The sequence below is a fragment of the Pseudovibrio sp. Tun.PSC04-5.I4 genome, from assembly GCF_900104145.1.
Lineage (GTDB): Bacteria > Pseudomonadota > Alphaproteobacteria > Rhizobiales > Stappiaceae > Pseudovibrio.
Window position 1 is genome coordinate 57,672 of the sequence record NZ_FNLB01000004.1, and the last position, 115,343, is coordinate 173,014.

At 49.8% G+C, this 115,343-nt stretch carries 99 protein-coding genes, 17 pseudogenes and 1 riboswitch (1 of these 117 only partly in view); of the genes and pseudogenes, 47 read left to right on the plus strand and 69 right to left on the minus strand.

The genetic code is table 11. The annotated features are described in order from the left end of the window. A riboswitch (TPP riboswitch) is annotated at positions 1-37 on the plus strand (it extends 84 nt beyond the left edge of the window). Between the two features lie 116 nt (positions 38-153). The 9 genes from thiC to BLS62_RS03950 all read left to right on the plus strand — a co-directional run bounded on the left by thiC (position 154) and on the right by BLS62_RS03950 (position 6,936). Continuing rightward, positions 154-1,953, plus strand: a complete 1,800-nt coding sequence (gene thiC, locus BLS62_RS03910; RefSeq protein ID WP_093177313.1) for a phosphomethylpyrimidine synthase ThiC — start codon at positions 154-156, stop codon at positions 1,951-1,953. Further along, a complete protein-coding gene (locus BLS62_RS03915; protein ID WP_093177315.1) occupies positions 1,950-2,918 on the plus strand; it encodes an FAD-dependent oxidoreductase in 969 nt (322 codons plus the stop codon). Before thiC ends, BLS62_RS03915 begins: the two co-directional genes overlap by 4 nt. Beyond that, positions 2,887-3,084 carry a sulfur carrier protein ThiS gene (thiS, locus tag BLS62_RS03920; protein WP_093177317.1) on the plus strand — a complete coding sequence of 66 codons (198 nt, stop codon included), beginning with the start codon at positions 2,887-2,889 and terminating at the stop codon, positions 3,082-3,084. Before BLS62_RS03915 ends, thiS begins: the two co-directional genes overlap by 32 nt. A gap of 1 nt (position 3,085) precedes the next feature. Further along, on the plus strand, positions 3,086-3,853 hold the full coding sequence (locus BLS62_RS03925; protein ID WP_093177319.1) for a thiazole synthase: 768 nt from the start codon (positions 3,086-3,088) through the stop codon (positions 3,851-3,853). Further along, complete coding sequence (locus BLS62_RS03930; protein WP_093177321.1) at positions 3,853-4,446, plus strand: thiamine phosphate synthase; 594 nt, start codon at positions 3,853-3,855, stop codon at positions 4,444-4,446. The genes BLS62_RS03925 and BLS62_RS03930 overlap by 1 nt, the downstream gene beginning before the upstream one ends. Further along, positions 4,443-5,402, plus strand: a complete 960-nt coding sequence (locus BLS62_RS03935; RefSeq protein ID WP_093177324.1) for a HesA/MoeB/ThiF family protein — start codon at positions 4,443-4,445, stop codon at positions 5,400-5,402. The genes BLS62_RS03930 and BLS62_RS03935 overlap by 4 nt, the downstream gene beginning before the upstream one ends. Positions 5,403-5,557: 155 nt before the next feature. After that, positions 5,558-6,244 carry an IS6 family transposase gene (locus BLS62_RS03940; protein WP_093177327.1) on the plus strand — a complete coding sequence of 229 codons (687 nt, stop codon included), beginning with the start codon at positions 5,558-5,560 and terminating at the stop codon, positions 6,242-6,244. 154 nt (positions 6,245-6,398) lie between these two features. Further along, on the plus strand, positions 6,399-6,650 hold the full coding sequence (locus BLS62_RS03945; RefSeq protein WP_093177330.1) for a type II toxin-antitoxin system Phd/YefM family antitoxin: 252 nt from the start codon (positions 6,399-6,401) through the stop codon (positions 6,648-6,650). Continuing rightward, positions 6,640-6,936 carry a type II toxin-antitoxin system RelE family toxin gene (locus BLS62_RS03950; protein WP_093177333.1) on the plus strand — a complete coding sequence of 99 codons (297 nt, stop codon included), beginning with the start codon at positions 6,640-6,642 and terminating at the stop codon, positions 6,934-6,936. Before BLS62_RS03945 ends, BLS62_RS03950 begins: the two co-directional genes overlap by 11 nt. A gap of 426 nt (positions 6,937-7,362) precedes the next feature. Here the strand turns inward: BLS62_RS03950 and BLS62_RS03955 are convergent, their stop codons facing one another. Further along, entirely contained in the window at positions 7,363-8,079 is a 717-nt protein-coding gene (locus BLS62_RS03955; RefSeq protein ID WP_244283509.1) for an IS5 family transposase, read from the minus strand. A 195-nt stretch (positions 8,080-8,274) separates the two neighbouring features. On the opposite strand from BLS62_RS03955, the gene BLS62_RS03960 reads away from it, so the two are divergent. The 6 genes and pseudogenes from BLS62_RS03960 to BLS62_RS03990 all read left to right on the plus strand — a co-directional run bounded on the left by BLS62_RS03960 (position 8,275) and on the right by BLS62_RS03990 (position 17,002). Further along, positions 8,275-8,454, plus strand: coding sequence for an RbsD/FucU domain-containing protein (locus BLS62_RS03960; protein WP_159436486.1), 180 nt, complete (start codon positions 8,275-8,277; stop codon positions 8,452-8,454). Positions 8,455-8,618: 164 nt separating this feature from the next. Next, positions 8,619-9,584 (plus strand): AraC-like ligand-binding domain-containing protein, encoded by a 966-nt coding sequence (locus BLS62_RS03965; protein WP_093177339.1) that lies wholly within the window; start codon positions 8,619-8,621, stop codon positions 9,582-9,584. Between the two features lie 138 nt (positions 9,585-9,722). Further along, positions 9,723-11,714: a copper amine oxidase gene (locus BLS62_RS03970; protein ID WP_093177342.1), complete on the plus strand. Its 1,992-nt coding sequence runs from the start codon at positions 9,723-9,725 to the stop codon at positions 11,712-11,714. Positions 11,715-12,018: 304 nt separating this feature from the next. Further along, a pseudogene (locus BLS62_RS03980) lies at positions 12,019-12,723 on the plus strand (IS6 family transposase). Positions 12,724-12,906: 183 nt separating this feature from the next. Continuing rightward, on the plus strand, positions 12,907-13,920 hold the full coding sequence (locus tag BLS62_RS03985; protein WP_093177345.1) for an AraC family transcriptional regulator: 1,014 nt from the start codon (positions 12,907-12,909) through the stop codon (positions 13,918-13,920). A gap of 694 nt (positions 13,921-14,614) precedes the next feature. After that, on the plus strand, positions 14,615-17,002 hold the full coding sequence (locus BLS62_RS03990; RefSeq protein ID WP_093177347.1) for an autotransporter domain-containing protein: 2,388 nt from the start codon (positions 14,615-14,617) through the stop codon (positions 17,000-17,002). A gap of 261 nt (positions 17,003-17,263) precedes the next feature. Here BLS62_RS03990 and BLS62_RS03995 read toward each other — a convergent pair whose 3' ends face one another. The 3 genes from BLS62_RS03995 to BLS62_RS04005 all read right to left on the minus strand — a co-directional run bounded on the left by BLS62_RS03995 (position 17,264) and on the right by BLS62_RS04005 (position 18,990). Then, complete coding sequence (locus BLS62_RS03995; protein WP_200798460.1) at positions 17,264-17,632, minus strand: MerR family transcriptional regulator; 369 nt, start codon at positions 17,630-17,632, stop codon at positions 17,264-17,266. A gap of 105 nt (positions 17,633-17,737) precedes the next feature. Further along, positions 17,738-18,496 (minus strand): SDR family NAD(P)-dependent oxidoreductase, encoded by a 759-nt coding sequence (locus BLS62_RS04000; protein ID WP_093177353.1) that lies wholly within the window; start codon positions 18,494-18,496, stop codon positions 17,738-17,740. 95 nt (positions 18,497-18,591) lie between these two features. After that, positions 18,592-18,990 (minus strand): Cif family virulence factor, encoded by a 399-nt coding sequence (locus BLS62_RS04005; RefSeq protein WP_093177356.1) that lies wholly within the window; start codon positions 18,988-18,990, stop codon positions 18,592-18,594. Between the two features lie 771 nt (positions 18,991-19,761). On the opposite strand from BLS62_RS04005, the pseudogene BLS62_RS04015 reads away from it, so the two are divergent. Continuing rightward, positions 19,762-20,461 (plus strand): annotated as a pseudogene (locus tag BLS62_RS04015) (IS6 family transposase). Between the two features lie 87 nt (positions 20,462-20,548). Here BLS62_RS04015 and BLS62_RS04020 read toward each other — a convergent pair. From BLS62_RS04020 to BLS62_RS04070, 11 genes are all read right to left on the minus strand, one after another. After that, positions 20,549-22,189, minus strand: a complete 1,641-nt coding sequence (locus BLS62_RS04020; protein ID WP_093176409.1) for an IS66 family transposase — start codon at positions 22,187-22,189, stop codon at positions 20,549-20,551. 63 nt (positions 22,190-22,252) lie between these two features. Then, positions 22,253-22,411 (minus strand): IS66 family insertion sequence element accessory protein TnpB, encoded by a 159-nt coding sequence (gene tnpB / locus BLS62_RS32765; RefSeq protein WP_143521488.1) that lies wholly within the window; start codon positions 22,409-22,411, stop codon positions 22,253-22,255. Between the two features lie 67 nt (positions 22,412-22,478). Further along, on the minus strand, positions 22,479-23,996 hold the full coding sequence (ltrA, locus tag BLS62_RS04030) for a group II intron reverse transcriptase/maturase (RefSeq protein ID WP_348271852.1): 1,518 nt from the start codon (positions 23,994-23,996) through the stop codon (positions 22,479-22,481). A 614-nt stretch (positions 23,997-24,610) separates the two neighbouring features. After that, entirely contained in the window at positions 24,611-24,874 is a 264-nt protein-coding gene (tnpB, locus tag BLS62_RS04035) for an IS66 family insertion sequence element accessory protein TnpB (RefSeq protein ID WP_093176403.1), read from the minus strand. Then, positions 24,871-25,209 carry a transposase gene (locus BLS62_RS04040; protein WP_093176400.1) on the minus strand — a complete coding sequence of 113 codons (339 nt, stop codon included), beginning with the start codon at positions 25,207-25,209 and terminating at the stop codon, positions 24,871-24,873. Before BLS62_RS04040 ends, tnpB (BLS62_RS04035) begins: the two co-directional genes overlap by 4 nt. Before the next feature lie 219 nt (positions 25,210-25,428). Further along, positions 25,429-25,869, minus strand: a complete 441-nt coding sequence (locus tag BLS62_RS04045; RefSeq protein WP_208990678.1) for a carboxymuconolactone decarboxylase family protein — start codon at positions 25,867-25,869, stop codon at positions 25,429-25,431. A 64-nt stretch (positions 25,870-25,933) separates the two neighbouring features. Continuing rightward, positions 25,934-26,170 (minus strand): Lrp/AsnC ligand binding domain-containing protein, encoded by a 237-nt coding sequence (locus BLS62_RS04050; protein ID WP_143521505.1) that lies wholly within the window; start codon positions 26,168-26,170, stop codon positions 25,934-25,936. Between the two features lie 93 nt (positions 26,171-26,263). Continuing rightward, positions 26,264-26,863, minus strand: coding sequence for a short chain dehydrogenase (locus BLS62_RS04055; RefSeq protein ID WP_093177366.1), 600 nt, complete (start codon positions 26,861-26,863; stop codon positions 26,264-26,266). Between the two features lie 40 nt (positions 26,864-26,903). Further along, positions 26,904-27,617 carry a pyridoxamine 5'-phosphate oxidase family protein gene (locus tag BLS62_RS04060; RefSeq protein ID WP_093177369.1) on the minus strand — a complete coding sequence of 238 codons (714 nt, stop codon included), beginning with the start codon at positions 27,615-27,617 and terminating at the stop codon, positions 26,904-26,906. Between the two features lie 99 nt (positions 27,618-27,716). Next, a complete protein-coding gene (locus BLS62_RS04065; RefSeq protein ID WP_093177372.1) occupies positions 27,717-28,418 on the minus strand; it encodes a glutathione S-transferase family protein in 702 nt (233 codons plus the stop codon). 69 nt (positions 28,419-28,487) lie between these two features. Next, positions 28,488-29,144 carry a short chain dehydrogenase gene (locus BLS62_RS04070; RefSeq protein ID WP_208990679.1) on the minus strand — a complete coding sequence of 219 codons (657 nt, stop codon included), beginning with the start codon at positions 29,142-29,144 and terminating at the stop codon, positions 28,488-28,490. A gap of 217 nt (positions 29,145-29,361) precedes the next feature. On the opposite strand from BLS62_RS04070, the gene BLS62_RS30995 reads away from it, so the two are divergent. From BLS62_RS30995 to BLS62_RS04095, 5 genes are all read left to right on the plus strand, one after another. After that, entirely contained in the window at positions 29,362-32,568 is a 3,207-nt protein-coding gene (locus BLS62_RS30995; protein ID WP_159436487.1) for an AMP-binding protein, read from the plus strand. Between the two features lie 12 nt (positions 32,569-32,580). Then, on the plus strand, positions 32,581-33,069 hold the full coding sequence (locus tag BLS62_RS04080; RefSeq protein WP_093177375.1) for an acyl-CoA thioesterase: 489 nt from the start codon (positions 32,581-32,583) through the stop codon (positions 33,067-33,069). 52 nt (positions 33,070-33,121) lie between these two features. Further along, positions 33,122-34,081, plus strand: coding sequence for a DMT family transporter (locus BLS62_RS04085; RefSeq protein WP_093177377.1), 960 nt, complete (start codon positions 33,122-33,124; stop codon positions 34,079-34,081). 161 nt (positions 34,082-34,242) lie between these two features. Continuing rightward, entirely contained in the window at positions 34,243-35,097 is an 855-nt protein-coding gene (locus tag BLS62_RS04090; protein ID WP_093177380.1) for a formate/nitrite transporter family protein, read from the plus strand. Positions 35,098-35,180: 83 nt separating this feature from the next. Further along, a complete protein-coding gene (locus tag BLS62_RS04095; RefSeq protein WP_093177383.1) occupies positions 35,181-36,302 on the plus strand; it encodes a class I SAM-dependent methyltransferase in 1,122 nt (373 codons plus the stop codon). Positions 36,303-36,612: 310 nt separating this feature from the next. On the opposite strand, the gene BLS62_RS04100 is transcribed toward BLS62_RS04095, so the two are convergent. Next, complete coding sequence (locus tag BLS62_RS04100) at positions 36,613-36,900, minus strand: DDE-type integrase/transposase/recombinase (protein ID WP_348271860.1); 288 nt, start codon at positions 36,898-36,900, stop codon at positions 36,613-36,615. A gap of 35 nt (positions 36,901-36,935) precedes the next feature. Further along, a pseudogene (locus BLS62_RS04105) lies at positions 36,936-37,709 on the minus strand (IS6 family transposase). A gap of 131 nt (positions 37,710-37,840) precedes the next feature. Between BLS62_RS04105 and BLS62_RS04110 the strand changes: the two are divergent. The 4 genes and pseudogenes from BLS62_RS04110 to BLS62_RS04130 all read left to right on the plus strand — a co-directional run. Next, the gene (locus BLS62_RS04110; protein ID WP_143521507.1) at positions 37,841-38,257 is read left to right on the plus strand and encodes a type II toxin-antitoxin system TacA family antitoxin; all 417 of its coding nucleotides are present in this window, start codon (positions 37,841-37,843) and stop codon (positions 38,255-38,257) included. Beyond that, positions 38,257-38,790, plus strand: a complete 534-nt coding sequence (locus tag BLS62_RS04115) for a GNAT family N-acetyltransferase (protein ID WP_093177388.1) — start codon at positions 38,257-38,259, stop codon at positions 38,788-38,790. The genes BLS62_RS04110 and BLS62_RS04115 overlap by 1 nt, the downstream gene beginning before the upstream one ends. 355 nt (positions 38,791-39,145) lie before the next feature. Continuing rightward, positions 39,146-39,475, plus strand: coding sequence for a Tn3 family transposase (locus tag BLS62_RS04125; RefSeq protein ID WP_093177391.1), 330 nt, complete (start codon positions 39,146-39,148; stop codon positions 39,473-39,475). Positions 39,476-39,580: 105 nt separating this feature from the next. Then, a pseudogene (locus BLS62_RS04130) lies at positions 39,581-39,766 on the plus strand (IS3 family transposase); the annotation flags it as partial. Positions 39,767-39,799: 33 nt separating this feature from the next. Here the strand turns inward: BLS62_RS04130 and BLS62_RS04135 are convergent. The 4 genes from BLS62_RS04135 to BLS62_RS04150 form a co-directional block, all read right to left on the minus strand. Continuing rightward, the gene (locus tag BLS62_RS04135) at positions 39,800-41,131 is read right to left on the minus strand and encodes a type II toxin-antitoxin system HipA family toxin (protein WP_093177394.1); all 1,332 of its coding nucleotides are present in this window, start codon (positions 41,129-41,131) and stop codon (positions 39,800-39,802) included. 3 nt (positions 41,132-41,134) lie between these two features. Next, complete coding sequence (locus tag BLS62_RS04140; RefSeq protein ID WP_200798461.1) at positions 41,135-41,452, minus strand: helix-turn-helix transcriptional regulator; 318 nt, start codon at positions 41,450-41,452, stop codon at positions 41,135-41,137. A gap of 383 nt (positions 41,453-41,835) precedes the next feature. Beyond that, positions 41,836-45,006, minus strand: a complete 3,171-nt coding sequence (locus tag BLS62_RS04145; protein ID WP_093177400.1) for an efflux RND transporter permease subunit — start codon at positions 45,004-45,006, stop codon at positions 41,836-41,838. Then, positions 45,003-46,139 carry an efflux RND transporter periplasmic adaptor subunit gene (locus BLS62_RS04150; RefSeq protein WP_093177403.1) on the minus strand — a complete coding sequence of 379 codons (1,137 nt, stop codon included), beginning with the start codon at positions 46,137-46,139 and terminating at the stop codon, positions 45,003-45,005. The genes BLS62_RS04145 and BLS62_RS04150 overlap by 4 nt, the downstream gene beginning before the upstream one ends. A gap of 186 nt (positions 46,140-46,325) precedes the next feature. Here BLS62_RS04150 and BLS62_RS04155 point away from each other — a divergent pair, with 186 nt between their 5' ends. Beyond that, positions 46,326-46,886 (plus strand): TetR/AcrR family transcriptional regulator, encoded by a 561-nt coding sequence (locus BLS62_RS04155; protein ID WP_208990680.1) that lies wholly within the window; start codon positions 46,326-46,328, stop codon positions 46,884-46,886. Positions 46,887-46,937: 51 nt separating this feature from the next. On the opposite strand, the pseudogene BLS62_RS04160 reads toward BLS62_RS04155, so the two are convergent. Then, a pseudogene (locus BLS62_RS04160) lies at positions 46,938-47,435 on the minus strand (transposase); the annotation flags it as partial. An 86-nt stretch (positions 47,436-47,521) separates the two neighbouring features. Between BLS62_RS04160 and BLS62_RS04165 the strand changes: the two are divergent. Beyond that, a pseudogene (locus BLS62_RS04165) lies at positions 47,522-48,657 on the plus strand (IS3 family transposase). A gap of 297 nt (positions 48,658-48,954) precedes the next feature. Here BLS62_RS04165 and BLS62_RS04170 read toward each other — a convergent pair. The 11 genes from BLS62_RS04170 to BLS62_RS04215 form a co-directional block, all read right to left on the minus strand. Beyond that, on the minus strand, positions 48,955-50,181 hold the full coding sequence (locus tag BLS62_RS04170; RefSeq protein ID WP_159436490.1) for an NAD(P)/FAD-dependent oxidoreductase: 1,227 nt from the start codon (positions 50,179-50,181) through the stop codon (positions 48,955-48,957). Positions 50,182-50,872: 691 nt separating this feature from the next. Continuing rightward, the gene (locus BLS62_RS04175; RefSeq protein WP_159436491.1) at positions 50,873-51,346 is read right to left on the minus strand and encodes an ISAs1 family transposase; all 474 of its coding nucleotides are present in this window, start codon (positions 51,344-51,346) and stop codon (positions 50,873-50,875) included. Then, entirely contained in the window at positions 51,324-51,482 is a 159-nt protein-coding gene (locus BLS62_RS31000; RefSeq protein WP_159436492.1) for a hypothetical protein, read from the minus strand. The genes BLS62_RS04175 and BLS62_RS31000 overlap by 23 nt, the downstream gene beginning before the upstream one ends. 8 nt (positions 51,483-51,490) lie before the next feature. Continuing rightward, positions 51,491-52,483, minus strand: a complete 993-nt coding sequence (locus BLS62_RS04180) for an IS5 family transposase (protein ID WP_244283504.1) — start codon at positions 52,481-52,483, stop codon at positions 51,491-51,493. 63 nt (positions 52,484-52,546) lie between these two features. Further along, positions 52,547-53,956, minus strand: coding sequence for an aldehyde dehydrogenase family protein (locus BLS62_RS04185; protein WP_093177417.1), 1,410 nt, complete (start codon positions 53,954-53,956; stop codon positions 52,547-52,549). After that, positions 53,953-55,617, minus strand: a complete 1,665-nt coding sequence (locus tag BLS62_RS04190; protein WP_200798462.1) for an acetolactate synthase large subunit — start codon at positions 55,615-55,617, stop codon at positions 53,953-53,955. Before BLS62_RS04190 ends, BLS62_RS04185 begins: the two co-directional genes overlap by 4 nt. A 220-nt stretch (positions 55,618-55,837) precedes the next feature. Next, a complete protein-coding gene (locus BLS62_RS04195) occupies positions 55,838-56,815 on the minus strand; it encodes an IS5 family transposase (protein ID WP_093177420.1) in 978 nt (325 codons plus the stop codon). Between the two features lie 264 nt (positions 56,816-57,079). Next, on the minus strand, positions 57,080-57,319 hold the full coding sequence (locus BLS62_RS04200; protein WP_093177423.1) for an HTH-like domain-containing protein: 240 nt from the start codon (positions 57,317-57,319) through the stop codon (positions 57,080-57,082). Positions 57,320-57,907: 588 nt separating this feature from the next. Continuing rightward, positions 57,908-58,384 carry a hypothetical protein gene (locus BLS62_RS04205; RefSeq protein WP_093177426.1) on the minus strand — a complete coding sequence of 159 codons (477 nt, stop codon included), beginning with the start codon at positions 58,382-58,384 and terminating at the stop codon, positions 57,908-57,910. Between the two features lie 166 nt (positions 58,385-58,550). Continuing rightward, positions 58,551-59,183, minus strand: a complete 633-nt coding sequence (locus BLS62_RS04210) for a hypothetical protein (protein WP_093177429.1) — start codon at positions 59,181-59,183, stop codon at positions 58,551-58,553. A 58-nt stretch (positions 59,184-59,241) separates the two neighbouring features. Continuing rightward, on the minus strand, positions 59,242-59,670 hold the full coding sequence (locus BLS62_RS04215; protein ID WP_093177432.1) for a putative periplasmic lipoprotein: 429 nt from the start codon (positions 59,668-59,670) through the stop codon (positions 59,242-59,244). 376 nt (positions 59,671-60,046) lie between these two features. On the opposite strand from BLS62_RS04215, the gene istA reads away from it, so the two are divergent. After that, entirely contained in the window at positions 60,047-61,300 is a 1,254-nt protein-coding gene (gene istA, locus BLS62_RS04225) for an IS21 family transposase (protein WP_093176876.1), read from the plus strand. Continuing rightward, positions 61,297-62,124 carry an IS21-like element helper ATPase IstB gene (istB, locus tag BLS62_RS04230; protein ID WP_093175407.1) on the plus strand — a complete coding sequence of 276 codons (828 nt, stop codon included), beginning with the start codon at positions 61,297-61,299 and terminating at the stop codon, positions 62,122-62,124. Before istA ends, istB begins: the two co-directional genes overlap by 4 nt. Positions 62,125-62,197: 73 nt before the next feature. Here istB and BLS62_RS30705 read toward each other — a convergent pair whose 3' ends face one another. Beyond that, the gene (locus BLS62_RS30705; RefSeq protein WP_143521508.1) at positions 62,198-62,578 is read right to left on the minus strand and encodes a hypothetical protein; all 381 of its coding nucleotides are present in this window, start codon (positions 62,576-62,578) and stop codon (positions 62,198-62,200) included. A 620-nt stretch (positions 62,579-63,198) separates the two neighbouring features. Here BLS62_RS30705 and repC point away from each other — a divergent pair. From repC to BLS62_RS04260, 5 genes are all read left to right on the plus strand, one after another. Further along, positions 63,199-64,638, plus strand: a complete 1,440-nt coding sequence (repC, locus tag BLS62_RS04240) for a plasmid replication protein RepC (protein WP_159436493.1) — start codon at positions 63,199-63,201, stop codon at positions 64,636-64,638. 174 nt (positions 64,639-64,812) lie between these two features. Continuing rightward, entirely contained in the window at positions 64,813-65,265 is a 453-nt protein-coding gene (locus BLS62_RS04245; RefSeq protein WP_093177443.1) for a hypothetical protein, read from the plus strand. Positions 65,266-65,347: 82 nt separating this feature from the next. Continuing rightward, entirely contained in the window at positions 65,348-65,776 is a 429-nt protein-coding gene (locus tag BLS62_RS04250) for a putative periplasmic lipoprotein (RefSeq protein ID WP_093177446.1), read from the plus strand. Between the two features lie 58 nt (positions 65,777-65,834). Then, positions 65,835-66,467: a hypothetical protein gene (locus BLS62_RS04255; RefSeq protein ID WP_093177449.1), complete on the plus strand. Its 633-nt coding sequence runs from the start codon at positions 65,835-65,837 to the stop codon at positions 66,465-66,467. A gap of 167 nt (positions 66,468-66,634) precedes the next feature. Continuing rightward, positions 66,635-67,111 (plus strand): hypothetical protein, encoded by a 477-nt coding sequence (locus tag BLS62_RS04260; RefSeq protein ID WP_093177452.1) that lies wholly within the window; start codon positions 66,635-66,637, stop codon positions 67,109-67,111. Between the two features lie 443 nt (positions 67,112-67,554). On the opposite strand, the gene BLS62_RS04265 is transcribed toward BLS62_RS04260, so the two are convergent. Next, positions 67,555-68,010, minus strand: coding sequence for a type III secretion system chaperone family protein (locus BLS62_RS04265; RefSeq protein ID WP_093177455.1), 456 nt, complete (start codon positions 68,008-68,010; stop codon positions 67,555-67,557). 30 nt (positions 68,011-68,040) lie between these two features. Then, on the minus strand, positions 68,041-68,919 hold the full coding sequence (locus BLS62_RS04270) for a hypothetical protein (RefSeq protein ID WP_093177458.1): 879 nt from the start codon (positions 68,917-68,919) through the stop codon (positions 68,041-68,043). Positions 68,920-69,338: 419 nt separating this feature from the next. Between BLS62_RS04270 and BLS62_RS04275 the strand changes: the two are divergent. Further along, positions 69,339-69,470, plus strand: a pseudogene (locus BLS62_RS04275) (IS6 family transposase); the annotation flags it as partial. 308 nt (positions 69,471-69,778) lie between these two features. Here the strand turns inward: BLS62_RS04275 and BLS62_RS04280 are convergent. The 17 genes and pseudogenes from BLS62_RS04280 to BLS62_RS04370 all read right to left on the minus strand — a co-directional run bounded on the left by BLS62_RS04280 (position 69,779) and on the right by BLS62_RS04370 (position 85,606). Beyond that, positions 69,779-70,468, minus strand: a complete 690-nt coding sequence (locus BLS62_RS04280) for an amino acid ABC transporter permease (RefSeq protein ID WP_093177461.1) — start codon at positions 70,466-70,468, stop codon at positions 69,779-69,781. Positions 70,469-70,479: 11 nt separating this feature from the next. Beyond that, positions 70,480-71,172, minus strand: a complete 693-nt coding sequence (locus BLS62_RS04285; protein WP_093177464.1) for an amino acid ABC transporter permease — start codon at positions 71,170-71,172, stop codon at positions 70,480-70,482. Between the two features lie 84 nt (positions 71,173-71,256). Beyond that, complete coding sequence (locus tag BLS62_RS04290) at positions 71,257-72,054, minus strand: transporter substrate-binding domain-containing protein (RefSeq protein WP_093177467.1); 798 nt, start codon at positions 72,052-72,054, stop codon at positions 71,257-71,259. A gap of 30 nt (positions 72,055-72,084) precedes the next feature. Continuing rightward, positions 72,085-72,825 (minus strand): amino acid ABC transporter ATP-binding protein, encoded by a 741-nt coding sequence (locus tag BLS62_RS04295; RefSeq protein WP_093177470.1) that lies wholly within the window; start codon positions 72,823-72,825, stop codon positions 72,085-72,087. Positions 72,826-73,207: 382 nt separating this feature from the next. After that, positions 73,208-73,510: pseudogene (locus BLS62_RS04300) on the minus strand (integrase core domain-containing protein); the annotation flags it as partial. Positions 73,511-73,810: 300 nt separating this feature from the next. After that, positions 73,811-74,035 (minus strand): annotated as a pseudogene (locus BLS62_RS04305) (IS6 family transposase); the annotation flags it as partial. A 53-nt stretch (positions 74,036-74,088) separates the two neighbouring features. Next, a pseudogene (locus tag BLS62_RS04310) lies at positions 74,089-74,676 on the minus strand (IS5 family transposase); the annotation flags it as partial. 42 nt (positions 74,677-74,718) lie between these two features. After that, a complete protein-coding gene (locus BLS62_RS04315) occupies positions 74,719-76,359 on the minus strand; it encodes an IS66 family transposase (protein ID WP_093176409.1) in 1,641 nt (546 codons plus the stop codon). A 63-nt stretch (positions 76,360-76,422) separates the two neighbouring features. Further along, a complete protein-coding gene (gene tnpB / locus BLS62_RS32770; RefSeq protein WP_143521488.1) occupies positions 76,423-76,581 on the minus strand; it encodes an IS66 family insertion sequence element accessory protein TnpB in 159 nt (52 codons plus the stop codon). A gap of 67 nt (positions 76,582-76,648) precedes the next feature. Next, on the minus strand, positions 76,649-78,166 hold the full coding sequence (gene ltrA, locus BLS62_RS04325; RefSeq protein ID WP_348271852.1) for a group II intron reverse transcriptase/maturase: 1,518 nt from the start codon (positions 78,164-78,166) through the stop codon (positions 76,649-76,651). A 614-nt stretch (positions 78,167-78,780) separates the two neighbouring features. Next, complete coding sequence (gene tnpB / locus BLS62_RS04330) at positions 78,781-79,044, minus strand: IS66 family insertion sequence element accessory protein TnpB (RefSeq protein ID WP_093176403.1); 264 nt, start codon at positions 79,042-79,044, stop codon at positions 78,781-78,783. Continuing rightward, positions 79,041-79,238: a hypothetical protein gene (locus tag BLS62_RS04335; RefSeq protein WP_093177475.1), complete on the minus strand. Its 198-nt coding sequence runs from the start codon at positions 79,236-79,238 to the stop codon at positions 79,041-79,043. Before BLS62_RS04335 ends, tnpB (BLS62_RS04330) begins: the two co-directional genes overlap by 4 nt. A 145-nt stretch (positions 79,239-79,383) precedes the next feature. Beyond that, positions 79,384-80,768, minus strand: a pseudogene (locus BLS62_RS04340) (IS3 family transposase); the annotation flags it as partial. A 298-nt stretch (positions 80,769-81,066) separates the two neighbouring features. Further along, a complete protein-coding gene (locus tag BLS62_RS04355) occupies positions 81,067-81,423 on the minus strand; it encodes a transposase (protein ID WP_159436494.1) in 357 nt (118 codons plus the stop codon). A 70-nt stretch (positions 81,424-81,493) separates the two neighbouring features. After that, positions 81,494-82,435, minus strand: a pseudogene (locus BLS62_RS04360) (DDE-type integrase/transposase/recombinase); the annotation flags it as partial. A 134-nt stretch (positions 82,436-82,569) separates the two neighbouring features. Next, positions 82,570-84,915: a hypothetical protein gene (locus BLS62_RS04365; protein ID WP_143521510.1), complete on the minus strand. Its 2,346-nt coding sequence runs from the start codon at positions 84,913-84,915 to the stop codon at positions 82,570-82,572. A 241-nt stretch (positions 84,916-85,156) separates the two neighbouring features. Beyond that, positions 85,157-85,606, minus strand: a complete 450-nt coding sequence (locus tag BLS62_RS04370; RefSeq protein WP_093177487.1) for a hypothetical protein — start codon at positions 85,604-85,606, stop codon at positions 85,157-85,159. Between the two features lie 768 nt (positions 85,607-86,374). On the opposite strand from BLS62_RS04370, the pseudogene BLS62_RS04380 reads away from it, so the two are divergent. Beyond that, positions 86,375-87,704, plus strand: a pseudogene (locus BLS62_RS04380) (IS3 family transposase). A gap of 86 nt (positions 87,705-87,790) precedes the next feature. On the opposite strand, the pseudogene BLS62_RS04385 reads toward BLS62_RS04380, so the two are convergent. Continuing rightward, positions 87,791-88,048 (minus strand): annotated as a pseudogene (locus BLS62_RS04385) (integrase core domain-containing protein); the annotation flags it as partial. 31 nt (positions 88,049-88,079) lie between these two features. Here BLS62_RS04385 and BLS62_RS04390 point away from each other — a divergent pair. Beyond that, positions 88,080-89,454: pseudogene (locus BLS62_RS04390) on the plus strand (IS30 family transposase). Between the two features lie 623 nt (positions 89,455-90,077). Here BLS62_RS04390 and BLS62_RS04400 read toward each other — a convergent pair. Next, the gene (locus BLS62_RS04400) at positions 90,078-90,359 is read right to left on the minus strand and encodes a transposase (protein WP_093177492.1); all 282 of its coding nucleotides are present in this window, start codon (positions 90,357-90,359) and stop codon (positions 90,078-90,080) included. A 403-nt stretch (positions 90,360-90,762) separates the two neighbouring features. On the opposite strand from BLS62_RS04400, the gene BLS62_RS04405 reads away from it, so the two are divergent. From BLS62_RS04405 to BLS62_RS04415, 3 genes are all read left to right on the plus strand, one after another. Then, on the plus strand, positions 90,763-91,227 hold the full coding sequence (locus BLS62_RS04405) for a type III secretion system chaperone (RefSeq protein WP_093177494.1): 465 nt from the start codon (positions 90,763-90,765) through the stop codon (positions 91,225-91,227). A gap of 26 nt (positions 91,228-91,253) precedes the next feature. Further along, positions 91,254-93,227 (plus strand): type III effector, encoded by a 1,974-nt coding sequence (locus tag BLS62_RS04410; protein WP_093177496.1) that lies wholly within the window; start codon positions 91,254-91,256, stop codon positions 93,225-93,227. 246 nt (positions 93,228-93,473) lie between these two features. Next, positions 93,474-94,466 (plus strand): hypothetical protein, encoded by a 993-nt coding sequence (locus BLS62_RS04415; RefSeq protein WP_093177498.1) that lies wholly within the window; start codon positions 93,474-93,476, stop codon positions 94,464-94,466. Between the two features lie 395 nt (positions 94,467-94,861). Here the strand turns inward: BLS62_RS04415 and BLS62_RS04420 are convergent, their stop codons facing one another. Further along, the gene (locus BLS62_RS04420; protein ID WP_200798463.1) at positions 94,862-95,116 is read right to left on the minus strand and encodes a PIN domain-containing protein; all 255 of its coding nucleotides are present in this window, start codon (positions 95,114-95,116) and stop codon (positions 94,862-94,864) included. An 84-nt stretch (positions 95,117-95,200) separates the two neighbouring features. On the opposite strand from BLS62_RS04420, the pseudogene BLS62_RS04425 reads away from it, so the two are divergent. Then, positions 95,201-96,210: pseudogene (locus BLS62_RS04425) on the plus strand (IS5 family transposase). Positions 96,211-96,402: 192 nt separating this feature from the next. Here BLS62_RS04425 and BLS62_RS04430 read toward each other — a convergent pair. Beyond that, positions 96,403-97,416 (minus strand): NAD-dependent epimerase/dehydratase family protein, encoded by a 1,014-nt coding sequence (locus BLS62_RS04430; protein ID WP_208990626.1) that lies wholly within the window; start codon positions 97,414-97,416, stop codon positions 96,403-96,405. A gap of 343 nt (positions 97,417-97,759) precedes the next feature. Here BLS62_RS04430 and BLS62_RS04435 point away from each other — a divergent pair, with 343 nt between their 5' ends. Further along, complete coding sequence (locus tag BLS62_RS04435) at positions 97,760-98,365, plus strand: flavoprotein (protein WP_093177500.1); 606 nt, start codon at positions 97,760-97,762, stop codon at positions 98,363-98,365. Between the two features lie 74 nt (positions 98,366-98,439). Here BLS62_RS04435 and BLS62_RS04440 read toward each other — a convergent pair whose 3' ends face one another. From BLS62_RS04440 to BLS62_RS04450, 3 genes are all read right to left on the minus strand, one after another. After that, entirely contained in the window at positions 98,440-98,970 is a 531-nt protein-coding gene (locus BLS62_RS04440) for a DUF2938 family protein (RefSeq protein ID WP_093177502.1), read from the minus strand. Positions 98,971-99,123: 153 nt separating this feature from the next. Then, entirely contained in the window at positions 99,124-100,398 is a 1,275-nt protein-coding gene (locus BLS62_RS04445; RefSeq protein ID WP_093177504.1) for a vanadium-dependent haloperoxidase, read from the minus strand. A gap of 126 nt (positions 100,399-100,524) precedes the next feature. After that, positions 100,525-101,976 (minus strand): SLC13 family permease, encoded by a 1,452-nt coding sequence (locus BLS62_RS04450; protein ID WP_093177506.1) that lies wholly within the window; start codon positions 101,974-101,976, stop codon positions 100,525-100,527. A 260-nt stretch (positions 101,977-102,236) separates the two neighbouring features. Here BLS62_RS04450 and tsaA point away from each other — a divergent pair, with 260 nt between their 5' ends. The 5 genes from tsaA to BLS62_RS04475 all read left to right on the plus strand — a co-directional run bounded on the left by tsaA (position 102,237) and on the right by BLS62_RS04475 (position 107,707). Then, complete coding sequence (gene tsaA / locus BLS62_RS04455; RefSeq protein ID WP_208990681.1) at positions 102,237-102,695, plus strand: tRNA (N6-threonylcarbamoyladenosine(37)-N6)-methyltransferase TrmO; 459 nt, start codon at positions 102,237-102,239, stop codon at positions 102,693-102,695. Between the two features lie 187 nt (positions 102,696-102,882). Then, complete coding sequence (locus tag BLS62_RS04460; RefSeq protein WP_208990682.1) at positions 102,883-104,313, plus strand: ABC transporter substrate-binding protein; 1,431 nt, start codon at positions 102,883-102,885, stop codon at positions 104,311-104,313. Between the two features lie 200 nt (positions 104,314-104,513). Continuing rightward, entirely contained in the window at positions 104,514-105,371 is an 858-nt protein-coding gene (locus BLS62_RS04465; protein ID WP_208990683.1) for an ABC transporter permease, read from the plus strand. Between the two features lie 4 nt (positions 105,372-105,375). After that, positions 105,376-106,221 carry an ABC transporter permease gene (locus BLS62_RS04470; RefSeq protein ID WP_093177516.1) on the plus strand — a complete coding sequence of 282 codons (846 nt, stop codon included), beginning with the start codon at positions 105,376-105,378 and terminating at the stop codon, positions 106,219-106,221. Continuing rightward, positions 106,208-107,707, plus strand: coding sequence for an ABC transporter ATP-binding protein (locus tag BLS62_RS04475; RefSeq protein ID WP_093177519.1), 1,500 nt, complete (start codon positions 106,208-106,210; stop codon positions 107,705-107,707). The genes BLS62_RS04470 and BLS62_RS04475 overlap by 14 nt, the downstream gene beginning before the upstream one ends. 36 nt (positions 107,708-107,743) lie before the next feature. Here the strand turns inward: BLS62_RS04475 and BLS62_RS04480 are convergent, their stop codons facing one another. From BLS62_RS04480 to BLS62_RS04520, 9 genes and pseudogenes are all read right to left on the minus strand, one after another. After that, positions 107,744-108,295: a gamma-glutamylcyclotransferase gene (locus BLS62_RS04480; protein ID WP_093177522.1), complete on the minus strand. Its 552-nt coding sequence runs from the start codon at positions 108,293-108,295 to the stop codon at positions 107,744-107,746. Between the two features lie 83 nt (positions 108,296-108,378). Then, a complete protein-coding gene (locus BLS62_RS04485) occupies positions 108,379-109,050 on the minus strand; it encodes a M23 family metallopeptidase (RefSeq protein ID WP_093177525.1) in 672 nt (223 codons plus the stop codon). Further along, positions 109,047-109,595: a hypothetical protein gene (locus BLS62_RS04490; RefSeq protein WP_093177528.1), complete on the minus strand. Its 549-nt coding sequence runs from the start codon at positions 109,593-109,595 to the stop codon at positions 109,047-109,049. Before BLS62_RS04490 ends, BLS62_RS04485 begins: the two co-directional genes overlap by 4 nt. 62 nt (positions 109,596-109,657) lie before the next feature. Then, entirely contained in the window at positions 109,658-110,854 is a 1,197-nt protein-coding gene (locus tag BLS62_RS04495; RefSeq protein WP_093177532.1) for an acyl-CoA dehydrogenase family protein, read from the minus strand. A gap of 38 nt (positions 110,855-110,892) precedes the next feature. Further along, on the minus strand, positions 110,893-111,327 hold the full coding sequence (locus tag BLS62_RS04500; protein WP_093177535.1) for an acyl-CoA thioesterase: 435 nt from the start codon (positions 111,325-111,327) through the stop codon (positions 110,893-110,895). After that, positions 111,308-111,958, minus strand: coding sequence for a prephenate dehydratase (locus BLS62_RS04505; protein WP_093177539.1), 651 nt, complete (start codon positions 111,956-111,958; stop codon positions 111,308-111,310). Before BLS62_RS04505 ends, BLS62_RS04500 begins: the two co-directional genes overlap by 20 nt. 421 nt (positions 111,959-112,379) lie before the next feature. Next, positions 112,380-113,066 (minus strand): glutathione S-transferase family protein, encoded by a 687-nt coding sequence (locus BLS62_RS04510; RefSeq protein ID WP_093177542.1) that lies wholly within the window; start codon positions 113,064-113,066, stop codon positions 112,380-112,382. Positions 113,067-113,262: 196 nt separating this feature from the next. Further along, positions 113,263-114,195 carry a LysR family transcriptional regulator gene (locus BLS62_RS04515; protein ID WP_093177545.1) on the minus strand — a complete coding sequence of 311 codons (933 nt, stop codon included), beginning with the start codon at positions 114,193-114,195 and terminating at the stop codon, positions 113,263-113,265. A gap of 598 nt (positions 114,196-114,793) precedes the next feature. Beyond that, positions 114,794-115,159, minus strand: a pseudogene (locus BLS62_RS04520) (DDE-type integrase/transposase/recombinase); the annotation flags it as partial. Positions 115,160-115,343: the final 184 nt, after the last annotated feature.

Sequence of the window (115,343 nt, forward strand, 5' to 3'; positions counted from 1 at the left end):
AGTTGATACTGGCGTAGGAAGCGAGGATTGTGTGCATCCCACCGGGATTTTCTTTTGTAACGGCGCAATCCAGCAAGCAGGGTATTCCTGTCTGTTTCCCAGCCAAAATTCATCTGGTGTCTTTTTCGAGTTGTTGACTTGAGGAGCACCACAATGAACATCCCAAATCCCCAAATTACAAAAGGCGGTTTGCCTGCTTCCCGCAAAATCTACGTAGAAGGATCTTTGCACCCAGATATCCGCGTTCCAATGCGTGAGATTTCGGTTCACCCAACAGCTGGCGAACCACCACTTCCGGTTTATGACAGCTCAGGTCCCTACACAGACCCTAAGGTTCGAACAGGTATCTGTCAGGGGCTAACTCCGTTAAGGCGCCAGTGGATTGAAGCGCGCAATGATACAGAGGTGTATGTAGGGCGCGATATCAAGCCAGCAGACAACGGCTTTGTTCAAGGCGATCGTTTGACTCCGGAGTTTCCGGTTAAACCAATCCCTCTTCGCGGGAAGGGTGATAAAGCTGTTACCCAGCTTGCTTATGCACGTGCAGGCCTAATCACCCCAGAAATGGAATTCATCTCCATTCGTGAAAACCAGATGCGAGAATCCGTTGCTGAAGAGCGGTCAGGCAATGACTGGGGGGCAAACATTCCAGACTATGTTACCGCCGAGTTTGTACGCAGTGAGGTTGCTGCTGGCCGAGCGATTATTCCTGCTAACATCAACCATCCAGAGAGCGAGCCAATGATCATTGGCCGAAACTTCCTCGTAAAGATCAATGCAAACATGGGCACGTCAGCCGTAACCTCCTCTATGGAAGAGGAAGTTGACAAGATGGTCTGGGCAATCCGCTGGGGTGCGGACACTGTGATGGACCTATCTACCGGACGTAACATCCATAACACTAGAGAATGGATCATCCGCAACAGCCCCGTTCCAATTGGTACGGTGCCGCTTTATCAGGCGCTGGAGAAGGTCAACGGCATAGCAGAAGATCTAACCTGGGAAGTCTTCCGTGACACACTGATTGAACAAGCGGAACAGGGCGTCGATTACTTCACGATCCATGCCGGCGTTCGCTTGCATATGGTTCCAATGACGGTCAATCGAGTGACCGGTATTGTCTCACGCGGTGGATCCATCATGGCCAAGTGGTGCCTGCATCATCACAAGGAGAGCTTTCTTTATGAGCGCTTTGATGAGATCTGCGATATTTGCCGTCAATACGATGTGAGCTTTTCTCTTGGAGATGGCCTGCGCCCCGGTTCCATTGCAGATGCAAACGACGAAGCGCAGTTTGCAGAACTTGAAACACTTGGTGAGCTAACTAAGATTGCTTGGGCCAAAGACTGTCAGGTGATGATTGAAGGGCCGGGCCATGTGGCCATGCACAAAATTAAAGAAAATATGGATAAGCAGCTGGAATGCTGCCACGAAGCTCCATTCTATACGCTTGGACCTCTCACCACCGATATTGCACCGGGTTATGATCACATCACCTCGGGAATAGGTGCAGCCATGATTGGCTGGTTCGGCTGTGCCATGCTTTGCTATGTCACCCCAAAAGAGCATTTAGGTCTGCCTGATCGTGATGACGTAAAAACCGGTGTCATAACCTACAAGATTGCTGCCCATGCAGCCGATCTTGCCAAAGGTTTGCCGGGGGCACAGCGGCGTGATGATGCTCTTTCCCGTGCACGGTTTGAGTTCCGTTGGGAAGACCAGTTCAACCTTTCACTGGACCCGGATACAGCACGTGAATTTCATGACCAAACCTTGCCAAAGGACGCTCACAAAGTTGCGCATTTTTGCTCAATGTGCGGACCTAAGTTCTGTTCCATGCGGATTTCTCACGATATTCGTGCGGAAGCGCAGAAAGAAGGCATGGAAGCTATGGCCGCGAAATTCCGCGATGACGGCGAACTTTACATGCCCGTTCTGGAGCCAAGTGAATGATCACAATCGCAGGTGCAGGCCTTGCAGGTCTTGCCTCAGCCTATGAGCTTGCCAAACGGGGCAGAGGCGTAAGGGTATATGAGCTTGGAGAAGGCCCCGGTGAAAACAGCGTTGCCCGGTTTGCCGGGGGAATGCTAGCTCCCTATTGCGAGCGCGAAAGTTCTGAAGAAGACGTTGTGACCCTTGGAGTAACTGCAGTGGACTGGTGGGCGAAGGTTACTCCCGTCATCCGCCGGGGAACACTTGTTGTTTCCCCGCCTCGCGACCGTGCTGAGTTGACACGATTTGCCCGTCGCACTTCCAATTTTCAGGAGGTGGACGGCGAAAGTATTGGAAAGCTGGAACCTGCTCTGAAAGGACGATTTCAAAAGGGACTCTTTTTTCAAGATGAGGCTCATTTGGACCCTCGCAAAGCGCTTGTTGATCTAACCAGCAAAGTTCAGAGCATGGGAGTAGAGATTATCTACGGCTCCCATGCTCCAGCCAATGTGGATTTGAACTGTACAGGCACAGCAGCTGCTCTATCTGCCCTGCGACCTGTGCGGGGGGAGATGGCTGTTCTTCATTGCCCGGAGGTTGAGATTACGCGCACCTTGCGTTTGCTCCATCCTCGTATGCCTCTTTATCTTGTTCCACGTTCAGACAACCACTTCATGATCGGCGGAACGATGGTGGAAAGTTCATCCAACAGAGCACCAACCCTGCGTTCGCTTTCTGAGCTAATGAGCGCTGCTTTTACCCTTCATCCAGCCTTTGCAGAGGCTAGCGTGGTGGAAATCGGGGCTGGTTTGCGGCCCGCTTTTCCAAACAACTTACCTCGCCTTATCGAGCAAGACGGCACGCTTTATCTCAATGGGCTTTACCGACACGGCTTTTTGCTCGCACCCGCTATGGCGCAACAAGCAGCCCAAAGACTTCTTTCGGAGAGAACAGATGAAAATCATCGTGAACGCAGAACAGCGTGATGTAAGCGGCTGCACGCTGGCCAAAGCTCTGGAAGAGCTGGACTTCATCAGCACAGCAATTGCAACCGCCCTCAATGGTTGTTTTGTACCGAGGGAACAACATGCAGAAACCACCCTGTCAGAGGGTGATCGGCTGGAAGTCCTCGCACCAATGCAGGGTGGTTGATATGATCATCTACGGAGAGGAAATAAACTCACGCCTGCTGCTTGGCACTGCCCAGTATCCATCCCCGGTCATTTTGAGTGCCGCGATCAAATCCAGTGGAACCGACATCATCACGGTATCCTTACGGAGAGAGACAGCAGATGGGTCTGGTGCTGGCTTTTGGGATCTGTTCAAAAACACTGGCTGCAAAATCTTACCCAACACAGCTGGCTGTCATTCTGTGCAGGAGGCAGTAACAACGGCACACATGGCGAGGGAATTGTTTGAGACTGACTGGATTAAGCTAGAGGTCATTGGAAACTCTGACACCTTGCAGCCAGACGTCTTTGGATTGGTTGAAGCGGCGCGAATTCTGAACGCGGATGGTTTCAAAGTGTTCCCCTACACCACGGATGATTTGGTTGTTGGAGAAAAGCTAGTGGAAGCAGGATGCGAACTACTTATGCCTTGGGGCGCGCCTATTGGCTCTGGCCAAGGACTGCGCAACCCTGATGCATTGCGCACCATGCGAGCCTACTTTCCGGATATCCCTCTCATCGTAGATGCCGGGATTGGTCGACCTTCTGATGCAACACTGGCCATGGAGTTGGGTGTGGATGCAATCCTCCTCAACACGGCAGTTGCTAAAGCCGGAGACCCAACCGAGATGGCGCGGGCAATGGCACTCGCTGTCGAGGCTGGCCGTGCGGGCTATAACGCTGATCCGATGGAACGCCGTGATATGGCAGTTCCTTCAACACCTGTTCTCGGCATGGCGGAGTTGTTGTAATGGAACGATTTTATCTCATTGTCGGACATGTAGACTGGATTGAGCGCCTTGTTCCACATGGAGTAAAGCTGGTTCAGCTGCGTATTAAAGACGAACCAGAAAAAGAAGTGCATCGGCAGGTAAAACTCGCAAGGGAACTGTGCGCGCATCTGGGCGCACAACTGGTCGTCAATGATTATTGGCAAATGGCGCTAGAATTGGGCTGTGATTTTGTCCATCTAGGGCAGGAGGATATGGATACCGCCGACTTTGCTGCCCTTCGCAACGCAGGTATCCGATTTGGCCTTTCTACCCATGATGAAGGCGAACTGGAGCGGGCTCTATCTTTCAATCCAGAATATATCGCTTTGGGGCCTGTTTATCCTACCCTACTAAAAAAGATGAAGTGGGCGCCACAAGGCTTGGATCACGTCACACGCTGGAAAAGCATTGTTGGAAGCACTCCTTTGGTTGCCATTGGCGGACTAACTCCGGAGCGATTACCCGATGTCTTTGCGGCAGGTGCAGATAGCGCCGCTGTGGTGACTGACATCCAACGTGCTGCAGATCCTGTGCTAAGAACCAAAGAATGGGTGGAGGCGTGTAGGCCATGAAACGCTACACTCGCCAAATGATTTTGCCCGAAGTTGGGACTAAAGGGCAAGATCATCTTGCTCAATCTCATGTGCTGGTCGTCGGAGCCGGGGGCCTTGGTTGCCCAGTCCTTCAATATCTTACAGGAGCTGGTGTCGGAACCATCACCTTGATAGACCCTGATGTGATTGAGGAAAACAATCTCCACCGCCAACCACTTTACAGCATGGATGATATCGGCAAAAGCAAGGTTGAAGCCGCAGCCAGCCGTCTTACCGCTTGCAATCCTGAGATCGAACTACACTCCTTCATAAGCACAGTTAACTCAGCCAATGTCGCCGACCTTGTTAGGCGTGTTGATCTGGTGATTGATGCAGCCGACACCTTTGCTGCCTCCTACACACTCTCAGATGAATGCAGGCGCCAGAGAAAGCCGCTTATCTCAGCCTCGGCTCTCGGGCTTACAGGGTATGTGGGTGGTTTCTGTGGTGGAGCGCCCTCACTACGGGCGGTGTTCCCAAATCCTCCTGACAATTCGGCAAGTTGCGCCACGACTGGTGTAATGGGGCCTGTGGTGGGAACTCTGGGTACATTGCAAGCCCAAATGGCCCTTGCTGTATTACTCAAACAATTCCCAAGCCCATTGGGGCAACTTACCACCGTGAACCTCCGAGACTTCAAGTTCGGCGGATTTTCATTTCTAAGCGCGAAGGAACCCGATTGGTACGCCCCCTTCATAGCATTATCTGAAATCCGACCTGAAGACGCGGTTATAGAACTTCGCGGAACAAAAGAAGTCCTTACTCCAGCTGTCAGAACAGCCCAACGAATATCGCCCGAACAACTTAAAAAATACGAGTTCCACTCAAAGCAACGCATCATATTATGCTGCAAAACAGGCCTTAGATCATGGAAAGCTACAAAAGAACTCAATGAACGTGGTTACAAGAATATAGCTCTGTTTGCAGATGGTTGATGAACATAGAGGTGTTGCATTAATCTAAATCAGCTTACAACTTGCCCTTACCCAGTAAATTCGGTTCTGTCGCAAACTTTTATGGGTCTTGCACGACATGTGGCTGATTGTCTACAACACAACGGCTATGTAACCATGCATTAAGGATTGCTGCTGTGATTAGTTTCAAAGGAAACCACTACCCCAATGACGCGATCTTATATGCAGTTTTCTTTTACGTTCGCTACTCGGTTTCCTACCGCGACCTTGAGGAGATCATGCAGGAGCGTGGGGTTAAGGTTGACCACGCCACGCTTAATCGCTGGGTAGAGAAATACGCGCCTCTCATTGCAGCAGAGGCCAAGAAGCAGAAACGTCAGGTTGGCACATCCTGGCGAATGGATGAGACCTATATCAAGGTCAAAGGCAAATGGGTGTATCAGTACCGGGCCGTTGATAAACAGGGCAAAACCGTTGATTTTATGCTCTCTGAAACACGGGATGAAGAGGCCGCGACCCGTTTCTTTGAAGAAGCTATCGGCAACAATATTTTGCCAGAAAAAGTAGTGATGGATAAAAGCGGAGCAAACAAAGCCGGGTTAACCAACATCAATATTTGCCACTTCCTGTCGGGGTGCTGGCTTTCCTTCATTGACATTATTCAAGTCAAATACCTCAACAATATCGTTGAACAGGATCACCGCTTTATCAAGCGCATCACCAAACCCATGATGGGATTTAAGGCCTTCCGATCTGCAGCGGCTACGCTGGATGGCATTGAGGTGGCTCACATGATCCGAAAAGGGCAACTGGGACAGGAAGACGGTCCAGCCTATCGTCAGTTTATAGCACTCGCAGGATAACTATGCCCAGACAGTAGGTGTATTCTAACCGCCTCTAAAATTTGCGACAGAACCCTCTTGAACTCTCTTGCCTAAATGATCTATATTTAGTACCTTTATTAGAGTCATAATGTGTTCTATAAAGAAATCCAATTATAGGTCTGGAGGTCAAGCAATGAACTTTATCCATGCGGATCTAACCGCCAGCGTCACTGAACTGAAGAAAAACCCGTCAGCGCTGATTGCCAATGCAGCGGGCTCTCCGATCGCTATCCTCAACAACAACTCCCCAGCGGCCTACCTGGTTCCTGCAGAAACCTATGCCGCCATGATTGAAGCTTTGGAAGATCTTGAGCTTACCAAGGTAGCAGAGCAACGCCTTGAGGATGGGGGAGTTCCGGTGAAGGTCAATCTTAATGACCTCTAAATACGGGCTCGAATTTCATCCGAAAGCACTGAAAGAGTTCTCTAAACTTGGAGCTCCCATTCGGGAGCAGTTTAAGGCCAAACTCGCGAAGGTCCTTGAAGAACCACATATTCCATCAGCAATGCTGCGCGGTGGATTGAAGGGCACTTACAAAATTAAGCTTCGCGGCTCGGGGTTTCGCCTCATTTACAAGGTAGAGGAAGAACGACTGATCGTTCTGGTTTTGTCGGCCGGTAAGCGCGACAAGAGTGCAGCCTACGAGCGTGCGCAGGAGCGAGTTAGCTGACGTGTGACGGTATAATAAAGTTTGTAATCTCAGTTGAGTGCTAAGCTTCTGACATTACTAATTTTATGAAGGTACTTAGCAAAATTGGCGCTCTCGGTCCGATGCAAACACCACTAATCCTTGCTGTTAAACCCTTGTCCAAATGCCTGGACTAGACGTTTCAGATTCCATTATCACAAACGTAGTCGGGGACTTAGAGGGCTCAAATCTTCGCAATTGCAGCGTACAGCGAGGGGCGCTGTTGCACAATTCGAAATTAGCTTGCCCAATCCCATGCATCTGATCATGCAGAAACCTTCTCGAACGTGGCGCGTCCGAGGGCCGTCATTGTGTTGAGAACGGCGACGCCAAGTTTTGCCTCTGTCCTCTGATTGTTCAATTTTCGTGACCTGAGCGTGGTCCCTATCACCTGCTTAAAGCGGCCCATCAAGGTTTCGCCTCGAGACCTTCGGCCATATCCGGTTTGCTTTTGCCAAGACATCCCGCCGTTCTTTTGAATGGCAAGAATATCCCGATCGCGAGCAGTGGGGGCGGTGGCAGCCACAAGGCTGGGGCAACTGTTTTGGGTGGTGGAATGATGACCTCGATATCTTCAAAACGGTCTGCTAATTCTTGTCTCACAGGCGTCCCATCATAAGCGTCATCACCGAGAAATGTGGCAACTGTATCTTCGATCTGATCCAACAGATCCGGCACAGCGGTTGGATCGGAAACCGTATCCTCAGTCAGTTCAGAACATACGATTTCGCCGGTATTCAGATCAAGGCAAAGGTGAAGTTTGCGCCAAGTTCTGCGCTTTATCCTGGTTCCATGCTTGGTTTCCTGCCATTCTCCGGCACCAAAGATCTTAACGCCTGTACCATCGATTACCAGCGCTATTGGCTCAGAGTTCGTTCGCAGTTTGGGATTTGAAAGTTTCAAGCCATCTGCGCGGCGCGACAGGGTTGAAAAGTCAGGAACCGGTAAAACCAACTCCATCAAATGGAACACAGATCGCACAAACCCTTGAGTCTGCCTCAAAGCAAGGCCGAATACGACCCGGATCTGCAAACAGGTTTCAATGGTAAGCTCTGAAAACTTGGCGGGTTGTCCACGCCGTTGGTTCTTGGGTGCAAACCAAGCCTTGGCAGCGCTCTCTTCAATCCAACCCGTTTATCTCCGCGACGACGCAAGCTTTCATTATACTTCGACCAGTTCGTCACTTTGTATTTGGCTTTGGCAAACTTATGTCGGCGATCAGCATTGGCTTTAAACGGCATGAAGTGAATCTTCATTGAAGGAAATATCAGCCGGAATAGACGCCCGAAGTGAATTTATACAGCAGCGCCCCCACCAGAGGTGATTGTCGCATTTCAGGAACTGCTCAAGGAACATACCGAGGCTCAAATCCGGCTCAATTACGTGGATCGATCCCGGTTCTATGAAAATGCAAGAAACGCTTATGCGGTGATTCAGACAGGCGAAACCCGCCACTATGGCAATATCTGCTTGATGAAAGGCGTTTTGCCAGAACATTGATTTGACATTTGTGCGGAGGACCTCTCTGTTTTTCACCAAGTAGTTAGCTGAGAATACGAGGAGCTGATGCACCATCTCCTCGGCCATTTATAGGAAAATGCATATATCTGACTTGATTGATTTTTGAATTCTTTCTAGCATTCCCTAAGGGTAGGGAGACGCCTTTGAGTATTCAGATACCTACAAGTCAGAGATGCCGATTTGATCTGGACGAGTGGAACACGCGCCTGACGGATATCTGCGGGCATTTTATCACCAAGACGGAAAATGGCCGCGTCAATGGCAATGCATCACTGTTGAGTTGCGGTGAAGTGGACTGCGCGCGCGTTACCCACGATGCGAAGGAAATCACTCGGAATGTAGCCGAAATCAGTAAGGATGGCGAGGCTTACTATTTTCTCATCCTGCAAGTAGCCGGCGAAGCAGAGTTGGAGCAAAACGGCCAAACAGCCCTGCTCTCTAAACCGGGAGATATGACGCTCATTGATTCAATAAGGTCCTCCGTTTTCCGTGCAAATACAAAGCGTGGATCTGACCAAGTTTCTATTCATATTCCGCGTCACCTGCTCCACCATCAGTTCAATTCCACATATGCCTGCGGCAAGAAAATTTCTGCTTCTTCCGGTGCTGGCCAGCTCATCAATGCCCACTTAAACATGTTGCTAACCTCAGAACACGGCAGCCAGGCGCAGTGTCTGCTCTCCCGCGCGTTTAATGACGTCATCAGCGCCACCTTTTTGCAGGAAGAGACTGCCAATCTTCAGGAGGGGTATGGCAAACTACAGATCCTCCTCGGCCTTATCCATGATCATGCATTGGATGAGAGCTTCAATGTTCAGGAACTTTCCAAACTCTCCAACATGTCACGAAGCAGCATTTACCGGTTGTTTCGTGAGCACGGTTTCAGCTGTAACGAACAGATTGCTAAAGTACGGGTGGGCCGGTTCAAGCGCGAACTCTCCCGCAGGCTTTATTCTAAGCAAGAGTTCCGCATATCGCAGATGGCCTATGAATTCGGGTTTAAGGACCTTTCAACCTTCAACCGGGCCTTTCGGGCGCAAGTTGGCATGTCTCCGCGCAATTTTGCGGAGCAGCTGCGCAATTTTGCGGAGCAGCTGCGCAAGAACTGAATGTGCGCTGGAACTATATGCATAGTAAATTGCTCCAGATGCGAAGACACAGCGCCCTTTACTCATCTAAGCTCCAGTTGGACGGATTGGGGAGTTAAAGCATGACGAGTGCGCACCCCACTTATTGGGAGGGATACAATGATTGCGAAAATGCTGGGAGGCGTATTAGCGGCTTCACTGCTTTCGACGGCAGCGATCGCGGCAAGTCCACATCCGCTGGACGGTTTGACGGGAGACGAACTGAATGCGGTGCGGGCGACACTAATAGAGGCAAATGCTGCGAGTGATAAAACACTATATCCATTGATTGAGCTTCTGGAACCACACAAAACTGCGGTTCTCTCCAACGCGACTGATGGCAGTTTAGATCGCCGTGCAACGGTTCATTTTCAAGAATCTGGAACATTTCAGCAAGCAGTCGTGAACATCACGAAGGGCACAGTTGAAAGCAAATCCCCGCTGGAAGGCCAGCCCATGGTAATGCTGGCCGACTTTATGTCTGCCATGGATATTGCACTTGGTGATGAGCGTATGGTTGCAGGCCTTGCCAAGCGCGGACTGACACCGGATGACGTATACTGCCTGCCTCTCACAGCGGGTAACTTTTTTACAGACGTTGAGAAGGGCAAACGCCTGATGAAGGTGCCCTGTTATCTCAATCCAACTGGCTCCAACTTCTATGCAAAGCCGATTGAAGGGCTTGTGGCTGTCGTTGAACTGTCTGAGCGCAAAGTACTTGAGGTGTTGGATGAGGGCGCTGTGCCTTTGCCGGAAGACGCCTGGGGTTACACCGAGGACGAAGTTGCAAAGCGGACGGCTCTTCGCGCCAAAACCAATCCAGCCCGGTTGGAGCAAAAAGGTGGCCCCAACTTCACCATTGATGGCAGTGAGATCACCTGGGATATTTGGAAAATGCGCTACCGGGTTGATAAGCGCCCCGGCCTCGTGCTCTCGCAAATCAAAGCGAATGATGGCAAAGACTGGCGCTCTGTTTTGTATCAAGCATCCCTTTCTGAGGTATTCGTGCCCTACATGGATCCTTCTCAGGGTTGGTACTGGCGCACCTATATGGACAGCGGCGAATACGGCTTTGGCTTATTCCTGACACCACTGCGCAAAAGCGTTGATTGCCCAAGCTACGCAACTTTCTTGCCCGCACTGATCCACGACGACATGGGCCAACCACTCGAAATTCCAGATGCAATTTGTATCTTCGAGCGTGATATCGGAAACCCGGCATGGCGGCATTTCGAGGTCTTTGCTCAGTCTGAGACAGAATTCGTACCAGCCGCAGGACGCCCAGAAACTGAGTTGGTGATCCGCACAGCCTCTGAGGTGGGCAACTATGACTACTTGATTGACTATCGCTTTAAGCAGGATGGAACCATCTACCTGAAGGTAGGCGCGTCTGGTCTGGATGCAGTGAAAGGTGTTGCCTCTAAAACGCTAAACGATGCAACGGCTGCAGAAGATACCAAGTACGGTTCGCTGATTGCACCTTATCTGGTTGCCCCTTTCCACGACCATTACTTTAACTTCCGCATGGATTTTGATGTAGACGGTCCGGAAAATACCATGATGGTGCAGGAGATTGTTGCAGGGGAGCAACCAAAAGGTATCCCGCGTCGTTCCCTTTGGACGGTAAAAAACACACCCGTCAAAAGCGAGATGGAGGGCCGGTTCCGTCTGAGTTCCATGAAGCCAAAGGGCTTCATGCTGATGAACAACAGCGTAGATGGGTATTTGGGGCATAAGCCAGCCTACATGATTCACCACGGCAGCGTTGCCTATGCTCCGTTGGATTTTGAGAATGATGCACCGTTCGTCCGTAACCGCTACATTGAGTACAGCGTATGGAACACAGCCTATGATCCAAGCGAGCGTTATGCTGGTGGAGCTTTGGCGATGGGGTCTGACGGATCTGATGGTCTGGCCGAGTGGGTGAAGAAAGACCGCGACCTCATGAATAAGGATGTGGTGACGTGGTTTACTGCTGGCTTCCACCACGTACCGCGTTTGGAAGACTGGCCAGTGATGTCGACGGAGTGGAAGACCATTCACATTCAGCCGATGAACTTCTTCCCCCGCAATCCGGCGCTTACCATTCGGTTGCCGGATGCCCCGAGTTAAAGACTATTCCCGCTAAGTGAGCTGGGTAAGACCATAACCGCTCCCTTTTTTGGGGACCAAAACGACCTCCTTTGGGCGCTAGGTCTATTCTGACGCCCAATTTTTCCATGAAGGCCTGCATCCACGCCCAAAGGCCATGCCATTTAACCCCGCAGACGATATTGCCATCAACGATCACGGAGAGTATCCAAACGGGCCCTGTTGCAAATAATATTCGGATGCCTGATGTTTGGGTAAAGCAAGAGGTATTCTAGGGTGCTATCAAGTTAACTCTGGGATCAGTCCTGCATAGTAAGTGTTGAGTATGACTTCAGCACCGATCAGTTACAAACGCCACCGTTTTCCGCCACAGATTATCTCCCATGTTGTTTGGCTCTATCACTGCTTCTCCCTCAGCCTGCGCGAGGTCGAAGAGATGCTGCTGGAGCGCGGCATAACCCTGTCATATAAAACCATCCGCCAGTGGGGGATCAAGTTTGGCCCAGCTTACACTCGTCAGTTGCGACGCAAAAGAGCACAAAGCACGGATATCTGGTATCTTGATGAGGTTGTGATCAAGATACAGGGCCAGCGATACTATCTGTGGCGGGCCGTTGATCAGGATGGTTACATTCTGGATGAAATCCTTCAAAAACGGCGCAATACCAAGGCTGCCAAACGTTTGTTGACCCGTCTGCTATCAAGCCAGGGAGTTGCTCCAAAGTGAATGATCACAGGCAAGCTTGGGTCTTATGGAGCGGCGAAACGCAAGGTGATGCCGGCTGTTGAGCACCGCAGCCACAAAGGCTTAAACAATCGTGCGGAGAACTCGCATTTGTCTTTGTAAAAACGAGAGCGAGCCATGCAAAAGTTCAAGTCGCCGGGCCAGCTTCAAAGATTTCTGGCAACCTTCTCCGGCTTGCGCAATCTTTTCGTTCCACCTCACCACCAACGGTCCGCAATCGACATTTACCTCCACCGCATCAACGCTTTCTCACAATGGAAACAAGCCGCTATGCTTGACGTCTAAAATGTGTCCGAAGAAAACGATTGCGGCTATATTCAGGTTAAGTTGATAGCGCCCGCCACAAGCGTAATTTTGCAACAAGGCCCGTTGTTGCGGCTCACCTCAAACAACTTGGCAATGCCGGTGAATTTTGATCTATACTTCAATAATAATCCTACTGATTTTGATATAGAATAAAGGCACTTTATGTCGCATGCCTCTGTTGCAGATTTGGGATATTTCAGCTCATCCAACATACTTTGGAGTGATTGGGTTGAGGCGCATGATCATATGTCCTGCGCATCTATGAATGCGACATATTGTGAAAATACTGAGAATTTCCGTGCCAATGTTTCAGGCCGTATTTTAGGCACCGCAGCCATTGGCAACGTACGTGCGAAAGCCAACACGATTCAAACCAACTTATCCCGCTCCACTGGCAATGAGATAGACGCCATTTATGTGCAATATGTACATCACACCACCGGCTGTTGTATTCTGCGGGACAAGAATGAAATTCCAGTCGCCTCTGGAGATCTTCTTCTCATGGATATGGCCGAACCCCTCGAAGTCATTCATGGCGATTATGAAACAACTTCTGTAATTTTGCCGCGATCAACTTTGAAAAGCATCCAAGTTTCACAAAATATTTATCCAATTCAACTGCTTGGAACTCATGACCCATCTGCTATCTTTTTACGTAATCTGTTGGGTACTCTCAAAGGGCAACTACGTTATCTGGATACGAAGAGCGTTATCACTATTCTGCAATTTGTGGGTGAACTTGCGGTGATGAAACTTGAAAATATAGAGCTCTGCGATGTTCCCGAACTTCAGCAAAAGAGCGCTGATTATTTAAAGCGGCTGAAAGCAAAGGTCATTTTGCGCCGATACCTAGCGAATCCGGATTTCACAGGAAATGAGCTAGCAAAGCTCATGGGTGTGTCCCGCTCTACGCTTTTCCGCCTATTTATAAACACAGGCGGCGCGGGCCAGTACCTTAAGCAAATACGGTTGCTAAAGGCGCGTTATTTGCTTCACCATGCACCACACTTAGATGTCAAAGAAATCTCAGGGCTTTGCGGTTTTAAACGCGCTAGTGGATTTTCTCGGGCTTTCAGGTCTGAGTTCGAGCTCAGCCCCTTGCAGGTACGTGAACATATGACACGCGAAGAAACAAACGCAATGGTTGCCTATGCAACTTGGATACTGGGCAACTAGCCAGAAACGAGCTTGTTTCTTACCCTGTTTTGCTTTGGCAAACCTTTTGAAAGCGCGAAGAGTTATAAATCACGCTCATTCCTACCTTTCCTTTATACACAGACCGCATACCCCTGTGTTCCAGATGATGTGTTTTTCGGCAGAAACGCTTACCCTGGTGTGCCGTGAAAACTTTAGCCGAAAATACTTTGAACTCCACCGCTCTAGCGGTTATTTTAGCACAAAATCAATGCTTTAATTTGTTACCGCGTGGATGGTTGCGCAAATTATAGGCCGGGTAAACTGAGCTTTGCTGGCCTCCTTCATTTCTTTGAGATGGGGCATGTGACCACCTGGTGTTTCCAGCATTACCAAATCGACTGCAACTTAGAAGATCCGTTCTTTTCTAAAGGCGGGTGAGGTGTGCCTGCTGAGTGCTGAAAAAGCTTTGTGTCCACGCTGTATTTAATGAGGAACCTCATGCTCGATTTGCCGGCCCCTATTCACCGAACCCATTTGCGAAACACAACAATACGAGTGAGCGTATTTGCCCTGCTCATGGCTCATGGAATTCAGTTTGCCTCTGCACAATCAAAATACATTCAAGGTGATCCCGTTAGCGTAAGCAGCACGGGGTCATCAGACTATCCAAGCCTTTGGACCGCCGGTACTTTTGTTGTCGGCAATTCGTCGAGTGGAAGCTTACGCCTTGAAAATGGGGGGCAGGTCGCAGCCACCGGCACCTCCGACGCAAAACGTATATCTAGGAGGTATTATGCCAACACTTCGAATTGATGCTCCAAACACCTTTATAAAGTGGCATAAACTCACGGCACTATTTTTCGTTGTGTTAATGACCAGTTTTGCTTGGTTGCTAGCAAATGCAACTGCAGGAACCATCAACTGTCCTATATCTACAGCGAATTTCGTAACAACTATCAATATAAATTTGGATGACGAAACCTGTGTTGATAACTCAAATGGAGCCATCTCACAGATCTCAATTAAGAACATATCCCACCTTAACCAAATCGAAATTACAACTTATAAAAATAACAGCACCCCCGGCGCTGGTGTCTCCAATTTGAAAATCAATGACGATTCATTCACTCCAGATGGATCTGGGAAAATCGTAGCTCCGTTTGGTCAATGCGCTCAAGGCGGTCCAGGATGTGATCTGAACGTCAGTGGAGAGTTTGGCACTACTGGCACATTTTCATTTAATTTATCTGTACCAGGCGGTTTCACTGGAGATGTAACACTCAGCCCGATTACGACTGGAAGCATTAGTACACCAGACACTATTTCAATCACGTCCGGTAGTGGTCAGGATACGGCAATTTCCTCAAGCTTTGGCAATCCGTTGATCGTCACGGTTTCGGATTCAGGCAGCAATCCGGTTTCGGGAGAAACTGTGACGTTTACATCGCCGAGCGGCGTGGCTGGTTTGAGCTTAACGACCCAAACGGCAACAACAAATGCCTCAGGCCAAGCCTCCCTGAGTGCCACAGCAAATGCGGTAGCAGGCGGCCCCTACACAGTCTCAGCCTCAGTCACTGGAGTGGTCGCGTCGGCGGACTTTAGTCTGACCAACAATGCTGGTGAGGCAGATGCTATTTCTGTTGTGTCCGGTAGTGGTCAATCCGCGGAACTAGGCAAACCATTCGGCTCTCAGTTAGTGGTCGTTGTTAAGGACCAAAATAGTAATGTTACGCCAGATGTTTCTGTTGTATTTGAGGCTCCAGCATCGGGCGGTTCCGTGGTTTTCGCCAGTTCGGGTACAAACACTGAGACAGTTTTGACAGACGCCGATGGCTTAGCCACATCCTCCGCAATGACAGCCAATCTAATTTCATCTGAGTTTTTGGGAGAGAATACATTCTCAGACTATTCGGTCACTGCGAGAGTAAATGGGATCACGGCTGCAAGTTTCTCACTCACCAATACACGCAGTTCAGAGGCGGATATTGCACGTACCAGACAAGTAATTGCAACCTTTACAGCAAACAGAGCAGACCGAATTATTGCGGAACAGCCGAATATGGTTACCCGGTTGCAAAGTGGCTCCTTTGGCAACCAAAAAGGAATAAATAACTTATTCTATGATGTGTCGGAAAACAGCCAGAGTGCTTCCTTTCAGTTTAGCCTGGCGGCTTTTCAAAACCGGGCACATAAGAAACAAGATGAAGCCGCAAATGAAGCGGTTCAGCGTATCGCAAATAGCTTTTCCTTGCTTGGGTTTGCGGAACAAGGACAAAGCGCAGGCGGTGCCAATGAGCAAAGTATATTTGAGGCAGTTGCAAACTCTGGCGCCCAAACACAAGCTGAAGTTTCCGGCTTTGATTTTTGGGCACAAGGGACCTATGCTCGTGTCAACAACAATGATTATATCAGTGACAATGGTCTCTTTTTTGCTGGCCTCGACTATCGTTACAAAAATATCGCTCTTTTTGGACTAATGGCACAACTGGACATTTCAGAAGAAGAGAATAGCAGTGCCGGCACCTCGGCAAGGGGCGTTGGCTGGATGGTTGGGCCCTATTCAGTTGTTCGCTTACATCAGAACCTGTTTTTTGATGCACGTGCTACCTATGGTACTTCAAGCAATGATGTGAATGCGCTTGGCATTTTTGAAGATTATTTTGATACGGTGAGGTTTCTTTTGCAGGCAGGACTAACTGGAGATTTTTCGCTAGGCGTTACAACAATCAATCCATTTGCACGTCTCACCTACTACTATGAACAGCAAGAAGATTATACGGATTCTCTTAGAAACCTCATTCCAAGTCAGGATTTCGATTTGGGGCGGTTAGAGTTTGGCCCGCGTGTTTCTTTTGATTACACCACAGAGGACGGGATGATGTTCTCACCGTTTTTCTCACTCTCAGGGATCTGTGACTTCAAAAAACTTCAAAACAATATACCGACGGATGCAGTACTAGCCTCGTCGGATGAAGATATCAGAGCCCGTATAGAAGCTGGAACCAAAGTGCTGATACCTTATCGCGGCATAAGCTTGGAAAGTGAGGGCTTTTATGATGGCATTGGGGCGTCAGATTATGAAGCCTACGGTGCGAGAGTGAACATGCGCATACCTTTCTAGGGATGCGTTGAGGATACATGTAAAAACTGGTCACAAGGCGCTGTGTGGCAGTGACCGGATCAATTTGGTTATCTCACCGATGATGCCTCGGCTCGCTTTTCCCTTAATTTTCTCTTCGATTTGACGAACGCTGAGGTCCGTTTTTGCAGCAAGCTGTTCGATTTCGGCGACGATATGGGGTGAGACGAGCGGGCGGGCTGCTTGCCCCGGGACTTGGCAGCGCGCATACCGGCAGTCCCGCGCTCGCTGATAAACGAGGATTCAATGGCTGCTTAAGGTGGCGAGCCCGTTTCTTAGGGTGACCAGTCGGTCCAAAACAGCGCTGTGTTTTTGATCAAGCTCCGCTCGCAGCCGTTCAATGTGCTCAAGCTTCTCTGTCAGCTTTTCTATGCCACCTTCGCACGGGCCTGCGCCGTCGCCCGAGAGACATGCGCTCATGGAGCGGATTTCTCGGGTTGAAAAACCCGTTGCGATAAAATCGCGAATACGTCCAGCGCGGCGCAAATCCGCTTCGCTGTAGCTGCGATACCCGTTCACCGTGCGCCCCACATCAAGCAGGCCTTCTTTCTCGTAGTGGCGCAACATGCGTTGTGTGACACCTAATTTCTCGGCCGCCTCTTTGCTGCGCATATGAGAAGTCCTCCGTCTTATGTTGACATACATGTAAACGTTGCAGCTGATATTCAAGAGCAACCGGATGACCAAAGGGGTCATCCGGTTGCCGGCCGGTCAGCTTCAAAGTGACCAGCCGCCATCAATGGTCAAGACCTGCCCAGTCAACCACTCATTCTCAGAGCTTCCAAGACGTAAAATCCAAGGCACGATGTCGTCCGTTCGGCCCCGACGTCCCAGCGGCACCTGCGCGGCTTCCTGCGCCTCGATTTGTTTTGCCATCTCTGCCGGAAGCCCCATAAACCCAGTCAGTGCGCCGCTCTTTACGGGCCCTGGGGCAATCGCATTTACGCGAATGCCCTCACTGGCAAGTTCGACTGCCCAGGATTGTGTCAAATGCTCGAGCGCCGCTTTGGTTGCTGCATAATGTGCGAGCATTGGTGCAACCCGCCGTGACACTGCCGTGCTGATATTCACGATTGCGCCCTTACTATTGGTGAGCGCCGCTTTGCCCGCCTGTACCAATTGGGACGGAGCGACGATATTCACAGCAGACATGTGTGCAATGATATCAGCTTCATAAGCCTCCGCAGGCAGCGGCTGTCCTGCCCCTGAATTGTTCACGATCAGATCCAGACGCCCCCAATGAGACATTGCAGCATCAACGATCTGCGCTCCGCTATTTGCGTCAGAGCTGTCCATTTGTAGTGCTTCAATATTGCCACTCAGCGCTGCAACATCCGCCAGTTTACCTGCATTGCGCCCGGTAATCAGGACCTTTGCACCTTGTTCGGCGAGTTTGATCGCAGTCGCTTGGCCGATACCAGAACTGCCACCCGTGACAATTGCCACCTTGTCTTGCCATACATCACTATTTTTCATTTCGCCTTGCCTTTAATTGTACACCAGTCAGAGAAGAATGCCGGCAACGCTCCGGCTGCCGACAGAAGTGTCTGTTGGTTGAAAGTGGGCTTTACTCAGGCGGCTTCAGCGTCTGGACGGCTGAAGTTCACTTCCCGGATCACTTGCCAGCGACCATCTTCGAAAACGAAATCAATGCTGAGTTCGATATGCATCTTGGTCCCGTCCAGCGGGATTTTTCGGGAAATGAGTACATGGCCGCGATCACCGTTTACAGTCAGGCTGTGGATCTTGGACCACATGTGCTCTTCAGGGATTTTGTCTTTGAAGACTTCCTTCAGCATTGCCATTAAGTCTTGCTTTTGCAGGGTGAAGAGACGTCCTTCAATGCTTAGATCCATCACAACAATATCTTCGTGATAGATCGTATCCAGCTCTTCCATGTTTGCGCTGGTGCCGTATTTCATAAGGTCTTGCACCCTGGCCCGCAGCGCATCTGTCATCTTTTCAGTCATCTCGCGTAATCTCCTATCTGCGAATCTGTTGATGTCGATAGGAAGAACGCCTAACGCGTTGACGCTAACGTCAGGGTCAACGGTTTTTTTTGGTCTGACCCAAACTATTAAAAAATTCGCCGTTCATATTAAATGCAGCATCGGTCGATATGAGCTCTAACCCGATATTGGTTGCAAATTACCGAGTGGCTAAGTTTGAAGCCTTACGCCATAGATGAGAGATGACCTTCGGCAGCCATATGAAATTAACGTCACCTATACCACTGATATCGTTGAGTATTAATTATGGACCTGTCTACAAACGGTGCAGATTGTGTGAGAACGCATCTCCCCAAGGCAAATTATTGAAAGCCATATGAGTTGATTGGATTTTCTTGTTTGGGCGGCTTGAGCCCCGAAATATGCTGTTTATGCGAACTTAGGAGATCGTTTATGGGCAGATTTAGCAAGCAAAAGCCGTCATCTGGCTTTGATCGCCTGAATTAACCCGGCGGCACCGACAAGAGTTAAGGCCCAACGGATATTGTAGGCCAGTGCTGTCAGGCTAAACTCGGCCCTTACATTTTCAATTCGACGCATAAGAAAGTCCCTTTGCCCCATCCATTGCTTGATCGAGCCTTCCAGAGGCGGCTGATGCAAGGCCTGGGAAGGCTGCTCCCACAATTGCGGGGGCAACGAACGCGCCCACTGCAATGGTTGTGTCGCAAACTTTTTCAGTCTTGCGTGACATGAGGCTGATTGTCTAAAACACTAGGGCTCTGTAACCATGCGATGAGGATTGCTGCTGTGGTCAGTTTCAAAGGAAGTCACTACCCCAAAGACGCGATCCTATATGCGGTTTTCTTTTACGTGCGCTACTCGGTTTCTTACCGCGACCTTGAGGAGATCATGCAAGAACGCGGGGTTGAGGTTGATCACGCCACGCTCAATCGCTGGGTGAAAAATACGCGCCTCTCATTGCAGCAGAGGCCAAGAAGCAGAAACGTCAGGTTGGCACATCCTGGCGAATGGACGAGACCTATATCAAGGTTAAAGGCAAATGGGTGTATCAGTATCGGGCCGTTGATAAACAAGGAGAAACCGTTGATTTCATGCTCTCTGAGACCCGGGATGAAGAGGCTGCGACCCGTTTCTTTGAAGAAGCCATCGGCAACAATATTCTACGGAAAAAGTGGTGATGGATAAAAGCGGAGCAAACAAAGCCGGGTTAACCAACATAAATATTTGCCTCTTCTTGGCGGGCCGCTGGCATTCCTTCATTGACATTCTTCAAGTCAAATACCTCAACAATGTCGTTGAGCAGGATCACCGCTTTATCAAGCGCATCACCAAACCCATGATGGGCTTTAAGGCCTTCCGGTCTGCAGCGGCGACGCTGGATGGAATTGAGGTGGCTCACATGATCCGAAAAGGGCAACTGGGACAGGAAGACGGTCCAGCCTATCGTCAGTTTATAGCACTCGCAGGATAACTATGCCCAGACAGTAGGTGTATTCTAACCGCCTCTAAAATTTGCGACAGAACCGCTGTGACATCCTCTTCCACCGTAACCGTCCGCTCAAGGCGCCAGGATTTGGGCTTGCGGCTGTGATTTTGCGTCCAGCTTCCAGTTCCATGGTAGGAGCTCGTGGAGGCGGTTGATTTTGTGATCGTTGATGCAGGCTAGGATGTCGGTCAGATACATTTGCGGGTTAAGGCCATTCATCTTTGCAGTTTCAATCAGCGTCATGGCGTCGGCTAGAGTTTCTCCGCCCGCCATTGATCCAGCAAATAAGAAGTTCTTACGGCCCAGTGCGATGGGTCTGACTGCGCGCTCAGCTGCATTGTTATCGATCGCGACACGGCCCTCGTCGAGAAACAAGGTGAAGGCGTGCCAGCGGGAGAGGCCATAGCGGATGGCTTTGGCCAGCGGTGATTTGCCTGAGATGCGGGCAAGCTGAGCTTCACACCATGCCTTGAAGGCCTGAGCGATGGGTTTACTGTGCTTCTGCCGTACCTCATGCCGCTGGTCTGGTGGTTTTCCGCTGATCTGGCGTTCGATGTCATAAAGTTTGCCGATCTGCTCCAGTGCGTATCTGGCCAGTTCTGATTTGGTGGCGGTGAAGATATCATGGAAGTCGCGGCGCCAATGCGCCCAGCAGGCGGCTTCTTTAATGTCCCCGCTGTCATAAAGTTGCTTGTAGCCAGCATAGGCATCGGCCTGCAGAATGCCGGAAAACTCTTTGAGGTGGGATCGTGGATTGTCAGCCTTGCGATTTGCGGAGAACCAATAGGCAGCAATAGGCGGGGCCTCTCCTGCGAAGGGGCGATCATCGCGCACATAGGTCCAGATCCGGCCCTGCCTCGAAGCTTTGCCGGAACCGCTCACCGTCTTGAACTGACGACCCAGTACATCAATGGGCGTGTCATCGGTGTGCAGGCGATCTGAGAGCATCACCTCAACTTTAAGCAGTTCGGTCAGCGGAGCCAGTGTTTTCATGGCAAGCCCGCACCAGTCCGACAAAGTAGAGCGGGGAATATCAATGCCGTGCCGGGCAAAGATCTCGTTTTGACGGTATAGCGGCAAATGATCATCGAACTTGGAGATCAGAATATGCGCCAGTAAGCTGGCTCCGGCACTGGATTTTTCAATGGGCCGGGTTGGTGCTGGAGCTTGCACGATTTTCTCGCACACCCGGCAGGACGTCTTGGGCCTTGCTGTTTCAATCACCTTCAGTTTTGCGGTGATGAACTCCACCAGTTCAGACACATCCTCCCCGATGAGCCGCAGCTTGCCACCACAATCGGGGCACGCTACTGGTGATTGCAGAGTAACGCGCTCGCGGTCCACATCGCTGCTCACCCGAGGTTTGCCGCGGGCCGGTTTGGGTGGCTTTTCAAGTGCGGAGGTGGCCAGTTCGGGCACGGGCAACCGTTCACCTTCCGGCTCCTGGCATGGGTGGGCAACCTCCAGGTTTTCCAACGCCAGTTCAAGCTGGGCAATCTCGCGGTCGATCTTTTCTGAAGATGCGCCAAAGCGCTGCCTGCGCAACTTGGCCAAAGCCTGTTTGAACGATGTGATCAGAACCAGATGGGCTTGCTCATTAGCTTGTAAACTCTCAACCTTACCGCTTAAAGCTTCAATCTCACTTTGGGCGGACAACAGCAATGCCTTGAGCAAAGCAGGGTCATTAGGAAGGGAGTTAAGAGACTGGTTCATATGGGTATTTTACCTCGTGTAACTCCAATCTCAAAGCAATGTCCTATTCAAAACCAAAGATATTCACCCCATTCGAGCGGGCGGAGCTCCCCAGCTTGGGCGTCTCCAGTCCATCCCTTCCCACAGCATGGCCAGCTGTGCTGAAGTAAGTCGGGCTGAGCCATCGACTGGCGAAGGCCACGGGAACCGGCCTGTTTGTAGGGTAAGAGACGTCAGCCACAGCTGACGTTTCTCCCCTCCGAACCGTACGTGCGGCTTTCACCGCATACGGCTCTCCATTCAAGCTTGGCTAGAAAGCCAGCACGAGACCACGATAGTGCGTTTCGTAGAAAGGAGCCTCGTTCTTTTCCCGAAGATAAGGATTTGAACGTGGTGTCTTCCAGCGGAATTGCCCGCGCTGATGATTGGTTAGCCGGTACAAGATGCTTGAAACGCGTACTCCTTCTTTCGTCATCGAGTGCACCATCCATGTCTTGGCTTTTAAGCCATACGGCCGCGCGAACCACTTTCGCATCAGACGAGAGATGCGCGAGCGATACTTGCGCCCCAGCCAATGTGCCATTTTCCAGAACACGACGGTATCGACGTGCTGGAAGACCTTGGATGTGTAATCGGTGAACTGATAGAAGTTTGCCCAACCCATGAGTTGGCGGTTTAGCCGCTTAATCATGTCGGTATGGGGCGTATTGTGGTCGCCGCTAAGAGCCTTAACCAGTCGATGTTTGAAACCGCTGGTTTTCTCTCGGGGAATGGTCGTTACTGGCCGCATCACGCCACGGGGACCGCGTTTGCGAATGATCCGGTGACCGAGAAAGACAAACCCATCATTAACATGAGTGACATGGGTTTTCTCCATGTTTAACGTCAATGCCAGATCGCCTTCCAGGAATGCTCGGCATTCCTCGCGTACCGCGAGCGCCTGTGCCTTCGTGCCTTTGACGATGACAACAAAGTCATCGGCATAACGGCAATAGGACACTGCCGGTCTGCGACAGCGGTTCTCACGAACCGCCACAGGGCTGGCTTTTCTGACGCTCTCATTCCAACCACGACGTTTGTTGCGCGCTGCTTTTCCAAGGAATTTCTCATCCATCCAACGATCAAACTCATTGAGCATAATGTTGGACAGAAGCGGAGAAAGAACCCCGCCTTGAGGAACGCCCTTGCTGGCGGCGCAGAAGAGGCCTTTATCGATGTGACCTGCCTTCAAAAGCCTCCAGAGCAGTGCGATAAACCGTTTGTCCCGGATGCGCTTGCGCACACACGAGAGCAGCTTGCGGTGATGGACAGTATCAAAGTAGCTTGCTAGATCACCTTCGATCACCCAGCGACCCTTTGTGTTCCTGCCATCCGTTGTCTGCATCAAAACGGCCCGGATCGCGTGGTGCACGCTACGCTGTGGCCTGAAACCATATGAGTAAGGACTGAAGTCGCTTTCCCAAATCGGCTCCATCACCATCAGCATGGCGCGCTGTACTATGCGATCCGTCAGTGTCGGTATTCCCAACGGTCTCAGCTTTCCGTTCCCTTTCGGGATGTAGACGCGTCGTGTTGGAGCGGGCGCATAGGTCCCATCCAGCAGAGATCGCCCCAACGTCGCAAGGAGTTCCTCCTCATTTTGTCGGAAACGATCTCGGTCCACGCCATCTACGCCCGGGGTCTTTGCGCCGCTCGACGCCAAGGCAACCCGGGCAGCCTCAGTCAGCCAAGTCCGATCGGCAATTAAGCGTAAGAGGCGATCAAATCTTCTGGTTCGCTCGTCCTGCGCCCATTTCGCAAGCTTGTGTTGCATGTCGCTGATTATCAAAGGTCTTCACCTCGTTGTGGTCAGTTAATGTGCAGCCCTAAGCAGCTTGAACTGTTCCCCTTCGCCATGTGACAGGCTTTCCCTATCTCGGACTACTACGGGAACTCCGCCAGCGTGGCCGTCATCGGGGTGAACTCCCTTGCGAGTATTAAATATACCAACCTCATTCGGCACACGCCTTCCCTCGTTCCTATGTTGGACTTAAAGCGTATTGGTTAGGCTGCCGGCCGTAGTCTTTTCCCTTGCGTCCCGCAAGTCGGCATCGGCCATCGCCAACAAACTGCATAAGTTGACGACACCCTCGAAAGCGTTTCTGGAGTACGCTGTCGGTTTGCGCGCTTCCGGTCATGAAATCCATGGCGCGACCGATGTTCCGCCTGTTAAGCCATGTAGGCGGAGGCTACAATTCAGCCCCTCAGATACGGTTTAGCCGGTTCGTGTTCCTCAACCTTCCAATACTCAGCCTGAAGATGGGTCTTGACTTAATGGCTTCGTCGCACATCTCTTTATCCCACGGGCTACGTCACCTTGCCAGTTCACGACAAATCACCGCCGCTTCGGCTCTCGCCCTTTCGCAGTAAAGGACGGTCTGTTAAAGGAAACCCCTCCTTTCACTAGAATTCCAAACATAAGCGCCCCGGTCGAAACCAGGTTCGAGGCGCACCCAGCACCTTGTAGTAAAGGCAGAACCCCTGACCATCCCAGTAAAGCAACTTGATCCGGTCCCCGCGCCGCCCGCGAAAAGCAAACACGGCGCCACTTGCAGGGCGCTGGCGTAATTCCGTCTCCGCCAAAGCGGTCAAACCGGCAATGCCCTTGCGCATATCCGTCACACCGCACGCAAGATAAACCCGCACACCTGTTCCCGGTCCGATCATGTCGCTTCCACCAGCGCAATAAACCGGCGAACCTGCGCATCACTTAAGTCACTGGAAAGTCGCAGGCTCCGACCATTCCCGAGCCCAACCTCAATAACGGCGGGTCCTGACGGTTCTGGATCAGTAACAACAACAGGCACAAAAAGGGGAGCCTTCGTGTTTTCACTTGTGTTGCTGTTGCCGTACTTAGCCATCCATCGCTTCAGCAAGCACCGGCTGACATCATGGCTCTGCGCAACATCGAACAGCGTTGCTCCATCAACCCCAACTTGCGCGGTGATTGCCGCCTTTTCTACTCGTGTCCACGACCGCCGTGGCTTCGATCCATCCAACAATGACTTGCCTCCTCAGCAAAAACTGAAGAAGAAAATACTCAATCAAACGCAATCAAGTAAGGCGGTCTTGAGCGGACGGTTACATCTAATTGACGCTTTAGCTCAATGGAAAATGGCTGCCATGATTGATGCGTGAAGTGCGCTCAGTTTGGTTTATGCAACCAAACCCAACTTAACGTGACAACACCGGAATTACGCAACAACGCCCTTATGAGGAGTCTACTTAGAAACCGAATTTCTGGGCTTGTCACCAAAACTTATAGCGAGACGGTTCAAACCATTCATTGCGCATATAATGAATGTCAAATCTACGGCCTCTTTTTCCGTGAAGGTCTCCAATAGAAGGTTTAAATTACCTTCAGATTCACGTTCCTCAGAGATTCTCGTGACGCTTTCAGCCCAACTCAGAGCAGCGCACTCTCTTTGTGTGAAAAGGTTACTCTCCTTCCACACCGGTAAACAATCTAGCTTCTGTTGATGAACATAGGCTTTTCTTGCTTCGTTTGAATGCAAATCTACACAGTATGCGCAGCCATTGATTTGTGAAACGCGCAACTCCACCAAGGTTTTCAGTGTTTCTTCAATCGCAGGGACCTGCTTCTTGATTGACAGGAGTGAATTCACGGCGTCTGCGTTTATCTCGAAATAATTTAATCCCAATTCTATCTCTCCAGTATTGTTATCTTTACATATATGAACTGGCAACTGATGATATAACTAGTGTTCAGAACGGATCAAATGCGAACATGGTTGAAGTCTTTTCAATGCCTTCGATATTGCTCATCATTTTGGAGACAAGGTTTGGTGCTTCATTGAAATTTTCCAAATATGTTTTTGTCACGATGTCATATTCACCGTTGTTCGAATAAATCTCAGAATGAAGTTCTTTAATGGCAATCTCATTTGCAATGCCACGCCACAATCCTAGTTTGCATTTTATCTGGACAAATAAACGCCTCATAGTTGCAAAGCCTCCAAATGAACAATTTGAGTTGGTTTGCAGGCAAGAATGTGCAGCTAGTTGAGATTGTTTTCCTTGATACTATTACTCATATCATTCTCCTATAATACGTTGCCCGGAAGCGGACCCCTCAACACTTTTCGCATAAGCTGCAGCTACAATTTTTGAAGAAACTGGTTCGTGTCCCTTGAGTGTTTTTCCATAGCGCTCATAAGAAATGTCCATGAGGCCTGGGCTCACGACGTTCAGTCTAATGTTGCGAGGCATTTCAATCGCTGCAGCGGTTGCAAAACCGGAGAGTGCAGCATTCGCCGTCGCCGCGCCAACCCCATTTGGAACAGGGTGTTGGTCTAACAGTCCATTTGTCAGCGTGAAGGAGCCTCCATCTCTGACATAATTCATTCCTGCGAGAACAACGTTCACTTGCCCCATCACTTTATCCGAGAGTGCATACATAAATTCGGCTTGGGAAATTTCCTGTAATTTTGCAAATTTAACGGAGCCTGCGGTAACTACGATAGCGTCTACTTCTCCAATCGCCTGGAACAGCCTTTCGAGAGATGCCATGTCAGTCATGTCAGTTTGATAGTCGCCAGAACTGCGGCAAACTTCAATAACTTCATGTCTCTTGCTGAGCTCTGCACAAACTGTTCGACCAACATCTCCACTGGCGCCAATGACAACTACCTTCACCTCATTCCCTCCTCGGTAATAATCTAAACTTCAGTCAGGCTTAAAAGTCGCGTTTGAATTTTGATTGCGACAAATAATCGGGCGACTGAATATTTGGATCCGCAGCAGTGTCTGGAACCGCTGTTTCAAGTATTGTGCGAATTGGGATTGTTCCCGTCCAACAGTGCGGGTTTATACCCTCAGGACCATACTCCTTAAGTGCGCCGCTCTGCTGCCTCCTCAGAATATCCATGACAGAATTGTCGTAGCGGTGCTTTACGGATACTTCCTTTATTGGCAAACGCATGAACTTAACCTTTTGAATCTCTTCTTCTTTGTGTTCACGTAATTCTGAGCGGCGACCAGGAAATAATGTTTCGACAAATTCAAATGCAACATCCATCTTCTCATTACTGTCCTCTACCAGCTCCGATTTGCCATGGATTGTGACCGAGCGATAATTTACAGAATGGTGAAAAGCTGATCGACCCAGAAGCAGCCCGTCCAGGTGACTTACATTGAAGCAAACATCAATGTTTTTGGCCTGTTCGAGCAACATTTTGCTGCCAGCCAGACCATGCCAGTAGACGTAGTTGTCTTTACGCCAATAAAGTGTAGGATTCAAAAAGGGTTTTCCGTCGATCACAAATGCAATCGTACACATATACCCACTATCCAAAATATCGTTGACCGCTTGCTCGCTGTACTCAGCGTATTCAGGGGCCCGCTTTATCGTAGATCTTGTGGTTTTTTCAAATACTTTGGTGGACGTCATATTACTTTTCCCAATTATCTATGGCATGCAAAGCTCAGAAATAAGCTCTAGTCTTGAGATGAAAATGTCTTGTTCCGTCAATATTTATTTTGGCACCAATCAATACCTCAAAGGTATTTCTTCAGGCGATTTAAACTTGTCGTGCAGGAAAGCGGATAAATATCCCTGTCGCTTTCCAAGTAATTTGTAGTAAGCCTGCTTAAGATCGGTGTGAATCGAGCGGCGAACGTTTGTGTCAGCCATTAGCTCATAGTTAGCTCTGCAGATATTGCTGTGACGTTTCATATCAAGAAGACCGGGAGCAACTTCGTCAATATAGTTTAAGCGAAGAAGCAACGGTGCAATTGCTGCTTCTACGAGTGAGAATGAATCTCCAAAAAGGTATTTCCCACCGTTTGAAGCTGCTTCCAGTTCATCGAGCTTTTTGTGAAGTTCGCCAACAGTCGAGCTGTATTCCTCTTCGCTTCCTTTTATGGAAAGATCATAAAGACTCCACATCAGTTGATTGATGAACTGAATCCACGCACGATCACGGGATCGCTCAAACAGGTTCGACGGATATGTCTTTAGCTCAGCGTAATCCTCAATGAACTCAATTATTGCAATGGATTCGAACAGCACCTGATTTGCGCCAGCGAAAAGGATTGGCACTTTTTTTAGCGGAGAAGCTTTTGTGAACCACGTTGGAGGGCTCAATAAATCAATATATTCGATATCAAAATCGAGATCTTTCAACGACAAGGCGATAAATACCTGCTGCACAAAAGGACATAAATTATAACTTACGAGTTTAAATTTCAAACTTTGCTCCCTATGCAGGCAATAATTGCAATGATGTAAAAATTGTATGGATCACTGATCGCAATCACCTTAGTCCACGGTCACTAGTTGACCGTTTATGCCGCCTTCAACGCACTTAAGATAGGCATATGCAACCCGTTCCGATGACACAGGGGTATGACCAGGAAAAACGCTTCCATATCGTTCGACAGAAATGTCTTGGAGCCCAGTGCTGACAACGTTGATCCGAGTGTTACGTGGCATCTCAATCGCCGCACTCTTCACAAATCCGCCAATAGCACCGTTCGCAGCAGCTGCACCGCTTGCCATTCGGATGGGATCTCTATCCAGAATGCCGCTCGTTAGGGTAAACGATCCGCCATCATTGAGATAGTCTAGACCTGAGAGTACGCAATTGATCTGACCCATCGCCTTGTGCATGAGATTAAATAGAAATTTGTCTTCAGGAAATTGCTCCAACGGGCAAAAGTGAACCGCGCCAGCGGCTAGCACGACAGCATCAATTTTTCCGATTTCTTCGTACATAGCCTCAATAGATGACCTATCCGAGATATCTGCATTTACGTCACCACTATTTCGTCCCACCTTAATCACATCGTGATGACTTGGTAACGCTTCACATACCGTAGTTCCAACATGCCCTTTCGCCCCGATTACGATAATTCGTAGGGGCCGAGTTGACGTATTCATCTCTGCTAGATTGGTAGTTTTCCGTGCATGGTTCATCGGCAACCCCCGGCTTGCTTTATAAATTACCGTTAAGTTAGTAAATTAGAAAATACGAATTTAAAAATGAAAACATTTCATTTATTTGCTAGTTGATATTTATTATTATAAATTCAAGTATTGTATTAATGATTCATAGTATTGACTGAAGCATTTATGCTGTTGGTTTATTTTTCACGTAATTGCAATATTAGAAATATTGTTTTTTGGGGGTCTTATGAAAATGTTGCTTGAAACTGGGCATTTTGACGGATTTGTGAACAGCAACACTCCAACACCTGAGTTGCAGCCAGAATTTAATGTTGACCTTTACCCTTATCAAAAAAAATTGAATGTAGGTGTTGAATTAGCAGATGCGTTAGTCGAGCGAGGGTTCGGTGAACACTCCGCTTTAGTTGGCTCGAGTGAAACCATCTCGTATCAGCAGCTCTGCGACCTTTCAAATCAGATTGCTAGAGTTCTCAGTGAAGATTTTGGCATTGTATCAGGGAACCGGGTCATGATCCGGTCAAGAAACTGCCCGATGATGGTGGCATGTTTCCTGGCAATCTTGAAAGTTGGCGCCGTCGCTTTCAATACCATCGCGCTGATGCGTGCGAAGGAGTTGAGCATTTTGGTCGATAAGGCCAAGGTTGATTTGGTTCTTTGTCAAAAGGGTTTGGAAGAAGAACTTAACCTGCTGGATAGGGATATGCGGCCTAATCTGAAAATCGCAGAATTTTCGGCAACCATCGATGGTACAGCGACCGTGAACGCTAAGGCCGCATGCAAATCGACTAAGTATGAGGCAGTTAAAACCTCCCAGAATGACATTGCACTGTTAGCTAGTACATCCGGTACGACTGGAAAACCCAAGATCACCATGCACCGTCATCGTGATATCCTCGCAATTGCTGACGGATTTGCAAGGCAAGTTCTTAAGATTGTGCCTGACGATATTTGCATAGGCACACCTCCGCTAGCATTCACTTTCGGTTTGGGCGGTCTGGCTGTATTCCCCCTACGCTTTGGTGCTACCGCCGTCTTATTGGAGCAGACATCACCAACCAATCTGGCTGGATTTATCGGCCAATATGGTGCAACTGTCTGCTTCTCTGCACCAACAGCATACAAAGTTATACTATCCGAAGAAACCAACGACAAACTTCTCAAGACTTTACGATGCGCAGTATCCGCCGGTGAGAATTTGCCGCAACCGGTGTTAGAAGGCTGGCAAAATCGTATAAACGTTCCAATCATAAATGCGATGGGATCAACTGAGGCACTGCATACATTTATTTCAACCCGACTGGAGGATTTTAAGTCGGGGTCTTCCGGCCTTAGGCCAATTGAGGGGTACGAGGTTGAGATATTTGACGATGATATGAAGCCGGCTGGGATTGAGAAACCGGGCTGGTTGGGCTTTCGCGGACCAACAGGCTGCCGCTATATGGACGATGACCGACAGGCAGAATATGTCAAGAATGGCTGGAACATCACCGGCGACTTCTTCCGTAAAGATCGGAATGGAAAACTCCATTTCGTTTCAAGAGCAGACGATATGATTATTTCGTCTGGCTACAATATAGCCGCTGCTGAAGTTGAAGAAGCACTGCTTTCTCATCCATACGTTCGAGAATGTGCGGTCGTAGGTGTTCCCGATTCAGATAGAGGAAGTATCGTTCGGGCGCATGTCGTGTTGAATGATAAAGATAGCAAATTAGAAAATTTAGTTGAGACACTACAAGAACACGTGAAGAGTGCGATATCACCTTACAAGTATCCGAGGTCCATAATTTTTGGTGACAGTTTACCCAAGACAGAGACGGGTAAATTGAAACGACATATGCTGCGCAAGGCCGAAATCATCAAAGGGGACTGTGCTACAGAAAAGGATTCTTTGATAGGTGATATTGCTAGTGATCCAACAATAGGAGCAGGAAACTTTCTCTTTCGTGTTCATGAGCTAGCAGCAAATAACGAACGTACAGCAGTCACTCACGTTGATTTTGATGGGCAAGCCTGGGGATTTTCATTGAATGACCTGGTGGCAAAAGCAAACCATATATCATCTTGCTACTGGCATTTGGGTATCCGGGCAAAATCCATCGTTGCGTTGTATTTAGAAGACGGCATTTCCTATTATCTTCACTACCTTGCTTTAACGAAAATCGGAGCAATCCCTGCATTCTTAAATGGGGGGGTGACACCAGAAATTGCAAGCAAATATCTGTCGAAGATCAAACCTGAGTTGCTTGTTTCCGAAGGAGAGAGACTGGATGAAATCCTCACCTACAGTGGCAATTTCAAATGTCCAACGACAGATATCGTCGAGGTAGAGAAACAACCTTTCTCGCTTCCCTGTGAGGCCTATGAACACTCGGATGATGACACTGTTCTCATTAGCCATACTTCCGGAACGACAGGCCTACCAAAAGCGGTTTCCTTTAGTCAGAAATCAATAATTTATGGTGTCAAAAAGCAGCTTGGTAAAAAGCTTGGTAATGCCATGTTATCAGCAGCTCCTGTCTCACACGCTGCTGCCGTCACAATGCTGATGAGTAACATCATGCGTATGAACCATCTGATTATAGTTTCAGATAAGTCGCCTGAAGGGATAGCGGCAGCAATTGAGACTTTTGAGCCATCGATTATGTTCGCATTCCCTAGTGTCTATGTCGATTTGTGTCGGATCGACATAGATCCGAAACGTCTTGCTTCAATCAATATATGGATGAGTACTGCGGATGCATGCCACGAGCCTCACGTTAGGAAAATGCTACAATACGGTCATCGTTATGAGGATGGTAAGCGTGTAGATGGTGCCCTGTTCATTGATAACCTGGGCTCTTCGGAATTCGCTTTTGGTATATTTCGAAATATTCACACGCTTAAGACTAACAACTACAACCGTTGCGTGGGTAAGCCTTTTTCCTGGATCGAAGTTGCACTCTTTGATGAACAGGACAAGAAGATCACTGATTATGGTGTAGTTGGCAGGCTTGGGGTTAAATCACCGAGTGTAACTTCAGGATATTGGGACAACCAAGAGGCTACTGCCGATGCTATTCTTGACGGTTACTGGCTTACTGGGGATCTAATCTACAAAGGTGAAAATGGCCTTTATTACCACGTTGATAGGACAAGTGATTCAATGCAGTTGGACGGCAAAACCTACTATAGCTGTCAACTCGAAGAATCCTTTTTAAAAAACATCCCTGCGATCTTCGATTGTACAGTGGTTCAAGGCGAACCTAAAGGAACCTTGAAGGTTGAAGTGGAAGTAAAAGAGGGGCTGTCTTTCGCAGATATCGAGCAGCGAATATCTGAATTTTCTAAAGAGAATAACCTTCCAGAGATTTCCGAGATCAAACTAGTTTCTCCTGGATCTAATGAAGGTGTCACAGGGAAAAAACTAAAGCGCGTCATCCGCGAGACTGCTTGATTGGATTGCATAATGCTTAAAGACATAGAAATGTCATCAAATGCGAAACTGTTTTCTGTTTCAAAAAATGTAGAATTTTGCGAAACAGACATGGCAGGCATCGCGCATTATTCAAATATCTTTCGATATGTAGAGTATGCAGAGACGAGATTTTTCCAACAAGGTGGAATGAGCATCTGCGATCCGGACAAAGATCAAAAATGGCCGATCCTCTCAGTGAACTGCGACTTTCTGCGACCAATGACTTTTGGCGATGAGATACTCATCGCCATAAATATCGGCCGAATTGGCACAAAGTCACTAGTGCTCAATTTTTTCATATGTAAAAAACTCAGCGATGGCAGCGAAGAAGATGTTTCCAGGGGGCAGCTGACGGTTATATACGCCAAGGCGTCGGGCGAGCATGGCAAGATTGCAACTGCCGAAATTCCACCAGATTTCAAAGATTACCTTCTTGGATATTTAGTGGCAGAAGATTGTGATGAAATAACAGCTGGTTAGTTGCAAAAATAATCTCTTATGTAGTCATGGAAAGCGAACTGGAAACGAACGTATGACTCCACGCCAAAGGCTGAACCCAGCAGTAATTGCTAATCAAGTTTTGCCGCTATTGTTCGTCATTCTTTATAGCTCGGGGTATGTGGCATCGAAAATCGGCATCGCATATACAGATCCTTTCACATTTCAAACCTTGCGATTAGCCACTCCAGTTCCACTTTTCTTAGGGATCATTTTTTTGACTAAGGCCAAGTGGCACAATAAACCAATAGAAGTGTTCCATATCTGTGTTACCGGAATTCTCATACATGGATTTTGCTTCACAGGCATGCTCGTCGCATATGAGTGGGGTATGGATGTAGGCACAGTCGGTTTGATTATGGCATTGCATCCAGCGCTCGCATCTGTGGGGGCAATAGCGTTCCTAGGAGAACGTTTTAGCTTTAAACTTATATTGGGCCTGCTGCTCGGGACAATAGGTGTCCTGCTCGTCGTAAATCAAAAAGCTAGTTTTGATAGTAACAGCTACAGTGGGGTGTTGCTTACGGTTCTGTGTCTTCTCAGCATGGTCGCAGGTGTGTTGTATCAAAAACGATTTGTAGCACACATGAACCTGATGACTGGATCATTGATTCAACATTTGAGCGCACTCATTCCAGTATTTGGATTAATGATTGCTTTTGAAACAATGACCATCAATTGGTCGGCTTCACTAATTGGATCAATACTTTGGTTAGGCATTGTTTTATCTATGGGCAGCTGGATTTTATTCTTTATTCTCATACGAAGTGCCGATGTTTCACGCTCTCAAAGTTACTTCTTCTTGGGGCCACCGACGACTGTACTACTGGCATGGATCTTCTTCGATGAACAGTTTGGATCTTATTTCCTGCTCAGTCTTAGCCTGATTGTGGCCGGGATCTTGATTGTTACCAAACATACAGCACCAAAGGTGGGTGAGAACCAGAAGTCAGAACAAGGCCTGACGACAGGAAGTGCAGAGCGCGTGACATAATGAAGGTGCCGTGCCGCAACCAAACTGATTAAATTGTCGGGAGAAGAGTCTCATTCCCAATAGCTTGACGATTGTTGACTTAGTCATTGCCTTGCAAAAGCAGTCTAGCGGATAGGTTCTTTTGCTCGGGGCAGTTGGTTTATAGAACATGGAGATTTGGAATGTCTTATAACGAGCCGCGTGTCTTTGTCGAAAAGATCATTGACGTGGGTGAGGAAAAAATTTTCATAAACCCAAGGCTTCTGATGATCCGGGCATTTATGGCTGGCGCAATTCTGGCAATTGCTGCGGTCTTTGCAATCACTGTTGGCGTTCAGACTGGGTTCCCCATCGTAGGAGCTGTCCTGTTTCCGGTTGGATTTTGCATGTCGTATCTCATGGGCTTTGACCTTGTTACTGGAATATTCGTTCTTGCCCCGTTGGCCTGGCTCGATCGGCGACCCAACGTAACTCTTAGTGGCGTGGCAAAGGCGATCATGATCACTTTCATCGGCAACTTTCTCGGTGCTCTGCTGGTCGCCTTTCTGACCTCCGTAATCTTCACCTACGGTTTCTCAGCACCGGTCAATCATGTTGGCGAGGTCATCGCGAATATCGGTAAGAACCGCACCGTGGGTTACAAAGAACATGGCACGGGCGGCATGATGACAATCTTCATCCGCGGGGTCCTGTGTAACTGGATGGTATCTCTCGGGGTGGTTGGCGCAATGGTGTCCACCTCAGTCAGCGGAAAAGTCATCGCAATGTGGATGCCGATCATGCTGTTCTTTGCGATGACTTTCGAGCATTCAGTCGTCAACATGTACCTGTTTCCAACGGCGTTGATACTCGGTGGGGACTTTTCCATTCTCGATTATCTGATCTGGAACGAGATCCCGGTTGTGATCGGCAATCTGGTCGGTGGACTTGCCCTCACCGGTCTGCCACTGTTTGCTGTTCATATGCGTTCCGTTGACATAAATAAAATTTACTCTCGTTCACCCTCTGTGAATACATATGAACGCGACATGCTCTAAACATATGCCGTTGAAAACGATTGATGCATTTAGAAACGAAATTATAGATCCGGCGCAATATCAGCGGTTTTTAGGAGAGATTTATGACAAATATTGATCAAGACACAGTAGATACTCAACGCCGCCCGACAGGCATGACCGGTATGGCTGGCGGCGGTTTTTATGATTCCAACTCGGCCCCTCAATGGGAGCAAATCGCAGCCGTCCTTCCCTGGTTAGAAGACACCCTCTCAAGTTTACCCTTAGAAAGAGGTTCAGGACCAGTTACCTTTGCAGACTTCGGGTGTTCCGAAGGGCGCAATTCTATTTCTGTAATGCGTCATCTCATCAGCAATACAAACCAGCTGACAGACCGACCGTTTCTAACTATCCATTCGGACTTACCAACAAATGATTATTCCAAATTATTTCTTGGCTTAAGGCCTGATGGACAATCAGCATTCGGCTCACAGCGTGTCTCATCTGCGGCTATTGGCGGATCGATGTATGATCAGTTACTTCCGCCAAATAGCATCCATGTAGCCACCACCTTCAACTCAATCGGCTATTTGTCCGAACGCCCGCTTGATAAGCTACCTGGATATGTATTACCGAACGGCCCCAGCAAAAGGCGGGCAAACGGTTTTGTCACAGATTCTGAAAGCCAGATATTTGCCAGGCAAGCTGAAGATGACATGGCAGCTTTTTTAACTGCTCGGGCGAACGAACTTATATCAGGCGGCAAACTTTTAGTTCAAGTTTTCGGATGTACGGATGAGATGCGCACCTGCGACGGACTATTCGACCTTCTCAACGACGCTGTCCAAGCACATGTCGAACTTGGCGATATTTCATCACAAGTATACGAAAGATATTACCAGCCAGTCTATTTCCGCAGTCTGGATGAGCTGACATCTCCTTTGACAAACTCAGCGTATAATCTGGTCGATCTTTACACATTAGATCGAACAGAAAGCTATGAGGTGCCAGTCCCCTTTGTTGAAACTTACAAGCAAGACAAAGATCTGGATCGCTATGCTACCAATTATGTCAACTTCTTCCGGGCATTCACTCAAGCAGTGTTACGTGGCGCTCTCCCCGACACACCGTCGAAACCAGATCTATTGAACCAGATCTACAAGACAGCAGAGACCCTCTTGAAGGCTAATCCAGAAGATTACCCATTCCGAAATATTTCGGTAGCAATGCTTCTGACACGTAAATAACTCTACAAATTGTTAAGCAACGGAATTCTTATAAGTCTAAGTGTCTGTTCAAGAATAGCAATATCGGGCAATTCTTCGAACCATCAGCTTAATCATCGCAACGCTCATTAGAGCTTGAGTGGTTTTGGCGTATCGTTCAACATCCTTTGAAAAGTGGCGGTTTATGCCTAACCTCGCGAAGGTGCGTTCAACGATCCAGCGTTTTGGAAGTACCTGAAACCCTTTCTGATTTCGCTTGTTGATCTGGAGTGGTCTCGGGGGCATTGTCAGGTTATTTCGATCTAAATGTAAGAAGGCGCTAAAAGGCTCTTTATGCGCACAATTCTGCCGTGTAGTCGTTCCACAAACTGAACGCATCAGCGCGTGCATGGTGATATGAGGTGGCAGAAAGACGGTGGCGTTTAGGGCGGAAGAGAGCAGCGACTTGGTCGTGAACCGATAGAAATCTCTGAGCTTGCCGTGGAGACTTGAAACGGCTCATGATCTTTTCTCGTCGTCGCGTATGGCGATGAGAGGCTTCTGCCCGGTTGTTCAAGCCTTTATGCTGGCGGTGCGTAACCGTCCGCTCACGGCGCCAGGATGGCCCTGTTGCAAATATTGCTTTGAGTTAAATATTTTCCTCGGCGCCGTTTATCAAGCGGCCCATGCCGCAATTTCTGCACGGTGATGGTCAAAGAGCTCCGAAAACATGTCTGCCCCTAAGCCAAATGTACGCTCGATAAGACGGACTTCGCCCTTGACCCCAGGTTGGACCTGGAACGCTTCGGCCTAGCCCTTTTTGAGAGCGCGCATCACCTCAAAACCCTTGATCGTGGCGTAAGCTGTTTTGCGCGATTTGAAGCCTAGTGTGGGCTTTATCAGCTGCTTCAGCTTGCCATGATCGGCCTCAATCACGTTGTTGAGATACTTAACTTGGCGGTGTTCTGTGTTCGTTGGTCATTTGCCCTCGGCTTTTAATGCCCCTATCGCCAGTCCGTATGTCGGGGCTTTGTCGGTATTGATCACGCGTGGTTTTTCATAATCCTTCAAACCCCTTAATGCTTTATCCAGAAAGGTTTTTGCGGCCTTTGTGTTGCGCGTTGGAGAGAGGTAGAAGTCGATTGTATCGCCCTGCTTCGTGACCGCCCGATAAAGATACATCCAGCAGCCCTTAACCTTGATGTACGTTTCATCAACTTGCCAACTGCCATTCCAAGATGGCCGCCGCCAATGCCAACGAAGCCGCTTTTCCATCTCAGGTGCATAGTGCTGAACCCAACGATAAATCGTGGTATGGTCGACATCCACACCGCGCTCTTCAAACATTTCTTCCAAATCACGATAGCTAATCCCGTAGCGACAATACCACCGCACAGCCCACAGGATGACTTCCCCACGATAATGTCGCCATTTGAAATCACCGCTCACTGGAATACCTCTTGCTTTACCCAAACATCAGACATGAGAAGATTATTTGCAACAGGGCCGATGTAACCTCACGATTGACTTGTGCACCATTTGGGCGCACATTGCTCAATGCTAAAGAAATGGAGTTCATTATGGGTGCAGCAAAGAAGCAAGATACGAAATGGAGCACCACAAAGAAGCGTGGTGCAGCCCAATCAGGAGAATTTATCGTAACCAGAAACAGTGCTACTGGAGTTCATCAATCAGTAAGCTCAAACCCTACTGTAGTCAGAACGAAGAACGAACGTTTGAATTTGCGGGTTTCAAGCGATCTAAAATGCCGATTGAGTCACGTTGCCGATGCTATTGGAAAAAAGGCGGCTGAAGTCGCCACAGAAGCCATCGAAAACACACTGGATCAATTAGAAAAAGAATTAGGGGCCACCAAGCTCACTCTAACCCGAGCGCAAATGCAACATGCGCTGGACCTTCTTGATCAACCTATTCAACCACATCCTAGGTACAATGTATGGGCAGCACAGGCTAATAAGGCATACGATAAAACGTGATGGTGGAGCTAGTCAGACTGAACGCTGGTAATAAGAAGAGCTTTGATAGGGCAGGTTTCGATTGTGGCGAGCCTGCCCTGAATATATTTTTGCAAGAAACTGCTGCTCAAGCTGAGGCTAAGAACCTATCCCGGACGTACATCCTACCAGCTAAAAGCGCACCGGACAAAATCGTTGGATTTTACACTCTGACAATGAAAGAGTTCGACACTTCAGCGATCCCGCCCTCTTTACTCAAGCGTTTGCCACCCAAGGCCCCCGCTCTTTTGCTTGCACGCATCGCTATTGACCAAGAGTATCAGGGTAAAAAACTCAGCTTTATCCTGATTAGTGATGCTTTCCAGCGTGCACTAAACGTAATTAATGAAGTTGGTGGATTGGGTTTATTTGTTGAGGCCAAGAACGAGAGGGTGGCTGAATATTACCAGCACCTTGGAGCAATGCCTCTCAGTGATGCTCCGCTTAACAGCCTGTTTACGCCCAAGCGCATGGAAGACGCCCTGCTGGCTAGAAGCACCTCGGAAGTAAGCTGAAGACGAAACAGTCCACAAAAGGAGAATTGTTCAAGATATGTCAGATGGGCATTGCCAAGGGTTCTGTCGCAAACTTTTTTTCGTGTTGCGCGACATGGGGCTGACTGTCTACAACCCAAGGGCTCTGTAACCATGCATTAAGGATTGCTGCTGTGATCAGTTTCAAAGGAAGCCACTACCCCAAAGTCGCGATCCTGTATGGGGTCCATCCCCGCAAAGGTACAGAATGCGACATAGGATTTACGGTCCAACGTCGTTGGAATTGGAAGCCATTGCATCGACTTTCAGAACTCGCCTTGCACGATCTCGCAGTTGGCCATCCGGTCCGACGTACCGATAGAGGTTGGCTCGGCTGATGCCGAGTTCGTTGCATAGTTCAGCAATTTTGGTGTCACGATTGGCAGTTGGTAGCCCGCGCGAGTTAATCTTCGCCCTGCAGGAAGACCAGCAGGTGGCAGAAGCCTGCAACAGACTGATCAAGAACGCCATAATCTGCTGGAATTATCTCTATCTCGAAACGAAACTACACGCAGCTGATCCAGAAACCCGCGCCGAAATGATGAAAATCATCAAGGCCCACTCGCCGCAGTCGTTGGCGCACATCAACATGCTCGGAGAATACGATTTCTCCGATAAAAAGCTCGCAGACAACTTCGGCATCCTTCCCCTGAAAACCAGACCCTGAACCCAGACCGCCGACGGGGGAAAAAAGAACTCAAATCAGCAACAAACTTCAATGCCTTGGCTGAAATTCTATGTCGCATTCCGTACCTTTGCGGGGACGGACCCTATTAAGGCAGAACTGTTGTGGCGAACTGTTTTTCAAACGCGGAAAGAAGCAGAGAAGGCACTTGGCCTTTATATTGAAGGCTTTTACAATCCCGTACGCCGCCACTCTGCATTAGGCTATCAATCGCCAATTGTGTTCGAGAGACAGCAGAGGAAAATCGAGACAGAGGCTCTCCACTTTTCTTAGGCCAGTCCAGGTGCGACCTTGATCGCACATTCGTCATCCATCTAGAAGGCCTGTGCGATGCGCGAGGCCGATAGATCGGGCGACCTGATCTGGTATTCCGACCTGTCCAGCGATCGATGACCATTTAGAGACAGCTGCTTCCACTCGGGCTATGAGTGCTCGTGCTTTGGTCTGTTTGACGCCGGCGACTTCCGCGAAGGCCAATAAGTCCTGCTGCGTGAAGTTATCACGCTTGCCGTTCACGCTCATCTGGTGTCGGTTAGTCCAAGCACCGGAGGGGTTGTAGGAATAGGTCATGTCATAAGCCGGTGACAGCACCCAATCCCCGGATCGGTTCATCAGGAATGCGATATTCTTCACATGATCATCCTGATTGCGCGCGATGATGTTGAAAACTGTGCGCAGGAACTGCTGACCAAGTGCAGGGGCACCAAGGCCTAACGAGCGGATCGTCAGCACGGCCTGTTCATATGAGTAACCATTAGGGTCGTTGAAATCGTAGTGTTGTAATGCGCAAAGCGATTGCATGTGCAGCTTGTCGTTTTCACCATCGTTCTCAATCGTCCGATCAAACCGGCGGGTCATGAAGTGGCTCCGGCCACCCTCACGATGGATCCGGCATTCAGCCATCTCGATCCCCGCTTCAGTCGCCATCTTAGAGTATGCATACTCGATCAAACCGAACCCTTGGGAATCGGGTTCCTCCTTATCGATATTGTTCTCAATGCCGTCGAACTTCAGAAGCCAGTGTTCGAAGCCAGCCCCCGCATCAATTTGACCATGCCTGAATTCACCAGTTTCACGGTTCCACGCTAAGATAGCCTTCGCTCGCGCACCACCCGCCGACGTACCAACGCGCAGGATATCATTGATCACCTTGAGATCGTTCTCGCCCGTCAGTGTACCATCGAGAGCTTCCTTCTCACTCAGCACCATGTTGGCGAGTTTGGTCAAGCTCGCCACATCTACTTTGCCAGCTTTACCAACATTGCTGGCTATTGTCGGTTTAAACTCCAACGCCCCCATCGCCCGACTGCCAACGTAGCAAAGTCGCTCGACAGGATTGAAGCTTTCCGGTGTCCGTTCTTGTGTCGCCAACCACGTATTGATGAGCCTGTCACCGAATTTATCGGGCAAGGCATCCGCCAGCAATCCTGGCAAACCCTTGAACGTGCTCTTGGGCAACGCCGGAAAGGTATAGGGATCCGGTGTCAACGGCATCACCAGTGGTGACAGTTCGATGCCGGAGTCTGCGAATTCCGGATCGTATTGGAACGTTGCAAACCCATCTTCGTTTCTCCAGGAGACCGCTGCCACTTGGCGACCCCATAAATTCACTGCAGCGTCGGTTGTTTCATCTGCCATTATCTATCGCTCGCCTTCCTGCTTCGAACCCCACCGCCACGGTTCCTTACTAGCGCCCTGCTTCCGGTGAGAACTCGCGCGCTTGCGTTCGTTACCCTTCAGCTGCACCCGCTCTATGGGTCGAATCGTCGGATCGGGGATCAATAATTCTACATTACCGTCGAGTTTGAGGGCGCTCAGTACGCGAAAGAAGGTATCAAGAGTGCCTCCTTCTCCGGCTTCCAGCCGTCTCAGCGTACGTATGCCGATGCCGGCCTGTTCGGCCAGGTTGGCCTGTGTGATGTTGCGCGACAGGCGCAAACGCTCGATACGTTGTCCCAAGATTCGCTCATGTTTTGCGGGCGAAAGGATCGAATGTTGTTTGGGGGCCATATTTGACCTATAAAGTTGCCTTACTGCGCAATAAAGGCCGATATTGGCCTTTTGTCTTATTGTAACAGAATATCCTTAACAGGTCATTTGTGATCTTGCAATGGCGATTGTAGCACTTAATAGGTCAAAAATTACCTTTTAGCATGGAAAGAGCGTATATCCCAGTTTCGTTTTAGTAGTTAGGTGGGTCGGATACCGACGGGGCTCAAGCTGCATCGAAGAGACGGAATCCAAGGACTAAAACATAAAACTGTCACCGCAACTGCCCCACACTTTTGGGTACTCTCCGGGTCAAGGTCAATCATATCAGAAGAAATCTCCTGGTACTTTTCCTAATTTTGTTTCGGAGGTTCCACTCCCAACTCTTCTTTGTGCTCAATCAATGCATATCCCAATGTCTTATCGTGCTCACCAAAGAAAAAGACCCGTATATCTTCTGCAATTGCTATTAAAACCGGAATGAGAATGAGCGTGATCAGAGTGCCGAAAACTTCGCCGTAAGCGAGAGAGACGGCTGCCGGTATCAGATACATGGCCTGTTCAGAGGTTTCATTCATCAGCGGTATTAAACCTACGACGGTTGTTGCTGTTGTTAGAAAAATTGCCTGGAAGCGATCCATTCCGCTACGATCGGTTGCTGCCAAATGATCTACACCATCCTCTCTTAGGTGTCGGTAATGTGTGACCATGACGAGTGAGTCATTGACCACAACACCAATCAACGCCAGCAAACCGAAGATCGACATCATGCTGAATGGAATGCCCATGATAGCATGGCCGATTACCGCTCCAACAAACCCGAAGGGCACCACGGACATGATGATCAGGGGTTTGAAGTAGGATTTTAATGGGATCGCCAGCAGCGTATAAATAAGGAAACAAGTGATGATCATAGCGCGGATCACACCACTTTTGACCTCACCCATTTCCTCCAGTTCGCCGCCCTGCCTAAATTTAACACCGGGATATTCCAGCTGCAATTGGGGCACAACGTTTTCGAAAATATCTTGGCCGAGTTTTGCAGGAGCGATGACCTGTTTGTTAATGTCGGCTTCAATGGTGGCAACCTGATCTCCGTTGAGGCGATACAAGAAGCCTGACACATAGCGTGCCTCTACATTAGCAACAGATTGGAGCGTGATCCAATCACCATTGGAACTTTGTAAGCGAGTTTGTAGAAGATCCTCAATGGTATTTCTGGCATCCAGCACATTTTGAACAATAACACGCACCTCTGAGCTGCCGCGTTGGAGACGCTGTGCTTCTCCGCCGCCGAACTGATAACCAACTTGAGTTGCCAATCGCTCCGGTGTGAAGCCAAGGTGACGAGCCTCTGGTTTCAGCGTCAATCTCATTTCTGGCTGACCAGCTGTAAAAGTGTCGCGTACATTACTAACACCTCTGTGGATAGCAAGGGCAACTTGTAGCTCCTCACTCGCGAGACGTAGTTGTTCCGGATCTTCTGCAAAGAGGCGCAGCTTGAAGCCACCACCCACTTCACCAAAACCAGAGAAGGTGAGCTTGGAAACGCCTTCGAGCGGACCAACCAATTTTCGCCACGCGCGCATGATATCCGCAGTTTGTACATCGCCTCGCTCCGCAACCGGGCGTAACTCAGCATAGATGACGGCAGAGGACTTATCGTTGAGAACACGAAAGAGGCCTTGGAATACGCCGCCAATTTCTGGTTGTTTTTCTGCATATGTTTGATCAATTGTGTGGGTTGTTTCTTCAATCACAGCGATGTTGCTACGCGTTAGTTCCAGCGGGGCACGTGGATCCATTTTCAGGTTCACTACAATGTACTGACCGGGGATGTCCGGGAAGAAAACCGAATGGATTTTGCCTTTCCACATCAGACCCATCACCAATGCTGCAACGGCAATAAAGGCTACAAGGACAGCATAACGCTGTTTAATAGCAAAGGAGACCGTTGGTTTATAGACGGTGTCTCGGAACCAGAACAAGCCGCCTCGGGCGACACCCTGGATCTTGGCCCAAATGCGAGCAGGTAGGTATTTACTCTTGCCTTCGTCCAGCGAGATATAAGCAAGGTGAGCTGGCAGGATGAACTTGCTCTCAAACAGGGAGAACAACAGGGCTAGAATAACAATGCCAGAGAAACTACCCAGAATCTTGCCCAATGGGCTACTCATCAGCAGCATAGGGAAGAAAGCTGCTATTGTTGTGAGTACACCGAAGACGGTTGCAACTGCGACTTTGTTGACACCCGCTTCAGTTCCCTTCAACGGGTTTTTATAGTGCTTTCGTTGTTCAAATATGCTTTCACCGACAATAACCGCGTCATCCACCAGAATTCCAAGGGCAATGATCAGACCAAATGTGGTGATATCGTTCAGAGAGTAATCCACCCAACCAGTTGTTCCAATCGCAAACGCTCCAGCCAGTGAAATGGGAATACCCATTGCCACCCAAAATGCGAGCTTAAGGTTGAGAAACAACGATAACAGTAGCAGCACCAGAAGGAGACCTTGAACAGCATTGGAGCTAAGTAAACTCAGGCGTGCTTCGATATAATCACTGGAATTACCAAATATCTCAACCTTCACACCTCTAGGCAATGTTTGTTCAAACTCAGAGATAAGCTTTTTAACTTCTCCAGATACAGTGATGAGATTGTCTTTGCGGCCGATGAGAATTTCAAGGCCGATAGATTTCTGACTATTGAAACGCGCTTCTGTTTCCAGCTCGGCAAAGTCATCGGAAATAGTGGCAATATCGCCTAGAATCGTTGCTGTACCATCTTCCCATTGAACTATCGGAATGTTCTCGAACTCAGATTTATAAAAAGCCTGACTGTCAGCCCGAAGGGAGATGAAGCCGCCTTCTGTTTTCAAAGTGCCGCTTTGGAAATACAGAGAAGATTCCCTAATCTTCTTCATGACATCAGAAATAGTGAGATTCAAGCGTTCCAGTGTGTAAGGTTTCAGTCCAATGCGAACTTCTTCGTTTTGGAGACCCCATTCCTTCAGGCGCGAAACTTCAGGGTTTGACAGCAGTTGATTTCGAAGTTTTCGGGCAAGTGTTTGCAGTGTCTTCAGATCGGTATCGCCATAAACCTGAACGAACATCGCCGCCATATCAAAATCGTTTCGCTCGATAACTGGCCGTTCTGCCTTTTTGGGCAGGTTATAAATGCTATCTACCTTGAGGCGAATATCATCTAAGAGGGTTTGTAGATTGTAACCACTGTTTTTTTCGACAGAGATCAACGAGACACCAGGTTGTGTCGATGAGCTGATGTTCTTAACGCCTGCCAGCCCTTCCAGTGCTTTTTCGATCTTGCGTGTAATTTGTTGATCCACTTGCGCAGTGTAAGCATTGGGCAAAGTGGTTGTAATCGTAATCGTATCCGCTGGCAGTTTGGGAAATCCCTCAATGCGAACTGTCATCAAAGAGGTGACACCCACAATTAGGATGAAGGCCATTATGAGGTTGGCTGCTACCGGATTGCGAATAAACCAAGTTGTGAGTGATTTCATGGTTTACGCCCTGCGTGTCTTGGAGTTATGCGCATGCCCGGCAAGTAGGCAGCCATCGGCAAATTGACTACGCGCAACTCGCTAGCCAGCGTAATATCCGGCGGTGCACTAACAATAATACTGGCATTGTCGCGGAAAACAACGGAAGCGTTGAAGCGCTGTAACTCGTCTTGATCGTTCAGGTACCAGATGTACCCCTTCTGTGTAAGGCTTGTTGCTGGCAACTTCAGGCTGTTTTTGATCTCCATGCTTTGCAATTCGACAGAAACAAATTCACCTGGCAACACTTTGCGTTCTAGTGTGTTGATCACCTCCAGAAACAACTGATAGCGACGAGATTGAGGGTCGAGGAAACCCCCTCCGCGCCGAACCTTTGCGAGTCCCACCAGTTCTTGCTCTGCATTATAGATCTTCGCGGGAACTTCCTGCCACACCTTCTCTAATAGGTTCCATTGGTGCTCATCCAGCGAGACAGTAATGTCCAGCTGTTCCGCATCTAAAAGAGTGAAAAGCGTGTCACCTACAGAAACGTTTTGCCCAATGCTAACGTGGCGCTTGGTGATAAAACCACTGAAAGGAGCTTTGATGCTTGCTGCGTCCAGATCATATTGCGCGACAACCACTTTCTGCTTAGCTGCTTTCAGTGATTTTTCTGCAACGCGTAATTCTGGAATATGAACTGCCATTTCTGATGGCTTTTCCTTAGGATTTACAGCTCGCCAGTTTTTTACCGCAAGTAAGTTTTTGTTCTGCTTCTTCATCAGGTTAAACTCGGCCGTTGCTTGCTGGTATTTGGCATTTTCCAACTGAGATTCATAGGTGTGTTGCTCCAGTTGAGCCATGACCTCGCCCGCGGAAACTTTCCGTCCTTCTAGAGCCATAAGGGAAACGGCGAGCACCTTGCCGGAGACTTGAGCACTTAGTTCCACCGACCAACGAGGACGAACCTCAGCAAATACGGAAATGCGACCTGTGTTGGCACTCGTCCGAGCTGTAACATAGCTGACAACAGGCAATTGAACGTTAGTTCCTGCGGTATCCACATCACTTGTGTTTTCAAGTATAGTCACATAAAAAACGACGCCTGCCAGCAGCAGAAACGCTGCTAGCAGCCACACAATCCGTTTGGTCATATTTTACTCCTGAACAAGAGATCTTTTAAGAGGCAGATTCCAAATATTCGGCAAGCCTACTAGATTGCGAAATATCGTTGAATGAACGCCTTGGGATCACAGTAGATCTTGATTTATGAGACGAAGTTGTATCATAATATACACATACGAGACAAGTGTGTCTCGTAAAATGAGGTTAAAACATCAGTGCATGACAAGAGAGCGATTCATTCTCGCAAAACACTTGTAGAAGCTGGATTGGCAGAACTGCCTGCAAACCCAATGGCTTCGCTGACAGAAATTGCGGAAGTTGCTGGTGTAAGTCGCGCAACGCTTTATCGTCATTTTGACTCAAGAGAGACACTGATAGAGGAAATACTGCGAGTTTGTTTGGATCAGGTTTTTGAAAAACTTGCTCCGTTGCATTCAAAAAAACTCAGAGGAAAAGAGTTCCTTGTACAAACATTTGAACTATTGCTTCCGCTAGCCGACCGGCTGAAGTTTCTCACTATGTTTTGGCAGTATGGAGAGAAAATATTGAAGGAGGATCCGCGCTGTATAATGATGGGTCAGGAAAAAGAACGTGCCATTGAGGAAGCCAAGAACGATGGCGATATCCGCGTGGAATTACCGACAATTTGGGTGGCGAACTCTTATGGTGCTCTCATATACTCAGCTTGGGAGATGGTGTCAGCTGGACAGCTTAGTATTGAAGATGTCACAAAATACGTAGTCACGACCTTCTTTGATGGAGTAGGGGTGGGTTGAAGAGGCACTGTTGCGTAAACCAGAGCTAACCGCAAAAGTTGGTGATGGATTTCACGCGGCGTGATTTTGGTTTGCATCACTCTCGATGCCATTTTTGAAGATGACACCCTGTATTATTTTAGGCAATTGATTTTTGCCTCTCAATTTCTGCCAGCGTTTCTCCGCTGCCTTGATCAGCATGAAGACCATTGGCATTGCAGTATCCCGGGAGAGGCAGTTCTTGGTCTGCCTTGTTCTGTGGCGCACAGTCGCAAAGGTTGATTCAATTGGATTGGTGGTTCTGATATGCCCCCAATGCTCGGCAGGAAAGTCATAAAAAGCCAACAGTTCGATCCTATCCTTGGCAAGGCATTGCGTGGCTTTGGGGTATTTGGCCTCAAATTTCTCTATGAAAAGATCAAAAGCCGCGTCAGCATCTACGCGGTTCTCTGCCATCCAGATATCCTGTAGATCTTTCTTCGCTTTGGCCTGCAAGGATTTCGGCATTTTGCTTAAGACATTCATTGTCTTGTGGACCCAGCAGCGTTGAGCTTTTGTTGTGCTAAAGACAGAAGTGGCTCGGGAAAATTGAACATGCGGTATAAGTGGATTTTCGGTCTGTAATTTGCCCTTATGGCTTTACAGGAGAACCGAATATGGCGCGCCGTCCCAGACGCAATCACACATCTGCATTCAAATCCAAGGTAGCCTTAGCGGCTATTTGAGGCGAGCAAACCTTGAGTGAACTTGGTCAACACTATGATGTCCACCCGAACCAGATCAAGCAATGGCGGGATCACCTGCTAGAAGGTGCCTGCGATGTCTTCGAGAAGGAAACCAAAGCCCCTGAAGCAGCGGCAGTTGATGTCAAAACTCTCCACGCTAAAATCGGGGGGTTGACGCTTGAGAATGATTTTTTAAGCGGGGCGCTCAGCAAGGCCGGCCTGTTGAGCGCAAAGAAATGATTGATCCCAAGCATAAACTCTCCATGTCCTAGCAGGCGAAAGCTCTGGGCATCAGTCGAGGTTGTTTGTATTACATTGCGAGGCCGACATCTGACAGTGATTTGAAACTGATGTTGCGAATTGACAAATAGCATCTGGATTATCCCTTTGCGGGCAGCCGGATGCTTCAGGGACTTTTGCTTGGCGAGGGATACGAGGTTGGTCGACTTCACGTCTCAACGCTGATGAAGCGGATGGATATCAAGGCAATTTACCGCCGTCCCAATACATCAAAGCCAGCGCCGGGGCATAAAATCTATCCCTATTTGCTGAGAAAACTGGCTGTCACACGTCCCAATCAGGTCTGGGCGATGGACATAACGTACATTCCCATGGCCAAAGGCTTCGTCTACCTGGCTGCCGTTGTAGACTGGTTCTCTCGACGAGTGTTGCCCTGGCGATTTTCCATCACCCTTGATACAGCTTTCTGTATTGAAGCGGTTGAAGAAGCTATGGCCAAGTACGGCAAGCCGGAAATCTTCAATACCGATCAGGGAAGCCAATTCACGTCGCTGGCATTCATAAAAATACTTAAAGATGCTGATGTTGCCATCTCAATGGATGGAAAAGGGGCTTGGCGGGATAATGTCTTTGTTGAGCGACTTTGGCGATCCATCAAATACGAAGAGGCCTATCTGCATGCTTATGGCAATGTCCCAGAGGCAAGAAACGGTATCAGGAGATATCTGGATTTCTACAATTCCAAGCGCCCTCATTCATCGCTTGACCGCAAGACACCGGATCAGGTCTACTTCAACCACCATCCTCAATTGAATATCGCAGCATGAAAGCAGGCCGGGTCCACTTATTAAACAGCACAGAACTGTTCAAACAAACCGAGCCACCTCTCTATGCAGAGATTCAATTCGCCAGGACAGCTGCAAAGGTTTGTGACTGTCTTCTCCGACCTTCTTTATCTCTTCGTTCGACCTCGCGATAAACGTTCTTCAATCGACACTCACCTTCATCGAATTAACGCCTTTTCTCAATGGAAAGGGCTCCGAGGATGGACGCATGAAGTGTGCTCAGTCTGGGTTTTGCGGTCAAATCAAACTTAACGTGACAACACCAGAAAACCTATTGTGTTAGGCCGTCACTTTCTTGCTGCGACCGCGGCGCTCTTCTATGTGGTCGCCAACGCGCATACCCCAATAGACCAACTGTACACCTGCCCGTCCGATCATCCCTCCGGCCCAATCGTGCCTATAGCTTGAGAACAGCTTGTAACGGTCATCGCTTTGCGCTATTGCCCCGGCGATCAGGCGCCCACCCATTGCCGTCGTGTTCAGCCCATGGCCACCAAAAGCGGTGGCCATCCAAAGCCCACTCTCAATCTGTCCAATCAGCGGCATCTTGTGTACCGCATACCCCATCAGCCCAGACCAAACGTGACTTAACCGTACCCGCCCCAGTTGTGGGTAGACAGACAGCATGTCACCAGTCATGGTGTCGGACAACCGCTGCGGTACGTCTTGTCGTGTGGTGATGCGGCCGCCCCATAAAAGCCGCCCATCTGGAAGGCGGCGGTAATAATCTGCCGCCCGTCGCATATCGATAACCCCAGAACCCGTTTGAATAGCATCTGCAAACAGCTTCTTGTCTGGGTGGGTCGCCATGACATAGGTAGCGATAGGTTGCATGGCCCGCGAAACTTTCGGATACAACCTAAAATCATAAGCACTGGTGCACAAAACCACATGTTCAGCTCTGACAGAACCTTGCGCCCCTAATACGCTCCAGCCGGGTTTCACCCTCTCCAGAGATCTGGCCGCGCTCTGCTCAAAGATCTGCCCCCCAAGACGTTCGATTTCCGAGGCCAGACCATGACAGTATTTCAACGGGTCGATGTGGAATGCCTCTGGGTTGAACAGTGCATGATGATAGGCTTGGCTTTGTAGGATTTCGCGGATTTGCGTGGTTTCCAAGAAATCCAGTTTCTGTGCGAATGTTTTCTGTGCCGCCGCTTGCTTGTCGTGTGCCCGTTGCTGGTTCCTGTAGCGATAGACATTGTAACACCCCTCTCCCTGAAAAACATTGGCCATCTTTAGATCCACAATGGCCTGTCGAACATATCGGGCCCCATCCATGGATAATTGATAAGCTTCGTGCCCATCCTTATCGCCAAGTCGTTGCATCAGCTTTTCCGCTGAATCGGAAAAGCCTCCAGAGACAAATCCGCCACTTCGCCCTGATGCGCCCCACCCGATGCGCTTGGCATCAAGCAGCACGACCGACTTGCCTCCACGCAACAACTCCAGCGCAGTCGTCAGGCCCGCAAGACCTGCGCCAATCACACAGACATCAGCGGCCACGTTTCCCTGCAATCGTGCACGACAGTCCACGTCCCCCAGAGCGGTGGCATAATAACTGTCGGGGTAACAGCCTGTTTCATATTGATATTCTTCCAGTTTATTTATTCAGCCGCGGCTCTGCTGAACCCGCACGGGTCCGAGGCTGTATTTTCGAGCTAACCGCAAAAGTTGGTGATGGGTTTCACGCCGCGTGATTTTGGTTTGCATCACTCTCGTTGCCATTTGTGAAGATGACACCCTGTAATATCTTAGGCAATTGATTTTTGCGGCATTGTTGCGTAACTCAACTTTTTCTTACAGCTCACCCTTACTCGCCTAATTCAGGTCGCGTTGACGAGTTCGAACGTGGGACGTCCGAGAGCGGTCATTATGTTGAGGGGCTGTGTTGCGTAATTCGAAATGGGCTCACAGCTTGCCCAAACCCATGAACCTGGGCATCATGAAACACGCTGGAACGCAGACGTCCCAAGGCTGTCATCTTATTAAGAACGGAGACAGCAACTTTCGCCTCCGTCCTCTAATTGTTAAACTTTCGTGACTTGAGCGTGGCCCCGATCACCCGCTTAAAGCGCCCCATTAAGGTTTCTCCCCGTGCCCGCCGACCATATCCAGTCTGCTTTTGCCAAGACATTCTGCCGCCCTCTTGAATGGCAAGAATATCCCGGTCGCGCCGCAGGGCTAACGCATGAAACTACATTTCAATGATTTCTTGCATGTAATCATTGTTCCAGCCCGCCGTTTTTCTCCTTCTTTTGATGCTGCCCTTCCGCGTTGTATTGGCTTTGACCAGATTGATAGCGATCTTCCTCAGTACACTTAAGTTTGCAGCGGCGTTGCGGTCGCGGATCCGGCTGTCAACCTCGCGAAAGCCCACATCAAGCACCCAGTGAAGACTGTTTTCGATGGCCCAGTGGTTACGGACCGCTGCAGCAATGACTGTCGGCGAGGCCTCGGCACTGGTAAGAAAGTAGCGGATGTCGGCAGTGACTTTTGAGCTGCCGCCGCCATGGATGTTATTGATTGATGTAATCGTCTCAACGGCCATAACCTGTGCCAGTTTGGGCCAGCCCTTCATCGTTTCCAGTGCGCTGATGTCCTCGCAGACAAAGGCGCGGCGACGGGTCGTGCGCCCATGACTATCGTCAAAGGCATCGGCAATCGGCAATCGGACGAATTTTAGCCGGCACGTCGAAGGCATTCTCCTTAAAATAACGCTGGACTTCCCGGTGCGCCTTTTTCTGGTTGCCTTTCAGGGCGCTGTTGCACAATTCGAAATTAGCTTGCAGCTTGCCCAATCCCATGCATCTGATCATGCAGAAACCTTCTCGAACGCAGCGCGTCCGAGGGCGGTCATTGTGTTGAGGACGGCGACGCCAAGTTTTGCCTCTGTCCTCTGATTGTTCAACTTTCGTGACCTGAGCGTGGTCCCGATCACCTGCTTAAAGCGGCCCATCAAGGTTTCGCCTCGAGACCTTCGGCCATATCCGGTTTGCTTTTGCCAAGACATCCTGCCGTTCTTTTGAATGGCAAGAATATCCCGGTCGCGAGCAGTGGGAGCGGTCGCAGCCTGTGGGCCGGGGATAGCTGTTTTGGGAGGTGGAATGATGATCTCAACACCGTCATAGCGCTTTGCTATTTCCTGTCGTGTCGTGAAGCCATCATAAGCGCCATCCCCTAAAAACGTTGCCACCGGACCCTCAACCTGATCCAACAGATCCGGCACAGCGGTTGGATCGGCAACCGTATCCTTAGTCAGTTCAGAACATACGATTTCGCCGGCATTCAGATCAAGGCCAAGGTGAAGTTTGCGCCAAGCTCTGCGCTTTATCCTGGTTCCATGCTTGGTTTCCTGCCATTCTCCGGCACCAAAGATCTTAACGCCTGTACTATCGATTACCAGCTCTACTGGCTCTGAGTTCGTTCGTGGTTTGGGGTTTGAAAGTTTCAAGCCATCTGCGCGGAGCGACAGGGTTGAAAAGTCAGGAACCGGTAAAACCAACTCCATCAAATGGAACACAGACCTCACAAACCCTTGAGTCTGCCTCAAAGCAAGACCGAATACGACCCGGATTTGCAAACAGGTTTCAATGGCAAGCTCTGAAAACTTGGCGGGCCGTCCACGTCGTTGGTTCTCGGGTGCAAACCAAGCCTTGGCAGCGCTCTCTTCAATCCAAACCGTGACATCGCCGCGACGACGCAAGCTTTCATTATACTTCGACCAGTTCGTCACTTTGTATTTGGCTTTGGCAAACTTATGTCGGCGATCAGCATTGGCTTTAAACGGCATGAAGTGAATCTTCACTGAAGGAAATATCAGCCGGAGTATACGCCTGAAGCGTATTTATGCAACAGCGCCCCATGTACTTCAGAGTTTGATGATTGCCATTTTATCATGGGTCATGTCGTGCATTGTGTAGCCGATGCCACCTGTTCCATAACCCGATTGCCTGCGCCCTGCGAAAGGCATCCAGTCGACGCGGAAGGCGGTATGATCATTGACCATCACTGCTGTTGCATCCAGGTTCCTTATTGCGTTCATTGCAGTATCAAGACTACTGGTAAAAACTGAGGCCTGGAAAGCAAATGGGAGGCTGTTTGCCATTGTAAATGCATCTTCGATCGCTTCGTAATCATAGATGCAAACGACAGGGCCAAAAATTTCTTTTTGAGACACGTTTACCTCGAGTGGTGGACGAAGCAACACCGTTGGCGCGTATGTTGTTGCTCCTCGTTTTTGCCCGCCAGCCAATACACTGGCGCCAGCCTGCCTTGCTTCCTCAACCCAATCCGATACCCGGTTGACTTCCCGGGGCCTTATGAGCGGACCGCATTCGGTCTGCTCATAGATTGCGTTGCCGACGACAAGTCTGGAAACTTCTTCAGCCAATAACTGACCAATACTCGCCGCAAATTTCTTTGGGGCATATATCCTTTGAACGGACACACAAACCTGACCGGAGTGATAATACCCTCCCTTAACAAGTTTTGGGATCATCTCCTGAATATCTGCATTTTCATCTATGATCACAGGTGCAGCCCCGCCATGCTCCAAAGCACATCTGGTTCCTTGCGCCAGCTTGGAGCGTAGCATCCAACCAACCCTGGCAGATCCGATAAAACTAAAGAACGCAACACGTGGATCAGTTACCATCTTCTCGGCGGTTGGTGTATCGCAAGGTGCAAAGCAACACCATTCCTCGGGCAATCCTGCCTCGTAAAGAATGTTCACGAATGATTGGCAGGACAAAGGTGTATCATCTGCCGGTTTTACTAATACCGGGCACCCGGCTGCAACAGCTGGGCCAACCTGATGTACAATCAGATTGAGAGGGTGGTTGAAAGCCGAGACTGCGACCACGACACCAATAGGCTCACGGCTGGTAAATGCCAGCCTGCCAGCTCCTGCAGCGGTGAGGTCCATCGGGATTTCTCTGCCAGCCAGACTTATAATATTGCTAGCGCACAGCTCAACACCATCAATCGCCCGTGAGACCTCTACGCGTGCGTCAATGAGAGGTTTCCCTCCCTCATTTGCAATCTGATACGCAAGTTCTTCAAATCGCGTTTGCATTATGGTCGCGGCTTTTTTTAATATTTCAATTCGCCGATAGACAGGTATCCAGTTTTTCCGGTTCATGTGAAGTTGATGCGCCACCGATAAACATGCATCAACTTCATCCCATGATTTTCGATCTACACTGCCAATAACCAACTGATCGAATGGATTTACAACTTCTATAACCCGATCAGTCCAAGATGAATTTGTATTGCTCATAACAGGCAGACCTTAGCTTTAAGTTCATCTACCAGAACCTTTTGGTTCTCAGAATAATCTACCGGCAGATCAATCAGATGTACTCCACCAGCCTGAAAAGCAGCTTCAAATGTAGGCACTAAATCATCCGTAGCACCTATACGATGACCCGTCGCTCCATAGCACTCGGCGTATTTCACAAAGTCAGGGTTGGAGAACTCCAATCCCCAATCCTGGAACCCTGCTGCGACCTGCTTCCATCGGATCATACCGTATGAGCCGTCGTTCAGTACTGTAATAACCAGATTGAGCTTCAACCGGACAGCAGTCTCCATCTCCTGACTGTTCATCATGAAACCGCCGTCTCCACAGATCGCCATGACACGGCGATCAGGGTTCAAAAACGCGGCCATCATCGCAGAAGGCAGCCCAGCCCCCATCGTGGCCAGGGCATTGTCCAATAGAACTGTATTTGGCTGATATGCCTTATAGTTTCGCGCGTACCAGATTTTATAGATCCCGTTATCGAGGGCAATGATGTCCTTTTCGCCCATTACGCGTCTTGTATCAGCCACGAACCTTTGGGGGGTTATGGGATATCTTGGATCGTCAATTCCTTGAGCGAGATGTTTTTCAACTTCACGTTTGATTGTTTGGAAGTAGCTGATGTCGACCTTCAGGTCAGTGCCGAGTTTGTTTTTCAGATGAGTAACTGAGTTAGCCAGATCCCCAACGACTTCCACCTGCGGAAAATAAACCTGGTCAACCTGCGCGGACTTATAGTTGACATGGATCACCTTTTTCCCGCCAACCTCCATAAAAAACGGAGGTTTTTCAACGACATCATGGCCGATATTTATGATCAAATCTGATCTATCGATTGCACAATGCATATAATCATTGTCGGAAAGAGCAGCTGTGCCAAGAAACAGGTCGGAACGTTCATCAACAACACCTTTGCCCATTTGCGTATCAAAAAACGGAATTCCGGTGGTATGGATGAAATCTGAAATTTCGCTTCGGACATTTTTTCTGTTTGCCCCTGCTCCAATCAGAACCAACGGCATTTTGGCATTCTTGATGAGCTCGACAGCATCAGAGAGAGCATGATCATCCGCAGTTGCGTAATAACGTGGGTGTGGCTCAATCACACTTGAGCTGCATGACTCTTCCGCGATATCTTCAGGAAGCTCCAGCAGTACGGCGCCCGGTCTTTCTTCCTCTGCAATACGGAAAGCTTCCCTCACCAAAGCCGGAATTGTATCTCCATGGACAATCTGCTTAGACATCTTACAAATTGGCTCGAATAACTTGACGATGTCGATGATTTGGAATTGGCCTTGTTTGGATTTCTTGATGGGCTTTTGACCAGTAATCATGATCAATGGAAATCCACCCAGATGAGCATAAGCTGCCGGTGTTGCAAAGTTGGTTGCCCCGGGCCCTAAGGTCGCCAGACAGACACCAGCTTTTCCGGTAAGCCTGCCATACGTGGCGGCCATGAAAGCAGCTCCTTGTTCATGGCGGGTGAGGATTAATTTGATGCTGGAGGTTCTCAGGGATTCGACAAAATCCAGATTTTCTTCACCGGGAACACCAAAGACATGGTCTACGCCCTCTGTTTCCAGTGCTTTGACGAATAAATCCGTGGCCTTCATTGTACTTTCTGCAGGGGTAACCATCTGGAAACTCTCCATTTCCGTGGTCCTTTACATTAAGGACGAGCGTACGTTTCATCGATTTAGTCGGCATAATCTCACAGGAACACTAATTTGCGTTACCCAGATATCTGTTGTTTTATAAAACTTGAGTTCGTTGGGTTCAGCGTACCCACCCGCTCAGGACGGGCGCTGTTGCACAATTCGAAATTAGCTTGCAACTTGCCCAATCCCATGCATCTGATCATGCAGAAACCTTCTCGACCGTGGCGCGTCCGAGGGCGGTCATTGTGTTGAGGACGGCGACGCCAAGTTTTGCCTCTGTCCTCTGATTGTTCAACTTTCGTGACCTGAGCGTGGTCCCGATCACCTGCTTAAAGCGGCCCATCAAGGTTTCGCCTCGAGACCTTCGGCCATATCCGGTTTGCTTTTGCCAAGACATCCTGCCGTTCTTTTGAATGGCAAGAATATCCCGGTCGCGAGCAGTGGGAGCGGTCGCAGCCTGTGGGCCGGGGATAGCTGTTTTGGGAGGTGGAATGATGATCTCAACACCGTCATAGCGCTTTGCTATTTCCTGTCGTGTCGTGAAGCCATCATAAGCGCCATCCCCTAAAAACGTTGCTACCGGACCCTCAACCTGATCCAACAGATCCGGCACAGCGGTTGGATCGGCAACCGTATCCTCAGTCAGTTCAGAACATACGATTTCGCCGGCATTCAGATCAAGGCCAAGGTGAAGTTTGCGCCAAGCTCTGCGCTTTATCCTGGTTCCATGCTTGGTTTCCTGCCATTCTCCGGCACCAAAGATCTTAACGCCTGTACTATCGATTACCAGCGCTACTGGCTCAGAGCCCGTTCGCAGTTTGGGATTTGAAAGTTTCAAGCCATCTGCGCGGAGCGACAGGGTTGAAAAGTCAGGAACCGGTAAAACCAACTCCATCAAATGGAACACAGACCTCACAAACCCTTGAGTCTGCCTCAAAGCAAGACCGAATACGACCCGGATTTGCAAACAGGTTTCAATGGCAAGCTCTGAAAACTTGGCGGGCCGTCCACGTCGTTGGTTCTCGGGTGCAAACCAAGCCTTGGCAGCGCTCTCTTCAATCCAAACCGTGACATCGCCGCGACGACGCAAGCTTTCATTATACTTCGACCAGTTCGTCACTTTGTATTTGGCTTTGGCAAACTTATGTCGGCGATCGGCATTGGTTTTAGACGGCATAAAGTGAATCTTCACTGAAGGAATTATCAGCCGGAATATACGCCTGAAGAGTATTTATGCAACAGCGCCCTCTTGCCTATGCAAACCAGGCCAAGACTTGTGCATAAATCTCTAGGGGCGTTGCACGTGGGAGGCCTTTGTGTGGAATTTTCGCGCTCTTGCGAGAATAATAAAGAGCCCACTTAGATGGGCCTTTATTATTCATTTTTTATTCACTCACGCTTTGCTAATGTTGATTTGATGAATAATACCATTGTTAGCGCTTTAGAGTTTCCCAACATCTAGACCAGCTCTCTTCAAGCGCTTAGTTAAATTTCTCATTTTGCTAAACTCAGCACCAAAACTAGTCGACAATTCGGTCATCTTGCAAAATTCCACACCAGACACATCTGGTAAGTCATCGGCATATTTAAGCATTTGCAAGTGAATTTCAAGCGTGCGCTGGTTTCTAGGTGCATTTGAAATTGCCGTTTTAATACTCTGGTAGATTGTCAATTTGGTCATGTATACACTCTATATAAATTATATTATTTTTATAAACTATATAATTTATATAGAGTCAATGCCTACCACATATTGAAATTGGATTACTACCTGTAACGATCTTAGAGCGATTAGCCGTATATTCGTAAAAATCTTGAACATGCTGGTCCGGATTACCTTCGAGCAAAGGTCTGGAAAGTTCTCGACTACTGGGGCGTTTCTCTTTGAAAACAAAACGTCGTAACTCGTAGCCGTACTGAGCAAAATCGCTGCATTCGGAAAAAATTACACGTATCCTGAACATACCCCTCACTGATTGAATCGTGGATACAGCCTGTTAAAGGGACGTAGGACAGATCCCGCGCCCACCAAACTGGGTTCGTTCCAACAAAGGAACGTAACCCACCACAGGCAATAAGGCCCAGTTCCCTCGAAGCTGCAAAAGTGGCAGGATTTATTGTTCCGCCTTAACGGGATCCTACGAACAAACCTTCCGATGGGGCCTGTTCATTTCAGAGAGTGAACCACGGGTCTACCCAAAATAACGTGCAATCCGTTCTCTATCTGAACCTCAAGATGGCCAGATATGCAGCTTGGTGCCCAGTGGCCTCATTGGGACATAGGACCGACCACGTAGCGCTCGGCCTCTTTTTTGCTGCGTGGCAAGTGGTCACCATTGTCCTTGTGCTCAAACACGCCAGCACCGTTATCTTCCACTTCAATCAAGATCCAGTCATCGGCAAAGTTGGCTTTAGAACTGTCAGTAGAAAGGCGCCCTGACTTTAACGCAGCTTTCCATTGCCGTTTGGCCTGCTTGTCAATCTCTTCTTCTGGCAACTCTCCCTTACGAAAGTCCTCCCACACATCACAGTCCAGGTCGGAAAACTTTGGGGCAATGACTGCTTTTTGGGAAGAAACGTTGAGGTGTTCGCGCAGCACCTTCTTCAACTCCTTTGAGAGAAACTGCAGCTGGTTTACGGTTATAAAATACCGCTCTGCGACCTCCTGATCAGTCGTATCAGCTCGCATGAGGTCAACGAAGGCCTGATACTTTTGCTCGCCGCTCAATTGGTTGTGTTTTTTCATCCGTGTGGTCTTCTTGCTCAAATACAAAATGCCTGCGCTCTAACGGCAAACCAATCTCCGGCTTTGCTGCACATTGTCCAGCCCCGGCTTGTATTAGGTCCTACAATGATATTGCAGCATCACCAGCCATGTCTGTGTGATGCTGCAATGTTCTCTATCAATCAACTCAGTTCATTTTCAATCGCATTTTGACACCTTTCAGCAAGGCATCTTCTGAATCAACATTCCAAACATAGGAACTTGAGAGCAATCCAGGCGTCTCATCTGCATTATGTTCCAGAACTTCATGGTCAGTCGAAATCGAAATAACACCGTCTGGATCGTAATCCGAGCCCAACAGCGCGGCTAAGTCCTTGGCCTTAAATTTGGCGGACGTAATCAAGATCTCACCGTCACTCCGATGTTCTATGCGTAGAAAGTTGTCTTTCGATTTCGGTCTTTGCGTGGCAGGAAGACCATAGATATAGCCAATATCCGAAATTTCCCGAGTGTCACTCAATTTTACATAAATACGGTTGTTGTCAGTGATCTGGACAGATGTATAGCCTGGTTGCTTTTCAAAATCAGCGGCCAGATCCGACAGAAGCTCTTGGAGTTGAGGATCATCCGGTGCGATGGGGCGTCCACCGCTACTCATGACACTGACCAGCTCCTTTAGCGTTCCTTCGAATTCTACTGAAAGCTGATCTCCATAAATTGAGAGCTCCGCTTCATATTGTTCTGGAACAACACACGCGGACAAGGCACCGAAGAGACTGAGAATTGCTAGGTATTTCAGTGAGTTTTTGTAAACCGACATAGGTTTTATATTCTTTGATTGAGGGTGTTGCATTCACCCGTAGTCAGGCTTCGATTGGTTACTTGATGCTTTCCAAAAGCCCCTGCAGCCGCGCACCATCAGGGCTGTCCAGCAATGTCACTTTTTCCTGATTGGCTTTGCCCGGATTGATGATCATGTCGTAAGAACTTGTGATCTGTGTACCAGCATCGACGGTGCTAAACCGCAGGACGGCTCGGGCACGAGGTACACCATCACTGTAGGACGCGTGCTGTTTTCGCTCATCGTTGTTTGGGGTGAGGATCTGCTCCACGACAACCGTAGTGCCGGCACTGCGAGTAACTTTGAAGCCTCTGCTTTTGAACTCTTCAATCACAGCCTTTTTCGCTGCTGGAAGAGGCTTTTGCATCACCACACGGGGCGGCTGTTTTGATGAGACCACAACAGATGTTGTCTGACACGCGGCCAGCATCATGGTAGCGGCAATAATAACAAATAGCTTTTTCATTAATGGTTCCACTTCAGAGGTTTATCGGATTTCGATTTGGGTTAATTTGCGTGATTTCTTTCATTGCGCGTTTCATTTTCCCGCCATCAAAACGGGGGAGAGCGCTGTCAAGGATCGGGCCTCTAGTGGGGTTTCTCCCACCGAAGTGCTCTTGCACGTAAGCCGACCTGCAGGAGCGTTCAGCGGTTGCAGGTCGTGTCCTTCCTGTGTGAATTTCGGGCCGGATGTCAGTGCTGGATGTATTCTCCCCAAAAGCGCTGGTTGAAAATTCCCCACTTTTTCAGCTTTGACTTTTGTTTGAAGGGGCATGCCCCTTCAAACAAAAGTTGGCCAAACTCTCCTCTACGTTCCTGTTGGAAAGAAGGGGTGTGGAGGAGTGGTCAATCTAGGGAAGATCGTAATGATCCATAATTTGAAGCAGCAGGGACTGTCTGTAAGTGCCATAGCGCGCAAAGCCGGGCTGGATAGAAAGACGGTCAGCAAATACTTACACCAAGGCCTTGAAGCTCCTGTCTACGGCCCCCGCCAGCGTGACGGGCGTGTACTGGAGGAATACAAAGGCTATTTACTTGAGCGACTGGAGCGGTTTCCCGGTCTATCTGCCCGGCGCTTGCTTCGTGAGCTGAAGACACTGGGGTTTAAGGGCGGTTACTCCACTGTAACGGAATATCTTCGCCTGATCCGTCCAGCTCCTCCGCATGCATTTGAACGGCGCTTTGAGACAGCACCAGGCCAGCAGGCACAGGTAGATTTTGCTGAGTTTCAGGTGGAGTTCACCAGTGAACCAGATGTGGTGCGAAAAGTCTTTTTGTTTTCAATGGTGCTGAGTAATTCACGGTTTTTGTGGGGGCGCTATTGTGCCAATCAAAAACTAGAGACAGTCCTGCGTTGTCATATCGCGGCCTTTGAGGTCTTCGGCGGAGCGACACTGGAAGTCCTGTATGATCGCATGAAGACAGCCGTTCTGGGAGAGGAGCCAGATGGCACTGTTCTTTTTAATCCTGCTCTTGTCGCTCTTCTGGACCATTATGGCGCTCAGCCGGATGCCTGCCAGCCCTACCGGGCCAAAACCAAGGGCAAGGTGGAGCGGCCATTTCGTTACATCCGGCAGGATTTTTTCCTTGGTCGTACGTTCCGCGATCTGGACGATCTTAATGCCCAGTTCACACGCTGGTGCAAGGAAATTGCCAATGTCCGTGTTCATGCCACCACCAACCGTGTGGTGGGCGAGGTCTTTGGAGAGGAACAGCCCGCTCTGATCCCTTTGCCAGCGCACCCTTATGATGCTGTTTTACTGGTGGAGCGGCGGGTCACGCGTGATGGCATGGTCTCCGTTGGAGGTAATCTTTATTCAGTGCCGGACACCGTTAAGAAACGGATGGTCGAAGTCCAGCATCACCCGCAAGAGGTGCGCATCTATGAAAACGGTCAGCTCATCGCCACCCATCCGGTCATGGAGGGAAAGAACCAGCGCCGGGTTGATCCATGCCATCGCAAGGCTCCTCCACGGGCAACACAGCGCCGTCGTCTGGCTGCGGAGCCAACCAAACACAGCGGTGTAAACCAACGCCCACTGGAGTTCTATGAAGCGGTAGGCCAACGACTTGCCAGTACTGGAGGTAAGCCATGAGTTCGCTCAGTAAACGCATTCAGTCTTCACTGGTAGGCTTAAAAATGCCGCGGGCTTTAGAGGTGCTCGACCACACGCTGAGCCAATTGGAACAAGGGGAACTCACGGCACTGGAGGCCCTGGATTCTCTGCTCAATGAAGAATATTCAACACGCGAGGGCCGCCGTATCGGCGTCGCCCTGACGACAGCGCGGCTTACTCCGATAAAAACACTGGAAAGCTTCGACTTTACCTTCCAGCCCTCGCTGGACAGGGATCGCATCATGGCTCTAGCCGAACTGGAGTTCATCACTCGCAATGAAGTGGTACACTTTCTCGGTCCACCTGGTACAGGAAAGAGCCATCTGGCAACTGCTCTTGGGGTTGCAGCCGTTAAAGCGGGTAAACGGGTGTATCGCATTGCTTTAGCTCACCTCATCGAAGCCTTGGCAAAAGCTGAAAAAGAAGGGCGGTTGACTGAGAAACTACGCTTCTTTGCACGAACTTCACTGCTAATCGTCGATGAAATCGGTTATCTGCCAATTACCAATGGGGGAGCAAACTTGTTCTTCCAGCTCGTCAATGCCAAATATGAAAAGGGATCCATGATCCTCACCTCAAACCGTGGCTTTGCGGAATGGGGTGAGATCTTTGGTGATCGCGTTATTGCCACAGCCCTTCTCGATCGGCTTTTGCATCATGCCGTCGTCATCCAGATCGAAGGTGCTAGTTATCGGTTGCGCAGCCATGCGGACCTCATGCCAGAGCACGTACGGGCTAACGCTTCAATAGCTCCACCTCCACCACCAAAACGACGCGGCAGGCCACCCAAAAAGGAGAGTTAGACCCACAGACAAGGCTGGTCACCAAATACTCAAACTGAGGACTTTCCGTCCAGCACATGTGGGGAAATTTGACTCAGCATTGACAGACCACACGCCAGACAATGCGCGGCAGTTTGATGTTCTTGGCATCGGCGCTGTGTTGAAGGTACGCAAAGGCAGCTTCAATCTGGTCCAGTTCGCGCTGCGAGGCACGGCGTGCGCCCAGCTTGATATCGCTGAAAAACTCAGAGACCCCCGGGATCAAAAACAGGATCAGAACGAGCGTGATCTGAACGCAAAGAACGAACAGCTCGTTTACGTGGGGGACAGGGAACGGGAGCAAGGCATAAGTATTGATGGCGGAAGTAACGGGGATCATCGCATAGAACAATATGAAGAAGGCAGGCGCGAAAATAACGGTCCACGAGATAAACCAACTCAAATCGATAGCTATGTGTCTGAAAATACTGCGCATTTGAACCATCCTCCATTGGCTCTATTTTACAAAAACCTGAGGTTGTACTCAATCAACTTCGCCCGTGTTCTTACTTTGTTCACAGCTAACTCAAGTATAGTTAATGCAGATAAGTAAGAGTTACGATTATCAATAATGTGAGAGAGGAAGAGCTTGAAGTATTCGTCATGACACGAAAAGAACCACTTAGGAACCTCATGGGATTTTACAAAAGATCCATGAATAAATGACCGGATTACGGCGCTAACATGTGCGTAACATACAAAGTGATTGGGTTTCTACTTTTGGAATGGCAGGGAGATTTGTACTATTTGAATGAAATTTAAATCAGCTGAAACAGTCCTCTAACGTGATCTGAAGATCACCCGAGCGGCCAGATGTTTCTATCAAGGATGAGAGCAATCGGGGCACTGCCCCTTAAAAAAGTAAACCCTGGAAGCCAGAGGCCACCAGGGAGAACAACATAGAATTCAAGATTAGCACCTGAATTTCTATGTCGTCCTCCCAAAAATTGCAAGAGTGAAGACCGCATTATTTTTTGCGAACGGGATTACTCACTCTGAATTTGGCTCAAAGCTTCCGGTTTAGACGGAATTTTTGGAATGCAGATTGATACTTTTATGCCTGAACAACCAGCAAGACTGTTCGGGATTGGCAACACATCGCGCCAACAAAACGAGATGGCCGAAAAGGCTGCAAAAGACTTTAAAGGATTGCCTGAAGGAGTGAGCCACTGGGATGTGCTCTCTTTGTTGAAGCGGGCGAGACTTGCAATGAACTTAACAGGTGCGCTTATATCGTATCTGGAGTTCTTGATGGGTTTTACGCGGCTGCAGGATTGGCAATCGGGCAGCAGTCCAATTGTCTACCTGACCGTGAGTGCGACCGCGAGCCGGCGCGGCATCAGTGAGCGTCAGGTTTTAAATATTGAACGAGCACTAAACGCCCTTGGATTGCTGTGCTGGCATGACAGCGGCAACAAACGTCGATACGGCCACAGATCCCCGAGTGGGGAACTGAAGGAAGCCTATGGCGTTAATCTGGCACCGCTGGCCGCTCTCTATGACCGTCTTCTGGATTTGGTTGAAGGCCAGGAACAGCGGGCACTGATCTGGAAGCAGGAAAAAGCTGTGGTTCAGATCCACAAACGTGTTTTGCGCGAACGCCTCACCTTAAACCCCAGCCATGCGGCTGCTGACCAGGTGATGAGCCTGCTGAAAAGTCTGCCAAAACGTATTGAAGCGCGGGTGACGATCACCCAGCTGGTTCAATGGAGCCAGCAGATGAAAGCGCTCATCGAGGCGTTCGAAAAGCCTGCTGCTCCTGAAGGTGAAGCCGCCTCAAACGAGACCAGCGCAGCGCATCCTTGCGAGGTCGAACCAAAGCCCATGAAAGACCAGAAATCCGCCCTTGGTGGGAAGAAGACTCCCGGCAGGTCGGAACTAAAGTTCCGACACATAAATACAAACAATACAAAACAAACACTTTCTAACGAAAGAAGTAATAGGCGGGCATTGCCTCACGGCAATGACTTGAAAGTTCTACTGGCCGCTAACGCGGAAATGGCTTTTGAGAAAGTTGCGCGTGAAAGCACCGCTCCTGCAGGTCAACACCTGAAGGAGCTTGAGGGCATGTCCGCACGAGGCCCCCTGCCCTCCCCTTTGTCGCCATCAGGTCAAGAAACCTTCTGCAATTCTGGTATCGAGCATATCACCCTCAAACAGGTTCTGGCCTGTGCCAGCCCCATGTTGCGCGACATGATCCGTAATGCCTCAAAAACGGGTGGAGCCGACTGGGCTGCTGTTGTCGAGGCGGCAAAACTGGCGGCGGGGTATCTGGGGATTTCCGCCCCTGCCTGGCAAGACGCCCGCGACAGGTTGGGAGCAAGTGCGGCCGCAACAATTGTTGTGATTGCCGAGCGCAGAAGCACAGATCCGAAGACAACGATCAACTCATATGGTGGGTTTGTGCGCGGCTGCGTGGCCAAAGCTCAGGTTGGCGATCTGCATCTTCACAAGTCCGTTTTTGGGCTGCTCGGCAAGGGAAATCTTGATGAATAGGCCCGTCACAAAAATGGGGCGTTGCCCCCGATCGCTGTCTAGGACAAGGGAGCTGAAGCTCCTCGGCCCTCCCGCCTCCCCCGGTTTGAATGGCGGGAAAATGAACCGATCTGATCAATGTTCGAAAATGAGATCAAATCTTTGCTTTGAAATATAAATTTGGAGAATTTTACAGTGCAGGCCAATAATCTTGCCGACCAGCTTTGTGCAATCAGCGCCGCTTTAGAAGATGCAGCTGTTCAAATCTATGGAGAACTCCCAGCAAATTCCGCAGCGATCTTGCTGCTTCTGCGACGAAGTTCCGCACCCTCCCTTGCATCCATCTCAAAGCAAATCGGTCTCAGCTACTCCGCAACCGTACGGCTCATTGGCTGGTTGGAAAACGGCCAACTGGTACAGCGCATGAAGCGTAAAGGCTGTCATGTACAGGTGATCCTGACGATTGATGGCAAGACAAAAGCTGACGAACTTGCCAAGGCCCGCACACAAGCCGCTGAAACACTGCTGGCAAGGCTTGATGAAAAGCAGTGCACCATGCTCTCCAAAACCTTCACTCAGATCATGACCGGCATCGACCGCCCCCCAAGCTTTGAGGATCTCGTCTCCTTAACTGCTGACCGCCCGTAACTCGTTAAAGCTCTGCACCCTTGCACCTCGATTCCCAATCCGACCCATCGCAGTCGGATGGATCATTCAAACGGAGATTTCCATGAAAAAGCTATTTGTTATTCTTGCCGCAACCATGATGCTAGCAGCATGTCAGACAACATCTGTTGTGGTCTCATCAAAACAACCGCCTCGTGTGGTGATGCAAAAGACTATCCCAGAAGCGAAAAAAGCTGTGATTGAAGAGTTCAAAAGCAGAGGCTTTAAGGTTACTCGCAGTGCCGGCACTACGGTTGTCGTGGAGCAGATCCTCACCCCAAACAGTGATGAGCGAAAACAGCACGCGTCCTACAGTGATGGTGTACCTCGTGCCCGAGCCGTCCTGCGGTTCAGCACCGTCGATGCTGGTACACAGATCACAAGTTCTTACGACATGATCATCAATCCGGGCAAAGCCAATCAGGAAAAAGTGACATTGCTGGACAGCCCTGATGGTGCGCGGCTGCAGGGGCTTTTGGAAAGCATCAAGTAACCAATTGAAGTCTGACTACGGGTGGATACAACGCCCTCAATCAAAGAGTATAAATCCTATGTCGTTTTACAAAAACTCACTGAAATACCTAGCAATTTTTGGCCTCTTCGGGGCCTTGTCCGCGTGTGTTGTTCCAGAACAATATGAAGCGGATCTCTCAATTTATGGAGATGAGCTTTCAGTCGAATTCGAAGGAACGCTAAAGGAGCTGGTCAGTGTCATGAATAGCGGTGGACGCCCCATCGCACCGGATGATCCTCAACTCCAACAGCTATTGTCGGAGCTGGTCGCTGATTTTGAAAAACAACCAGGCTATACATCTGTCCAGATCACTGACACCAACCGTATTTATGTGAAATTGAGTGACACTCGGGAAATTTCGGATATTGGCTATATCTACGGCCTTCCTGCCACGCAAAGACCAAGATCGAAAGACAATTTTCTACGCATACAACATCTGAGTGATGGTGAGATCTTGATTACGTCCTCCAAATTTAAGGCCAAGGACTTAGCCGCGCTGTTGGGATCAGATTACGATCCAGACGGTGTTATTTCAATTTCGACTGACCACGAAGTTCTGGAACATAATGCAGATGAGACGCCTGGATTGTTCTCAAATGCCTACGTTTGGAATATTGATTCAGAAGATGCCTTGCTGAAAGGTGTCAAAATGCGATTGAAAATGAACTGAGTTGATTGATAGAGAACATTGCAGCATCAACACAGACATGGCTGGTGATGCTGCAATGTCATTGTAGGACCTAATACAAGCCGGGGCTGGACAATGTGCAGCAAAGCCGGAGATTGGTTTGCCCTTAGGGCGCAGGCATTTTGTATTTGAGCAAGAAGACCACACGGATGAAAAAACACAACCAACTGAGCGGCGAGCAAAAGTATCAGGCCTTCGTGGACCTCATGCGAGCTGATACGACTGACCAGGAGGTCGCAGAGCGGTATTCTATAACCGTAAACCAGCTGCAGTTTCTCTCAAAGGAGTTGAAGAAGGTGCTGCGTGAACACCTCAACGTTTCTTCCCAAAAAGCAGTCACTGCCCCAAAGTTTTCCGACCTAGACTGTGATGTGTGGGAGGACTTTCGTAAGGGAGAGTTGCCAGAAGAAGAGATTGACAAGCAGGCCAAACGGCAATGGAAAGCTGCGTTAAAGTCAGGGCGCCTTTCTACTGACAGTTCTAAAGCCAACTTTGCCGATGACTGGATCTTGATTGAAGTGGAAGATAACGGTGCAGCCGTGTTTGAGCACAAGGACAATGGTGACCACTTGCCACGCAGCAAAAAAGAGGCTGAGCGCTATGTGGTAGGTCCTACCTGTCAATGAGCGTTCAAAAGTGACCCGGCGAGTATGGGGTGTATCCCCGCAAATGGGCATTGAAATATAAGCATAATTTCATTACAGAAGACCAGCGCGAAGCAATCTAGTTTTGCAATATGTTTCGCGTAGCCACCAACATGGTATGTTCGATATATTGCATCTTGTTCTTGCTTGCTGGTATCAGGCCCAGTGTGAGCGGCGCTGGGATTTTGGCCACGCCTGACTTTGAGTGTAAGAGCAACACAAACGATCATTTGCGCAACATGATGACAACCTTAGCTTAAACAGTCATTTATTGTGAATGCAAACCTGTTGCAAAGCCAGTTTTTAAGGCAACAGGTTTATGCATCGCATGACATCCACCAGAGGATTGAGACGACCAAAACGATACGGAAACATCAGCTAGTGGCCGTTTTCGCAGCGACGTTCACACCGGGCCTTTATGTGTTTTAGAGATTGAAAAACATCATACTGTTTTGCGTTTCATCACGCCCACTTTGCACCTGCTCTGGCGCCTCCATCTTGCTTTGCATTCCAAATGCCGTCAGTTTCGCCATCAAGTCACTCATATTCTCAAGCAAGTTCCCAAGCTGTTGTGCATCCAACACACTCGCAGGCATGGCGCATTCCAAATACACCAAGCCTTCCTCTATGCTGATGTAGGAGTATCCCATTAAATCACGCTCCCGGTTCAGGCCTAGCCAGAAAGCATAGTCATCGTTAGACAGGATCCTGCAATCAACGATACCTGAGAATGTGAGGGCATCCCTGTCTGGGTAATGGTCAAGTTGCCAGACAGTCCCGTTTTGGTCAGTAAGTTTCAAGGCATGCTGTTTGTCCAGCACTAGCGTAAGGCCCCATTTCTCACCAATTTGCGTGAGAGCGGATTCAAGTTGGTGTGCCATGTCTTCTTACATCTCTCACTTCAAGCAGGTTCACGCATAATCACCAGTTGGTGACTTACGTTCGAAAACAGCCTGTGCGCGCTCAAAGCTCAGATTCTGGATTGACGGAAAGGTGTCTTGCAGAGGTTCCTTGGCATAGTCAGTCCAGGATTCCTTGTCATTTCCGAACAGCCCAACTGCATAGTGGAGATACTGAACAGCTTCCTCTGGAGTCTCAGGGGCACGACTTGCCGGATTCTTTGCATACTCGGCAGCACCCACATCAGTGGAGGCTTCAAGGCGTTGATGCAGATCAGCAGCCGCGCCCTTATCAAAACTGTGCTTTTGGGAATCAATGACCTTCCCTGTCCATTCTTTCAGATCAGAAACCATCGATTGTAGGCAGAAGTTCTCACTATACATATCGCGCGCGGTATGTGCTTTCAGAAAGGAATGCATATTATCTCTGCGAGAAAGCACGTTGATGAGGCCATCAGGCGCGGACTTAAAGCCCTTTCCGGTTTTAACAATGTCTTTCAAAGCAGGAGATTCTTCGATCTTGATCATCAGGACGTTTAGTTTTTCAGTCGTTCGTTCAAATGCACCAGCCATCAGTGCTCTGGAACCACCATGTCCGGTTTCAATCAGATCAATGAGGTCATTTACGAGTTCCCGCTTAGCTTCCCTGCGCTCTTCTATACGACTCTTGACGGTTTGAGTTTCAGAGGCGTCATTGGCTTTGGACGGAAAGCTCTGTTGATAAGACTGGGAAGGTCGTAATTGATCTTCCACTGGTTTTCTGAGTTGATCTACGCTCTCAACTGAACGGAATGCACCACTTGCGGGCTCCTTGGATGCCTTCGCGATATCAGAGTTGGGGGTTATATTAAAAGTACCACCTGCAGAACTTGAGGCCGACGTAATATCCATCTGGGTTACCTTCCAAGGCAAATTTAAAAGTCATTCGGAGGAATAACGTGCCCTGCGCCTCTAGGGTGTGCCGGATATAACGCAGCTCCACCGTTTTGGACGTTTGATCTTTAAAGCCCTCAAGCCATGCGGTGTATTTGGAGAGCACCAAAAAGTGTGGGGCAATCAGGCGGCGAGTTTATCAAACGCTTGATCTTGCGTTTCAGATTTCATGCCGGGATACTATTGTTCAATCTACTGCCTGAGCGTCCCGTCCGGCGCCCGGGTGCAGGTTTACAGCAAGATGTGGGTATGCGTTAAACAAGCTGTTCCGCAATGCTTTAACAACAGGGCCAGTGAGCCATTCGTGAGCTGCCCCACACTTTTTGGGGTGTTGTCACGTTAACTTTGGCACCAGTCTACGCGGTTACTTCTGTAGCATGACTTCAGCTCCGATCAGTTATAAGCGCCACCGGTTTCCGCCGCAGATCATTGCCCATGTCGTTTGGCTCTACCATCGTTTCTCGCTGAGCCTGCGCGAAGTTGAAGAAATGCTGCTAGAGCGTGGCATTGCTGCCGCCATTTGAAATCTCCGCTCACTGGAATACCTCTTGCTTTACCCAAACATCAGGCATCCGAATATTATTTGCAACAGGGCCCACCGTCCCATCAATGGTCCAAAACAGCAAATACCCCACGCTTTGTGGTGCTCTCCAACTTGGACGGCCGATGTTCGAGCGTGTCAGTGCGACCTGAGTTCAACGGGTAAGGGCCAGCTGTAAGCTGAATTTTCTTTCTGCAACACGGTCTCATTCTGCCCCCTACCGGACTCGACCCCTTTTATGTGTTCTCCTTCAACACGGCTTTGGCAATGCCGATCTCAGTGATTTTCGGCGCTTACTGAGCCAAATCGTCCTTCTGCCCATTTCGAAAACCACAGCACCGGGTAACAATAGATGAAGTAGAAAACCGCAATCAGGCCATAGATGAACATAATATCACCAGGCATGCGCATGATCGCGACTTCCCCCTGCCGTGTTAGTTCGGCGATACCAATCACCGAGAAGACAGCGGTGCTTTTGATGACGATAACATAGACACTGGCCATAGGCGGGATTGTCAATTTCAACGCCTGCGGGATGACGACATTGCGGTAGGTCTGTCCCCAGGTCATGCCAACCGAGCGGGCCGCTTCGCTTTGACCTCGGGGCACCACAAAGATGGCCGACGCAACGATTTCCGTCACGTAGCTGGAGGTGTAAAGCGACAGAGACACAATCGCGGCGGTATATCCGTCAAAGGACAGCCACGCAATTCCAAGTGATGGCAACACGAAGAAGATAATATAAAGCTGGACCAAATAAGGTGAGCCGCGCAGAATATGCAAGTATCCGTTAATCAATTTGTTGAGGAAAAAATACCCCAACGTCTTAGTCACACCAAGGCAGAAGCCGATCAGAGACCCCACGATTATGGAGATCATCGAGATCTGGAATGTCATCCATAGCCCTTTCAACAAGAACGGAAAAAGGCTTTGGAGGATGGAAAGTTTATCAGCAATCATGTCCATGTCGTTGCTCCCTAGTTCTCTTTCCAGGCTTTTCCACCCAGCTTATTTTGCAGGATACCAGACAGAACTAGCATCATCGCGTAGATCCCCAGATAGCAAATTGCTGTCGTGACATAGCTTTCGGTGGCAATCACAGTTTCCGAGAACATCTGCAGGCCTGCGCCCATCAGTTCAAAAACGGCGATGATTGATAGCAGTGAAGTATCCTTGATCAGCACCGCCGTCTGGCCCAACAGGGGGGGCATTACATTGGTTAGCGCCTGTGGCAATGTGACGTTGACCAAAGTCTGGCGCGAGGACATTCCGACCGACAGGGCAGCCTCGACTTGACCGCGATTAACCGATTCAATTCCAGCGCGGATGATTTCGCCCATATAGGGCGAGGTATGGATGGTCAGAGCAATGATGCCGGTCTGGGTTTCGTCAAAGAGATTGCCAAAAGGCAACAGCATCGGAAGGCCATAATAGATCAGGTAAATCTGGATCAGCAGTGGAGTTGCGCGGATGAACTGAATGTACCCTGCAATGGTCCGCCAAATCAGTGGATTCTTCGACATCCGGCCTAGGGCAATAAATGTTCCGAAGATCAGAGACAGGACAAGGCACAAGGCAGCTATCCAAAGCGTCTGCACAATGCCCGTGGCGAACACGTCAGCATATTGTCCAACAATCCTGATGTTAAAGTAAAATTGCAGCCATTCCATGTGAAATCCGCTTATAAGGTCGGAAGAGGACCTTTTATGGTGAGCCGGGGCAATACATTAATTGCCCCGGACGAAAAGTCGTGGCTATTTGTGATCTGCTTCCCACGCGATGGAATTCCACCAGTAATCTAGGCGATCCTCAAGACGACCATCGGCTTCAATCAGGCGCACATAATTATCTAGAGCGCTCAGTAGGTGCAACGAATCCGGGCGGGTGGCAAACCCAAGCGGTTCACGGGCTAGCTTGCCGTCCAGAACCTTGAGGCCTCCGATCGAGCTAATAAAGCCCGCGATGGTGGCCGTGTCCGACAAACCAGCGTTGGCCCGGCCCGATGCAACGGCTTGAACCGTCTGTGCAGTTCCGCCTGCAAATTCTTTCAGCTGAGCTTTGGGAAGAACCTTGCGTGCAGTTTCGGCCCAAGACGATGCCTGCGTAGTTGCAACCGATACATCAGATGTGTTGAGCTCCTCCCAGGAAGAATATGGAGAATCCATGGGTGTAAACGCGACGGTTTCAGAATAGAAGACCGGATTAGTGAACACGATCTGCATGTGGCGTTTTGCCGTCGGGGTCATGTCAGCGGCGATGAAATCAGCTTTACCCGACAGCAGCGCTGGGATTAGACCTTTCCAATCGAAGTCCTTGATGACCAGTTCGACTGCCATGTCGTCTGCCATCATTTGCGCAATCTCTATCGCCAGTCCGGCACGGTCACCGTTTTTGTTGACAAAACTGATCGGCGGTCCTTGGGTCTGAACGGCAATAGTCATCTGACCGGTGCGGACGATCTTTTCCATTGTAGATTCTGCCCAGGACGCAGTTGACGCCAGTGCAATAACCGCACTACCGACGGCACCTGCTATGAATGATTTTAGTTTCATTACAATTTTCCTTCATATTGGTTGATTGTATTAGAGAATCTGCCTCAAAAATTCCTGAGCCCGATCCGATTGCGGATTGTCGAAGAAGTTGTCAGGTGTATTTTCTTCAATCACCGCACCTGCATCCATGAAGATCACTCGATCCGCTGCTTCACGCGCAAAACCCATTTCATGGGTCACGACGATCATGGTCATTCCCTCAGCGGCAAGTTCGCGCATAAGTCCAAGAATGCCGCCCACGGTTTCCGGATCCAATGCCGAAGTCGCCTCATCAAACAGCATTACCTTTGGTTTCATCGCTAGTGAGCGCGCGATCGCCACCCGTTGCTGTTGACCCCCAGATAACATTGACGGATAGTTGTTTGCATGGTCTAGAATGCCAACCTTCCGCAACAGATCATGGGCGATCTCTTCAGCCTCTTTACGGTCACGTTTCAACACAATCCGTTGGGGCATCGCGATATTTTCGAGCGCAGTCTTGTGCTGAAATAAGTTAAAATGCTGAAACACCATGCCCACCTCGGTGCGCAACTTGTTAATGTCGGTCTTTTTGTCAGTAACAATCTGCCCATCAATGGTGATAGTCCCGCTGTCGACCCCTTGAAGCCCATTCAATGATCGCAACAAAGTGGACTTCCCCGAACCCGAAGGCCCGATGATCACCACAACTTCACCCCGGTCGATATGGTTAGTCACATTATCCAGTGCACGCACTGGTTCAGAACGATTTTTAAGGTGGTATGCCTTGCATACCTTTTCGATGACAATCATAGGCTCACTTATACACCTCGCCCTTCCTGGCCGGACAAGTGATCGCTGAAGCAAAATTCCACGGGACCAGCCGTCACGGCATTGTTGTCCGTATCCAGAGTTATTTTGACAGGCCCCGCTAGCATTTCGATCCGCGTGTATCCTTCACAGGTTTAGCTCAGCAATTGCGATGGGCGCACTGATATGGAAGCTGCGGGGCGTTGAAGGATCGATGCCCCACCACACCAACGGCATCACAATGAGCCAAGGCGGACTACCGAAAGAAAAATGTTCAATTGGCCGAGAATGATTCTGCGCATACGTAACAATGCCTAACTAAGCAGTGTTTGACCATGTGAAATTCAAAGTGTCGATTTATTGAGAGCACCAAAAGTGGACTGGCTTAAGAAAAGTGGAGAGCCTCTGTCTCAATTTTTCTCTGCTGTCTCTCGAACACAATTGGTGATTGATAGCCTAATGCAGAGTGGCGGCGTACTGGATTGTAAAAGCCTTCAATATAAAGGCCAAGTGCCTTTTCTGCTTCTTGCCGCGTTTGAAAAACAGTTCGCCACAACATTTCTGCCTTAATAGTTTTGAACACGGTTTCCACCATGGAATTATCAAAGCAATTGCCCTTAACACTCATGGAAGAGGTGATGTCATGTCTCGTTAAGAGCCGCTGATAAGCATCGGAGCAATACTGGGCGGATTCAATCGGTCGCCGCGAAAGGGCGAAAACCCGAAGAGCGGAGATAAACAGGAGAGTACCCAAAAGTGTGGGGTAATTAAGCTGCGAGTCTATTGATTGTCAGATCTTTCGCTTCAGATTTCATGCCGGGATACCATTGTTCAAACTACTGCCTGGGCGTCCCGTCCAGCGCCGGGTGCAGGTTTGCAACAAGGAGGTGGGTATGCGTTAAACAGGCAATTCCGCAATGCTTTACAACAGGGTCAGTGAGCCAATATCGAGCTGCCCTCACTTTTGGGTGCTCTCCAGACACGCCTATTTTCCGCGAACCTTGATGTAGGTCTCATTAACCCGCCAATTGCAGGAGATAGGCCGACGCCATTGCCAGCGCAACCGCTTTTCCATCTTCGGAGCGTGAGCTTGGACCCATCTGTAAATCGTGGCATGGTCAACTCGTACACCACGCTCAGCCATCATTTGCTCAAGGTCACGATAACTGATGCCGTATCTACAATACCAGCGAACCGCCCATAGCACGGCCATGTTGCATAACTCGAAATCAGCTCACAGCTTGCCCAACCCCATAAATCTCGGCATCATAAAACACGCTCAAACGCGGGGTGTCCAAGGGCGGTCATTGTGTTGAGTACGGCGACACCAATTCTGGCCTCCGTTCTCTGATTGTTAAACTTTCGCGATCTGAGTTTGTTCCCGACCACCTGCTTGAAGCGGCCCATCAGAGTTTCTCCTCGCGCCCTATGATTATATCCGGTCTGCTTTTGCCACGCCATCCTGCCACTCTCTTGAATGGCAAGGATATCCCGGTCACGAGCCGTGGGAGCGGTCTCAGCCTCAGAGCTGGGAATTGCTGTTTTGGGCGGCGAGATGATGATTTTGACACCTTCAAACTGCTCTGCCAGCTCTCGTCTTGTGGTCGCCTCATCATAGGCTCCATCACCAAGGAACGCAGCAACAGAACCTTCAATCTGGTCCAGCAGCAAAGGTAAGGCTGTCGGATCTCCAACCGTATCTTTTGTCAGCTCAGAGCACACGATTTCGCCGGTATTCAGATCAAGGCCAAGGTGAAGTTTGCGCCAGCTTCTGCGCTTTACCCTGGTTTCTTGCCATTCTCCGGCCCCAGATATCTTAACGCCTGTACTATCGATTACCAGCGCGACTGGCTCACAGCTCGTTTGCGGTTTGGGATTTGAAAGGTAACCGTCCGCTCAAGGCGCCAGGATTTGGGCTTGCGGCTGTGATTTTGCGTCCAGCTTCCAGTTCCATGGTAGGAGCTCGTGGAGGCGGTTGATTTTGTGATCGTTGATGCAGGCTAGGATGTCGGTCAGATACATTTGCGGGTTAAGGCCATTCATCTTTGCAGTTTCAATCAGCGTCATGGCGTCGGCTAGAGTTTCTCCGCCCGCCATTGATCCAGCAAATAAGAAGTTCTTACGGCCCAGTGCGATGGGTCTGACTGCGCGCTCAGCTGCATTGTTATCGATCGCGACACGGCCCTCGTCGAGAAACAAGGTGAAGGCGTGCCAGCGGGAGAGGCCATAGCGGATGGCTTTGGCCAGCGGTGATTTGCCTGAGATGCGGGCAAGCTGAGCTTCACACCATGCCTTGAAGGCCTGAGCGATGGGTTTACTGTGCTTCTGCCGTACCTCATGCCGCTGGTCTGGTGGTTTTCCGCTGATCTGGCGTTCGATGTCATAAAGTTTGCCGATCTGCTCCAGTGCGTATCTGGCCAGTTCTGATTTGGTGGCGGTGAAGATATCATGGAAGTCGCGGCGCCAATGCGCCCAGCAGGCGGCTTCTTTAATGTCCCCGCTGTCATAAAGTTGCTTGTAGCCAGCATAGGCATCGGCCTGCAGAATGCCGGAAAACTCTTTGAGGTGGGATCGTGGATTGTCAGCCTTGCGATTTGCGGAGAACCAATAGGCAGCAATAGGCGGGGCCTCTCCTGCGAAGGGGCGATCATCGCGCACATAGGTCCAGATCCGGCCCTGCCTCGAAGCTTTGCCGGAACCGCTCACCGTCTTGAACTGACGACCCAGTACATCAATGGGCGTGTCATCGGTGTGCAGGCGATCTGAGAGCATCACCTCAACTTTAAGCAGTTCGGTCAGCGGAGCCAGTGTTTTCATGGCAAGCCCGCACCAGTCCGACAAAGTAGAGCGGGGAATATCAATGCCGTGCCGGGCAAAGATCTCGTTTTGACGGTATAGCGGCAAATGATCATCGAACTTGGAGATCAGAATATGCGCCAGTAAGCTGGCTCCGGCACTGGATTTTTCAATGGGCCGGGTTGGTGCTGGAGCTTGCACGATTTTCTCGCACACCCGGCAGGACGTCTTGGGCCTTGCTGTTTCAATCACCTTCAGTTTTGCGGTGATGAACTCCACCAGTTCAGACACATCCTCCCCGATGAGCCGCAGCTTGCCACCACAATCGGGGCACGCTACTGGTGATTGCAGAGTAACGCGCTCGCGGTCCACATCGCTGCTCACCCGAGGTTTGCCGCGGGCCGGTTTGGGTGGCTTTTCAAGTGCGGAGGTGGCCAGTTCGGGCACGGGCAACCGTTCACCTTCCGGCTCCTGGCATGGGTGGGCAACCTCCAGGTTTTCCAACGCCAGTTCAAGCTGGGCAATCTCGCGGTCGATCTTTTCTGAAGATGCGCCAAAGCGCTGCCTGCGCAACTTGGCCAAAGCCTGTTTGAACGATGTGATCAGAACCAGATGGGCTTGCTCATTAGCTTGTAAACTCTCAACCTTACCGCTTAAAGCTTCAATCTCACTTTGGGCGGACAACAGCAATGCCTTGAGCAAAGCAGGGTCATTAGGAAGGGAGTTAAGAGACTGGTTCATATGGGTATTTTACCTCGTGTAACTCCAATCTCAAAGCAATGTCCTATTCAAAACCAAAGATATTCACCCCATTCGAGCGGGCGGAGCTCCCCAGCTTGGGCGTCTCCAGTCCATCCCTTCCCACAGCATGGCCAGCTGTGCTGAAGTAAGTCGGGCTGAGCCATCGACTGGCGAAGGCCACGGGAACCGGCCTGTTTGTAGGGTAAGAGACGTCAGCCACAGCTGACGTTTCTCCCCTCCGAACCGTACGTGCGGCTTTCACCGCATACGGCTCTCCATTCAAGCTTGGCTAGAAAGCCAGCACGAGACCACGATAGTGCGTTTCGTAGAAAGGAGCCTCGTTCTTTTCCCGAAGATAAGGATTTGAACGTGGTGTCTTCCAGCGGAATTGCCCGCGCTGATGATTGGTTAGCCGGTACAAGATGCTTGAAACGCGTACTCCTTCTTTCGTCATCGAGTGCACCATCCATGTCTTGGCTTTTAAGCCATACGGCCGCGCGAACCACTTTCGCATCAGACGAGAGATGCGCGAGCGATACTTGCGCCCCAGCCAATGTGCCATTTTCCAGAACACGACGGTATCGACGTGCTGGAAGACCTTGGATGTGTAATCGGTGAACTGATAGAAGTTTGCCCAACCCATGAGTTGGCGGTTTAGCCGCTTAATCATGTCGGTATGGGGCGTATTGTGGTCGCCGCTAAGAGCCTTAACCAGTCGATGTTTGAAACCGCTGGTTTTCTCTCGGGGAATGGTCGTTACTGGCCGCATCACGCCACGGGGACCGCGTTTGCGAATGATCCGGTGACCGAGAAAGACAAACCCATCATTAACATGAGTGACATGGGTTTTCTCCATGTTTAACGTCAATGCCAGATCGCCTTCCAGGAATGCTCGGCATTCCTCGCGTACCGCGAGCGCCTGTGCCTTCGTGCCTTTGACGATGACAACAAAGTCATCGGCATAACGGCAATAGGACACTGCCGGTCTGCGACAGCGGTTCTCACGAACCGCCACAGGGCTGGCTTTTCTGACGCTCTCATTCCAACCACGACGTTTGTTGCGCGCTGCTTTTCCAAGGAATTTCTCATCCATCCAACGATCAAACTCATTGAGCATAATGTTGGACAGAAGCGGAGAAAGAACCCCGCCTTGAGGAACGCCCTTGCTGGCGGCGCAGAAGAGGCCTTTATCGATGTGACCTGCCTTCAAAAGCCTCCAGAGCAGTGCGATAAACCGTTTGTCCCGGATGCGCTTGCGCACACACGAGAGCAGCTTGCGGTGATGGACAGTATCAAAGTAGCTTGCTAGATCACCTTCGATCACCCAGCGACCCTTTGTGTTCCTGCCATCCGTTGTCTGCATCAAAACGGCCCGGATCGCGTGGTGCACGCTACGCTGTGGCCTGAAACCATATGAGTAAGGACTGAAGTCGCTTTCCCAAATCGGCTCCATCACCATCAGCATGGCGCGCTGTACTATGCGATCCGTCAGTGTCGGTATTCCCAACGGTCTCAGCTTTCCGTTCCCTTTCGGGATGTAGACGCGTCGTGTTGGAGCGGGCGCATAGGTCCCATCCAGCAGAGATCGCCCCAACGTCGCAAGGAGTTCCTCCTCATTTTGTCGGAAACGATCTCGGTCCACGCCATCTACGCCCGGGGTCTTTGCGCCGCTCGACGCCAAGGCAACCCGGGCAGCCTCAGTCAGCCAAGTCCGATCGGCAATTAAGCGTAAGAGGCGATCAAATCTTCTGGTTCGCTCGTCCTGCGCCCATTTCGCAAGCTTGTGTTGCATGTCGCTGATTATCAAAGGTCTTCACCTCGTTGTGGTCAGTTAATGTGCAGCCCTAAGCAGCTTGAACTGTTCCCCTTCGCCATGTGACAGGCTTTCCCTATCTCGGACTACTACGGGAACTCCGCCAGCGTGGCCGTCATCGGGGTGAACTCCCTTGCGAGTATTAAATATACCAACCTCATTCGGCACACGCCTTCCCTCGTTCCTATGTTGGACTTAAAGCGTATTGGTTAGGCTGCCGGCCGTAGTCTTTTCCCTTGCGTCCCGCAAGTCGGCATCGGCCATCGCCAACAAACTGCATAAGTTGACGACACCCTCGAAAGCGTTTCTGGAGTACGCTGTCGGTTTGCGCGCTTCCGGTCATGAAATCCATGGCGCGACCGATGTTCCGCCTGTTAAGCCATGTAGGCGGAGGCTACAATTCAGCCCCTCAGATACGGTTTAGCCGGTTCGTGTTCCTCAACCTTCCAATACTCAGCCTGAAGATGGGTCTTGACTTAATGGCTTCGTCGCACATCTCTTTATCCCACGGGCTACGTCACCTTGCCAGTTCACGACAAATCACCGCCGCTTCGGCTCTCGCCCTTTCGCAGTAAAGGACGGTCTGTTAAAGGAAACCCCTCCTTTCACTAGAATTCCAAACATAAGCGCCCCGGTCGAAACCAGGTTCGAGGCGCACCCAGCACCTTGTAGTAAAGGCAGAACCCCTGACCATCCCAGTAAAGCAACTTGATCCGGTCCCCGCGCCGTCCGCGAAAAGCAAACACGGCGCCACTTGCAGGGCGCTGGCGTAATTCCGTCTCCGCCAAAGCGGTCAAACCGGCAATGCCCTTGCGCATATCCGTCACACCGCACGCAAGATAAACCCGCACACCTGTTCCCGGTCCGATCATGTCGCTTCCACCAGCGCAATAAACCGGCGAACCTGCGCATCACTTAAGTCACTGGAAACCCTCAGGCTGCGACCGTTCCCGAGCCCAACCTCAATAACGGCGGGTCCTGACGGTTCTGGATCAGTAACAACAACAGGCACAAAAATGGGAGCCTTCGTGTTTTCACTTGTGTTACTCTCGCAGTACTGAGCCATCCATCGCTTCAGCAAGTACCGGCCGACACCATGGCTCTGCGCAACATCAAACAGCGTTGCTCCATCAACCCCAACTTGCGCAGTGATTGCCGCCTTTTCTACCCGCGGAACGTGTCAACGACTTTGAGACAGTGGCATTTGGACTTTAAGCTTGATTTTCTTTCTCTGGCTTTGGTGGATTGATCCAGACGGCCGTCGGGATTTGAGGTGGTTTTGGCGGTTTTAGTACGAAGCGCTCGGGTGTACTGATGAACGCAGCCTCGAGAGTTGCTTGGCGTGCGGCATAGACAGCCTCGGCCTGTCCAAAGTGGACCTGATCAGGGGTCATGAGTCCGATGCCTGCATGATGGTGTTGTTCGTTGTACCATGCAAAGAATCTGCGGCAAAAGTCGCGAGCTTGCTCGATGGTTTCAAACTTCCTGGGGAATTCGGGCTGATATTTCAGCGTCTTGAAGTGGGCCTCTGAGAACGGGTTGTCGTTTGAGGTATGGGGTCGGCTGTGGGATTTGAGCACACCAAGATCCACCAGCATCAGAGCCGTTGTCTTTGCCTTCATTGGCCCGCCACGATCGGCATGCAATGTCAACTGATCGCGTGGAACAGCATGCTTTCCCATCGCATCCATGAACAGTTCCTTGAACTGGCTGGCGCTTTCGGCCTGCTCAATGCGCCAGCCAACAACACGGCGGCTGAAGATGTCCAAGATGACATAGAGATAGAAGTAAGACCATTTCACCGGGCCCATCAGCTTGGTAATATCCCAAGACCAGACCTGATTGGGAGCTTCGGCTAGAAGTTCCGGCTTTTGATAGACAGGGTGCGTGCGCTGACGGCGACGCTCAATGACTTCGCCCTGAGCGGCCAGTATCCGATACATCGTGCGGATCGAACAGAGGTAGGTGCCTTCATCCAGCAAAGTGGCGAATACCTCGGTGGGGGTCTGGTCGGTAAACCTGGGCCCACACAGATGGTCCAGTACCCGAGCCCGTTCATTTTCCGGCAAGGCACGCGCTGAGGGGGGACGTGGCTTTACCGCGCGTGGCGGAGCAGCCAATGTAGCGCGATGGCGAAAAACGCTTGCCCGCGACAAAGAGAGCGCGGAGCAAACGGCTGAGGTCAGGCCGCTGCCTGAGGGCAGAGCAATCGCGACGGCCATCATGACTTGCCGCTGCGCTCTGGCGTCTGCTCCATCTCGTCCAACAATGTCGCCACTTTTTTTTGGATTGCAAGGATGGCTTCCGCCTGGTCCAGACGCCGCCGTAGTGCTGAAACTTCACGGTTAGCCTTGGACAGTTCGGCCTGTAATGGGTTGGCGGGTGCTTTTTGTGGGCCACGTTGACGCGGCTGCAATGATCCCAATGAGCCTGCAGCGCGCGCCCGACGCCAATCCGTTAGCGCAGAAGAATAAAGCCCTTCGCGCCGTAGAATGGCTGTAACACCACCTGTGTCTGCTGCTTGGTCCGTCTCGTCCAGAATGCGCAGTTTGTATTTGGCTGTGAAACTTCTCCGCTTAGGGATAGCGGTCAACTCGGCTGTAGGCTGCACTGGCGCTGTCACCATGCGGGTTGGCGGTGGCGGGGGCACAATATCATCAGGTCCAGTATCGGGTGAAAGCGGTGTCTGTGAAGGCATAACCATGGGTTCGTTCTCCTACGCCATCAAGTGTAAACTTTGGCCAGTGGAATGTCTCACACTTATTGGCACGGAGGGCCGTGTCCACGACCGCCGTGGCTTCGATCCATCCAACAATGACTTGCCTCCTCAGCAAAAACTGAAGAAGAAAATACTCAATCAAACGCAATCAAGTAAGGCGGTCTTGAGCGGACGGTTACTTTGAAAGTTTCAAACCACTAGCTCTGCGCGACAGGGTGGAAAAGTCAGGGACCGGTAAAACCAACTCCATCAAATGAAACACAGATCGCACAAACCCTTGTGTCTGCCGTAAGGCAAGGCAGAATACGGCCCTGATCTGCAAACAAGTTTGAATGGCAAGCTCCGAGAACCTGGCGGGCCGCCCACGTCGGTTAGCCGCAGGAGCAAACCAGGTTGTTGCAACGCTGTCTTCAACCCAAACTGTGATGTCACCGCGACGGCGCAAGCTTTCGTTATACTCCCGCCAGTTGGTTACCTTATATTTGGCTTTGACAAACTTGTGTTGGCGATCAGCATTGGCTTTAAACGGCATAAAGTGCATCTTCACTGACTAAAATATCAGCCGAAATATACGCCAGAAACGGATTTATGCAACAGTGCCAACCTGATGCCTGCAACGCCAGATCCAATGTGTCGGTCACATCTTCAGCCCTCATGTTGGTGCAGAGCTTCCACGCAATGATATAGCGGCTGTAGTCGTCCAGGATTGTGCTGAGATAGTACCAACCCCAACTGAGCACCTTGAGATAGGTGAAGTCCGTCTGCCAGAGCTGATTGATGGCTGTCGTTTTGTCTTTGAACTCATTCGCGGCCTTGATGACGATGAAGGCGGGGCTGGTGATTAGGTCGTGTGCCTTTCATACGCGGTAGACAGAAGCCTCTGATACAAAATATCTTTCCCGATCAGTGAACGTAACCGCCAATTCCCGAGGTGATAGCTCTGTCTCTTTCAAAGCCAGCTTGACGACCTTGCGCCTTACCTCGTCAGGGATGCGATTCCAGACGTGCCTGGGTTTGGGCGATGGATCATCCAGTCCAGCCTCCCCGCGCTGTAGATAACGGTCATACCAACGATAGAACGTGGTGCGGGGAATACCGAGTTTGGCGAGCTGACAGGTGGCCTTCGTCAACCATCCTGATGATTTCCAGCTTCTCAGATGCGACATATCTCATTCTGGGTCGCCCCCACCCTCGAACATGCTTTTTTTGAGCAACCGGAGTTCCAGCGTTTGTTCAGCCACCACTTCCTTCAAATCGCGGGCTTCCCGGCGGAGGTCTTTAACCTCTTCAGTATTTGCCGCACGCGCCGTATCACCAGACAAACGCCGCTTGCCTGCTTCCATGAAGTCTTTCGACCACTTCTAATAGATGCCTTGGGAGAGACCTTCCCTACGGCACAGTTCAGCAATGCTGTCTTCACCGCGCAGCCCATCCAGCACGATCCTGATCTTCTCTTCTGATGAATAATGTTTGCGGGTGGCGCGTTTGTTATCTTTGGCGATCTTCTCGCCAGGGCTTTTGTACGTTCCTGTTGTCTGTCTCATGTCCCACTCCTCAGTGGTTACGATGAGCCAAAAACACTCTCTTATCAAATACTGCTATTTGGACCCACAGGGGCTGATGTCAGACACTATACGGCATAGGCAGTGATCTCATAGTGCCGCGTTGCTCCTAGCTTTTACATGCGGACCTGGAACTTCTTAGCGAGCACTTTTACGGCTTCTTCATCGCTTAGGCTTGCTATTGCTTGTATCTGTGCAGGTTCATTGAAGAAGCATTTCATAACAGCGATCGACGGTGCGTGGTCCCAATGGGTTATGTCCACATGCGCAATTTCAGATTTAACCCGTTGATGAAAACGATGTAGTGCAAATTTAGTGCTGTGCTTTGTCAGGGTTTCAATTGCGTGTTCCTTGATGTGTGCATTGTTCTCTATCGGCCGTCCATTCTCGCTTTCTCGAATATCTAAATTGTGCTTCCTTGCGTATTTTCGGATAGCATTTGCATCATCTGAAATTACCTTATTCAGCTGTTTACTCTGATGATGGTGTATGCCCCACTTAATGAGGCGAAATGCTGCAAACCCAACCATACCTAAGACGGCCACCCCACCCAAGGCAGCGCCAACTGGTCCTGCAGCCGCGACAACACTACCTGCAGCAACCGCACCTGTTGCAACGGCAACAATGCCAGCAACGGAGGCAATCGTGCCTGCTGCAAATCCAAACCCATCTATCGCTGATAGTACGGCTTGCCCGATTTTGGTGTTACGTGTTTTCAGCTGGTTACCTGCAATGGTCTTTGTAATCTGGGCAAGTTCTGCATCTCTTGGTTTTGATATTTTCCTTGTTCCGTTATCATCTGAAACAGGAACCTCTACCTGTTCTGAAAACAGATGATGTAGCGCATCCGCTTTTTTACCAGTTTGGTGCAGTTTATAGGCCTCTGCAGAACGAACGCCCACATTATAAACCTCAAGCCCCACAGCAGCGACGCCTACTCCAGCCCCTGCTGCGCCTGCCGCGTAGCCGAGTGCCGAGGTTGTCAATGAAAGGCCTTGTGCGCCACTCGACAACTCTCTGCCTGCCGTTGACATAGCTTTGGAGGCAATTGCCAGGCCCCAAACCCCTGCAGCAAAAATGTTTTTCTGCATCTGTGATTTGTAATCATTGTGAAGCGCCTTGGCGAGTGTAGCATCCTTGCCGTAGTTAGCGACTAGGTTGGTCAACTGCTTGTGAACTTTATGGGAATCCCGAATGGCTCTTTTTTGAGTATTGGTTAAATAGTCTAATGCGCGACCAAGGTGTTCAGCATCGTCTGTAGAACTTTCACCAAAGTGCAAAGCAGCTTGACCACGTAGGTTCGCAAGAGCGGTTCTCTCAGCAGGAGAGCCTTCTGCTGCTCTCTCATAAGCGTCTGATGCGGCGATCCCTACCGCCGAAAAATCCGGGAAGAGCGATTGGAGTGTGGTTGAGAGGCTGCGCTTGGAGAGTTTTCCGGTTTCAATGCTTCGAGCAACGACTTCGATGGTGGAAAGGGGTGAGGTACCGTTCTTTTGAGTGTCCTTCACTACATTTGCCAAGAAAGTTAGTTCTGCAATGTTGTCCTGAATAGCAATAAACTGTTGGGACGCTCCGTCAAAAGTGTCTTGCGCTTTGGCGGCGTTCTGCATACTTGAATAAGCGGACCGTGCTGCAATCAGGCTTTGGATGGCACCCAAGCCATAATAAATGCCTGTAAACCCAAGTCCGCCATAGAAAACACCGTTGGTTGTAGAAACTTCAGCTCTGAAAATTTCCTCGCGTCCGTTAATGGCACCATTTATGAGCGGAGTTACATTGTGTGGGAATTTGCCTAGGATTTTTCCGACAAGACCTTGAGTATGAACGCCTTCCACAAAGGCACTACGGGCTGTAACTTGTGTGGGTTGATAGCTAGAATTCTGTTGTGGAGTTGTATCTTCTTGAGCAGCATCCTCATCTGCAACCCTTTGGCCCTTCCCACCTGCTATTTCGGTCAGTGTGGTTGTGCTTATATCGGCCCATTGTGCCTGGTTAGCGCGTAGTTGGGATTGAGCTCGCCCGGTATCCAACCGTTGATTAAGGTCTTGCTGTCTTTCTGATAATTCACGCTTAAGGGCATTTGTTATTGGACTAAGCAAGTCTTTTAGCTCTTGGGGCAATACTACTCTCTCCGTACCATCTTTCCCAAAACCTTTTAGGTAGTCGACCAAGGCTTGCTTGGGCTGCTCAGCTTCTAATGATACCGTTGCGAGCTGCTTTCCTATTCTTGCTGCCCGGTTTGGCGTTAGCAGGCTTGGTTCTTTTGCAAGGACTGAGAGTTTTTGCGTGAGCTTGTACTTAATACCAGCATCAGCACTATTTTTCCCGAACCGTGGATCACCGCTCGCAAAATCACGCGGGATGGAACGTAAATTGAAACGTGCATCAAGCAGTGCACGTTCCATGGATGAAAGAGAGTTTCTTTCCGCGCTAGTGTTTTGTTGTAGCTCTGACGAATCCAATAAGGCAACGCAGTGTGGCCGGAAACTTGCGAGCGAAACTCCGTGTTGTTGGTGGCGAGGGCCACCTGTTTCAGATTTTGCGACTGTTACCGGAGAGAGCCGGTAAGGTAATCGCGCGCTGCTTGATCCTGCTATGGAGCGGCTTAAGCCGCTATTTACCTCAAGCCTTGTGTCGTTAGTTGAGCTCAGTGTTTGCTGCGTTATTCCTAGATTCCTCATGGTGATGCTCCTCCTAAATCACTTAGACCCACATATGTTCTGAGGACCACTGGGCTACATCTTCGCTATTAGATGTAAGTACGCCGCGAAGCTGAAGGACGTTACCAATGAATGTCTTCAAAGTTTCAATAAATTGTTCAATAGGATCAGTCGTTTGAAGTAATATTTGGTGCCTTAAAACGTATTTATTCTGCGCATCTATCACCAAACCACAGGCACTGAATTTCGCTAGGTTTGCCAAAAGAAATTTAAGTTGAGTGAGCTCGAGGCAATTATCCGAAAAAATGTCCGCCTCAAGTTGGACCACATATCGGCGCTCCTGAAACACCGCAGAGATCTGTGTGGTTATGTGATATTCGTTAGAATGCAGCGCAACTTGCCCTGCCGAGTTTGGCATCAATTCAGATAAATTCAGTTCATCTGCTAAGCCACCAAATAACTTGAGTAGTTCATTTTCATAGGACCGCTCCAAAGCATACCTCCCAGACAGCCTCGCGAAGCAAAAAGTGAATAACCTTAACGTAGGGGAGTCTCAGAGAGTGTGTGTACCGAAAGGCACAGGTTGTTGTAAATGAGATGTTTTACAGGTGCTGTTGCATTACCATTGGCTCTAGCCGTTCAGTATAAATCACAGCATGAATTGCTCTGCTATCAGCCACAAGCGGAATTGTTGGCCTTGCCAAATTGTTTGAGTTTTGCGTTCTGATTCTCCAGCCCTTATAAGAATTCGGACCTCGCTGTCCCAGCTGAAGGGTTTTCGATTTCCCCGTTTGGTCACTAGCTAAGTGGTTTAGTATGCCACTAATTTGCGAGGAGTAGGGCAGGAAAGTCTCTTGGCTGCACGGGGAGTATTGCTTGCCAATGAGGGGTCGAGTCCGGCAGGGGGCAGAATGACACCCTAAGCGTTTTCGCGGTGCCGCTTCATGATATCCAAGACGGTATTTTTGTTTATGCCGAGATCGCATGCAATCAATCGATATGGTCGACCGTCAGGAACGGCCTGAATAACCTTCGGTGCGAGCCTATTGGATTTGGGCCTTTGCCCTGGCTGCCGCCCAAGTTTTTTACCACGTGCGTGAGCCGCTGTTAACTGGACTATCCCTTATTTAGTGGAGAGACATTGCCTCAATTTTCTTTACCCGTCTTTCGAATGCTGTCTGACGTCAGCCCCTATGGGTCCAAATAGCGGTATTTGATAAGAGAGTGTTGTTGGCTCATCGTAACCACTGAGGAGTGGTACATGAGACAGACAACAGGAACGCACAAAAGCCCTGGCGAGAAGATCGCCAAAGATAACAAACGCGCCACCCGCAAACATTATTCATCAGAAGAGAAGATCAGGATCGTGCTGGATGGGCTGCGCGGTGAAGACAGCATTGCTGAACTGTGCCGTAGGGAAGGTCTCTCCCAAGGCATCTACTACAAGTGGTCGAAAGACTTCATGGAAGCAGGCAAGCGGCGTCTGGCTGGTGATACGGTGCGTGCGGCAAATACTGAAGAGGTTAAAGACCTTCGCCGGGAAGCTCGCGATTTGAAGGAAGTGGTGGCTGAACAAACGCTGGAACTCCGCTTGCTCAAAAAAAGCATGTTCGAGGGTGGGGGCGACCCAGAATGAGGTATGTCGCATCTGAGAAACTGGAGATCATCAGGTTGGTTGACGAAGGCCACCTGTCAGCTCGCCAAACACTGGCCAAGCTCGGTATTCCCCGCACCACGTTCTATCGTTGGTATGAGCGTTATCTACAGCGCGGAGAGGCTGGGCTGGAGGATCAATCCCCCAAGCCAAAATGCGTCTGGAACCGCATCCCTGACGAAGTGAGGCGCAAGGTCGTCAAGTTAGCTTTGAAGGAGACTAAGCTATCGCCTCGGGAATTGGCAGTTACGTTCACTGATCGGGAAAGATATTTTGTATCAGAGGCTTCTGTCTACCGCGTATTAAAGGCACACGACCTGATCACCAGCCCAGCTTTCATCGTCATCAAGGCCGCCAATGAGTTCAAAGACAAAACGACAGCTATCAATCAGCTCTGGCAGATGGACTTCACCTATCTCAAGGTGCTCAGTTGGGGTTGGTACTATCTCAGCACAATCCTGGATGACTACAGCCGCTATATCATTGCGTGACCAACATGAGGGCTGAAGATGTGACCGACACATTGGATCTGGCGTTGCAGGCATCAGGTTGCGACCAGGTTCACGTTGCCCACAAACCCCGGTTACTAAGCGATAATGGTTCCAGCTACATTTCAGGCGATCTGGCTGAATGGTTACAGGGAAAAGGTATGAAGCACTCGCGCGGCGCACCCTATCACCCCCAAACCCAAGGAAAAATCGAAGGGTGGCATCAAACTCTGAAGAACCGAATCTTGCTGGAAACCTACTTCCTGCCGGACGACCTTGAAGCGCAAATTGAAGCCTTCGTCGATCATTACAACCATCAGCGATACCACGAGAGCATCAACAATGTTACACCCGCCGACGTCTACTTTGGGCGTGACAAAGCTATTCTGCAGCAAAGGGAGAAGATCAAACGAAAAACGTTCGAGGTGCGACGCTTGCATCACAGATAACACGCTGCATAATCAAACCAACCAGATGAGCCAAGCTCTCGCTTAGTTTTTCGCAGCTCCTGGACCCAAAAACTCTGCAGACGCACATCGAATGCAATTGGGGAGCTATAGCTCAATGCTGAGTGACGCCGAGTAGGATTGTAAAAGCCATCAATGTAAAGGCCAAGGGCGATTTCCGCTTGTTGACGTGTTTGAAAGGCGGTTCGCCACAATATTTCAGCCTTAATCGTCTTGAACACGGTTTCCACCATGGAATTATCGTAGCAGTTGCCCTTCGCGCTCATAGAAGAGGTTATGTCATGCCTCGTTAAGAGCCGCTGATAGGCATCAGAGCAGTATTGGGCGGATTCAAACGGTCGTCGCAATGTTCATAGAATGGAGATTGTGATGACGATACGCAAACGAGCTTCGGATCGAAGTGGTCGAGTAAAGGTGAGCTCGCCTGGCCGCCCCAAAGCAGCGCATGGGGCGCAGCAGGTTTTGTTCTGGCGATTGATTGAGAAGGGTATTTCCAGCGAAGAGGCCGCAGTTCAAGTTGGTGCGTCTGCACCCGTTGGCAGTCGTTGGTTTCGAGAGGCCGGAGGCATGCCGCCATCACATTATTCTAGCTCTGCGCCGCGACTATCGGGGCGATACCTCCGTTTTGAGGAACGTGAAGAGATTGCAATTTGCCGTGCCCAAGGTCTCAGCATAAGTGCGATAGCCCGTAAAATTGGGAGAGCTGCTCCTACAGTTTCCAGAGAGTTGCGGAGGAACGCAGCAATCCGCAGCGGCAGTTTTGAGTATCGCGCGACCACCGCGCAATGGCACGCAAATCGTGCTGCGCGTCGGCCCAGGGCAACAAAGCAGGCACTGAACGACACATTGCGACAATATGTTGTAGATCGGTTGTCAGGTCAGATCGCGGGCCCCGATGGGGATATTGTTGCAGGTCTGGAGGTGCGCTGGACAAAGCGGCGTTCGGTGCGTCGCCAGCACCGCAAATGGGCCTCGGCCTGGAGCCCAGAGCAAATTGCGCGCCGCCTGCCGTTGGATTATCCGGATGACTCTTTGATGCGTATCAGTCACGAAACCATATATCAGTCTTAGTTCATTCAAGGCCGCGGTGCGCTGCGCCGTGAGCTTGTCGCATGCCTGCGTTCCGGCCGTGCCCTTCGCGTTCCCAGAGCGCGGCGAAAGGGTAAAGGAAGGGCATTTGTGTCTGACGAGATCATGATCAGCGAACGGCCTGCTGAGGTAGCAGATCGAGCAGTTCCGGGTCATTGGGAAGGCGATTTGATCTTGGGCTTGAAGAGCTCTGCCATTGGTACCCTCGTGGAACGAAAAACTCGCTTTACTCTTCTGCTTCACCTGCCACCGATGCCGGGCCATGGAACGGGCCCGCGACAAAAGAACGGTCCAGCCCTTGCCGGACATGGCGCTGAAGCTGTTCGGGACGCAATTGCAAAATCCATCCAGGATTTGCCCGAACATCTGCGCAGATCACTCACATGAGATCAGGGCGCAGCATGAAAAGTTAACATCTGAGACCGGGATCGACGTCTACTTCTATGACCCCCAAAGCTCCTGGCAACGCGGTAGCAAGGAGAACACCAACGGCTTGCTGCGCCAATACTTCCCGAAAGACACAGATCTAAGCGCTCATGGTGTGGAGGAGCTGGAAGCAGTCGCCCACGCCCTCAACGGTCGCCCAAGAAAAACGCTTGGGTGGAAAACACCCGCAGAAGCATTGGAAGAAGTCTTAGGTTGAAATATAAACCAAACATTGCGACGACCGTTTGAATCCGCCTTGGCTGCCTCTGTCTGAATGGTGAATGATCCTTCCACATAAAAGGCGAGTTGCCAGAGCTCGTTTGAGCGCTGTTGTCGCCAGGTCTGTCTTCATCCTGTTGCTGGTCGCCCAGCCAATAATCCTTCGTGAGAAAAGTCAACAACCACTGCCAGATAAAGTCAGCCTTCACTGGTCCAAATGTAGCTGATATCCGCGCGCCACTTCTGATTAGGTCCGGTGCAGGTGAAATCCTGCTGCAGAAGATTGGGGCCACTGGTTTGTTATGGTGGCTGTCTGTGGTCTTCCTAAACTTCTTTTTTCTTCCCACTTTCAGCGAGTTATCGCACATTAGGCGTGTAACACGATGTCCGCCAACGAGCATACCATCAGCCACAAGGTCGGCAGCAATGCGCCGCGAACCATAAGCTCTGTTTGAGGCTTCAAACTTATCCTTGATATGAACAAGGAGCACCATGTCTTTACGTTGCCGAGCGCTCGCAGGGCGCTTTCTCAGGCATAATAACCACTGCAACTGACAGGCATGAAGGCGCAGAGCAGGCTGATCAGATAACATGCGCTCTCCGCGTCAATGAACCTGAATTTCAAAGACTTGTCTCCTTGGTGAAGAACGCTGCTGCCTTTTTTAAAAGTTCTCTTTCCCGCCGCAGAAGTTCTACTTCCTTAAGAAGGCGAGCAAGCTCTTTACCTGTGTCCTCATGCGGTCCGGCTAGTAAATCCTGATCTTTGAACTCACGAACCCAACGGTGCAAGCTCGAGCGAGCTATCCCCAGATCCTCGGCAATCTCATCAACACTGCGCCCGCTCACCTCGACAAGTCGTCGTGCTTCGCGCTTTAACCATTTTGTATAAGTTGGTCGCTTCATGAAGTCCTCCTGATCCAAAATTACCAGAAGTCCCTCCGCTTTTCCCGAACCAGTCCTGTCGTAGAGGGTTCAAAAAACGGGCTTGCCCCCCCAAGCAAGTTGGCTCAATCCATGATAGAACTGCTCAAATGGCTGCTTGTGGGTCTCTGTTCTTAAAAAATTACAACCTTAAATTGTCAAACTGTGCCGATTGTTAAGTATCTCGCTAATAAGGCCCATCGAAATTGCGCGCAAATTGTATTTCCATCACACCTCCGTGAGCTATGCCTATCAGCACAATCACTTATAGCGTTCTGTCCTAGTATTTTCCGCAAGCATAAGGCCGTGGACGGCGGCGATCAGTAGGCCCGGGAGAGTGAACTTTTAAGTTCAGCTTTTGGGACAAGACATAGGGCGGAAAACTATGGTTGATACTAGTGAAGTATCGAAACTAGTCACGGAAGTGAGTGACTTACTCGTTGATGCATCGGTGTTTGCGGACCCTGCACGTGACAGTTGGTTATTTCAGTTCACCTCAGGTTTGGACGTGATTGCCACGCTGGAAGAAGACAGGCATTCCCTCGCTATCAGCGCGGAGTTGGGCAACCTGCCAGAAGAAAACCGGCTTGATCTGCTGGAGTACTTTCTGAAGGTCAATCAGTCTTGGGCTGGCACCGGTAGCTTGCGGTTTGCAATGCTGGCAGACACAGACAAGACCATCACCTTCCTCTGGGATATCCCGATGAACGGGTTGGCACGCCACGATCTTTTTGCTGCCCTTTCCGAGTTTGCTGAACGCGCACAGGGTTGGAGTGAGCTTTTGAAGTCTGGCGTTCTCCTCACACAGGAGCTCGCAACAGAACTTCCCAAGAACTCCCTAAAAGTCTGAGCCCCGTAAGAACAAGAGTTTCCCCGATGACCATCACGCAAGCGACTTCCACGACACCGACAATTGCCCCTGCCAACATCCCGCCACAGGCTGACACAGGAAGCAGTCCGACGTCGAGCTCCACCCATCCGGCGTTGCAATCCCATCAACAAAGAGCCGTTGAAACACAGTCCGCTGTCAAAGATCAACTCGCAGCTACGCAAGGAAACGCTGGTGCTGACAAATCACTATATGATCTGATTTGTGTAGGGCGAGGCACATCGGCTGCGGCATACCTCACCAGCCTGAAACGTTGTGATTGCTCCATCGTTGCTGATAGCGGCAAGAACAATGTTCTTGTAGTTGGCAAAAATGATCCGTGGGCCGGTGCACGAGGTTATGACAAAGGCCATTACACACAGTGCATCAACCAGGCACAACAACTTGTAAACCCTGGCGATGGTCCAATTGCCTCCTCCTGTCTTGATCCAGTTGACAGAAAGGAATGGTCTCAGCTCAATGCACAACGCATTGATCAGGTCTCAGGTGGAAACATCCTTGATGCCGAAGTCCGTCAAATAAGCCGAGACAGCGAGACTGGCCTATATAAGGTACAGACCGATGCAGATAGCGAGCCGTTTCTGGCCAAGAAGGTCATCCTGGCAACTGGTGCCGGCATTGAAAGATCAGACTACGAGTATCATCATGTCCCGCCAGAGGTAGCTGATTTCAGAAAGTCAGGCCATCCTAACGCAGCCAACTGTTTGGATCTGGACCAGTTCCAGCGCAATGAAGCTGGCACACGAGACTTGACGGGATGTGTTGTGGCTGTAATGGGCCCGAATGCGGGTACAGACGCGATCATGGAACTTTCAACACGCGGTGTTGATAAGGATAATATCTTCTGGATGATGCAGCCTCATCAAAAGCCAGGTGTCGCACTGACATGGGATGTACGATCTGTTGGCATCGAAGCCACCTTTACGGCGCAGGAAGCAGGCAATGACCGCTCAGATGGTGGCACTGTGTTTCGCTATCAGCAGATCAACAACGTCTCTGCTGGCGAAAACCGTCCGTTGACCATCAGCACAGATGGTGGAGACTTTGAAGCAGACTACCTCGTATACGCGGTCGGTCAGCGTGGCGGCGGTACGAGCAGAACAGAAGTGGTCGATGGAGCGGCTAAGAAAGTGTCCATCCTTGAAAAGCAGCTGACCTCGCAACTGCAGCCTGTTTACGACGTCAACCAGCGTTTCAGTGATCTTTCTTCCGGCGGAGCATGGCAGCACGTCGTGGGTCTGGAAGTTGCTGGCACAACCAAGACACAAGGCTTGGAAGTGGTTGGCGCTGCCGCCATGCAGTCCAGCCGCAGCGTGCAACATAACTATCTTGATGCAGATTACAGCGCACAGCTCGGAGCAGTACTTAAAAACTATCCCGAGTTCCGTTCCTTTGCCACTGAACATTTCCCGGAACTGTTAGCTGCAAAGCCATTTGAACAGCTTTTAAAGCCGGACTCTGGTTTGAAAAAGGCAGGCGAATATGATGGTCAGAAAGCAGCACTGTTAAGCGCTCTCCTAGCAAATGGCGCAGAGCGATCTCTGAGTAACGTCAATGAGTTACTGCATACCTTCGGTCTGCGTACTAAGGCAGTTAATGATTTGGGTGGCACGTCAAAACCAGTTCGCGTATCGGAACTACTGACACAAGGCTTAAGCCGTACACAGCCAGCAACCGTTGCAGACCCACGCCTGATTGGTGGAACACAGCTGAACATTGCAGCCCAGACCGAAAGCTTCAAACCACAGCAGATAACAACACTGGGCGGTATCAACTTCAACGAAGACCAGCAGACGATTGCACTGTACGTCGCTCAAAACTACCCGGACATCCCAGCAAACAAAGCCAACGATTTCGTAGCTAACGTAATTGCACAACGCACCGATGGAAACCACTTACGCGGCTTTACACCAGAGGAACGCGCACAGTTTGAAACTGAGTTGCAGGCGCTTACTGAGTAAGACCGAAAACAGCCTATTCCGGTTTCTCAAGACTTAACGGGAATTGAGTAGAGAGTAATTTTGAGGCCTCTCCTACCCTACCCTCCTTGCTGAAAAGCCGGAACCGCTGATCACTCGTTCGTTGATTGTTTGAGGCAGACGTGACTGCACAAAGAAATATGATCATTTCAATCATGACAGGACTAAGATGAATGCCTCTGGAAATGGCAGGCGCATCTGTCCTGCAAGTTCTGAGAAGAAACCTGGATGCCAATCACACTTGCGACATCAACACCTCAGGTACAAGAAAATCTACATATTACAGCAGCTTCAAGCTCTACCAAAAAGAACATAAAGCTTCCAGACTATCAGGAACGGCGTCTGAATGACGTTGGAATTACAGTTAAATACAATGCCGAACTCTCAAGCCAGAAAGTAGAGAGCTCTTTAAAGGCTGTGTCGATACATCGCGTAGTTAATAATGAAGTCGCTGTCACAACCAACGCTCTTCATAGTATCATCCCACCCGAGAGTGATGTCGTTATCAATCGAAGTGCCCCTTACATTACACCCGCACCTCCGTCACAAACAGTCGAAGGAACCCACCAGAATATCTCAGTGACGAACACATCATTGTCCTCGCTCCCAGAAAGTGCCTTTTCTGTCATAGAAGGAACCTGGCAAGACGCAAACACAGTCAACATCGCAGCGCCCGGAAACGTGTTTGGTGCATCTGGATGTCTTTCCTGCGCAGATGTTTTGCTGGAGATTCCAATGGTTACGGAGTTGTCACCCGCATTCGAAGATGTAACGCAAGCATTTGGCGTGAAAATCTTTGATGAAGGTGAAACCGTTCCAGTGAAATTCGATAAATGTGATCTCAACGTTGTCGAATACAAAATTACACCAGCAAATCACCAATACTCTCTCGAAGAAGCCAATGGGTTTTTCGTCGAAAGACACGAGTTCCCCCATATTTTTATTGCCTCGTCAGATCAGGACGAGATCATCATTACCGTCGGCAAACAGGTTGAAGACGACAAGTTCGCGCTGGTGAATATTAAAGTTCCGGAAGGCAAAGCAATAATGCTTCCGGGAGGAACGATCCACACAGACAGTCTGTCACGAGGAAACATCGTAATCATGCTCACTGAATGTGTGGGCGCTGATACAGTATTAATGCACGACAAAGACAGCCAACCAATCACATTGCGAGTGGATAGCTCAGAACGCATCGGTCTCGCTGAGTGGCATCTGTAATAAGGAAGGCCATTTGAAAAGACGCGTTTTTTCAAATGGCCTTCTACGTTCCTTATGCGCCCCACCTGAACAACATCGCGATACCTTGAAAGTGTTTATCGTGAGCAGGTAGCTAGAACTGACAGAGCTCTATTAATAATGCCTGTTCCCCACTCAACTGCAGCAAGCGGTATGAGATAGACCTGAAGTTGAAATCTAACTCGGACGGCCTCGCATCGAGGCGAATGTCCGTTGAGGTCACTGAGTAGCAACCCTGCATCCGCGAAGGTCGAGTGTCTGATGGAGAACTGCGGTGGGCTCATCCAACACTTGTAACTGTTGAGGGATGAGCGGCAAGAGCTGGTTTGACTTTACCCTATCCGTAAGGAATACCCCTCACTCATTACGTGGCTTTATTACTCTTCGACACCCATGTTTGCTACGATCCTCCACGGATTAACAAGCACAACACCAGTTTGAGCAAAATCAGAAGCATTACGGGTCACAAGCTGCATTCCATGAACCAGAGCCGTTGCTGCAATCAAAGCATCACGCTCGCTTCTGGGGTCAGGGACGTGGAGCTGAGCGCAGCACTGAGCAACCCGAACATCAATGGGAAGAACCCTGTCGCTGAATTCCGGCAAAACCTTTTGTCCCAACCAGGAACGCAAGATCTCTCCTTGTGCGGCGTTGTTGCATAAATACGCTTCAGGCGTATATTCCGGCTGATATTTCCTTCAGTGAAGTTTCACTCTATGCCGTTTAAAGCCAATGCTGATCGCCGACATAAGTTTGCCAAAGCCAAATACAAAGTGACGAACTGGTCGAAGTATAATGAAAGCTTGCGTCGTCGCGGCGATGTCACGGTTTGGATTGAAGAGAGCGCTGCCAAGGCTTGGTTTGCACCCAAGAACCAACGACGTGGGCGGCCCGCCAAGTTTTCAAAGCTTGCCATTGAAACCTGTTTGCAGATCCGGGTCGTATTCGGCCTTGCTTTGAGGCAGACTCAAGGGTTTTTGAGGTCTGTGTTCCATTTGATGGAGTTGGTTTTACCGGTTCCTGACTTTTCAACCCTGTCGCGCCGCGCAGATGGCTTGAAACTTTCAAATCCCAAACTGCGAACGAACTCTGAGCCAATAGCGCTGGTAATCGATAGTACAGGCGTTAAGATCTTTGGTGCCGGAGAATGGCAGGAAACCAAGCATGGAACCAGGATAAAGCGCAGAACTTGGCGCAAACTTCACCTTGGCCTTGATCTGAATACCGGCGAAATCGTATGTTCTGAACTGACTGAGGATACTGTTGCCGATCCAACCGCTGTGCCGGATCTGTTGGATCAGATCGAAGATACAGTTGCCACATTTCTCGGTGATTGCGCTTATGATGGGACGCCTGTGAGACAAGAATTAGCAGACCGTTTTGAAGATATCGAGGTCATCATTCCACCACCCAAAACAGCTGTCCCCAGCCTTGTGGCTGCCACCGCCCCACTGCTCGCGATCGGGATATTCTTGCCATTCAAAAGAACGGCAGGATGTCTTGGCAAAAGCAAACCGGATATGGCCGAAGGTCTCGAGGCGAAACCTTGATGGACCGCTTTAAGCAGGTGATCGGGACCACGCTCAGGTCACGAAAGTTGAACAATCAGAGGACAGAGGCAAAACTTGGCGTCGCCGTTCTCAACACAATGACGGCCCTCGGACGCGCCACGTTCGAAAAGGTTTCTGCACGACCAGATGCATGGGATTGGCAAGCTGTAAGCTAATTTCGAATTGTGCAACAACGCCCATGGACGCATGAAGTGCGCTCAGTTTGGATTTTGCGACCAAATCCAACTTACGTGACAACACCCCAAAAATTAGTCGAAAATTCTCCTTCAAACAACTTGGCAATGCCATAAAATTCACTTACCTCAACTGAAGGATGATCCTGATACAATTATGTCTTAGGATTTGCACTAGAGTTGCGGCAACAATCTAACCTGCTCATACTTATGGTAAAACGCGGCAAGCATCTCATGCATGTCTTTGAAGGTTGTGCCAAGGCTATCGCGCCGCGTAAAATCGAATTGCGTGGGTGATTCCGGCTCTCGTCCTAATGGTGTTGGTAGAGCCTCCAAGGGGACATACTCAGAAATCTCTTGATAGATTTCATGCCAGCTCCAGCTTCCACTTACAGCAAAGTAACGTCCCGAGGCTTCTTGATTGGACCAAGCGGCAAGAAACATTGCGGCTAGATCCTCCGGAGAGGTAAGAGACATTGAGCCGGCGGGAACTGTTTTGTGCCACCCGGTTTTTCCTTGATGCAGGTTTGCCAAAAAACCAAGGACATGGCCTGTCAAATGGCTGGGGAGCAGAGGTTCGCCAACCATCATACTTGGCAATAGGGTGCAAAGCCTTATCCCATTTTTGGAAGCAAACTTTTCGGCTGCTGCTTCCATTACCGTTTTTTGGGCTTGGGAGTATTTCTTCTGCCCAATTTGCTGTTCAGCTACGGAGATATCCCTTAGCTCGTGCTTAATGGCAGAGGGAGCTGCCGGTTCTGCTGAAGCTGTACTGGAGCACAGAAGAACAGTCTTAACGTTCTGCCGGAGGGCAGCTTTCATGATGTTTAAGCAGCCCTGTTCAGCTGGGTGAATGATTTCATTCCAACCGCGATCAGGGTCAAGTTGTGCTGCAGGAGTACCATCAATACCGTGATTTACGGCTGGAAAACAGGTGATAAACACTGCATCAGCACCAGTAAGTGGCTCATCAAAAGACCCGCTGTCAGCCGCATCTGCAGAAAAAAGACGAAGCCGATCTGACGCACTTGCGAAGCTCCGTAATACGCCTGCTTTTTCATTGTGACTGGCATCACGCAGAGTGCCGTGAACTCTGAAACCCCGATTGAGAGCTGCTTTCACAATGTACGCGCCCGCCAGCCCACTGGCACCGGCAATGCAGATTGTTTTGGGTTCTGGATTAATCAATGAGCATCCCCGGTTGCCTCGTGCAAACCAAAGGTTTGCAATGTTCTTTGTTATGACAATGCCAGCTGCACACCTGAATTACACATCGGAAATACTGAAGAGTGACTTCGGAATTACTGAGATCATAAACCTCAGTAATTCTGAGGAGGGTCTTTCAAAGAAACGATTGGAACGTCCTGCCCGATTCAGCGTCATCTTGCCATTAGAACAAAATTCCAGACTGCAACTGGGGTGAGCCATGGCCAAGTGACAGCACAATGGAAATCACAGCCTTTTCCTGTCACAGCCGTACCTCCATCAAGCGAAATTAATTTCCAAAGAAGTTATAGAAAGGACGGTTTTGATGATCACCAATGCACCTTCGGTCAAGGCACGAATTCTAGTTGGAGCAACGGGCTCGTTGGATGCCACACTGTTGCCTACGTATCTTCGTGAAATCAAGAATTCCATTGACTGCTCACTGACGGCTATGTTCACACCAAACGCGACAAAGTTTGTGAATATGGACAGCATCGCCCTTTTCGTGGATCGGTTGATTTGCGGCGATGACCCCAAAGATTGGGCTACCGATAAACCCGGGCGGATTGCGGCGGAACACGATATTCTTGCCATCATGCCGGCAACTGCAAATACTTTGTCAGCTGTTGCAAACGGCTCATCTCTTAACCGTCTCACAACCGTTGTTCTCGCAGCAGAATTTCCGGTACTTCTGTTTCCAGTGATGGGCGGACCTATGTGGAAAAAAGCATCGGTAAAGCGCAATGTTACTCAGATCCGCGAAGATGGCTATCAGGTGTGTGACCCTGTTTGGCGTGAGAACTATGATCCTCATATGGGCAAAATCCATGGCCACCAGTCTCTTCCGGATCCAGCCGATGTAGTGGCGAAGATTAAAAACCATTTACCGCAGTACCAGACGCGCCGGGAGCCTGAACTCAGCGCCTCTTAAGTCTCGTTAGACAAGAAAAACGCCCACCGCCTCAAAGAAAAAGCGGTGGGTGTTTCTGCACTCACTCTGGTTGTTTAGGAAGCTGATGACAGCGGTTTTGCGAAGGGTTTGAAAGCCTTGGCTTGAACCCAAAGCGCTAGGTAGAGCCCGAGTCCGAAAGAAAAATGCGTCATCAAGCTTTTGAGGCGGGCAAAATTAGGATCAGGTCTGTTGGAGGCCATGATTCCCGCACCGAGAGCAGGTTGCAGAACAAAAAACGGAAAGACTACGGTCACAACACCAAATAGCAATGCATAAACAAACATAGGTTTTTGCAGTTGGCGGGTACCGGAAATAGCGATGAAAGCAGCAACAAGCGCGATACCGGTCAGGTAGTGAGCAGTCCATCCAATAGAACTCTCACCAGCGATAGGTGCGGCTTTACGAATGCTTTGATGTACGAATTCTCCATCCATCATGTGACCGAGCCAGCGCCCCACTACGGCAAAGTTACTTTGTGGAATGCCAAAGAGGGTATCAGCTGCAATGGCCCAGATATCCATAAAGAGCGTTGCGCCTATCCCAACTAAAACAATGCGTAGTGCCAAACCAATGCGGTTATCCATAGTACCCGTCCTTTAAATGTATGTGTCTGCTCATTGTTGAAATCGAAGGCCCGGAAGGTAACGGTTCCGCCCTCTCAACTCCCTTTGAAAAAAGGCAGACCGCCAGGGAATGGAACGGCGGTCTGCAAGTGCCAGCCAAGTCAGGAGGAGTGACTAACGGCTGCCTGTACAATTCTCGATGTTTGCTGCATCGCCTATTGGCTGTAAGGAGGTCTCCGCAATGTAAGAACCGATCTGATAACCCAGCATGTCGCCAACTGCGTTAGAACGGCGGTAATGTACTCCACCCATTACGCGAGACTCAGATTCTTCCTCAGCAAACTGCTGGAAGCTCACGTAGTTTTTGGAAAGGCCGCCTTTGCCGTTAAAGGTGAAGGAAAACTCACCGTCTCCGAACACGGATTCCAAAACTTCCTGCGCAGCGCTGCCGCTGGTGCAATGCTGGCATGGATATTCTGGATGCATTGGTGCTGCTACCAGTGAACTCCATTGCATGTCGGGCTTTAACTCTGGATGCGTATAGGTCTTACCCAATGCATTCATCGCGGTTTCTGGACGCCAGAGAGCGTATTCATATTTAGCGTTAAACCCGGCGACCAAAGCGTCCGTTAGGGCAATGTTCAAAAGCGCAAGTGTGCGGGCTTCCTCTACCAGAGACAGATTGCAGGCCATGCTGCTTTTCACAGCAATTTGATTCCATGCACCAGACCCTGATCCAGCATGAAGTTTGGCAATGAAAACGTTGTTTTCATTCATCTGGGTTTCTTTACCGCCCAGCTCAACCACTTCGCTTAATCCACGTTGGAATTGCATACTGTTCAAAGATGGCGGTGGTGGTACCCGGAATTGAGTTGCTGAAGAGAGAACGAAGGGGTTCATTTTGCTGATCTTCGGCGCGACCATGCTGCGTTTGGAGGTTTTCTGATAGACACCTGCTTCAGTCGGACCGGGGGTGTAGTCAGTTGAAAAGTCGGCATTGTCTGCGACGCGCGCAGAAAGCACCTCTATCGCGACCGCTTGCCCCAGTGCTACACCCGCATCGCGTGCCGCTGGATCTTTGACGCTTGCGAGGCGCTTCTCGGCAATGGCTTCCAGCTCAACTTTACGCTCTGGCATCAGAGTAGACATGACATGCAAGGCTGCTTGCGTCACAGCTGCTTCAACGGACGCCACGGAATTTGTGGGTCCGGTGTACGCATAGGGCGCATATGTTCCATCTACCGCATTAGCAGCATCAAACATTGCTGTATGCAACACAGCAAGAGTACGTTGACGCTTTGCGCCCGGCCACTTTTCTGCACTGATAAGATCCATGGCAGATTCTTGCCAGTCTGCGGCTTGTTCAGCCTGAGCAGCACCGCCCGTAATCGCAACGGCCAGCGCGCCACTGTAAGCAAGTGTTCGTAGCCATGTAAATCGGTCCATCATACTTTCACCTCGCAATTTGAAAACAGCTATAGCTAGGGGTGGAAATTCACTTTGCACAAATCGAAAGATCGGAAGGCCGGCCTCAGGTTTCTTGTGGGCCAATACTTGAGGCAGGCCTAACTGGGCTTAGAGGTAGCCGAGGAAGTACCACCACAACATGTCGACAGGCACCAACACAAAGAGGCTGATAACAAACAGCGTCAGACACAGCTTAATCACTGCTTTTGCAGGTAGATTCCCAACTTGAATTGCAGCAACCAATGGCGGGGCCTGAAACGGCAAGAATACATTGGAGAAAGCAAGAACCTGCGTCATCAACACGGTTTGCAAAGGTAAACCGGTTATATCTGCAAGATCGCCTGCAATGGGGGTCATTACTGCAGGAACACCCGGCAAATTGGTAGCCATTGCAACCAATGTCGAAAGTCCGGTGAGTACAGAAAGGTTCCATATAGGAGTGTCTGGCGAAAATCCGGCTTGATCACCTGCCGATTGCACCAAAGCTTCGCCGAGACCAGCTGCTGAAATGACAGCACCCAACCCCATGATACCTGCTACAAACATCAGCGATCCATAGCTGAGGTCCTGATTGATGCAGGTTTTGGAGGTGAGTTTTGCGTTGGGCCAGAAGCACGCAAGTGCAGCTGCAAGGCCAACCCATGCTGGGCCAATGGGGTGCAGACTATCAGTTAGCCAGAAGATGAGGCAGAGTGCCAAAATGACGATTAACCGCCACTCCTGAGCACTGACAGGTGTTGTCTCTTCTGGGGCGTCACCGGAGGTTTCTGGTAGTTTGTCTGGGAACATAACCAGCGTCAGACCAACAAGAATGATTGATTTAACAAATCCCAGAACTGGAAAGTTCAGTCGCAGGTAATCCCAGTAAGAAATGCTCAGATCGTAAAGGCTTTCGCTCATCCCTGCCAGGATCATGTTAGGGGCATTGGCGGGCAAAATTGTAAAAGCTGGTGCAAAAGTTGCGAAGGAAGCGGCACATAACATTCCTGTTCGACCATTAGAACCAGGTTTGAAGCCGATCTGAGCTGCTAAAGCTGAGATGACCGGCAACAGGATCATTATCCGGCCAATGGAAGAAGGCACCACAAAAGCCAGCGCCACACTGAAGACCACGATGCTGGAAACCAGCCCCGCATAACTGTTCAGCGGTAACCGCATCAACAGGACTGCGGCCCTCTTATCAAGCTTGGTGTGTTTGATTGCAGCACCAAGAACAAGTCCACTGAATAACAGCCAGAATGTTGACGTTTGAAACCCGGAAAACACGACCTCGGGTGGTGCAATTTGTATGACGATAGCAACAAAAAAGAAGGCAAGTGCAGTCCAGTATTCTGGAACGACACCGGTGGCCCACAAGCCGAGGCAGCCGACAGACAAGACTGCTGCTACAGCCATTCCTGCTGGTAGATAAGCGGCAGCAAGAGTGCCAGCTACTGTTGCTACCAATGCGACACCAGCAAATTGCCAAGTCTGCTTATTGATCGCGGAGGGTTTTGGAGTGTCGGGAGATGTTCTGAGACTAGAAGCCGGATTGGTATCGGGCTGCGTCTGATCTGTCATGGCGACCTACGATTCTAAATTCACGTTGAGGTGCCGGAGTATGTTTTTTGCGCGGACCAATAATCCAATCGATTTATCAGAGGCATAGCCTCAAAATTATTGAGTGTATCGCTGTGCGCAGACCTCAGGTTTTCTGAGGTGACTTATAGAATAATTCGAATTTACTCTTTTGAGGTCTCCAAGTATCGATTTGTACTTAAAGTGAGTTTTGGAATTGGAGACGTAAGTGACTATTTTAGAAACGTATCTTGGCCTTTCTGATGACTAGTCCACGCGAGACCACTATGTCCTATGAGATACACATGGAGCCGATTGGACTGGTTCGCACCGGTTTCCAGACGGTGAGCCAATGCCCTAAATCCAGCAGACGTAATCCTCAACAATGCGAGTTGGAAATTCATCCACCTTTCGCGGATGCGCTTTTGAACATCACGATGGCTTCTCACTTGTGGGTAATTTACTGGCTGCATCATTCTGACCGGACCGCCCTTGTGCGGAGTGCCCGGGGAGAAGAAGTAGCACGTGGTGTTTTTGCAAGTCGCTCACCAAACCGCCCGAACCCAATTGGGTTAAGCGCGGTTGAACTATTAAATTGGGACGGCAATATTTTGACGGTTAGCGGCCTTGATTGCCTTGATGGCACGCCGATTTTAGACCTGAAACCTTTTGTCCCTGCAGATGACCACCAGCCAACTGCGCAAATTGCGTGGCAGCCATGATCCGGAACCAGAGGATGCGCATGTTGCCGTGCGTCCCGCTTAAAAAGCCTGAGACATGCACCTTTTCCATAATTCAATTATGCGAGTTGCGGTGGCCGCTACTACGGCACTGCTCCTTACCGCTACTGCCGGCTTAGCTGAACCAAAGTATCGACTGGTTATAACCGATGCCCGCGGAGATCGAGGGATGCTGGCCCCCTATGTTCATGGCAAAAATGGCATCAGCTACCTTTATACCAGCTATGTGTTTGACACGCTGTTAAGCCAAGCCAAAAACGGTCAACTCGCACGAGGCCTTGCCCGCCGTTGGACCCTATCCAAGGACGGATTGTCCTGCGATATCTACATGGACATGCGGGCAAGTTGGCACGATGGGAAGCCCGTAACCGCCGGCGATGCTGCATTCACCTTCCGCTATATGCGAGAGCATCCTTATGTTTTTGCCTCTACAGAAAATGTGAAGTCGGCAGAAGTTCTTTCTGCAGATCATCTGCGTTTAACGCTGAAGCAACCCGATGCAGGGCTTCTGACCGGCTTATTACTTTCTATGCCTGTTTTGCCTAAACACGTTTATCAAAGTGTTGAAGAACCTCAGCGATTTGCTGAAGCAATAGCTGCAACGGGGAGCGGACCATATCGGCTTGCCGGTTACAACAAGGCACGTGGGCGTTATCTTCTGGAAGAAAACCTCGACTACTACTTAGGTAAGCCGAAATTTCACCGGATCGCGATTGTGAAAATGTCGACAGACGCTGCGTTACGAGAAGCACAAGCCGAAGGCATTGATGTAATCTCTTACCTCCCACCGGAACGCTTGGAGCAAGGGAAGGCTATTGGCCTCAATGTCGTGAAGTTCCTCAGCCACCATATTGTTCGATTGGGGTTTGATCACAGTGGCTTGTTCAAAGTGAAAGCACTCCGGCAAGCCTTGGCATATGCGATTGACCGTAAATCCATTGTTGAAACGGTCTTTCAAGATACCGCCGAGGTTGCGGAAACTGGGTTCTTCCAAACTGGGTCGCCGTGGCGGTCGCAAGCTGTTCATCCATCCTACACATATGACCCTCAAAGAGCAGCAGGTCTGTTTCTGGGTGAAGGTTGGACAAAAGACAGGGATGGCAACTGGTACAATAATGGAGAGCAGGTAACTCTTCGCCTGATTGCAAGCAAGCGTGAAAGCAACATCGCCAAAGTGCTGGCTGAACAGCTGGAAGCTTTCGGAATTCAGATGGATGTGCGGGTTTTAGAACGCGCAGCTCTTCAGGACAGCTCCATAGGTGGCAAATATGATATTGCGCTTTATGCCTCTAGCACACTGGGCGACTCGAACGGCATATTGCGGCGTGTGTTTGGCAAAAAATGGTCCAGTGACCGCTATGACGGAAAGATGCTAAAGGCCCTCGCAATGGCGCAGGCACTGGCAACCACAACGCAAACGCGAAAAGGTAATTTAGATAATTTTCAGGCTCTTTATGCCGAAGAATTACCAGCTTATGCGATCGCCAATCCCTACATGGTAACTGCCTATAACGACAAACTTTCAGGCCTTCAGTTTATGCCGGGTGGAGTTGCCATTGGCGTACCTTCAGCTCTGCATAAATCGTATCTGGTGGATTGATTGCCGGGAACACAGAGTCCAAACCGGCCACCTAAGGGTGGCTGGTATTCCAATAAAACATACTCAGGTAGAGCAATCTCGTGACGCCACCATTTATAATAAATATATTGTCCGGCCTTTGTGTCCGCCTCCTGGTGTTTCTGATGCTGATATTACTCAGCTTTTCCCTGCCAAGATTTTTGCCAGGAGATCCAGTGCAAATGATGGTGTCCTCTGATCTCTCACGGGATTTGACCAGCATGGAAGCTGCAGAGATGCGCGCATATATGGGACTGTCTGGTGACTGGTTACAACAACTGAAAGTCTATTTGACCGATCTGGTAGCAGGGGATCTCGGTTATTCCCTTCAGCATGCCGCTCCGGTTTCAATTCTGCTCATGGCATCCCTGCCGTGGACGCTGCTGTTGATTGCTTGTTCGGCGCCAATCTTTCTCATTATTGGGGCCGTGGGCGGTATTGAAGCCGGCAAATCTCCAGGTGCATTATTTGACCGGATTGCGACTGGCGTCATAACTGTAATCGCTAGTTTGCCTCCATTTACAACAGCAGTGTTGCTATTGCTGGCTTTTGGTATTCTCTGGCCCGTTTTACCTACGGGGGGGGCTGAACCGCTGTTCCCAAGTTCAAGTCTTGTCCAGAGGGATTTTGACATTGCTCGCCATGCAGTATTGCCGGTGCTGGCTCTTTCTTTGCACGAGGTTTCCAGGTTCTATTTTCTGGCCAGAGGTGAAGCGATAACCTTGTCTCACCGTCCCTTTGTCATCAATGCATGTGGTCGTGGAATAAGAGGATGGCGGTTGCGAACAGCCTATTATGGCCGAAGCCTGTTTCCAGTTTTTCTTGCCCGCATGAGCGACTCTCTGACCGGGCTTTTTGGCGCTGTTTTGTTTGTCGAGATTGTCTTCTCATATCCGGGAACTGGGCATCTGATTTATAATGCCATTCTGGATCGCGATTATGTGCTGTTGCAAGGTGCTGTGATTGCACTTGCAGGACTTGTGCTTGCATTGAATTGGGTGATTGATGTCACCGCTGCAAGCCTTGCGCGGAGGGGGTAATCTTATGCTGGGATATTGGTCTTCTGCCACGCAAAGTGCAGGCTTTGTATCTCGTGGCGCCCTCGCCGCTGGTACTGTTCTGGTGATGGCTGGCTTCGCTCTATCAGAAAGTTTGCCACAATATAAAACCAGTCCCGATGTCTTGCAGGCTCCCAGCGCGGCATATTGGTTGGGAACGAATGGTATCGGTCAGGATGTTTTTATTGGCCTTTTGCGGGCAGCCCCTATTACCGTGTTTCTTGCGCTCATAACGGCAACTGCTGCACTGGCCATTGCTCTTGCGGCTTCCAGTCTTGCTGCCTTCAGCGGGCCGCGGTTGCGCGGTGCTGTCTTACGTCTGGTTGATGTGTTGCAGGTGATCCCCTCTCTCCTCGTGCTACTGTTGTTGGCGGCGTGGATCCAGCCGGGTTTTTTGGGACTGGTCGTGCTGTTATCGCTTACTGGATGGCATGAGGATGTACGGGTTGCTTTGCCGATCCTTTTACGTGAATTGACTCGCGAAAATGTACACTTTGCCCGCCGCATGGGAGCCAGTCGGATTTATTGTTTACGGCACCATATTTTGCCTGCAATTTGGCCTGCTATTGTGGGCCTATTTTTGCAAAACGTGCGCCAAGCTGCTTTAAAGAGCGCTGGCTTTGGATTTCTTGGACTAACAGATCCTCGGCTTTTGACGTGGGGCAACATGATTCAGGATGCAATGGCGCATCTTTATACTGATGCTTGGGCCTGGTTGTTGCTTCCGCCAGCTGGCGCACTCTCTCTGTTTCTTATTGGAATTTTGGTTATTGGCGAAGGCTATGTTCTGACTGCCAACCCCACTGGGAAAGAACGTTATGATACGCGTTGAACAATTAAGCCTCTACCATGGCATTCGCCCGCTGCTTCAGGATATCACATTTGAGATCCATCCTGGACAAACATTGGCGGTGATTGGGGAACCCGGTGGCGGTAAAACCAGCCTTGCACATGTACTGATGGGTCTGACACATGGATACCGTCTTAAAGATGGGCAGGTCCCGGTCCCCAAAAACAATTTCAGCTGGACTGGTGAGGCATGGTTGGGACAACTCAATGTTCTTCGTGCAAACAAGCACCAATTGCAGGCAATGCGCGGGCACAGTTCTGGAATGATAGTGCAGGCACTGGCAGATGCGTTGAACCCGCATTTGACTGTTTTGCAACATGTTCAAGAACTTTTGCACGTTCACGGAATTTATCGTCGTGATGCACGGGACGTGTGTGCCAAAGGCAATATTCCCGAACGTCTTCTGCATCGTTATCCAGCTGCATTGAGTGGAGGAGAAATCCAGCGGGTTCTCACCACTCTCGCCCTCGTTAATGATCCAGAGTTTTTGATATTGGATGAGCCAACAACCGCACTGGATATGGTCAATCGGGAAATTGCGCTGAGAGCGTTTCAGAATGGCAGCGAACGACGTTGTCAAATGCTAATTACACACGATATTGATCTTGCACGACGCCTCGCAACGCATGCGGCGGTCTTGAGACAAGGCCGGCTTACAGAGATTGGGACTGCTGAAGAGGTCTTAGAGCAACCTCGTAGTCTGTACACACAGCAGTTGTTGAAGCTACGTCGTGCCTCCAATAAGCCCAGACCTTTCCCCAAAGATAATTCAATTCAAGATCCCATTTTAGAGGCAAAAGTTGGGAATGGATTGACAATCAACTGCATCAGTCATGAAATACAGGGTACACCTTTGCTGTCAGATGTCTCTGCATTTGTGCCTGCTGGCCGGTGCATGGCTGTCCTCGGGCCGAGCGGCAGCGGTAAAACAACATTAGCTCACCTCCTGACAGGATATGAGAAGATTCAAGATGGGTTTGTGTATTGGGGAACTGATGTTGCGCGAACGCGCCCACTAGCAACCCTTATCCCTCAGCACCCACACAGGGCGATGGCCTGTCATTTCTCCGTTGCCGAAGTTTTGCAGGAAGCATTAATGCTGACTGATGGAGATATGGCAGATTTGACGAAGCTGTTAGAACGCGTTGGCCTACCTACGGAAAGTGATTTCTTAAAGCGGAAAACGGCAAATTTGTCTGGCGGGGAAGCGCAGCGATTGGTGATTGCTAGAGCATTGGCGACACGTCCGAATTGCCTGGTTGCCGACGAACCAACATCAGCGCTTGATATGCAAGCACGTAGCCAAGTTTTGGAAATCCTGCGAGGGGCTATGCGGAACAGAAATGTAGCATTGGTTTTGTTCACGCATGACCTGGATGTCACGCGGGCTCTCGCAGATAAGATATGTCATCTGGAACAGGGGCAATTGGTCTGTAACCAAACTCCGCTTACCAATGCTGCAAGTTAAAAGGATGACCAGCGCGTTTGGTGACGCGCTGGTGGTTTAGGCAATGACTTCAGAACGGGCTCTCAAACTACGAACCCGATCCGACAACCAATCCAGATTGGGGTCCGCTAACCCAAGTTCGCGGAGATGGTCTGCTGTATTCCATAGATAGTCACAATTGGGTCCACGTTCCCCTGCAGCTGTAGATATAATTTGCGCCTCTTCTTCGGGCTCAAATTGGCCGTACTGCTCATGCGTGCGATTAACAACGTATGTGAGGGCATCAACCTTCCGACCATCTCGAAGTGAGAGAGTGGTAATGATTTCGTAGTAAGCCGGGTTGAACAGCTCGCGCGCACGGAGGTCTTTAAGTACTTCCTCTTGCTTATCGCGAGGAATGGCCAGTGCGACACCATCACAATATGAATCTGGTGAGGCGTCGAGCGCTAGCACTAACCCATGTTTTTCAAAAGTGCCACGGTATCGCAAGGAGCATAGGCAGAACCTTCGCTGCCAACCCTCAAGCCGTGCTGGCACTTGCTCCATAGGGTCAAAGCCAGGGTTCCAGATCAGGGACCCATATCCGAAAACCCAAAGCATTTCAGTCATTCTGCATTCCTTTATGGGATAAAATCTGTAAACACAAAAAGGGCACCACCTTGCGGCGCCCTTTGCTGTGCTATGGCAACCTATCAATCCATGATGAGCTGATAGGAGGCAACAAGGCTAGAGTAAGGTGGCAAAAATACTGATTTTGCCTGTCCATCCAGCAAGACCGTGTCCTTAGCGTCGAAATGTAGATGGATCGGAAGTTTTGTGAGCCAGTTGTTGGAGACCTTTCCGATGCGACTGCCTTTGGCGATCTTATCCATTGGCTTTACCTGAAGGGTATCCATATCAAGATGCACATAACGATAAAGCGTGCCGGATGCTGTCTGAATGGTTACAGCGAACCGGCCTACGTGTGCCACGATGCCATTATCAGCAGCGACAGCCCAATGTTTGCTGGCTTCACAAGATGCGGGACGAATATCCTGCCCCTGGTGCCCACCTGATGCACAAACTGGGAGATCAGCTCTACGGAATTCGCAGAAGTTATCGCGCCATGGATAAGAGTAATTGGCCTCATCGCATTCACTTCCGCCGCCACCTTTAAACCCACCCGGTGCGTAGGCATGTGATTTGGCATAGGCAGGGCCGGATTCTACCGGGAACCGCATGTTTGGAAAGAAGATTGCTTTGCTTACAATACCTTCACCCGTACCCTCTATCAGATCACCAGGCGCCATAAACCGCGAGCTTTCCTCTGCCTGTACAGCAAAGCTGAATGTGAGTGCTAAACACAGATAAATAAGTCTCATCATTGGTTCGCTCCATTCACAACAATCAAGCTCTGAGCAACAGAGGTTAGGTAATCTGGCTTTGTGCAGCGGGTGTCTTCTGTCGGCTGATCGCAGGTGATACGGATCGTGTAGAACGCACCAAACCGGTTGAGGTTATAGTCTGCTCCGTCCCCAATGGATTCGTAGGCTCCGGTTTTGTGATGCAAAGTTAGGTCATCAGTTCCGGACAGGACAGAATGAGAGCCCAGAATGCTGATCTGTGCCCCTTCCAGGTCGTAGTAGGTTGCGTAAGCTGATCCCTGCCCAGCAAAGCGAGGGGTTGCCAGTTTTGCGGAAGACCCAAATATAAGGACTGGGAGCTCCATAGCCTTGAGTTCTTTTGGAGCTTCGTCGACAAATTTGTTCAATGTTACAGCGTTTTGAGCAACTGCGCGCTTTGTAGCGATTTTGGCAGCTGACCAGTCAATTTTTGAAGGCACACGCTGCACACTATTCTTCGCCAGTGCTGGCATTGAAGCGGTTGCTGCCATAAGGGTAGCCGCCAGTGCGACTTTGGCAAATTTCATTAACAATCTCCTATGAATGCAAAGGGTAGCGGTGCCTCAGCAATATCGAGGCACACTTTCACTCAGGCCGGTTCCAAGGTCCGCTCTACTTCTTTTTGAGCAGTATCTTTTTTGGCCATTGCCTCTAGTCGCGTCATTTGACTGATGATGTTGCGACGGTGCATTTCTTCGGTTCCACCAACGCTGCAAAATGCCAATGCATCACGCAGGAAGGTTGAGACCTCGCCTTCATGATAGCCCTTACTGCCGTAAAGCTTGAGCAGATCAATGGCCCCGTTTGTTATGGCCTCGGCACCAACCAACTTGGCGATTGAGCAGGTCATGCCCGCTTCAGGGGCGCCTGACAACAGTTGATGGAGCGCGCCGTAGGCAGTCCACTTGGCTGACTCTGATGCGATGCGCATATCAGTCAGCTTTTTTTGAATGTACTGATGCTCAATCACCGGCACGCCAAAAGTTTGCCGCTTCCCTGCATAATCCATAGCTGCCTTTAACATGGGCTCAACCATCCCTGCGGAGACGAGACCGTAGTACAGCCGACCTAGAGAAACGAAGGTGATGAGGTTCCGCAGGCCTTTGCCCGGTACCCCAAGCAAATCACCGTAATGCAGAGAGATATTGTCAAACTTCATCGGACCTGTTGGAAGATCGAGATTACCTAGCTTGTAATCGTATTCGCCGACTTCCAGACCTTTAGTGCCAGCATCGAGAAGAATAAGGGAAATACCATCACGCGCATGACCGTCGAGCTTACACACAACCAGTGTGAAATTGGCAATTGGGGCATGTGCAATGTTGTACTTGGCCCCATTTAGTACAAACGTTTCGTTCGGACCAGGCGTTAGAACCGAGGAGGTCGACCTTACATCTGTTCCCGTATCTGGGTCAGCAATTGCTGTTGCACTGAGCTTACCCTTTAGGATGCGTCCCAGATAATCTTTCTTTTGAGCTTCCGTTCCAAACAAGTTAAGGGCATGAACCATGCCAGCTTGTGCAATTACAGAAAGCAAGATGCCTGGAGTGCGGACAGTAGATGCAAGACCTTCCAGTGCGGCTGTAAAGTCCCACCAATTGGTGCCATCACCACCATATTCAGAAGGGACGATAACCCTCCAAAGACCGGCTTCTAAAAGCCGGTCCCAGGTATCCTGATCAAATGTTTGCCTGCCAAGGTGCAGTTCGTTGTGGTCAATCTGACTGCCAATCGATGCGTATTTTGCTCTTAAGGCAGCCTGACGTTCATTCCATTGCAGATCCATCTGAGATCTCCAGGTTACGAGAAATAGTTAGATGGACCTTAGGCAGGTTCTGGCGTGCTCGCAGGTTCCTGCAGAGCTGTTACAGCGGCCTTAAAGGCATCTGGAACACGATAGGTGGCCTGCTTTTCGTAATCAAACATCACATGGGTGGAAGCGGCATTTGCAACAACGCGGCCTTTCTGATCACCCAAGCGCATTTCGTGCTGCATCTCAAAGCTCTTACCACCAAATTTAGTGACCTTGCTCAGCACCACCAAACGGTCGCCGTACAGGGCTTGCGAAACATAGTCACAAGAGGTTTTGACCATGATGTGCGGTAGTTTTTCCGACTTCGGCAGCTTCAACAGGTCATGCATGTACTCAAGATATGCTGATTGCATGTAATCGTAATAAATAGGACTGCTCACATGGCCCATGGAGTCCGTGTCGCGGTAACGGATATCGATCGGTGTTTCATATGCCTTCTGAGTCATAAAATTCTCTCCTATTGGGTTGTTGAAGTTCAGCTGCCGTAGTTAGGTGGCTGTGAAGAGCGGTTTCCAACGGTCCATGGATGGTGAAGCCCATCGGAACCGGCCCGTGTTTCCGCAAAACGGTCAAAGAAAATTCTTGGGCAGCGCAAAGAGTGGTGATGCAACAGTCCGTCTCACCTTTCGCGCACTCGGCCGCCGCAATCACATTGCTTGCTACGAACTTGCGTTCAATGGAGGCCGGGATCAATTTCTCCGGGGCTGGGTGAGTGGCGCAAACTGACGGCGTCTCTCCAGTAGATGAGGCAAGAACCATGTTGTCGGTGTTCATGATGAAAACATCCATCAATCGCAGATTGCCGATGTGCCCATAAATTATGGAGTGAAGGTGCGGATAAGCGACCACGCTTAAAAGTACTGATCCACCGCATTTGGCTACGGCGTCTGCCGCGAGTTCCATTGTCGGGTGCAAAAAGAGCTTGGCGTTGGGGCACTGGCGCGTCGCCCATTTCAAAGCTGCTTTCTCACAATTCGTACCAGTGGGACCTAGTGTTTGAACCTGTCGGACCCAGGAAAACGGAGGCAAGCTTGGGGCCGTGTCCAAATACTCGGGAGTGTCAAGTTGTGCATCCATAAAGCGTCTTATCCTTCACCGGGAAAGAAAAATTGGAGAATGCCAGAGTAGTGTATGCATGACGCACTTCCACACCGACAAACCGCATTGGTTTGCTCTTACTCTTCAGTTTTTTGGTGAACACGTGGTCAGCAGGAAGCGGTTTTATCTTCCAAAAATTCCTGCTCGATGTGTCGCGAAATTTGTCCCTCGCACTCGCAAAACTGACTTCCTGTAACCATATGGCGCTAAAAAGGTCTGTGCGAACAAGATGAAAATACTGATGGCTTCCCTCAGGATAGATGAGGCATTCTCAAAAAAGAGAAGAGCAAGGTAAATTATTGATAATATTGGGGTCTGCATAAAAATACGGCATCGCAAAAATTGCGATGCCTTACGAATAACTTAGCGGAACTTATGAAGCTTGAGCCGTCAAAACAAGTTACGCAGCAATGGCTGTGCGCCCCATCCCATCATGAAGATCGAGGCATCGTTCAAACCACACACGAACCGGATCAGTAGGTTCAAGTAGAGGGGCTCCACAACAAACTCGGCACCATTGCAATGTCCCAAATAAGATGTAGTCCGCGTACAGTGGTTTATTGCTGCCAAGCCAATTTTGCCCGCTTAGTAAGTCGCGAATGGGCGCTAACTTCTGCGGCAGGGCAGCCAGTTCCACACCACGGTTCGCATAGACGTCTTCCAGAGTTTGACCAAACCGTTTTTCACGCGCTGCGCGGAAGTATGTGCGATCAGCATCACTCATAAGATTGTGCATGTCCATGACTGCAATAACGGCAAGAGAGGGATGTAGAACAGTCTTGCAATAGCTCTCGACAAATCGCGATAGAGCAATCCCGCCGGCACCGTCAAACAAGCTTGGTGCATCCAAATACTTCTCTTCAAGATGCCGCGCAATTTCAAAGCTGTCGTTCAGCAGGGTTCCACCATCGTTTAACACCGGAACGCTAGTGAAGGAGCCATCCTCGATCCCTGATATGTCCTCAAAGGAGACTGGGTTCAGTGTGAAGTCCAATCCTTTATGCTTGAGCGCCATTATGATTTTCCAGACATGGGGAGAATAATGTTCCCCGGAAGCCCCGCTAAGACTGTAAAGAATTCTATTCATGTGGGTTCTCCTGATGAGAATAAAACAATGGGTCGTGTTACGAAATTCCTTAGGTATTCCAATTTGTTATTATATTTCAATGCCACTTTGATATTGCCGACAGTCAACTAATTGCCCAAAATACATCAATGTTTCTCCTGCACCTCAGATCTTCTGCAGATCCGTGGTTTTCAACATTAGACTGCATCACCTTGGGCTATGAAGCGATCAATGCCGCCTTTAACTGATCCTCCTCACGAAACGGCACGCTTGCACAGTTACTCGTGGCAAGGATGGACAGAACAGCTGCAATTATTGGATCCTCCACACGACAAGACAAATGTCCAAAGAGTACCCGTGCAGATCTTCGTATCTGAGTGAGCAATACGATTTCTGATTGACTTCCTTGATTGTGAGATGTGTTGGTATGAACAAGACCAACTCCAACTCCACTGGCTATCAATGCTCGTGTGACGCCTTCATCATCCACGTTGATGACATGCTTGGGGCGTATTCCGTGGGTATCTAAAAGCTCTCGCGCTAATCGCCCGCAACATGAATTACAGCTAGGGTAGATCCAGGGAGTATTTTCAAGTGCTTTCCAATCTACCTCTGCCGCAACAGGCACAAGCCCAACTGGAGCCGCGAGGTAGATACAGAAGTTAGAAATCTCAATAGTTGAGAGATCTGAATCATCTTCACCTGTTTCCGTGTAAAATCCAGCGTCCAGACTGCCGTTCCGGATTCCTTCAAGAACTTTCAGCGATGACCGGTGTTGAAGGGCAACCTCGACCTCAGGGAATTCCTGTGACATAGCAGCCAAAAGATTGCTAACAATAGCTGTTCCCGAGTTCCTTCCGGCGCCCAACGTCAATTGCCCAGCCAGGCTACCCCGCAGACGGGACGCCTCCTCCAAAAATCGCTGATGTTTATCCAGCAATTGATGAGCTTCAGCCAACAACCTTTGCCCATCTGGAGTAACTGCCATACCACGCGGTGTGCGTTGAAATAGAGTTAGGCCTAATGTTTCTTCCATATTTTTGATATGTGCACTGACTGCCGGTTGGCTGCGGAAAAGTAAATCCGATGCCTTGGTAATACTACCTTCACGTGCAACCGTCACGAACGTCTTAAGTTGATGAATGTCCATCCTTTTCCTTCCATAGAGAAAAGAGTTTCCTGAACGTATTCAGTTTTGAAAAGGACAATTGCAGTGCTCAGCCGTTGGCTTTGGGCTATAATGCTGGCCTCCCGTTAAACGGGTGTTCCCTGTCTTTACCCTACGATATCTCAGTAGCTATGCCAAACCTACATTTGACAAGCCACTTCTTTGAAACTTTATCGCGCGAATCAACCTGTGGGGTTTCAATGAGGTCGCGTATTCACGTGATCCAAGGTAAGTATTCAGTGATAAATGATTTGTTTTAGAATTCAGGTGAATATTATGAATGTTTACTGCTGTAAATATAGATTTACCCTCCACATTAGAATTAAAAATACTAATCTACACCGAAGTTTTGACGTAAACATCAAATTTACTCGAGGTAAATATAGAAACCCGCACATCGTCATCATACATACTTTGTATTTATTACATAGATACAATATGCAATATTGATAATTATTATACGATGCGGCATTGCCAATTGTTTGAAGAAGAATATTCGGTGTTGTCACGTTAAGTCGGACTTGGTCGTAAAACCCAAACTGGGCGTACTTCATGCGTCCATCATGGCAGCCATTTTCCATTAAGCAAATGCGTTCATGCGATGAAGGTGAGTATCGATTGAAGAACGTTTATCGCGAGGTCGAACGAAGAGGTCGCGCAGGCAGGAGAAGACAGCCACAAACCTTTGCAGCTGTCCCGGTGATTTGAATCTCTGCATGGCTCGCTCTCGTTTTCGCAAGGGTAAATGTGAGTTCTCTGTGAGGTTGTTCATGCCTTTGTGAGAGCGGTGCTCAACGTCAGGCATGACCCCGCGTTTTGCGGCACCATAGAACCGGAACTTATCGGTAATCATCCGCTTTGGAGCTCCACCTTGTTTTTTCAAAAAGCGGGTTAGTAAACGCCTGGCAACCTTGGTATTGCGCCGTTTCTGAAGGAATTCATCCAGATGGGCTTTGTTGCAATATTCCCCTGATGAAGTGTATCTTCTCTGAAAATCCCTTTTTTGAAGACTTCCTTTATGCCGTTTAAACACAATGCCGACCTTCGTCACAAGTTCGAGAAAACCGAATAGCGAACGTAGAAGAACACCGCATACAAAATCACGTCTTTAGGATAATGGGTGCCTTTAA

What these genes read in the sequence shown, in the direction of transcription:
- BLS62_RS04195 (WP_093177420.1), bottom strand. Translation starts at nt 56,815, where the DNA reads ATGCCGTCTAAAACCAATGCCGATCGCCGACATAAGTTTGCCAAAGCC.
- BLS62_RS04115 (WP_093177388.1), top strand. Translation starts at nt 38,257, where the DNA reads ATGGTGGAGCTAGTCAGACTGAACGCTGGTAATAAGAAGAGCTTTGAT.
- BLS62_RS04280 (WP_093177461.1), bottom strand. Translation starts at nt 70,468, where the DNA reads ATGGACATGATTGCTGATAAACTTTCCATCCTCCAAAGCCTTTTTCCG.
- BLS62_RS04095 (WP_093177383.1), top strand. Translation starts at nt 35,181, where the DNA reads ATGACAAATATTGATCAAGACACAGTAGATACTCAACGCCGCCCGACA.
- BLS62_RS04000 (WP_093177353.1), bottom strand. Translation starts at nt 18,496, where the DNA reads ATGAAAAATAGTGATGTATGGCAAGACAAGGTGGCAATTGTCACGGGT.
- tsaA (WP_208990681.1), top strand. Translation starts at nt 102,237, where the DNA reads ATGACTAGTCCACGCGAGACCACTATGTCCTATGAGATACACATGGAG.
- BLS62_RS04465 (WP_208990683.1), top strand. Translation starts at nt 104,514, where the DNA reads ATGATGGTGTCCTCTGATCTCTCACGGGATTTGACCAGCATGGAAGCT.
- BLS62_RS04335 (WP_093177475.1), bottom strand. Translation starts at nt 79,238, where the DNA reads ATGGCTCAGTACTGCGAGAGTAACACAAGTGAAAACACGAAGGCTCCC.
- BLS62_RS04135 (WP_093177394.1), bottom strand. Translation starts at nt 41,131, where the DNA reads ATGGCAGATGAAACAACCGACGCTGCAGTGAATTTATGGGGTCGCCAA.
- BLS62_RS30995 (WP_159436487.1), top strand. Translation starts at nt 29,362, where the DNA reads ATGAAAATGTTGCTTGAAACTGGGCATTTTGACGGATTTGTGAACAGC.
- BLS62_RS04090 (WP_093177380.1), top strand. Translation starts at nt 34,243, where the DNA reads ATGTCTTATAACGAGCCGCGTGTCTTTGTCGAAAAGATCATTGACGTG.
- BLS62_RS04480 (WP_093177522.1), bottom strand. Translation starts at nt 108,295, where the DNA reads ATGACTGAAATGCTTTGGGTTTTCGGATATGGGTCCCTGATCTGGAAC.
- BLS62_RS04415 (WP_093177498.1), top strand. Translation starts at nt 93,474, where the DNA reads ATGCCAATCACACTTGCGACATCAACACCTCAGGTACAAGAAAATCTA.
- BLS62_RS31000 (WP_159436492.1), bottom strand. Translation starts at nt 51,482, where the DNA reads ATGGGATTGGGCAAGCTGCAAGCTAATTTCGAATTGTGCAACAGCGCC.
- BLS62_RS04200 (WP_093177423.1), bottom strand. Translation starts at nt 57,319, where the DNA reads ATGACCAAATTGACAATCTACCAGAGTATTAAAACGGCAATTTCAAAT.
- BLS62_RS03935 (WP_093177324.1), top strand. Translation starts at nt 4,443, where the DNA reads ATGAAACGCTACACTCGCCAAATGATTTTGCCCGAAGTTGGGACTAAA.
- BLS62_RS04515 (WP_093177545.1), bottom strand. Translation starts at nt 114,195, where the DNA reads ATGGACATTCATCAACTTAAGACGTTCGTGACGGTTGCACGTGAAGGT.
- tnpB (WP_093176403.1), bottom strand. Translation starts at nt 79,044, where the DNA reads ATGATCGGACCGGGAACAGGTGTGCGGGTTTATCTTGCGTGCGGTGTG.
- BLS62_RS03985 (WP_093177345.1), top strand. Translation starts at nt 12,907, where the DNA reads ATGTCGCATGCCTCTGTTGCAGATTTGGGATATTTCAGCTCATCCAAC.
- BLS62_RS04060 (WP_093177369.1), bottom strand. Translation starts at nt 27,617, where the DNA reads ATGACGTCCACCAAAGTATTTGAAAAAACCACAAGATCTACGATAAAG.
- BLS62_RS04435 (WP_093177500.1), top strand. Translation starts at nt 97,760, where the DNA reads ATGATCACCAATGCACCTTCGGTCAAGGCACGAATTCTAGTTGGAGCA.
- BLS62_RS04510 (WP_093177542.1), bottom strand. Translation starts at nt 113,066, where the DNA reads ATGAATAGAATTCTTTACAGTCTTAGCGGGGCTTCCGGGGAACATTAT.
- BLS62_RS04260 (WP_093177452.1), top strand. Translation starts at nt 66,635, where the DNA reads ATGAAAAAACACAACCAACTGAGCGGCGAGCAAAAGTATCAGGCCTTC.
- BLS62_RS04085 (WP_093177377.1), top strand. Translation starts at nt 33,122, where the DNA reads ATGACTCCACGCCAAAGGCTGAACCCAGCAGTAATTGCTAATCAAGTT.
- BLS62_RS04250 (WP_093177446.1), top strand. Translation starts at nt 65,348, where the DNA reads ATGAAAAAGCTATTTGTTATTCTTGCCGCAACCATGATGCTAGCAGCA.
- BLS62_RS04150 (WP_093177403.1), bottom strand. Translation starts at nt 46,139, where the DNA reads ATGACCAAACGGATTGTGTGGCTGCTAGCAGCGTTTCTGCTGCTGGCA.
- BLS62_RS04505 (WP_093177539.1), bottom strand. Translation starts at nt 111,958, where the DNA reads ATGGATGCACAACTTGACACTCCCGAGTATTTGGACACGGCCCCAAGC.
- BLS62_RS04145 (WP_093177400.1), bottom strand. Translation starts at nt 45,006, where the DNA reads ATGAAATCACTCACAACTTGGTTTATTCGCAATCCGGTAGCAGCCAAC.
- BLS62_RS04405 (WP_093177494.1), top strand. Translation starts at nt 90,763, where the DNA reads ATGGTTGATACTAGTGAAGTATCGAAACTAGTCACGGAAGTGAGTGAC.
- BLS62_RS04270 (WP_093177458.1), bottom strand. Translation starts at nt 68,919, where the DNA reads ATGGATATTACGTCGGCCTCAAGTTCTGCAGGTGGTACTTTTAATATA.
- BLS62_RS04215 (WP_093177432.1), bottom strand. Translation starts at nt 59,670, where the DNA reads ATGAAAAAGCTATTTGTTATTATTGCCGCTACCATGATGCTGGCCGCG.
- BLS62_RS04490 (WP_093177528.1), bottom strand. Translation starts at nt 109,595, where the DNA reads ATGAAATTTGCCAAAGTCGCACTGGCGGCTACCCTTATGGCAGCAACC.
- repC (WP_159436493.1), top strand. Translation starts at nt 63,199, where the DNA reads ATGCCTGAACAACCAGCAAGACTGTTCGGGATTGGCAACACATCGCGC.
- BLS62_RS04475 (WP_093177519.1), top strand. Translation starts at nt 106,208, where the DNA reads ATGATACGCGTTGAACAATTAAGCCTCTACCATGGCATTCGCCCGCTG.
- BLS62_RS04410 (WP_093177496.1), top strand. Translation starts at nt 91,254, where the DNA reads ATGACCATCACGCAAGCGACTTCCACGACACCGACAATTGCCCCTGCC.
- BLS62_RS03930 (WP_093177321.1), top strand. Translation starts at nt 3,853, where the DNA reads ATGGAACGATTTTATCTCATTGTCGGACATGTAGACTGGATTGAGCGC.
- BLS62_RS04355 (WP_159436494.1), bottom strand. Translation starts at nt 81,423, where the DNA reads ATGCCGTTTAAAGCCAATGCTGATCGCCAACACAAGTTTGTCAAAGCC.
- tnpB (WP_093176403.1), bottom strand. Translation starts at nt 24,874, where the DNA reads ATGATCGGACCGGGAACAGGTGTGCGGGTTTATCTTGCGTGCGGTGTG.
- BLS62_RS03925 (WP_093177319.1), top strand. Translation starts at nt 3,086, where the DNA reads ATGATCATCTACGGAGAGGAAATAAACTCACGCCTGCTGCTTGGCACT.
- BLS62_RS04070 (WP_208990679.1), bottom strand. Translation starts at nt 29,144, where the DNA reads ATGAACCATGCACGGAAAACTACCAATCTAGCAGAGATGAATACGTCA.
- BLS62_RS04295 (WP_093177470.1), bottom strand. Translation starts at nt 72,825, where the DNA reads ATGATTGTCATCGAAAAGGTATGCAAGGCATACCACCTTAAAAATCGT.
- BLS62_RS30705 (WP_143521508.1), bottom strand. Translation starts at nt 62,578, where the DNA reads ATGCGCAGTATTTTCAGACACATAGCTATCGATTTGAGTTGGTTTATC.
- BLS62_RS04125 (WP_093177391.1), top strand. Translation starts at nt 39,146, where the DNA reads ATGCCGAGTTCGTTGCATAGTTCAGCAATTTTGGTGTCACGATTGGCA.
- BLS62_RS03970 (WP_093177342.1), top strand. Translation starts at nt 9,723, where the DNA reads ATGATTGCGAAAATGCTGGGAGGCGTATTAGCGGCTTCACTGCTTTCG.
- BLS62_RS03915 (WP_093177315.1), top strand. Translation starts at nt 1,950, where the DNA reads ATGATCACAATCGCAGGTGCAGGCCTTGCAGGTCTTGCCTCAGCCTAT.
- BLS62_RS04020 (WP_093176409.1), bottom strand. Translation starts at nt 22,189, where the DNA reads ATGAACCAGTCTCTTAACTCCCTTCCTAATGACCCTGCTTTGCTCAAG.
- BLS62_RS04050 (WP_143521505.1), bottom strand. Translation starts at nt 26,170, where the DNA reads ATGAGGCGTTTATTTGTCCAGATAAAATGCAAACTAGGATTGTGGCGT.
- BLS62_RS04445 (WP_093177504.1), bottom strand. Translation starts at nt 100,398, where the DNA reads ATGATGGACCGATTTACATGGCTACGAACACTTGCTTACAGTGGCGCG.
- BLS62_RS03945 (WP_093177330.1), top strand. Translation starts at nt 6,399, where the DNA reads ATGAACTTTATCCATGCGGATCTAACCGCCAGCGTCACTGAACTGAAG.
- BLS62_RS04460 (WP_208990682.1), top strand. Translation starts at nt 102,883, where the DNA reads ATGCTGGCCCCCTATGTTCATGGCAAAAATGGCATCAGCTACCTTTAT.
- BLS62_RS04485 (WP_093177525.1), bottom strand. Translation starts at nt 109,050, where the DNA reads ATGATGAGACTTATTTATCTGTGTTTAGCACTCACATTCAGCTTTGCT.
- BLS62_RS04005 (WP_093177356.1), bottom strand. Translation starts at nt 18,990, where the DNA reads ATGACTGAAAAGATGACAGATGCGCTGCGGGCCAGGGTGCAAGACCTT.
- BLS62_RS04400 (WP_093177492.1), bottom strand. Translation starts at nt 90,359, where the DNA reads ATGAAGCGACCAACTTATACAAAATGGTTAAAGCGCGAAGCACGACGA.
- BLS62_RS04450 (WP_093177506.1), bottom strand. Translation starts at nt 101,976, where the DNA reads ATGACAGATCAGACGCAGCCCGATACCAATCCGGCTTCTAGTCTCAGA.
- BLS62_RS03990 (WP_093177347.1), top strand. Translation starts at nt 14,615, where the DNA reads ATGGGGGGCAGGTCGCAGCCACCGGCACCTCCGACGCAAAACGTATAT.
- BLS62_RS04495 (WP_093177532.1), bottom strand. Translation starts at nt 110,854, where the DNA reads ATGGATCTGCAATGGAATGAACGTCAGGCTGCCTTAAGAGCAAAATAC.
- BLS62_RS04185 (WP_093177417.1), bottom strand. Translation starts at nt 53,956, where the DNA reads ATGAGCAATACAAATTCATCTTGGACTGATCGGGTTATAGAAGTTGTA.
- BLS62_RS04190 (WP_200798462.1), bottom strand. Translation starts at nt 55,617, where the DNA reads ATGGTTACCCCTGCAGAAAGTACAATGAAGGCCACGGATTTATTCGTC.
- BLS62_RS04080 (WP_093177375.1), top strand. Translation starts at nt 32,581, where the DNA reads ATGCTTAAAGACATAGAAATGTCATCAAATGCGAAACTGTTTTCTGTT.
- thiC (WP_093177313.1), top strand. Translation starts at nt 154, where the DNA reads ATGAACATCCCAAATCCCCAAATTACAAAAGGCGGTTTGCCTGCTTCC.
- BLS62_RS04290 (WP_093177467.1), bottom strand. Translation starts at nt 72,054, where the DNA reads ATGAAACTAAAATCATTCATAGCAGGTGCCGTCGGTAGTGCGGTTATT.
- BLS62_RS04110 (WP_143521507.1), top strand. Translation starts at nt 37,841, where the DNA reads ATGGGTGCAGCAAAGAAGCAAGATACGAAATGGAGCACCACAAAGAAG.
- BLS62_RS04265 (WP_093177455.1), bottom strand. Translation starts at nt 68,010, where the DNA reads ATGGCACACCAACTTGAATCCGCTCTCACGCAAATTGGTGAGAAATGG.
- BLS62_RS04285 (WP_093177464.1), bottom strand. Translation starts at nt 71,172, where the DNA reads ATGGAATGGCTGCAATTTTACTTTAACATCAGGATTGTTGGACAATAT.
- BLS62_RS04470 (WP_093177516.1), top strand. Translation starts at nt 105,376, where the DNA reads ATGCTGGGATATTGGTCTTCTGCCACGCAAAGTGCAGGCTTTGTATCT.
- BLS62_RS04500 (WP_093177535.1), bottom strand. Translation starts at nt 111,327, where the DNA reads ATGACTCAGAAGGCATATGAAACACCGATCGATATCCGTTACCGCGAC.
- thiS (WP_093177317.1), top strand. Translation starts at nt 2,887, where the DNA reads ATGAAAATCATCGTGAACGCAGAACAGCGTGATGTAAGCGGCTGCACG.
- BLS62_RS04205 (WP_093177426.1), bottom strand. Translation starts at nt 58,384, where the DNA reads ATGAAAAAACACAACCAATTGAGCGGCGAGCAAAAGTATCAGGCCTTC.
- BLS62_RS03995 (WP_200798460.1), bottom strand. Translation starts at nt 17,632, where the DNA reads ATGCGCAGCAAAGAGGCGGCCGAGAAATTAGGTGTCACACAACGCATG.
- BLS62_RS04255 (WP_093177449.1), top strand. Translation starts at nt 65,835, where the DNA reads ATGTCGTTTTACAAAAACTCACTGAAATACCTAGCAATTTTTGGCCTC.
- BLS62_RS03950 (WP_093177333.1), top strand. Translation starts at nt 6,640, where the DNA reads ATGACCTCTAAATACGGGCTCGAATTTCATCCGAAAGCACTGAAAGAG.
- BLS62_RS04440 (WP_093177502.1), bottom strand. Translation starts at nt 98,970, where the DNA reads ATGGATAACCGCATTGGTTTGGCACTACGCATTGTTTTAGTTGGGATA.
- istB (WP_093175407.1), top strand. Translation starts at nt 61,297, where the DNA reads ATGAGTTCGCTCAGTAAACGCATTCAGTCTTCACTGGTAGGCTTAAAA.
- BLS62_RS04210 (WP_093177429.1), bottom strand. Translation starts at nt 59,183, where the DNA reads ATGTCGGTTTACAAAAACTCACTGAAATACCTAGCAATTCTCAGTCTC.
- BLS62_RS04315 (WP_093176409.1), bottom strand. Translation starts at nt 76,359, where the DNA reads ATGAACCAGTCTCTTAACTCCCTTCCTAATGACCCTGCTTTGCTCAAG.